General features: G+C 67.6%; 89 protein-coding genes and 3 pseudogenes (1 of these 92 only partly in view). 41 read left to right on the top strand and 51 right to left on the bottom strand.

Annotation, left to right across the window (positions count from 1 at the left end; translation table 11 throughout):
• Positions 1 to 724 carry the 5' portion of an aromatic ring-hydroxylating dioxygenase subunit alpha gene (locus WJ12_RS32240; RefSeq protein WP_059557487.1) on the bottom strand. The gene continues 356 nt to the left of window position 1, outside the view, so 724 of the gene's 1080 nt are visible here — the first part of the coding sequence; its start codon is at positions 722 to 724; its stop codon lies beyond the left edge, outside the window.
• 199 nt (positions 725 to 923) lie between these two features.
• Here WJ12_RS32240 and WJ12_RS32235 point away from each other — a divergent pair, with 199 nt between their 5' ends.
• Positions 924 to 1412 (top strand): MarR family winged helix-turn-helix transcriptional regulator, encoded by a 489-nt coding sequence (locus tag WJ12_RS32235; protein WP_034190580.1) that lies wholly within the window; start codon positions 924 to 926, stop codon positions 1410 to 1412.
• A gap of 62 nt (positions 1413 to 1474) precedes the next feature.
• Here the strand turns inward: WJ12_RS32235 and WJ12_RS32230 are convergent, their stop codons facing one another.
• Positions 1475 to 2221: a TetR/AcrR family transcriptional regulator gene (locus WJ12_RS32230; RefSeq protein WP_059557464.1), complete on the bottom strand. Its 747-nt coding sequence runs from the start codon at positions 2219 to 2221 to the stop codon at positions 1475 to 1477.
• 170 nt (positions 2222 to 2391) lie between these two features.
• Between WJ12_RS32230 and WJ12_RS32225 the strand changes: the two genes are divergently transcribed.
• The 6 genes from WJ12_RS32225 to WJ12_RS32200 all read left to right on the top strand — a co-directional run bounded on the left by WJ12_RS32225 (position 2392) and on the right by WJ12_RS32200 (position 10739).
• The gene (locus tag WJ12_RS32225) at positions 2392 to 3573 is read left to right on the top strand and encodes an isovaleryl-CoA dehydrogenase (protein WP_034190578.1); all 1182 of its coding nucleotides are present in this window, start codon (positions 2392 to 2394) and stop codon (positions 3571 to 3573) included.
• Positions 3574 to 3604: 31 nt separating this feature from the next.
• Positions 3605 to 5212 carry a carboxyl transferase domain-containing protein gene (locus WJ12_RS32220; RefSeq protein WP_059557466.1) on the top strand — a complete coding sequence of 536 codons (1608 nt, stop codon included), beginning with the start codon at positions 3605 to 3607 and terminating at the stop codon, positions 5210 to 5212.
• Between the two features lie 19 nt (positions 5213 to 5231).
• Positions 5232 to 6017, top strand: coding sequence for an enoyl-CoA hydratase/isomerase family protein (locus tag WJ12_RS32215; RefSeq protein ID WP_034190576.1), 786 nt, complete (start codon positions 5232 to 5234; stop codon positions 6015 to 6017).
• A gap of 36 nt (positions 6018 to 6053) precedes the next feature.
• Positions 6054 to 8051: an acetyl/propionyl/methylcrotonyl-CoA carboxylase subunit alpha gene (locus WJ12_RS32210; RefSeq protein WP_059557468.1), complete on the top strand. Its 1998-nt coding sequence runs from the start codon at positions 6054 to 6056 to the stop codon at positions 8049 to 8051.
• Positions 8052 to 8378: 327 nt separating this feature from the next.
• Entirely contained in the window at positions 8379 to 8582 is a 204-nt protein-coding gene (locus tag WJ12_RS32205) for a hypothetical protein (protein ID WP_034190574.1), read from the top strand.
• Between the two features lie 42 nt (positions 8583 to 8624).
• Positions 8625 to 10739, top strand: a complete 2115-nt coding sequence (locus WJ12_RS32200; RefSeq protein ID WP_059557471.1) for a phosphocholine-specific phospholipase C — start codon at positions 8625 to 8627, stop codon at positions 10737 to 10739.
• A gap of 82 nt (positions 10740 to 10821) precedes the next feature.
• Here the strand turns inward: WJ12_RS32200 and WJ12_RS32195 are convergent, their stop codons facing one another.
• Both WJ12_RS32195 and WJ12_RS32190 read right to left on the bottom strand, forming a co-directional pair.
• On the bottom strand, positions 10822 to 12141 hold the full coding sequence (locus WJ12_RS32195) for a glycosyltransferase family protein (RefSeq protein WP_059557473.1): 1320 nt from the start codon (positions 12139 to 12141) through the stop codon (positions 10822 to 10824).
• Positions 12138 to 12833 (bottom strand): class I SAM-dependent methyltransferase, encoded by a 696-nt coding sequence (locus WJ12_RS32190; protein ID WP_059557475.1) that lies wholly within the window; start codon positions 12831 to 12833, stop codon positions 12138 to 12140. Before WJ12_RS32190 ends, WJ12_RS32195 begins: the two co-directional genes overlap by 4 nt.
• Before the next feature lie 279 nt (positions 12834 to 13112).
• Here WJ12_RS32190 and WJ12_RS32185 point away from each other — a divergent pair, with 279 nt between their 5' ends.
• The 3 genes from WJ12_RS32185 (at position 13113) to WJ12_RS32175 (ending at position 16340) form a co-directional block, all read left to right on the top strand.
• The gene (locus WJ12_RS32185) at positions 13113 to 14255 is read left to right on the top strand and encodes a DUF2827 domain-containing protein (RefSeq protein ID WP_034190571.1); all 1143 of its coding nucleotides are present in this window, start codon (positions 13113 to 13115) and stop codon (positions 14253 to 14255) included.
• A gap of 785 nt (positions 14256 to 15040) precedes the next feature.
• Positions 15041 to 15844: an EAL domain-containing protein gene (locus WJ12_RS32180; RefSeq protein WP_034190570.1), complete on the top strand. Its 804-nt coding sequence runs from the start codon at positions 15041 to 15043 to the stop codon at positions 15842 to 15844.
• Positions 15845 to 15923: 79 nt separating this feature from the next.
• Positions 15924 to 16340 (top strand): hypothetical protein, encoded by a 417-nt coding sequence (locus WJ12_RS32175; RefSeq protein ID WP_034190569.1) that lies wholly within the window; start codon positions 15924 to 15926, stop codon positions 16338 to 16340.
• Positions 16341 to 16405: 65 nt separating this feature from the next.
• Here the strand turns inward: WJ12_RS32175 and WJ12_RS32170 are convergent, their stop codons facing one another.
• From WJ12_RS32170 to WJ12_RS32095, 12 genes are all read right to left on the bottom strand, one after another.
• Positions 16406 to 18385 (bottom strand): FkbM family methyltransferase, encoded by a 1980-nt coding sequence (locus tag WJ12_RS32170; RefSeq protein ID WP_059557477.1) that lies wholly within the window; start codon positions 18383 to 18385, stop codon positions 16406 to 16408.
• Positions 18386 to 18409: 24 nt separating this feature from the next.
• Entirely contained in the window at positions 18410 to 19546 is a 1137-nt protein-coding gene (locus tag WJ12_RS32165) for a DUF2827 family protein (protein WP_059557479.1), read from the bottom strand.
• A 26-nt stretch (positions 19547 to 19572) separates the two neighbouring features.
• Positions 19573 to 20040, bottom strand: a complete 468-nt coding sequence (locus WJ12_RS32160) for a DUF4019 domain-containing protein (protein WP_059557481.1) — start codon at positions 20038 to 20040, stop codon at positions 19573 to 19575.
• Positions 20041 to 20065: 25 nt separating this feature from the next.
• A complete protein-coding gene (locus tag WJ12_RS32155) occupies positions 20066 to 21220 on the bottom strand; it encodes a DUF2827 domain-containing protein (RefSeq protein ID WP_034190565.1) in 1155 nt (384 codons plus the stop codon).
• A 14-nt stretch (positions 21221 to 21234) separates the two neighbouring features.
• Positions 21235 to 22380 carry a DUF2827 domain-containing protein gene (locus tag WJ12_RS32150; RefSeq protein ID WP_034190564.1) on the bottom strand — a complete coding sequence of 382 codons (1146 nt, stop codon included), beginning with the start codon at positions 22378 to 22380 and terminating at the stop codon, positions 21235 to 21237.
• Positions 22381 to 22763: 383 nt separating this feature from the next.
• Positions 22764 to 23429 (bottom strand): OmpA family protein, encoded by a 666-nt coding sequence (locus tag WJ12_RS32145; protein WP_034190563.1) that lies wholly within the window; start codon positions 23427 to 23429, stop codon positions 22764 to 22766.
• 124 nt (positions 23430 to 23553) lie between these two features.
• Positions 23554 to 31791, bottom strand: coding sequence for a YadA-like family protein (locus WJ12_RS36210; protein ID WP_156810515.1), 8238 nt, complete (start codon positions 31789 to 31791; stop codon positions 23554 to 23556).
• A gap of 1016 nt (positions 31792 to 32807) precedes the next feature.
• The gene (locus tag WJ12_RS32115; protein WP_034185996.1) at positions 32808 to 33146 is read right to left on the bottom strand and encodes a hypothetical protein; all 339 of its coding nucleotides are present in this window, start codon (positions 33144 to 33146) and stop codon (positions 32808 to 32810) included.
• Between the two features lie 318 nt (positions 33147 to 33464).
• A complete protein-coding gene (locus WJ12_RS32110) occupies positions 33465 to 34367 on the bottom strand; it encodes a hypothetical protein (protein ID WP_034185997.1) in 903 nt (300 codons plus the stop codon).
• Positions 34368 to 34462: 95 nt separating this feature from the next.
• Entirely contained in the window at positions 34463 to 34681 is a 219-nt protein-coding gene (locus WJ12_RS32105; RefSeq protein WP_006480563.1) for a hypothetical protein, read from the bottom strand.
• A 238-nt stretch (positions 34682 to 34919) separates the two neighbouring features.
• Entirely contained in the window at positions 34920 to 35570 is a 651-nt protein-coding gene (locus WJ12_RS32100; RefSeq protein ID WP_034185998.1) for an NADPH-dependent FMN reductase, read from the bottom strand.
• A gap of 318 nt (positions 35571 to 35888) precedes the next feature.
• The gene (locus WJ12_RS32095) at positions 35889 to 36194 is read right to left on the bottom strand and encodes an NIPSNAP family protein (protein ID WP_049028850.1); all 306 of its coding nucleotides are present in this window, start codon (positions 36192 to 36194) and stop codon (positions 35889 to 35891) included.
• A 281-nt stretch (positions 36195 to 36475) separates the two neighbouring features.
• Between WJ12_RS32095 and WJ12_RS32090 the strand changes: the two genes are divergently transcribed.
• The gene (locus WJ12_RS32090) at positions 36476 to 37264 is read left to right on the top strand and encodes a GNAT family N-acetyltransferase (protein WP_059556978.1); all 789 of its coding nucleotides are present in this window, start codon (positions 36476 to 36478) and stop codon (positions 37262 to 37264) included.
• A gap of 486 nt (positions 37265 to 37750) precedes the next feature.
• Here WJ12_RS32090 and WJ12_RS32085 read toward each other — a convergent pair whose 3' ends face one another.
• The 3 genes from WJ12_RS32085 to WJ12_RS32075 form a co-directional block, all read right to left on the bottom strand.
• Positions 37751 to 38404: a lytic transglycosylase domain-containing protein gene (locus tag WJ12_RS32085; RefSeq protein ID WP_082744652.1), complete on the bottom strand. Its 654-nt coding sequence runs from the start codon at positions 38402 to 38404 to the stop codon at positions 37751 to 37753.
• A 104-nt stretch (positions 38405 to 38508) separates the two neighbouring features.
• Positions 38509 to 39864, bottom strand: coding sequence for a DUF3999 domain-containing protein (locus tag WJ12_RS32080; protein ID WP_059556945.1), 1356 nt, complete (start codon positions 39862 to 39864; stop codon positions 38509 to 38511).
• Positions 39861 to 43241, bottom strand: coding sequence for a DUF2339 domain-containing protein (locus WJ12_RS32075; RefSeq protein ID WP_059556944.1), 3381 nt, complete (start codon positions 43239 to 43241; stop codon positions 39861 to 39863). The genes WJ12_RS32080 and WJ12_RS32075 overlap by 4 nt, the downstream gene beginning before the upstream one ends.
• 495 nt (positions 43242 to 43736) lie before the next feature.
• On the opposite strand from WJ12_RS32075, the pseudogene WJ12_RS32070 reads away from it, so the two are divergent.
• The 13 genes and pseudogenes from WJ12_RS32070 to WJ12_RS32025 all read left to right on the top strand — a co-directional run.
• Positions 43737 to 45028 (top strand): annotated as a pseudogene (locus tag WJ12_RS32070) (quaternary amine ABC transporter ATP-binding protein); the annotation flags it as partial.
• Entirely contained in the window at positions 45021 to 45917 is an 897-nt protein-coding gene (gene choW / locus WJ12_RS32065; RefSeq protein ID WP_034186004.1) for a choline ABC transporter permease subunit, read from the top strand. The pseudogene WJ12_RS32070 and the gene choW, both read left to right, overlap by 8 nt.
• Positions 45918 to 46025: 108 nt before the next feature.
• Positions 46026 to 47024 (top strand): GlxA family transcriptional regulator, encoded by a 999-nt coding sequence (locus tag WJ12_RS32060; RefSeq protein WP_059556943.1) that lies wholly within the window; start codon positions 46026 to 46028, stop codon positions 47022 to 47024.
• Positions 47025 to 47134: 110 nt separating this feature from the next.
• Positions 47135 to 48082 carry a choline ABC transporter substrate-binding protein gene (locus WJ12_RS32055; protein WP_034186006.1) on the top strand — a complete coding sequence of 316 codons (948 nt, stop codon included), beginning with the start codon at positions 47135 to 47137 and terminating at the stop codon, positions 48080 to 48082.
• A 586-nt stretch (positions 48083 to 48668) separates the two neighbouring features.
• Positions 48669 to 49706 carry a fimbrial protein gene (locus WJ12_RS32050; protein ID WP_167361906.1) on the top strand — a complete coding sequence of 346 codons (1038 nt, stop codon included), beginning with the start codon at positions 48669 to 48671 and terminating at the stop codon, positions 49704 to 49706.
• Positions 49707 to 49770: 64 nt separating this feature from the next.
• Complete coding sequence (locus WJ12_RS35590; RefSeq protein ID WP_049035325.1) at positions 49771 to 49953, top strand: hypothetical protein; 183 nt, start codon at positions 49771 to 49773, stop codon at positions 49951 to 49953.
• A gap of 207 nt (positions 49954 to 50160) precedes the next feature.
• Positions 50161 to 51363, top strand: coding sequence for an HlyD family secretion protein (locus tag WJ12_RS36205; protein ID WP_226103929.1), 1203 nt, complete (start codon positions 50161 to 50163; stop codon positions 51361 to 51363).
• A 9-nt stretch (positions 51364 to 51372) separates the two neighbouring features.
• Entirely contained in the window at positions 51373 to 53229 is a 1857-nt protein-coding gene (locus tag WJ12_RS32040) for a peptidase domain-containing ABC transporter (protein WP_404824211.1), read from the top strand.
• A 42-nt stretch (positions 53230 to 53271) separates the two neighbouring features.
• Positions 53272 to 53466: a P-loop NTPase family protein gene (locus WJ12_RS37220; RefSeq protein WP_404824212.1), complete on the top strand. Its 195-nt coding sequence runs from the start codon at positions 53272 to 53274 to the stop codon at positions 53464 to 53466.
• Positions 53463 to 54770 carry a TolC family outer membrane protein gene (locus WJ12_RS32035; RefSeq protein ID WP_059556942.1) on the top strand — a complete coding sequence of 436 codons (1308 nt, stop codon included), beginning with the start codon at positions 53463 to 53465 and terminating at the stop codon, positions 54768 to 54770. Before WJ12_RS37220 ends, WJ12_RS32035 begins: the two co-directional genes overlap by 4 nt.
• The gene (locus WJ12_RS32030) at positions 54760 to 55674 is read left to right on the top strand and encodes a hypothetical protein (RefSeq protein ID WP_226103930.1); all 915 of its coding nucleotides are present in this window, start codon (positions 54760 to 54762) and stop codon (positions 55672 to 55674) included. Before WJ12_RS32035 ends, WJ12_RS32030 begins: the two co-directional genes overlap by 11 nt.
• Positions 55675 to 55695: 21 nt before the next feature.
• Positions 55696 to 55794: pseudogene (locus WJ12_RS36200) on the top strand (glycine/betaine ABC transporter substrate-binding protein); the annotation flags it as partial.
• Between the two features lie 248 nt (positions 55795 to 56042).
• Complete coding sequence (locus WJ12_RS32025; protein WP_059556941.1) at positions 56043 to 56669, top strand: trimeric intracellular cation channel family protein; 627 nt, start codon at positions 56043 to 56045, stop codon at positions 56667 to 56669.
• 9 nt (positions 56670 to 56678) lie between these two features.
• Here WJ12_RS32025 and WJ12_RS32020 read toward each other — a convergent pair whose 3' ends face one another.
• The gene (locus tag WJ12_RS32020; RefSeq protein WP_049035329.1) at positions 56679 to 57104 is read right to left on the bottom strand and encodes a PACE efflux transporter; all 426 of its coding nucleotides are present in this window, start codon (positions 57102 to 57104) and stop codon (positions 56679 to 56681) included.
• Between the two features lie 147 nt (positions 57105 to 57251).
• Between WJ12_RS32020 and WJ12_RS32015 the strand changes: the two genes are divergently transcribed.
• Positions 57252 to 58196: a LysR substrate-binding domain-containing protein gene (locus WJ12_RS32015; protein ID WP_059556940.1), complete on the top strand. Its 945-nt coding sequence runs from the start codon at positions 57252 to 57254 to the stop codon at positions 58194 to 58196.
• On the opposite strand, the gene WJ12_RS32010 is transcribed toward WJ12_RS32015, so the two are convergent.
• From WJ12_RS32010 to WJ12_RS32000, 3 genes are all read right to left on the bottom strand, one after another.
• Positions 58183 to 59313: a WD40/YVTN/BNR-like repeat-containing protein gene (locus WJ12_RS32010; protein ID WP_059556939.1), complete on the bottom strand. Its 1131-nt coding sequence runs from the start codon at positions 59311 to 59313 to the stop codon at positions 58183 to 58185. The two genes, WJ12_RS32015 and WJ12_RS32010, sit on opposite strands and share 14 nt — an antisense overlap.
• A gap of 67 nt (positions 59314 to 59380) precedes the next feature.
• Positions 59381 to 59650 (bottom strand): MoaD/ThiS family protein, encoded by a 270-nt coding sequence (locus WJ12_RS32005; protein ID WP_034186013.1) that lies wholly within the window; start codon positions 59648 to 59650, stop codon positions 59381 to 59383.
• Between the two features lie 120 nt (positions 59651 to 59770).
• Positions 59771 to 60460, bottom strand: a complete 690-nt coding sequence (locus tag WJ12_RS32000; RefSeq protein ID WP_034186014.1) for an aspartyl/asparaginyl beta-hydroxylase domain-containing protein — start codon at positions 60458 to 60460, stop codon at positions 59771 to 59773.
• Positions 60461 to 60668: 208 nt separating this feature from the next.
• Between WJ12_RS32000 and WJ12_RS31995 the strand changes: the two genes are divergently transcribed.
• Together WJ12_RS31995 and WJ12_RS31990 are read left to right on the top strand one after the other, a co-directional pair.
• Entirely contained in the window at positions 60669 to 61013 is a 345-nt protein-coding gene (locus WJ12_RS31995) for a DUF4148 domain-containing protein (RefSeq protein WP_049035333.1), read from the top strand.
• 71 nt (positions 61014 to 61084) lie between these two features.
• Entirely contained in the window at positions 61085 to 61360 is a 276-nt protein-coding gene (locus WJ12_RS31990) for a DUF4148 domain-containing protein (RefSeq protein ID WP_059556975.1), read from the top strand.
• Positions 61361 to 61540: 180 nt separating this feature from the next.
• On the opposite strand, the gene WJ12_RS31985 is transcribed toward WJ12_RS31990, so the two are convergent.
• The 3 genes from WJ12_RS31985 to WJ12_RS31975 all read right to left on the bottom strand — a co-directional run bounded on the left by WJ12_RS31985 (position 61541) and on the right by WJ12_RS31975 (position 64209).
• Complete coding sequence (locus tag WJ12_RS31985; RefSeq protein ID WP_034186016.1) at positions 61541 to 62068, bottom strand: cytochrome b; 528 nt, start codon at positions 62066 to 62068, stop codon at positions 61541 to 61543.
• 69 nt (positions 62069 to 62137) lie between these two features.
• Entirely contained in the window at positions 62138 to 63553 is a 1416-nt protein-coding gene (locus WJ12_RS31980; protein WP_059556938.1) for an ATP-binding protein, read from the bottom strand.
• Complete coding sequence (locus tag WJ12_RS31975; protein WP_034186018.1) at positions 63550 to 64209, bottom strand: response regulator; 660 nt, start codon at positions 64207 to 64209, stop codon at positions 63550 to 63552. Before WJ12_RS31975 ends, WJ12_RS31980 begins: the two co-directional genes overlap by 4 nt.
• Positions 64210 to 64503: 294 nt before the next feature.
• Here WJ12_RS31975 and WJ12_RS31970 point away from each other — a divergent pair, with 294 nt between their 5' ends.
• From WJ12_RS31970 to WJ12_RS31960, 3 genes are all read left to right on the top strand, one after another.
• Complete coding sequence (locus tag WJ12_RS31970) at positions 64504 to 64854, top strand: hypothetical protein (RefSeq protein WP_049029880.1); 351 nt, start codon at positions 64504 to 64506, stop codon at positions 64852 to 64854.
• Positions 64855 to 64916: 62 nt separating this feature from the next.
• On the top strand, positions 64917 to 66086 hold the full coding sequence (hpnI, locus tag WJ12_RS31965; RefSeq protein WP_082744650.1) for a bacteriohopanetetrol glucosamine biosynthesis glycosyltransferase HpnI: 1170 nt from the start codon (positions 64917 to 64919) through the stop codon (positions 66084 to 66086).
• The gene (locus WJ12_RS31960; RefSeq protein WP_059556937.1) at positions 66083 to 67171 is read left to right on the top strand and encodes a lysylphosphatidylglycerol synthase domain-containing protein; all 1089 of its coding nucleotides are present in this window, start codon (positions 66083 to 66085) and stop codon (positions 67169 to 67171) included. Before hpnI ends, WJ12_RS31960 begins: the two co-directional genes overlap by 4 nt.
• A 28-nt stretch (positions 67172 to 67199) precedes the next feature.
• On the opposite strand, the gene denD is transcribed toward WJ12_RS31960, so the two are convergent.
• From denD to WJ12_RS31920, 8 genes are all read right to left on the bottom strand, one after another.
• Positions 67200 to 68171 (bottom strand): D-erythronate dehydrogenase, encoded by a 972-nt coding sequence (denD, locus tag WJ12_RS31955; RefSeq protein WP_059556936.1) that lies wholly within the window; start codon positions 68169 to 68171, stop codon positions 67200 to 67202.
• A gap of 28 nt (positions 68172 to 68199) precedes the next feature.
• On the bottom strand, positions 68200 to 68976 hold the full coding sequence (gene otnI, locus WJ12_RS31950) for a 2-oxo-tetronate isomerase (RefSeq protein WP_049029884.1): 777 nt from the start codon (positions 68974 to 68976) through the stop codon (positions 68200 to 68202).
• Between the two features lie 67 nt (positions 68977 to 69043).
• Positions 69044 to 70369, bottom strand: coding sequence for an MFS transporter (locus tag WJ12_RS31945; RefSeq protein ID WP_059556935.1), 1326 nt, complete (start codon positions 70367 to 70369; stop codon positions 69044 to 69046).
• 126 nt (positions 70370 to 70495) lie between these two features.
• Positions 70496 to 71134 carry a 3-oxo-tetronate 4-phosphate decarboxylase gene (gene otnC, locus WJ12_RS31940; RefSeq protein WP_034186024.1) on the bottom strand — a complete coding sequence of 213 codons (639 nt, stop codon included), beginning with the start codon at positions 71132 to 71134 and terminating at the stop codon, positions 70496 to 70498.
• A complete protein-coding gene (gene otnK, locus WJ12_RS31935; RefSeq protein ID WP_059556934.1) occupies positions 71131 to 72420 on the bottom strand; it encodes a 3-oxo-tetronate kinase in 1290 nt (429 codons plus the stop codon). Before otnK ends, otnC begins: the two co-directional genes overlap by 4 nt.
• Before the next feature lie 19 nt (positions 72421 to 72439).
• Complete coding sequence (gene ltnD / locus WJ12_RS31930; RefSeq protein WP_049029526.1) at positions 72440 to 73330, bottom strand: L-threonate dehydrogenase; 891 nt, start codon at positions 73328 to 73330, stop codon at positions 72440 to 72442.
• A 70-nt stretch (positions 73331 to 73400) separates the two neighbouring features.
• Complete coding sequence (locus tag WJ12_RS31925) at positions 73401 to 74105, bottom strand: FadR/GntR family transcriptional regulator (protein ID WP_034186027.1); 705 nt, start codon at positions 74103 to 74105, stop codon at positions 73401 to 73403.
• Between the two features lie 190 nt (positions 74106 to 74295).
• On the bottom strand, positions 74296 to 75363 hold the full coding sequence (locus tag WJ12_RS31920; protein WP_059556973.1) for a GlxA family transcriptional regulator: 1068 nt from the start codon (positions 75361 to 75363) through the stop codon (positions 74296 to 74298).
• Between the two features lie 287 nt (positions 75364 to 75650).
• Here WJ12_RS31920 and WJ12_RS31915 point away from each other — a divergent pair, with 287 nt between their 5' ends.
• Genes WJ12_RS31915 through WJ12_RS31890 form a run of 6 tightly spaced genes read left to right on the top strand, consistent with a single transcriptional unit; the run spans position 75651 to position 82692 of the window.
• The gene (locus WJ12_RS31915; protein ID WP_034186028.1) at positions 75651 to 77036 is read left to right on the top strand and encodes an L-serine ammonia-lyase; all 1386 of its coding nucleotides are present in this window, start codon (positions 75651 to 75653) and stop codon (positions 77034 to 77036) included.
• Positions 77037 to 77050: 14 nt separating this feature from the next.
• Positions 77051 to 78295 (top strand): sarcosine oxidase subunit beta family protein, encoded by a 1245-nt coding sequence (locus WJ12_RS31910; RefSeq protein ID WP_006480591.1) that lies wholly within the window; start codon positions 77051 to 77053, stop codon positions 78293 to 78295.
• Positions 78296 to 78310: 15 nt separating this feature from the next.
• On the top strand, positions 78311 to 78625 hold the full coding sequence (locus tag WJ12_RS31905; RefSeq protein ID WP_034186029.1) for a sarcosine oxidase subunit delta: 315 nt from the start codon (positions 78311 to 78313) through the stop codon (positions 78623 to 78625).
• Complete coding sequence (locus tag WJ12_RS31900) at positions 78622 to 81633, top strand: sarcosine oxidase subunit alpha family protein (RefSeq protein ID WP_059556933.1); 3012 nt, start codon at positions 78622 to 78624, stop codon at positions 81631 to 81633. Before WJ12_RS31905 ends, WJ12_RS31900 begins: the two co-directional genes overlap by 4 nt.
• A complete protein-coding gene (locus WJ12_RS31895) occupies positions 81623 to 82255 on the top strand; it encodes a sarcosine oxidase subunit gamma (RefSeq protein WP_049036441.1) in 633 nt (210 codons plus the stop codon). Before WJ12_RS31900 ends, WJ12_RS31895 begins: the two co-directional genes overlap by 11 nt.
• Positions 82252 to 82692: a dihydroneopterin aldolase gene (locus tag WJ12_RS31890; protein WP_034186032.1), complete on the top strand. Its 441-nt coding sequence runs from the start codon at positions 82252 to 82254 to the stop codon at positions 82690 to 82692. The genes WJ12_RS31895 and WJ12_RS31890 overlap by 4 nt, the downstream gene beginning before the upstream one ends.
• A gap of 223 nt (positions 82693 to 82915) precedes the next feature.
• Here WJ12_RS31890 and WJ12_RS31885 read toward each other — a convergent pair whose 3' ends face one another.
• The 6 genes from WJ12_RS31885 to osmF form a co-directional block, all read right to left on the bottom strand.
• Complete coding sequence (locus WJ12_RS31885) at positions 82916 to 83602, bottom strand: lytic transglycosylase domain-containing protein (RefSeq protein ID WP_034186033.1); 687 nt, start codon at positions 83600 to 83602, stop codon at positions 82916 to 82918.
• Positions 83603 to 83759: 157 nt separating this feature from the next.
• Positions 83760 to 84155 carry an NAD(+)--rifampin ADP-ribosyltransferase gene (gene arr, locus WJ12_RS31880; RefSeq protein ID WP_034186034.1) on the bottom strand — a complete coding sequence of 132 codons (396 nt, stop codon included), beginning with the start codon at positions 84153 to 84155 and terminating at the stop codon, positions 83760 to 83762.
• A gap of 32 nt (positions 84156 to 84187) precedes the next feature.
• Positions 84188 to 84955 (bottom strand): ABC transporter permease, encoded by a 768-nt coding sequence (locus tag WJ12_RS31875; RefSeq protein WP_034186035.1) that lies wholly within the window; start codon positions 84953 to 84955, stop codon positions 84188 to 84190.
• Complete coding sequence (locus WJ12_RS31870; protein ID WP_059556932.1) at positions 84952 to 85890, bottom strand: ABC transporter ATP-binding protein; 939 nt, start codon at positions 85888 to 85890, stop codon at positions 84952 to 84954. The genes WJ12_RS31875 and WJ12_RS31870 overlap by 4 nt, the downstream gene beginning before the upstream one ends.
• Positions 85887 to 87065 (bottom strand): ABC transporter permease, encoded by a 1179-nt coding sequence (locus tag WJ12_RS31865; protein WP_059556931.1) that lies wholly within the window; start codon positions 87063 to 87065, stop codon positions 85887 to 85889. Before WJ12_RS31865 ends, WJ12_RS31870 begins: the two co-directional genes overlap by 4 nt.
• Positions 87062 to 87985 (bottom strand): glycine betaine ABC transporter substrate-binding protein OsmF, encoded by a 924-nt coding sequence (gene osmF, locus WJ12_RS31860; protein WP_049036449.1) that lies wholly within the window; start codon positions 87983 to 87985, stop codon positions 87062 to 87064. Before osmF ends, WJ12_RS31865 begins: the two co-directional genes overlap by 4 nt.
• A gap of 166 nt (positions 87986 to 88151) precedes the next feature.
• On the opposite strand from osmF, the gene WJ12_RS31855 reads away from it, so the two are divergent.
• Positions 88152 to 89081 (top strand): 2-hydroxyacid dehydrogenase, encoded by a 930-nt coding sequence (locus WJ12_RS31855; protein ID WP_034186039.1) that lies wholly within the window; start codon positions 88152 to 88154, stop codon positions 89079 to 89081.
• A gap of 21 nt (positions 89082 to 89102) precedes the next feature.
• Here the strand turns inward: WJ12_RS31855 and WJ12_RS31850 are convergent, their stop codons facing one another.
• Both WJ12_RS31850 and WJ12_RS31845 read right to left on the bottom strand, forming a co-directional pair.
• The gene (locus WJ12_RS31850) at positions 89103 to 89471 is read right to left on the bottom strand and encodes an NUDIX domain-containing protein (protein ID WP_069246011.1); all 369 of its coding nucleotides are present in this window, start codon (positions 89469 to 89471) and stop codon (positions 89103 to 89105) included.
• A gap of 131 nt (positions 89472 to 89602) precedes the next feature.
• Entirely contained in the window at positions 89603 to 91567 is a 1965-nt protein-coding gene (locus WJ12_RS31845) for a Xaa-Pro dipeptidyl-peptidase (RefSeq protein WP_069246010.1), read from the bottom strand.
• 503 nt (positions 91568 to 92070) lie between these two features.
• Between WJ12_RS31845 and WJ12_RS31840 the strand changes: the two genes are divergently transcribed.
• On the top strand, positions 92071 to 92880 hold the full coding sequence (locus tag WJ12_RS31840) for a hypothetical protein (protein ID WP_069246009.1): 810 nt from the start codon (positions 92071 to 92073) through the stop codon (positions 92878 to 92880).
• A gap of 8 nt (positions 92881 to 92888) precedes the next feature.
• Here the strand turns inward: WJ12_RS31840 and WJ12_RS31835 are convergent, their stop codons facing one another.
• Positions 92889 to 94157 carry a lipoprotein-releasing ABC transporter permease subunit gene (locus WJ12_RS31835; protein ID WP_083262761.1) on the bottom strand — a complete coding sequence of 423 codons (1269 nt, stop codon included), beginning with the start codon at positions 94155 to 94157 and terminating at the stop codon, positions 92889 to 92891.
• A gap of 291 nt (positions 94158 to 94448) precedes the next feature.
• On the opposite strand from WJ12_RS31835, the gene WJ12_RS31830 reads away from it, so the two are divergent.
• Together WJ12_RS31830 and pbpC are read left to right on the top strand one after the other, a co-directional pair.
• Entirely contained in the window at positions 94449 to 100451 is a 6003-nt protein-coding gene (locus WJ12_RS31830) for an alpha-2-macroglobulin (RefSeq protein ID WP_069246008.1), read from the top strand.
• Between the two features lie 54 nt (positions 100452 to 100505).
• Positions 100506 to 102917, top strand: coding sequence for a penicillin-binding protein 1C (pbpC, locus tag WJ12_RS31825; protein ID WP_083262760.1), 2412 nt, complete (start codon positions 100506 to 100508; stop codon positions 102915 to 102917).
• A gap of 21 nt (positions 102918 to 102938) precedes the next feature.
• Here pbpC and WJ12_RS31820 read toward each other — a convergent pair whose 3' ends face one another.
• The 7 genes and pseudogenes from WJ12_RS31820 to WJ12_RS31795 form a co-directional block, all read right to left on the bottom strand.
• A complete protein-coding gene (locus WJ12_RS31820; protein WP_069246007.1) occupies positions 102939 to 104345 on the bottom strand; it encodes a methyl-accepting chemotaxis protein in 1407 nt (468 codons plus the stop codon).
• 248 nt (positions 104346 to 104593) lie between these two features.
• Entirely contained in the window at positions 104594 to 105664 is a 1071-nt protein-coding gene (locus WJ12_RS31815) for a porin (RefSeq protein ID WP_069246006.1), read from the bottom strand.
• Positions 105665 to 106024: 360 nt separating this feature from the next.
• Positions 106025 to 107653, bottom strand: coding sequence for a sigma-70 family RNA polymerase sigma factor (locus WJ12_RS31810; protein ID WP_226103931.1), 1629 nt, complete (start codon positions 107651 to 107653; stop codon positions 106025 to 106027).
• Positions 107654 to 107721: 68 nt separating this feature from the next.
• Positions 107722 to 107904, bottom strand: a pseudogene (locus tag WJ12_RS36990) (hypothetical protein); the annotation flags it as partial.
• Positions 107888 to 108202, bottom strand: a complete 315-nt coding sequence (locus tag WJ12_RS31805) for a high-potential iron-sulfur protein (protein WP_034186207.1) — start codon at positions 108200 to 108202, stop codon at positions 107888 to 107890. The gene WJ12_RS31805 and the pseudogene WJ12_RS36990, both read right to left, overlap by 17 nt.
• 98 nt (positions 108203 to 108300) lie before the next feature.
• Positions 108301 to 109506: a c-type cytochrome gene (locus tag WJ12_RS31800; RefSeq protein ID WP_034186046.1), complete on the bottom strand. Its 1206-nt coding sequence runs from the start codon at positions 109504 to 109506 to the stop codon at positions 108301 to 108303.
• 80 nt (positions 109507 to 109586) lie between these two features.
• Entirely contained in the window at positions 109587 to 111308 is a 1722-nt protein-coding gene (locus WJ12_RS31795; RefSeq protein ID WP_034186047.1) for a methanol/ethanol family PQQ-dependent dehydrogenase, read from the bottom strand.
• A gap of 432 nt (positions 111309 to 111740) precedes the next feature.
• On the opposite strand from WJ12_RS31795, the gene WJ12_RS31790 reads away from it, so the two are divergent.
• Positions 111741 to 114071, top strand: a complete 2331-nt coding sequence (locus WJ12_RS31790) for a TonB-dependent receptor (protein ID WP_069246005.1) — start codon at positions 111741 to 111743, stop codon at positions 114069 to 114071.
• Between the two features lie 59 nt (positions 114072 to 114130).
• On the opposite strand, the gene WJ12_RS31785 is transcribed toward WJ12_RS31790, so the two are convergent.
• Entirely contained in the window at positions 114131 to 115120 is a 990-nt protein-coding gene (locus tag WJ12_RS31785; RefSeq protein ID WP_069246004.1) for an alpha/beta fold hydrolase, read from the bottom strand.
• Between the last annotated feature and the right edge of the window lie 223 nt (positions 115121 to 115343).

Raw genomic sequence — 115343 nt, 5'->3', positions numbered from 1 at the left:
AGCCGCCGTGGCCCGCATGCGCGACGCCGACTTCGATCATCACGTGGCTCGGCGGCGAGAAGCGGCAGATCTGCCAGCGGTCGACCGGCACGTCGTCGGCCAACCCGTTGCCGCGCAATGCCATCCGCCAGAACGGCGGCGGCATCACGTTCTCCATGAAGCGGCTCGTGACGACTTCGTCGCCGTGGCTGGTCGTCTTCGGCGGCGCTTCGTCGATTTCCTTCTGGCCGATGCTCGTCGCATGCACGTAGGTTTCGTGCGTGAGGTCCATCAGGTTGTCGATCATCAGCCGGTAGTCGCAACGGATGTGATACAGGCCGCCGCCGTGGGCCCAGGCCGGATCCTCGGCCCACGCCAGCGCGGGCAGCTTGGCCCGATCGGCCGCCGCCGCATCGCCCGGCCAGACCCAGATGAAGCCGTACCGCTCGACCGCCGGAAAGCTGCGAATCGGCGGGAAGCCGCCGACGCGCTGGCCCGGCATGCCGGCCGCCTTGCCGTTACAGCCCATTTCCAGCCCGTGATAGCCGCACACGAGCACCCCGTCGCGCACGAAACCCAGCGACAACGGCGCGCCGCGGTGCGGGCAGAAATCCTCGAGCGCGGCGACCTGGCCGTCCGCCGCGCGGTAAAACACCATCGACTCGTTGCAGATCGTGCGGCCCAGCGGCTTGCCGTCGATTTCATCGGGCGTGCACGCCACGTACCAAGCATTCTTGAGAAACACGTTCGTCGTCTCCTTCAGGTCGATGCCGCCGGTACGCGGCATCTCTTCATTCCGTGTACTGAATGAGATTCAGTGTACTCATCGAGCTTGGCTGGAGCAAGGCGGGCGGTATACTGGTTTTCCCGGGAAATGGCGCGAGGCAGCGCCATGCCGTCGGCGCGCGCAACCGGCGCGCGTCGCCTATGTCATCGACTCATTCATGGAAAAAACGAATCCCGCCGTCGCGCCGGCTTTCCCGCTCGATCTGTACGACGAACCCGGGCACCTGATCCGGCGCGCACACCAGATCGCGGTTGCGATGTTCTACGAGAAGCTGGGCCGGGACGTGACGCCGGTGCAGTACGCGGTGCTGCGGATGCTCTACGAGAGCCCGGGGCTCGATCAGGTGACGCTCGCGCAGCGGGTGGCGCTCGATACGTCGACGACCGCGGATCTCGCGGTCCGGCTCGAAGCGAAAGGATTGATCGTGCGCGAAGTGCTGCCGCGACGTCAGCGCCGCCTGTTGCTGACGCCGGCGGGCGTCGAACTGCTCACGCACCTGATTCCGTCGGTGAAGGAGCTGCGGGCCGGCCTGTTCGACGGAATGGGAGAGGACGATTCGCAGGAACTGATGCGCTTGTTGCGCAAATTCGTCCATTTGAACAACGAGCAAAGCCGCGCGCCGCTGCGCGTCGGCGAGGAGTCGTAGCGGCGCCGAGCTCGCCCGGCAGCGCGCGGCACCGGGGTGGCGGGCGCGCCGCCCGCCGCGCGTCACGCGCGCGCGTTTTCGTCTTCCAGCCGCCGCACGGCTTCCACGACTTCATTCCTGAAACGCACGAGCGCCGCCTGTTCCGGCGCCGGCGGCTGCATGGCGGCCCACAGCATGTCGATCAGCTGCGCGGCCGTCGTTTCCGTATCGAGCTTGCGGTGCCCGAGGATCGCATCCCACAGCACGTGCTCCATCGGCCCGAACACCATCGAACGCAACAGGCTCAGCGGCAGGTCCGCACGCACCTGCCCGGCCGCCTGGCCGCGCGCGAGCACGTCCATCAGCGGCGCCGTGTAGCGGCGCTGCAGTGCGGTCAGCTCGTCGCTCAGCGCATGCTGCTTCGCGCGGCCTTCCGACAGCACCAGCGCGCACAGCCCCGTGCCGTTCACCAGCATCAGCCGCAGGTGGGTGCGCACGATGAACGCGAACTGCTGCTGCACCGATGCATCCCGCGGCATGCCGTGCTCGAACGCCGCGATGATTTCGTCGTACCAGTCCGCGATCACGCGCGCGCACAGCTCGCGCTTGCCGCGGAAGTAGCTGAACACCGTCGCCTCCGACACGCCGACGCGCTGCGCGATCTCGGCGGCCGTCGCATGCTCGTAACCTTTTTCGGCAAACACTTCACGGCCGGCGCGCAGAATGTCCTGCACGCGCTGCTGGGATTTGCGCCCGGCGGGCGCGCGCGGCGCGTCGGCGCGATCGGCTTTGGCGGTGTCGGTCATGGTGTCGGCGGGAGCGGCTGTCATGGCCGCATGATATCTGAGTATCACTCAAAAAACTATTGACGCCGAACCCGGCGAGGCGCGAAACTGTGCAAAATTTCCGCGTTATTGGTTAATTAATTGGTGCATTCATTCGATTTGAGCGAAACTCAGAAATAGATGAGTGCGACACACTTTCTGGAGACGGAGGAGACATGATCAACCTGCCCGGCGTGCAATTCATGCTCGGTGAAGACATCGAGATGCTGCGCGACGCCGTCGCGACGTTTGCGGCGAAGGAAATCACGCCGCGCGCGGCGGAGGTCGACCGCACCGACCAGTTTCCGATGGATCTGTGGAAGAAGTTCGGCGATCTCGGCGTGCTCGGCATGACGGTCGCCGAGGAATACGGCGGCGCGAACATGGGCTACACCGCGCACATGGTCGCGATGGAGGAGATCTCGCGCGCCTCGGCGTCGATCGGCCTGTCGTACGGCGCGCACTCGAACCTGTGCGTGAACCAGATCCACCGCAACGGCACCGAAGCGCAGAAGCGGAAATACCTGCCGAAGCTCGTGTCGGGCGAACACATCGGCGCGCTCGCGATGAGCGAGCCGAACGCCGGTTCCGACGTCGTCAGCATGAAGCTGCGTGCCGACAAGCGCGGCGATCGTTACGTGCTGAACGGCACGAAGATGTGGATCACCAACGGCCCGGATTGCGATACGCTCGTCGTCTACGCGAAGACGGACGTCGAAGCCCACTCGCGCGGCATCACCGCGTTCATCGTCGAGAAGGGGATGAAGGGCTTCTCGGTCGCGCAGAAGCTCGACAAGCTCGGCATGCGCGGCTCGCACACGGGCGAGCTGGTGTTCCAGGACGTCGAGGTGCCGGAAGAGAACATCCTCGGCCAGTTGAACGGCGGCGTGAAGGTGCTGATGAGCGGCCTCGACTACGAGCGCGCGGTGCTGTCGGGCGGCCCCACGGGCATCATGGCCGCGTGCCTCGACGCCGTGGTGCCGTATATCCACGACCGCAAGCAGTTCGGCCAGTCGATCGGCGAATTCCAGCTGATCCAGGGCAAGGTCGCCGACATGTACACCACCTTCCAGGCGTGCCGCGCGTACCTGTACGCGGTCGGCCGCCATCTCGACTCGGCGGGCAGCGACCATATCCGCCAGGTGCGCAAGGATTGCGCGGGCGTGATCCTCTACACGGCCGAGAAGGCGACGTGGATGGCCGGCGAGGCGATCCAGATCCTCGGCGGCAACGGCTACATCAACGAATATCCGGTCGGCCGCCTGTGGCGCGATGCGAAGCTGTACGAGATCGGCGCCGGCACGAGCGAGATCCGCCGGATGCTGATCGGCCGCGAGCTGTTCGCGGAAACGATGTAACGCCCCACGTCACGCGAACGGAGCCTCGTCGATGCCGATCATCGAATCGAAACTGAACCCGCGTTCGGAAGACTTCCGCGCGAATGCCGCCGCGCTCGAGGCGGTCGTCGCCGCCCTGCGCGCGAAGATCGAACAGCTCGCGCAGGGCGGCGGCCAGGCCGCACGCGACAAGCACCTGTCGCGCGGCAAGCTGCTGCCGCGCGATCGCATCGCGCAACTGCTCGATCCGGGCGCGCCGTTCCTCGAGCTGTCGCAGCTCGCGGCGAACGGCATGTACAACGACGACGCGCCGGGCGCGGGCGTCGTCACCGGGATCGGCCGCATCGCCGGCCGCGAATGCGTGATCGTGTGCAACGACGCGACGGTCAAGGGCGGCACCTACTACCCGATCACCGTGAAGAAGCACGTGCGCGCGCAGGAAATCGCCGCGGAAAACCGGCTGCCGTGCGTCTACCTCGTCGATTCGGGCGGCGCGAACCTGCCGAACCAGGACGACGTGTTTCCCGATCGCGACCACTTCGGCCGCATCTTCTTCAACCAGGCGACGATGTCGGCGGCGGGGATCGCGCAGATCGCCGTCGTGATGGGCTCGTGCACGGCCGGCGGCGCCTACGTGCCGGCGATGAGCGACGAGTCGATCATCGTGAAGGACCAGGGCACGATTTTCCTCGGCGGCCCGCCGCTGGTGAAGGCCGCGACGGGCGAGGAAGTGAGCGCCGAGGATCTCGGCGGCGGCGACGTGCACACGCGCCTGTCGGGCGTGGCCGACCATCTCGCGCAGAACGACGCGCATGCGCTGTCGATCGCGCGCAACATCGTCGATCATCTCGCGCCGAAGATCGCGTCGCCGGTGGCGCTGCGCGAGCCGAAGCCGCCGCGCTACGATGCGAAGAGCCTGTACGGCGTGATCCCCGTCGATACGCGCAAGCCGTTCGACGTGCGCGAGGTGATCGCGCGCATCGTCGACGATTCGGAATTCGACGAATTCAAGGCGCGCTACGGCACGACGCTCGTCACGGGCTTCGCGCACATCTGGGGCCATCCGGTCGGGATCGTCGCGAACAACGGCATCCTGTTCTCCGAATCGGCCGTGAAGGGCGCGCATTTCATCGAGCTGTGCTGCCAGCGCAAGATCCCGCTCGTGTTCCTGCAGAACATCACGGGCTTCATGGTCGGGCGCAAGTACGAGAACGAAGGCATCGCGCGGCATGGCGCGAAGATGGTGACGGCCGTGTCGAACGCGAAGGTGCCGAAGTTCACGGTGATCATCGGCGGCTCGTTCGGCGCCGGCAACTACGGGATGTGCGGTCGCGCATTCGGCCCGCGGTTCCTGTGGATGTGGCCGAATGCGCGCATCTCGGTGATGGGCGGCGAGCAGGCCGCGTCGGTGCTCGCGACGGTGCGTCGCGACGGCATCGAGGCGAAGGGCGGGTCGTGGTCGAGCGACGAAGAGGAAGCGTTCAAGCAGCCGATCCGCGACCAGTACGAGCGCCAGGGCCATCCGTATTACGCGAGCGCGCGGCTGTGGGACGACGGCGTGATCGACCCAGCGCAGACGCGCGACGTGCTCGGCCTCGGCCTGGCCGCATCGATGAACGCGCCGATCGAAGACACGCGCTTCGGCGTGTTCCGCATGTAACGCCCGGGAGGACCGACCGATGCGATACGAAACGATCAAGGTAAGCGAAGCCGGCCGCGTGGCGACCGTCACGCTCGCACGCCCCGACGTGCGCAACGCGTTCAACGAGACGACGATCGCCGAGCTGACCACCGCGTTCGAATGGCTCGATGCGCACGAAGGCGTGCGCGCGATCGTGCTCGCGGCGGAAGGCGCCGCGTTCTGCGCGGGCGCGGACCTGAACTGGATGAAGAAGATGGCCGGTTACTCGGACGACGAGAACCGTGCCGATGCGCGCAAGCTCGCGCGGATGCTCGAGGCGATCCATCGCTGCGGCAAGCCGGTGATCGCGCGCGTGCACGGCGACGCCTATGCGGGCGGCGTGGGCCTCGTCGCGGCGGCCGACATCGCGATCGCCGCCGACGGCGTGAAGTTCTGCCTGTCGGAAGCGCGGCTCGGGCTGATCCCCGCGACGATCGCGCCGTACGTCGTGCGGGCGATGGGCGAGCGCGCGGCGCGCCGTTATTTCACGACGGCCGAGGTGTTCGACAGCGCGCGGGCCGCGTCGCTCGGCTTCATTCACGACGCGGTACCGGCCGATGCGCTCGACGAAACGGTCGCGAAGCTGGCCGCGACGCTCGTCGCGAACGGTCCCGACGCGGTGAAGGCGTGCAAGCGGCTCGTCGCCGACGTGGCCGGCCGCCCGCTCGATGCGACGCTGATCGAGCAGACCGCCGACTGGATCGCGCGGACCCGTGCCGGCGCGGAAGCGCGCGAAGGGATCGCGTCCTTCCTCGAAAAGCGCACGCCGTCGTGGCGTGAATGATCGCGTGACCCCCACTCTCCGGACGACATCGAAGCCATGTTCGACAAGATTCTGATCGCCAACCGCGGCGAAATCGCGTGCCGCGTCGCCGCGACGTGCAAACGTCTCGGGATCGCGAGCGTCGCCGTCTATTCCGACGCGGACGCGAACGCGAAACACGTGGCCGCGTGCGACGAAGCCGTGCACATCGGCGGATCGGCAGCGGCAGACAGCTACCTGCGCATCGAGCGCATCATCGAAGCCGCGCGCGCGACCGGCGCGCAGGCGATCCATCCCGGCTACGGTTTTCTGTCGGAGAACGAAGATTTCGCGCACGCGTGCGAAGCGGCCGGCATCGTGTTCATCGGGCCGCCGGTCGACGCGATCGCGGCGATGGGGTCGAAGGCCGCCGCGAAGGCGCTGATGCATGCGGCTGCCGTGCCGCTCGTGCCCGGCTATCACGGCGACGACCAGGATGCCGGCAACCTGCATCGCGAAGCCGACGAAATCGGCTATCCGGTGCTGCTGAAGGCGAGCGCGGGCGGCGGCGGCAAGGGGATGCGCGTGGTCGAGCGCTCCGACGATTTCCCGGCGGCGCTCGCGTCGTGCCAGCGCGAGGCCGCGAGCAGCTTCGGCAACGACCGCGTGTTGATCGAGAAATACCTGACGCGCCCGCGTCACGTCGAAGTGCAGGTGTTCGGCGACACGCTGGGCAATACCGTGTACCTGTTCGACCGCGACTGCTCGGTGCAGCGCCGTCACCAGAAGGTGCTCGAGGAAGCGCCGGCGCCGGGCCTGCCCGACGACGTGCGCCGCGCGATGGGCGAAGCGGCCGTCGCGGCGGCGCGCGCGGTCGGCTATGTCGGCGCGGGCACCGTCGAATTCATCATGACGGGCGACGCGTTCTACTTCATGGAAATGAACACGCGCCTGCAGGTCGAGCATCCGGTCACCGAAATGGTCACGGGGCTCGATCTCGTCGAATGGCAATTGCGCGTCGCGTCCGGCGAGCCGCTGCCGCTGCAGCAGGACGATCTGCGCGTGCGGGGCCATGCGCTCGAGGCGCGTCTTTATGCGGAGAATCCGGCGCGCGGGTTCCTGCCGTCGACGGGCACGCTCAAGCACCTGCGGCTGCCGGCCGGCGTCGAGTTCGACATCGGCGCGGCGGTGCGCGTCGACAGCGGCGTGCGCGAAGGCGATGCGATCACGCCGTTCTACGATCCGATGATCGCGAAGCTGATCGTTCACGGCGCGGACCGTGCGGAAGCGCTGGGCCTGATGCTGCGTGCACTGCGTGCGTGCGAGGTGGTCGGCCTGCATACGAACGCCGCGTTCCTGCAGCGGATCGTCGCGTGCGAACCGTTCGCGACGGCCGATCTCGACACGGGGCTGATCGAGCGCAACCACGATGCGCTGTTCGCGCCGCAACAGCCGCCGCGCGCGGCGCTTGCACTTGCGTGCGCGGCATTGCTCGCGCGCGAACGCGGCGCGGCCGCGCAAGGTGCATCGCCGTGGGGCGCCTTGCCGGACTGGCGGTTGAACGGCGGCTATCGCCGCACGCTCGAATGGCATGCGGCCGATCGCGAAGCGGACGTGACGGTCACCTACGAGGACGACGGCGCCGGCGCGCGACTCGCGACCGGCGATGACGCCGCGCAACCGTTCGCATGGACGCGCGGCGCCACGCCGCTCGATTTCGACGTGATACTCGGTGGCGTGCGCGGCAGCGGCCGCGTGTATGCGGACGGCGACACGTTCCATGTGTTCACGCAGGGCACCTCGGAGACGTTCGAATGGCGCAACCTGCTCGCGCATGCGGGCGATGCGGAGCCGGGCGGCGGACGTTTGACCGCGCCGATGCCGGGCAAGGTGATCGCGGTGCTGGTCGAACCGGGCCAGAAGGTCGAAGCCGGTACGCCGCTGATCGTGATGGAGGCGATGAAGATGGAACACACGATCGGCGCGCCGAGCGCGGGCGTCGTCGCGGAAGTGCTGTACGGCGTCGGCGACCAGGTCGCGGATGGCGCGCAGTTGCTGATGATGGCGGAGGGCTGACGCCAGTCTGCACGCCGTGTGCAAGCCGGCTGCGCTGCGGCCGGCCCGCACAAGAATGCTTCTCGAATCACGGTGCGCGCGCCGTTTAGGCCGCGCCGCCCCGATGTCGTCGGCCCGAGAAGCCGTACGTTCAGGCAACATCAATCTTTCGAACGACTTACGAATCGCGTCGTTCCGGCCAGGCCACCACGTGCCGCGCTCCGCGTGCGCGTCGATCTCCCTTTACTCGACACCGTCGTGTAACAAGTCGAACATAGCATCTCGGCGTCGATATGACCGGCGCGGGTTCGCGTCCGTGTCACGTCATCACCCCCACGGAGAACCGTTATGCGAAAGTCGGCCCTGCGGCCTTTCGCGGTCGTTGGCCTGATCGCGCTGACAGCCCTCCTCGGCGCCTGCAACGACGACCTGACCGCACCCGCCGCGCCCGTCGCGCAGCAGAAGGCCGCGTGCGGCGGCGCCGTCGTCGCCACCGCGCAGATGCATTGCCCGCCGGGTTTCACCGCACCGGCATCGTCGCCCGCTTCCTGATACCGGCTGTTTTCACCAGAAATCCAATCACGAGCAACCAGCATGGCCAACCATTCGCGACGCGATTTTCTGAAGTTCTCCGCCGGTCTCGCCGGCGCGACCGCCGCCACCGCACTGCTTCCCGAGTCGATCCGCAAGGCGCTGGCGATCGAGCCGAATTCCGTGACGGGCACGATCCAGGATGTGCAGCACATCGTCGTGTTCATGCAGGAGAACCGCTCGTTCGATCACTACCTCGGCCACCTGAGCGGCGTGCGCGGCTACAACGATCGCTTCCCCGTCACGCTGCCGAACGGCAAGCCGGTGTGGTTCCAGCCGCGGCAGGAGGACAAGACGAGCGTGATCGCGCCGTTCCGCTACGACACGACCAACCCGGGCGTCAACGCGCAATGTATCGGCGGCCTGCCGCATACGTGGGCGACGACGCACGGCGCGATCGACAACGGCCGCGCGGATCAGTGGGCCGTACAGAAGTCGAACATGACGATGGGCTATCACGTTCGCGACGACATCCCGTTCCATTACGCGCTCGCGGATGCGTTCACGGTGTGCGACCACTACTTCTGCTCGATTCCGGGCAACACGCACCCGAACCGCATGTACCTGATGACGGGCATGGTCGATCCGCTCGGCACGGGCGGCGGCCCGCTGCTCGACAATACCGACTACATCGACAACCCGTTCGACAAGGTCCAGTTGCCGCCCTTCAGCTGGACGACCTACCCGGAGCGGCTCGAGAAGGCCGGCATCTCGTGGCAGATCTACCAGCAGGGCACCGGGTTCGACAACTTCACCGGCAACTACGGCACGAACATGCTCGCGTGCTTCAACAACTTCGTGAATGCGCCGGCCGGTTCGTCGCTGCAGACGCGCGGGATGAGCACGCGCCCGATCACGCAGCTGAAGGCCGACGTGCAGGCCAACGCGCTGCCGCAGGTGTCGTGGCTGCTGCCGCCCGCCGCGTATTCGGAGCATCCGAAGTTCACGCCGCTGTACGGCGCGTACTACCTGTCGACGATCCTCGATGCGCTGACGTCGAACCCGGACGTATGGAGCAAGACCGTCCTGCTGATCATGTACGACGAGAACGACGGCTTCTTCGACCACGTCGTGCCGCCGTCGGCGCCGACGCTGCCGGGCTCGGGCATGAGCACGGTGGACGTGTCGCTCGAGCGGCACAATGTCGTGACGTCGACGCAGGCCGGCACGTATACGGCCGACAACCTGCCGTACGGCCTCGGCCCGCGCGTGCCGATGTTCGTCGTGTCGCCGTGGTCGAAGGGCGGCTTCGTGTGCTCGCAGGTCTTCGATCACACGTCGGTGCTGCAATTCATCGAGAAGCGCTTCGGCGTGATCGAAACCAACATCTCGCCGTGGCGCCGCGCGATCTGCGGCGACCTGACGTCGGCGCTCGATTTCTCCAGATCGGATGCCACGCTGCCGACGTTGCCGAGTACGCAGGCATATGTCGCGCAGGCGGACCTGCAATGCTCGCGCGCGTCGTCGCAGACGGCGCCGGCCAGCACCGCGCAGCAGGTCGTGACGGCGCAGGAACCCGGCACGCGGCCGGCTCGCGCGCTGCCGTACGAGCTGCACGTGACGGGCCGGCTCCAGGCGCAAGGTTATGCGGTGACGTTCGCCAATTCGGGCACGCAGGGCGCGCACTTCTGGGTCTATACGGGCGATCCGACCGCGATGCCGCGCCGTTATACGGTCGAGGCCGGCAAGCAGTTGACCGACACGTGGGCGCTCGACGCGAACGGCAACTACCTGGTGAGCGTGTGGGGGCCGAACGGCTATTTCCGGCGCTTTGCGGGTTCGGCCGCCGCGGATGCCGCCGCGAAGCCTGAAATCACGCCGTGCTACGACGTGGCGAACGGCGACGTCTATGTCACGATCGCCAATGCGGGCACCGGCACGCTCACGGTCACGGCGACCGATGTCGCGTACGGCGGCGCGGCGCGCACGTTGACGATTCCCGCCGGGCAGCGCATCGAAGCGCGCTGGGACCTGTCGTGCAGCAGCCAGTGGTACGACCTGCAGTTCGCGGTGGCCGGCAACGCGGGCTGGACGCGCCGCATCGCGGGGCACGTCGAAACCGGCAGGGCCAGCGTCACCGATCCGGCGGCCGTCGCGCCGACGATCACGCCGATCTGACGGTATCCGGTGCGACGACGCACCGGCCGGCAGGAGCCGGCCGGCGCGTCGTCCTTGCGGGTTCGATGCCGAAGCGGCGGTGTCAGCCCGGCAGCCCGTCGTCATGCGCCATCATCAGCGCGCGCATCGCCGACCACATGCCGTAGTAGTGCACGATGTAGCTGTCCGCGCGGCGGAACAGCCAGGGCGTGTTGAGGCTGACGAGATCGGCCACGCCTTCGCCGTGCAGCTGCCCGTCGCGCTCCATCGCGCGAATGAAATGCAGCTGGTCGCCGTCGCTCGCGTAGACGCTCGACCGGTCGTGCAGCGCGGCGATCGTCGTCATCAGGTCGCGCAGCATCGCGTCGTTGCGTTCGGTGCGGCGGAACGCCATCACGCCCGAGTTGAACGCCCACTGGCCGATATCCTGCGCAAGCAGCCAGTCGCGCCCGTCGAGCAACGGTTCCAGCGGCTGCTGCTGATTCGCGATCAGTACGTCGGCATCGAGCCACACGACCCATTCATGATGCTGCAGGTACGCGTGCAGCAGCCACGGCTTGAACCAGTTGCCCGTTGCGTTCAGCCCGATCTCCGCGGGGATGTCGCGATGCACGTGGAGCGTGTAGCCGTGCGTGTCGCAGTAGCGCCGGAAATTGCGTTCGGCGACGCGGGCGTAGCTGCCGATGTTCGGCGTGTACAGCATCATCAGCGCGATCGGCCGGCCGGGATTGTACGTGCAGCGCTCGGCGGCTTCGTCCGGTGCGGCCGCGGCATGATCGAACGAGAACATCGGCCGGCCGGCGGCGCGGCAGCGATTGACGTACGCGACGAGCGTGTCGCGAAAACGCGGCGTCGCGCCCTTGCGCGCGGGATCGTGCGGCGTGTCGTCGATGCTGATCGCGAAGGTGGGCTCGCGGCTCCACATCGGATCGAGATGGGGGCCGCACGGCATGACGGCGTACAACCCGTCGATCAATTCCAGGTAGCGATGCGTGTCGAGCCCGTCGAACAGCGCGGCCTCCGACGTCAGCCTCGGCTCGCTGCCGAGCTTGCAGCGCTGCACGAGCTGCATCACGATCGCGCGCACGTCCGCCGTGTTGCGCCAGATCTGCACGTCGACCTGCGGCAGCGGCGGCGCGAACGCGTCGACCAGCAGCATGTCGCGCCCGGCCATCAGGCGTTCGAGCGCGACGGGCTCGATGATCGCCGCGTCTTCGCCGAGCAGCAGCACGAGTGCGTCGGGCTGCGCGCCGCGCAGTACGTGGAGCAGCGATTCGTAGCGATACAGCGGCCGCAACGGCAGCGCCTGCGGCATCGCGGACGCATCGACGATCTCGTGACGATAGCCGTGCGCCTGCGCGTACCAGCGGTGATTCTCGAGACTGGCGGGCGCGGGTTGGCTGAAATGGCTGAGGACGATCATCGCGCGCTCCGCAGGCCGGGAAGCGGCCTGCGCCGCAAGCGTTCGCGAACGCTCTCCATGTTCCAGAGCCCGAGGCAGCGATCGGACATCGGCACGGTGCCGATGTCGCCCCCGTAGATGATGCATTCGTTGCTGCCTTCGACGAGCAGCGTCAGCGGCGGGGCGAGGTCGAACGGCGGCATCTCGAGGTTGATGGGCGTCCACTGGCCGGTCGCGATTGCCGCGTTGCGCGGATAGCTGCGATAGATGAAGGTCGTGGTCAGCAGGTAGCGCGCGCGGGTCGCGGCGAAACGCTCGAACGCACGGAACACGTCGGCGTGCGAAAAGTGGAACAGGCAGTCGCGGCAGAGGATCAGGTCGGCATCCGGCAACGGATCCCGCAACAGGTCGAGATGCACGAACCGGCGGTTCGGCGCCGCCCACGTTGCCTGGTTGGCCGCCACGAGGTTTTGCACGATGTCGGCGCCGATGTAGTCGATGCCGTCGAGGTCGACATGGCGCATCCAGTTGAAATCGCCGCACGGCGCATCGAGCATCGAACGCACGCCGAAGCGGCGCAGCAATTCCGGCAGCTCGCGAATGACCTGCACGGTGTTTTTCAGCTCCGAACCCCACCCGGACACGCTTTCCTGCGAGTGCCACCCCTGTTCGTCGTGGATCTTCTGGAAGACTTGCGCGGCATCGTGGTCCATTCTGTCAGCCTTTCTTGTCATCGAGGTGCGGCGTGGTCGTGTGCGTGCCCGCTCGAATACCCCGGAAAAGCCTGCCGGCCGGTGGCGCAGCGGGTGGCATGAGTATCGCATAACGATCCGGCGGATTTGCACGGCCGCGGCGGGCGCTGACCATGTCTGACAGTGTGCGGACGGCGCTCCGCTAGAATGCCGGGTTGGCCGCCGCCGCTTGACGCGGGCGGCGCTCCGCGCGCTACACTGCGCCATGCCGCTCCCATTCAACCTTCCATCCTGCCGACGATGACGTCTCCTGTCCTGAACGGCCTGCGCATCGGTATCACGATCGGACTGCGTGCCCCTGACGAAAGCCTGTGGATCAACGGCATCAAGCAGAACGCGCTGTTTCTCGCGAAGCTGCTGATGGCGTCGCCGCACGGCTACCGCGTGACGCTGGTCAACACCACCGACGTGCCGCTCACCGACGCGCTGCCGTGGGACCGCAACGTGTACGACACGCGCGCGTTCGCCGACATGAAGGATGCGCTCGACGTGGTGATCGAGCTCGGCGGCCAGATCGACGGCGAGCAGACGGCCTACCTGAAAGCACGCGGCGCGAAGCTCGTCAGCTATTGCTGCGGCGTCGAGTACATCAACGCGATGGAGTCGATGCTGTTCGGCCGCCGGCTGTGGGATTCGCTGTTCATCAACCGCGGCTACGACGAGGTATGGGCGATTCCGCAGATCGCGCCTTCGTCGCTGCCGTTCCTGCAGTCGCTGCGCCGCTGCCCGGGGCGCGTCGTGCCGTTCGTGTGGGATCCGATGTTCCTCACCGCACGCGCGCAGACGTTGCCCGAGCACGGCGAATACCGGCCACGCAGCGAGCCCGGCAAGCGGCTGACGGTGATGGAGCCGAACCACAACGTCGTGAAGTTCTGCGTGTATCCGATGCTGATCATCGACGAAGCGTATCGGCGCGACCCCGACGCGATCTGCTTCACGCACGTGACGAACGCCGATCGCCTCGCGCACGACAGCCCCGAGTTCGTGATGCTGATGAATTACCTGGACATCGTGCGCGCGGGCAAGGCGAGCTTCGTCGGTCGCTTCGACACGCCGGTGTTCCTGGCCGACCTGACCGACATCGTCGTGTCGCACCAATGGTCGAACCCGCTGAACTACTTCTATTTCGACGTGTGCTGGCAGGGTTATCCGCTCGTGCACAACGCGAGCCTCGCGCCCGACCTCGGCTACTACTATCCGGACAACGACGTGCAGCAGGGCGCCGACGCGCTGCTGCGTGCGCTGCATACGCACGACGACGACTGGGAAGCATACACGCGGCGCCAGCGGGAGATCCTCGGCCGCTATACGTCGGCGAATCCGGCGCTCGTCGCCGAGTACGACGCGCTGCTCGCGAACCTGATCGGCACGCCGGCCGCATAAGGCCCGATTTTCCACGGCGTACTTTCATGGCGCCGTCGGCCGCCATCGGGGTTGTCCCGCCCTAATGTCTGACGAAATGGTGCCGTTAAAAAAGAAACCGCCGAACCCGATCGGTTCGACGGTTTTGAAGGCACGAAATTGACGGCTCCGAGGGAAGTCCGTCGGAAACAATTTTATAGGTTAACAAGTCTTTAAGATTGTTAAATATGGTTCAATTCATAATCATCATATAAATAAAACTTGATATTATTGATTTGACGCGGTGAATTCTGTTTCGAGATTAAATAATGTCGTTTGCAGCGAGAAAATTGAATGCTGCGGTGATCGAATGATGCACGGCGGCCGGTTTCCGGCGGATGGCGGGCCGGGTCGAGGGCTTGCGTCGCGGGCCCGTGCATCAATGGAAAACGGTGATTCGTGCATTTGCTTTAGTCTGATCAATTAACGATTTTTCGATTTGCAGTCCCGTAATGTCGTGAAAGAAATCGATTCGGATAAAACTGTCCGGGCGATGAAGGTAAGCGAGCTGGATTCGAGGTTCCGTATTTTGTGTTGTGTAACCTGTCGCACTGTCGGCATGATGCGTGCATGGTGTATTGGCAGTAGTTGAATATCACTGAAAATATCGAATTTGACGGCGCGCCGAAGCGAAAAGTACGCTCCCGGAAAAAATCGTCATAACAGGATGGGCCGGGTAGGCGGCGGAGCGCGTCAGGGTAGGTTTGCTCCGCGTGTTTGTTGAGGTCGAGCCGCGATCGGCGGCTCGCCATTTGCCGGAGCGCCGGATGAATGCGGTCGAAGCTCGCCTGGAGGCGAATCGGGAAGCGAATCGTGACGAAATCGATCTCGTGTTCGGCGCCCCCGACGATCATGCCGACCTCGCGTCGGTACGCAGTTTCGTGGAAAGCCGGCTCGGGTTCGCGCACGAACCGGTGTGCCGGGCCGACCTGTCGGGCGGTGTGCTGTATCAGGAGCGTCTGGCGCGGTTGCGCTGGGGCGAGCGCGATGCGCTGCCGCCGCTCGCATTCCTGCCGCGCCTCGAGGCGCTCGGGCTGATGCGCTGGTTCGACCGGCTGGTGGTCGGCCGGACGATCGACGCGCTGCGCGCCGATCCGGCCGCGGTGCTCGGTTGCAACGTCGCGGCGGCGAGCGCGGTCGTCGACGACGCGTGGCTGGCGATTTTCAGGCGGCTCGAGCGCGAGCCGTCGGTGGCGGCGCGGCTGGTGGTCGAGATCACGGAGACGGGGCCGCTGAACCCCGTCGCGGGCCGGTCGTTCGTGAACCGCTTCCGGCAGGCCGGTTGCCGGATCGCGATCGACGATTTCGGCGTCGGTTTCAGCGCATTGAACAATCTGGTGGTCGGCAATCCCGACATCGTGAAGCTCGACCGGTCGGTCTTGTCGATGATCAAGCGCAACGCGATCGGGCGTTACCAGTTCCGCAGGCTGATCGCGTTCGCGCACGAAGGCGCGCGGCACGTCGTCGTCGAAGGCGTGGAGAGCGAGATCGACCGGCAGATCATCGTGGATGCCGGTGTCGCCTGGGCGCAGGGCATCCGCTTTTCATGGCGGTCGCCGGCCGCCGTGTGACGGCGCGGGAACGGGCGGGGCGGCGCGCACGACGCGCCGGTGCCGGGCGAGGGTGAGACGAATCGCAAAGGGGTGTGGCATGGCGGGGACGAAGGCCGGAGCCGGAACGGGCACGCAGGCAACCGATGCGCGCGACCTGGTCGCGATCGCCGAACTGGCGGACATGCTGTGGCAACTCGGCGCCGAGTCGACCGATGTGCCGATCGATGTCGCGCCGTACCTCGACGGCCTGAAGGCCGTCGCGCGTCGCATTCAGCGGATGAAACCGATCGATGCCAACGGCCGCGAGCTGGCGGCGCGGCACTATTACGCGGGCGTCATCGCCGGCGCGTGCGGCGACGATTCGGCGATCGCGCGCGGCGTGTCCGACAGCCTCGCCAGGCAATCCGGCAGTGCAAGCGGGCAGGCGGTCCGTTGTTTTGCCGTGCTCGCCCGCATGGGGCGGCGGCATGGCCGCGTGTTCGCCGCGCAAAGCGGCGATCGCGTGCCGGTGTAGGGCAACCGCCGCGCGTGCGGGCCCGCTGCGCCGCGGCGGCTCGGTCGCGCGGCCAGTCAAGCCGGTCAATCCTTTCCGAAACCGCCCAGCACCAGCGCCATCGCGCGGTCGACTGCATCGTCCCATCGGCCGACGTGCGCGGCGCGCACGATCCGGATGCCCGGATAGAGCGCGCTGCGCGAACCGGTTTCCCAGCGGGCGTCGGCTTTCGGGCTGAGCAGCAGCACGGCCGGTACGCCGAGCGCGCCGGCGAGATGGATGTGCGCGGTGCAGGTGGTCACCACGGCGTCCATCGCGAGCATCAGCGCGGCCAGATCGCTGAAATCGCCGATCGCCTGATGCGGGAAGGTGACCGGCAGGTCCGACTGTTCGGATTGTGCGGACAGGTCGCGGTTGATGCAGTACGCGGCGTAGCCGTGCATCCCGGCAAGCGGGGCGAAGTCGCGCAGGCTGGCCGCGCGATGGAAGCGTGCGTCGCTTTCGTCGCGTCCGCGCCAGTTGAGCCCGATGCGGCGCGTACCGGCTGCGTGGCCGTCGCGCGCCACGCGCTCGCGCCATGCGTCGGCATGCGCGGGCGGACACGCCAGGTAAGCGGGTGGCGCACCTTCCGGCGCCGGCGCGTAGCCGAACTGCGCGGCGAGCATCAGGAACGAACACCAGTAGTCGTGTGCGATCTGCGATGTGTCGACCCACGCGCCGTGCGCGCCGACGAATTCGATACGCGGGAACGTATGGCGCAGCAGGCCGGCCAGCGCGTCGGGCACGACCACGGTCACGCCGGCGCAGCCGAGCGCGTCGAGCGCATGCAGGTAGCGGGCGTACTGAAGCTGGTCGCCGATGCCGCCGTAGCTGAGCACGAGCAGCCGCTTGCCGTGCAGCGGCTGGCCCTGGTAGAGCCGCTCCGTCGGCAGCCCGAACTGTGCGGACGTCAGCACGTTTTCGCTGTCGATGGTGGCGCGCGCGGCCTCGTCGCGCCGGCCGGCGCGCAGCAGCAGTGCCGAGCGCGCCAGTTCGATGCGCCCGCGCGCCGCGTCGGGCAGTGCGGCCGGGTCCCCGAAATGGTCGAGTGCCGCAAGCCCGGCCTCGGGTGCGCCGGCGAAGCCGTAGCACGACGCAAGCTGCAACGCGATCGCATCGTCGTCGAGCCCGCGGCCGCGGGCGCGTTGCCAGCGATCGATCGCATGCCCCCACTCGCCGCACGACTCGTGGTCGAGTGCGCGGTTCCAGTTCGTTTCGGGCGCGTCGGCGTCGGCATTGGCGGGTGCGGCCGCCGCCTGATCCGCGCCGTTTCCGGTCGCCGATCCGACGGCGAGCGGGTCGCCCGAGATCAGCAGGCGCTGCCGGTCCCAGCGCGCGTTCGGCACGCACAGCATGTTCAGTCCGTCGATCCGGTAGAACGTATAGTCGAGACCGGCGAACGTATCGATGATCGGCGCCTCGCCGACTTTCCAGTATTCGATCCAGCACCACGGCAGATGTGTCTCGATCAGCCGCCGCGCGCCGCGCAGCGCGTCGATCTCCATCCCTTCGATGTCGAGCTTCAGGAAATCCAGGCGCGGCAGGCCGAGCGAATCGAGCCGGACGACCGGCGTCGGCGTGCCGCCCGATGATTGCCCGTCGACGAGCGACACCGAACCGAAATCGGCATCCTGCCCGTAGTCGACATCGGGCACCTTCATCGTGCCGTTGGCGGCGGCCAGCCCCATGTTCAGCAGGTGGAGGTTGTCGAGCTCGTTGAGCGCGATGGTGCCGCCGAGCGCATGGAACAGCGTGCGCTGCGGCTCGAATGCGTACACGCGGCCGCCGCGCGCGCGCAGCCGGTGCGCGACCGGCACGCACACGAGCCCCGCGTTCGCACCGCCGTCCACCGCGATCGCGCCGTCGGGCAGTTGCTCGATCACGTGCAGGATCGTGTCGAGTTCGCCCTGGATATGTGGCCGGCCGGTCTTGATCAGCGCCTCGGCCTGCAGCGCGCAGTGCCGGTTGATCACGAACGGGCCGTGGATCGAATCGATCACGACGAAGTTGCGGATGGTCTGGTTCATGGACGTGAACGCGAGCGAAGGCGGTCAGCCGAGTGCGCGGTCGGCGAACAGTTTCCGGATCTGCTCCGAGTACGCGCGGACGTTGTGCTCGGCGAGCGCGTCGACGTGGTGCAGGCAGCGGCGAGCCGCTGCCGCGTAGTCGTCGAGATGCGCGTCGTGCGTCTGTGCGGCGGTCACGATCGCACGCGCCGCATCGAAGATCTCGAAGTCCGGATAGTAATAGCCGACGTCGCGCAGGAACGGCGAGTTGTGCACGAGCGGGTAGTTGCCGTACAGCGCGTCGTACAGCAGGTAGTTGAGGCCGTTTTCCCAGTGGTGCGACACGACGATGTCGGTGTGATGCGCGGCCCATGCGACGAACGGCGCGCGCACGTCGGCGGTCGCCTTGCCGTCGCGCACCATCTCGAGTCCGAGCGCGAGATGCTTGAAGGCGACGTTTTCCTTCTTGTCGAACGTGTTGGTCATGTACACGTGCTCGACGAGCTCCGGATGCGCGACGTAGCACGCGTTCGCGGCGAGCATCGGCACGATCGCGCTCTTCACGACGTTCAGGTTCGGCTCGAAGAACGCGATGCGCTTGGCCGTGCCGTGATTGCGGTAGCCGAAGCGCGCCTTCAGTTCGGGATCGGCGTCGAGGCTGCGCTCGATGAAATACGGCGACCAGATGTGCGGCAGCTCGATCACCGGCGCGCGGTACACGGCCTGGAAATAGGCCGCGCACGTGTGCATGTGCTGCGGGTTGGTCCAGATCTCGTCGAACTGCACGCGGTGCGGGTTCGGCTTCCAGTCGTTCTTCTCGAAGTTGATCGTCTCGACCGCGATCACGTAGTCGTTGCCGAAGCGGTACGACACGCACTTGCCGCCGCGCCGGCGCACGGCGTCCGTGTGCGACGGATCGACGAACGCATTCATCTCGATCAGCAGGTCGGTCTGGTGGACGACGGCCGACAGCGGCCGCAGCGCGTCGCCGAACGCGTCCATCATCAACGCCTGCGGATACTCGGTGATGCCGTTGTCGTGCGCGAGCCAGACTTCGCCGATCAGCGGCGACTGTTTCAGCAGCATGTACAGGTACACGCAGTGCTGGTTGGCGCCGTTGTACCAGATCGACTGCGTCGCGTCGCGCTGCACGTTCATCGTAATCGCGACATTGAGTTTCATCGGGGCGGCTCCGTGGGGCGGGCGGCTTATTGCGCGAAGTTCTGCGACTGGCGCGGCACGTAGCCCGTCAGGTGCCAGCGGCCGTCGTCTTCGAGGCGGAAGCTCAGCTTCTCGTAGACCGTTGCGCCGCTCGTCAGCGTGGTGGTGTAGTCGACGTTCGCGTAGAGGCCATCAGGCGTCGTCGACGCATTCGTGTAGCGGATCCGCGTGACCTGCGCCCAGCCGCGACGGCTGACCGCGCCGACCGACTGGCGCGCATGCTGCATGTCGGCCGCGAACTGGTCCTGCTTGATGCGTGCCTTCACGAACGCGGCGGCGTCGGTCCACACCGCGCCGTACTGGCCGGCGTCGAGCTGCTTGAACACCGCATCCGAGTCGCGGAGCAGTGCGTCGGCGGATTCGCCGGCCGATTGCGCGTGCGCGCCGATCGCGATCGAAGCGGCGGCGCAGCCGATCAGCCATCTGGCGCGGGTAAGAGGCAGGCGTGCGTTCATGTCGGAGTCCGGAAAGGGCGGCGTGTCACGCGTCGCGGTAGAGGGTGGCGATCGCGTCCGTATAGGCCGCGACGTTCTCGGGGTTGTAGATGCTGACCGAGTCGAGCACGTGCTTCGACTGCTCGCGGTACGCGTCGAGATTCGCGTCGTGCTCGGCGAACGCCTGCAGCAGCGCGCGGCCGCCGGCCTGGCAGTCGAAGTCCGGATAGAAATACCCGGCCTTGCCGAGAAACGGCGAGTTGTGGATCAGCGGATAGTCGCCGTACAGCAGCTCGTAGTACAGGTAGTTCTGCGCGTTTTCCCACGTGTGCGACACCACGGCATCGCCGTACGCGGCCATGAACTCATACACTGCGTAACGACTTTCGAACGTCGTGATGCCGTGGTTCACGATGTCGAGGCTCTTCGCGAAGTGGACGAACGTCGTATGTTCCTTCAGGTGGATCGTGTTGCACACGCGCACGAACTCGAGGAAATCGGGCTTCGCGCGATATGCCTCCTCGGTCACCAGCATCGGGATGACGCTCGTCTTCACCATGCAGATGTTCGGCTCGAACATCGTCACGCGCCAGCGCGGCTTGCCGGGCTGATAGCCGAACGACAAACCGGCGCCGAGCGTCGCCCGCGCCTTGTCGAACAGCATCGGATGCCAGATGTGCGGGACGATCGTGACGGGCGCGCGCAGGCCGGTCTGGTAATAATGCAGGCACGAGCGCTCGAACTCGGGAATCGTCCAGACCGCGTCGTACGGCGCGCCCGAGAACAGGAAGCCCGACGGCTTGTTGAACATCGCACGTTCGATGTCGATCACGTAGTCGTTGCCGACCCGCATCGTGACGACCTTGCCGCCGCGGTCGCGGAACGCGCGCAGGTAGTCGGCACCGAACTGCGCGCTCATTTCGATCAGCACGTCGCAGCGTTCCAGCGCTTCGTCCATCGACAGTAGCGGCACGTCCCACTCGCCGAGCATCATTTGCGGATCGGCGACCTGTTCGCCGCCGTTCACCATCACGGCTTGCGCGACGAGCGGCGACTGGCGCAGCAGCAGGATCAGCAGCAGGCAGTTCTGGAAGATGCCGTTTTCCCATAGCGACTGGCCGGCGCCGCGCACGAACAGCGACACGCCGACGACGAGACGCTTGCCCTCGCCGGGCGCTTGACGGGCATTGGAGTCCGACATGCGTATGCTCCGGTTCAGGCGACCAGACGCGAGACGAACGCGTCGAGGTTCGCGGGGTTGTCGATCGAGACCGACTGCAGCAGCCGGCCGGCTTTCGCGCGGTAATCGTCGAGGCGTTCGTCGTGATGCAGCCACGCCTCGAGCAATGCGCGGCCGCCCGCGGCGGCGTCGAAGTCCGGATAGTAATAGCCGGCGTCGCCGATCAGCGTCGAGTTGTGGATCAGCGGATAGCCGCCGTACAGCACGTCGTAATACAGATAGTTCTGTCCGTTTTCCCAGTGGTGCGACACGACCGCATCCGCGTGGCGTGCCATGAAGCCCGGCAGATCGAGTCGCGGTTCGAACGTCGCCTTGTGCTGGCGGACGAGGTCGAGGCTGTTCGCGAAGTGCACGAAGGTCGGATGTTCCTTCATGTGCATCGAGTTGACGACGAACATGTGTTGCACCGCGTCCGGCCGTGCGCGGTAGAACGCGTCGCACGCCAGCATCGGGTAGTGGCAGGACTTGGCGACCGAGATGTTCGGCTCGAGCATCGCGAGGCGCCACGGGCGCTGGCCCGGCCGATAGCCGAACGATGCGCCTTCGCCGGCGAGCACGGCGGCGCGGCGCTCCAGGAAGTATGGGGACCAGATGTGCGGCATCAGGTGGACGGGCGCGCGCAGGATCGTCTGCAGCATTGGCGCCGCGGTCTTGTCGTATTGCGGCAGCAGCCACACTTCGTCGAACGGCGCGCCGTTGAACACGTGTCCCGACGGTTTTCCGAAGATCGGCGTTTCGCACAGGCCCGCATAGACGTGCCCGCAGAAGAACGCGGCGATCTTCTTGCCGAGCGCCTTCATGTGCCTGAGCCATTCGACCGGCAGCTGCGCGCCCATTTCGATCACGACGTCGAGTTCGTGCGTGACGTCGGAGGGCTTCACGAGCGGGATGTCGAGGCCGTCGAGTTCGAGGCCGGCCGGCAGCGCGTTCGCGTCGCCGCCGTTCAGGAAATAGACGGGACCGACGCGATCCGAGCGCTTGAGCATCATCGCGAGGAACGCGATGTTCTGGTGAATGCCGTTTTCCCAGATCGCCTGGCCGTCGCGCGCAAACAGCGAGATGCCGACCGCCGGCCGTTGCTTGCGGGTGCCGCGCGCGGCGGCTTCATTGATGTCCGTCACCGGTTGGTTTCCTCTGCGGCGTCGTGCGTCCGGGCATCGCGTCGAGCGTCTGGCCTGGAAGCGGCGCGCCGTGGGTTGTCATGGTTGGATTCGCGCCGGTGCGCCGCGGCACGCGAATCGGGCGACGTGGTTCGCGAGGGCGGCAGCCGGATTCCGGCGTGTCGTCGGGCACGCCTGGCACGGCGCGCGATTCGGGCAGGCTGCCCCGGCGACTGTCTGCGGCGATTGTGGCATGGAAATCGCCGTTTTTGGCAGGCCGTGACGAACTTTGACATACCCGCCGGCCCACGGGGGCGGGGCGCCGGCGAAGCGGCGCCCGCGTTGCCCGGCGCGGCGCTGGCGGCCTGCCGGACCGGGCCGCCGCACGTGCGGCGGCCGGCTGGTCAGTGCTGCAGCCGGATTTCGACGCGGCGGTTGCTCGCGCGGCCTTCGGGCGTCGCGTTCGACGCGACCGGATCGGCCTTGCCGCGGCCCGACACCGTCATCGAGTCGGCCTTCAGGCCGTGTGCCTTCAGATAGGCGGCGACCGATTCGGCGCGGCGCTTCGACAGCGCGAGGTTGTAGTCGTCGCTGCCCACCGAATCGGTAAAGCCGGTGACCGTCACCTGCGAGTACGTGTGGTCCTTGCGCTCGTTCAGCAGGCGGTCGAGCGATTCGCGCGCCGTCGGTGCGAGCGTTGCGTGGTCGGTGGCGAACAGCGCGTCGCCTGACAGGTTCACCTGTTCGACAACGGCGGCGGTGGCCGGCGTGGCGGCCGAGGCCGCTTCGGCCGGTGCGGCGCCGCACTGGAACACGAGCGTCGCGGGATCGGACTTGTCGCGCAGCGCGCGGGCCGAGTCGACGGCGCGTACCGGCTCTTCGCCGCAGATCTTGCGGGCGGCCTTCATGCAGGTCTGCGGGCCCGACAGCAGGCCGTGGCAGTCCACCTGGAAGGTACGCACGCCGTCGCGCGGCTGCAGTTCGGAGGCGCTGAAGGTCGGGCCGGATGCGGTCGAGCATGCGGCCAGGGCCGTTGCGGAGAGCGCGAGCGCAAGAGCGAGTTTGTTCACGGTTACATCCTCAATGCTTGGGTTGACTGAAGCCCGCCACGGGTTGCGCGGCGGGCTCGTCTGGCCGTCGGGGCCGCCACGGGCCGTCCGGCTGGCGAGCCGGACGGCCGCGTGGCGCGACGCGTTACTTCCACTGATAGAGCATGCCGGCGCCGATCACCTTCTGACCGCCGCTGAAGCCGCCGTTGATCGACGCCTTCAGGTTCTCCGTGATGCGCGCCTGCATGTTGACCGCCATCGCCTTCTGGCCGAGGAAGGTCGACGTGCCCACGCCCATCCCGAAGTTGGCGTCGCGATCGAGCTGCGGGATCGATGCCATCGCGCCGACGGCCGCGATACCCTGCTTCGCCATCTGGTCGGTCTGCTGCAGTTGCGAACCCAGCGAGTTGATCTGCGCCTGCTGGCCCGACAGTGCCGTCGACAGCGTCGTCTGCACCTGCGTCAACTGGTTCACGTTCACCGCGTCGGTGCCTTGCGTACCCGGCGCGACGTTCGTGATCTGGCGCTGCTGCTGGTCGTTGCCGACCGACACCACGTTCGAGCGACCGCCGTCGTTCGAATTCGCGCCGATCGCCACCGAGTTCGAGCCGGCGGTGACGGTCGGGACGTCGGTGCCCTTGCCGTTCATGTCGGCCGCGACGCCGTTGTTGTTGTTGGCGCGGGTCGTGTTGTTGTTGATCGACGTCGACAGCGAGTTCAGCGTGTTGTTGATGTTCGTCACGCCGGTCGACAGCGAGGCCACGTTGCTGTTCGTCGTGCTCAGGCCGGTGGACAGCGAACCGATGCCCGTCGAGGTCGACGTCGACAGCGAGTTGACGTTGCTGTTCGTCGTGCTGAGGCCCGTCGACAGCGAGTTGATCGCGGTCGAGGTCGACGTGGACAGCGATGCCACGTTGCTGTTCGTCGTGCTCAGGCCGGTCGACAGCGAGTTGATGCCGGTCGACAGCGACGCGACGTTCGACGCGGTGGACGTCGACAGCGTGTTGATCGCGTTGTTCGTCGCGTTCAGCTGGCTGCCGTTGATCGCGTCCGTGCTCGTGGCCGAGATCCGGCCGGCGGCGACGTTCGTGATCTGGCGTTCCGCGCCCGGTGCACCGACGCTGACCACGCCGACCGGCGAGCTGCCCGCGAAGAAGTACTGGACGCCGCCGATCGTGGCGCTCGACGTGCCGACGGCCGCGGCCGTGACCGAGTTGGCGCCGAGTGCGATCGAGTTCGCGACGTTCGCCTGGGCGTTCGTGCCGAAGGCGAGCGCATCGGCGGCCGTGGCCTTGGCGGCCGAGCCGTAGGCCTGGGCGCCGGTGGCGCTGGCCGTGGCCTGGTTGCCCAGCGCGATCGTGTTGTCCGCGGTGGCCTGGTTCGAGCTGCCGAGGGCGAGCGCGCTGGCGCCGGTTGCGGTGTTCTGGTTGCCGAGGGACACCGCGCCGTCGCCGGTCGCCGTGTTGTTCGCACCCATCGCCACCGCGCCGGTACCCGTCGCCACGTTCGGATCGCCGATCGCGACCGCGCCGTCGCCGGACGCGGTGTTGCCGGAGCCGATCGACACGGCCTTGCCGCCCGTTGCCGATGCGTTTTGGCCGATCGCGACCGAGCCTGCGGTCTGCGCGTTCGAGCCGTCGCCGACGGCCACGCTGCTGGCGCCCGCCGCGCTGGCGTTCACGCCGGCGGCGAGGGCGTTGGTGCCGGTTGCGCCCGTGTTGTCGTAGTTGGCTTGCTGCGTGCCGTTGTCGTTGACGCTGTAGTAGTGCGTCTTCGCTGCGTTGATCGCGGTCGACGTCGAGGTCGACAGCGACGACACCGAGCTGTTCGTGCTGCTCAGGCCGGTGGACAGCGAGCCGATGCCGGTCGATGTCGACGTGGACAGCGACAGGATCGTGCTGTTCGTGCTGCTCAGGCCAGTGGACAGCGAGTTGAGGCCGGTCGAGGTCGAGGTCGACAGGGACGTGATCGAGCTGTTTGCCGACGAAAGGCCGGTCGAGGTCGAGGTCGACAGCGAGGTGATCGAGCTGTTCGCCGAGGACAGGCCCGTCGACGTGGAAGTCGACAGCGACGACACCGAGCTGTTCGTGCTGCTCAGGCCGGTGGACAGCGAGTTGATGCCGGTCGAGGTCGAGGTCGACAGCGAGGTGATCGAGCTGTTTGCCGAGGACAGGCCCGTCGACGTGGAAGTCGACAGCGACGACACCGAGCTGTTCGTGCTGCTCAGGCCGGTGGACAGCGAACTGATACCGGTCGAGGTCGAGGTCGACAACGACGTGATCGAGCTGTTTGCCGACGAGAGGCCAGTCGAGGTCGAGGTCGACAGCGAATCGATCGAGCTATTTGCCGAGGACAGGCCGGTCGAGGTCGAGGTCGACAGGGACGTGATCGAGCTGTTCGCCGACGAGAGGCCGGTCGAGGTCGAGGTCGACAGCGAATCGATCGAGCTATTTGCCGAGGACAGGCCGGTCGAGGTCGAGGTGGACAGCGACGTGATCGAGCTGTTCGCCGACGACAAGCCGGTCGAAGTCGAGGTCGACAGCGAATCGATCGAGCTGTTGGCCGACGACAAGCCGGTCGAGGTCGACGTGGACAGCGAGGTGATCGAGCTGTTCGCCGACGAGAGGCCCGTCGAGGTCGATGTGGACAGCGACGTGATCGAGCTGTTCGCCGACGAGAGGCCGGTCGAGGTCGATGTGGACAGCGACGTGATCGAGCTGTTCGCCGACGAGAGGCCCGTCGAGGTCGAGGTCGACAGGGACGTGATCGAGCTGTTTGCCGACGAGAGGCCGGTCGAGGTCGAGGTCGACAGCGAATCGATCGAGCTATTTGCCGAGGACAGGCCGGTCGAGGTCGAGGTGGACAGCGACGTGATCGAGCTGTTCGCGGACGACAGGCCGGTCGAAGTCGAGGTGGACAACGACGTGATCGAGCTGTTCGCGGACGACAGGCCGGTCGAAGTCGAGGTGGACAACGACGTGATCGAGCTGTTCGCCGACGACAAGCCGGTCGAAGTCGAGGTGGACAACGACGTGATCGAGCTATTCGCCGAGGACAGGCCGGTCGAGGTCGACGTGGACAGCGACGTGATGGAGCTGTTCGCGGACGAGAGGCCCGTCGACGTCGAGGTCGACAACGAATCGATCGAGCTGTTGGCCGACGACAGACCCGTCGAGGTCGACGTGGACAGCGAAGTGATCGAGCTGTTAGCCGACGAGAGGCCAGTCGAGGTCGAGGTCGACAGCGAAGTGATCGAGCTATTCGTCGACGACAGACCCGTCGAGGTCGAAGTCGACAGCGAATCGATCGAGCTATTTGCCGACGACAGGCCCGTCGAGGTTGAGGTCGACAGCGAAGTGATCGAGCTATTCGTCGACGACAGACCCGTCGAGGTCGAAGTCGACAGCGAATCGATCGAGCTATTTGCCGACGACAGGCCCGTCGAGGTTGAGGTCGACAGCGAAGTGATCGAGCTGTTCGCCGAGGACAGGCCGGTCGAGGTCGACGTGGACAGCGACGTGATGGAGCTGTTCGCGGACGAGAGGCCCGTCGAGGTCGACGTGGACAGCGAGGTGATCGAGCTGTTCGCCGACGAGAGGCCCGTCGAGGTCGACGTGGACAGCGAGGTGATCGAGCTGTTCGCGGACGACAGACCCGTCGAGGTCGACGTGGACAGCGACGTGATGGAGCTGTTCGCCGACGAGAGGCCCGTTGAGGTCGAAGTCGACAGCGAATCGATCGAGCTGTTGGCCGACGACAGACCCGTCGAGGTCGACGTGGACAGCGAAGTGATCGAGCTGTTGGCCGAGGACAGGCCCGTCGACGTCGAGGTCGACAGCGAAGTGATCGAGCTATTCGTCGACGACAGGCCCGTCGAGGTCGAGGTCGACAGCGAAGTGATCGAGCTGTTCGCTGACGACAGACCCGTCGAGGTCGACGTGGACAGCGAAGTGATGGAGCTGTTCGCGGACGAGAGGCCCGTCGAGGTCGAGGTCGACAATGAATCGATCGAGCTGTTGGCCGACGACAAGCCGGTCGAGGTCGACGTGGACAGCGACGTGATGGAGCTGTTCGCGGACGAGAGGCCCGTCGAGGTCGATGTGGACAGCGACGTGATCGAGCTGTTCGCGGACGACAGACCCGTCGAGGTCGACGTGGACAGCGACGTGATCGAGCTGTTCGCGGACGACAGACCCGTCGAGGTCGACGTGGACAGCGACGTGATCGAGCTGTTGGCCGACGAGAGGCCCGTCGACGTCGAGGTCGACAGCGAGGTGATCGAGCTGTTGGCCGACGAGAGGCCCGTCGACGTCGAGGTCGACAGCGAGGTGATCGAGCTGTTGGCCGACGAGAGGCCCGTCGAGGTCGACGTGGACAGCGAAGTGATCGAGCTATTGGCCGACGACAGGCCGGTCGAGGTCGACGTGGACAGCGAAGTGATGGAGCTGTTCGCGGACGAGAGGCCTGTTGAGGTCGAAGTCGACAGCGAATCGATCGAGCTGTTGGCCGACGACAGACCCGTCGAGGTCGACGTGGACAGCGAAGTGATCGAGCTATTCGCGGACGACAGGCCCGTCGACGTTGACGTGGACAGGGACGTGATCGAGCTATTTGCCGACGAAAGTCCGGTCGAGGTTGAGGTGGACAGTGACGTGATCGAGCTGTTCGCCGACGACAGGCCGGTCGAGGTCGACGTGGACAGCGAGGTGATCGAGCTGTTCGCCGACGACAGGCCGGTCGAGGTCGAAGTCGACAGCGAGGTGATCGAGCTGTTCGCCGACGACAGACCCGTCGAGGTCGACGTGGACAGCGAAGTGATCGAGCTGTTTGCCGACGACAAGCCGGTCGAAGTCGAGGTGGACAGCGACGTGATCGAGCTATTCGCGGACGACAGGCCCGTCGACGTTGACGTGGACAGGGACGTGATCGAGCTGTTCGCCGACGAGAGGCCAGTCGAGGTCGAAGTCGACAGCGAGGTGATCGAGCTATTGGCCGACGAGAGACCCGTCGACGTCGAGGTCGACAGCGACGTGATCGAGCTGTTCGCCGAGGACAGACCCGTCGACGTCGAAGTCGACAGCGACGTGATCGAGCTGTTCGCCGAGGACAGACCCGTCGACGTCGAGGTCGACAGCGACGTGATCGAGCTATTGGCCGACGACAGGCCGGTCGACGTCGAGGTCGACAGCGAGGTGATCGAGCTATTGGCCGACGAGAGGCCCGTCGACGTCGAGGTGGACAGCGAGGTGATCGAGCTATTGGCCGACGACAAGCCGGTCGAGGTCGAGGTGGACAGCGACGTGATCGAGCTGTTGGCCGACGAGAGGCCCGTCGACGTCGAGGTCGACAGCGAGGTAACCGAGCTGTTGGTCGAGCTGAGGCCCGTCGACAGCGACGTGATACCGGTCGACAGCGACGCGATGGCGCTGCCCGACGTCGACACCGTCGTCGACAGCGAGTCCACGACCGAATTGGTAGCGTAGAGTTGCGAGCCGTTGATCGCATCGGTGCTGTTCGCGGCGATCCGACCGGCCGCGACATTGGTCACCTGACGCTCGGCGCCAGGCGCACCCACGCTGACCACGCTGGTCGGATTGCCGCCTTGGAACGTCGCCGTCACGCCACCGACAGTGCCGGTCGGCGTCGGGTTCGGCGCCGCCGTCGTGGAGCCGCTGCCGAGTGCAACGTCGCCGGCGTTGTTGGCCGTCGCGTTCTGGCCGATTGCGACTGCACCGTTTGCCTTCGCGTTCGCGGTGTCGCCGACTGCGACGCTGCTCGTACCCGCGGCGCTGGCGGCCACGCCGGCGGCGAGCGAATTGACGCCGGTCGCGCCGTTGTTGTTGTAGTTGGCCTGTTGCGTACCACCGTCGTTGACGCTGTAGTAATGCGTCTTGGCGGCTTCGATCGCGGTCGAGGTCGACGTGGACAGCGAGGTGATCGAGCTGGTGGAGGAGCTGAGACCGGTGGACAGCGACGAGATACCGGTCGAGGTCGACGTGGACAGAGACAGGATCGAGCTGTTGGCCGATGACAGACCCGTCGACGTGGAGGTCGAAAGCGACGTGATCGAGCTGTTGGCCGACGAGAGGCCCGTCGACGTGGACGACGACAGCGACGTAACCGAGCTGTTAGCCGAGCTGATGCCCGTGGACAGCGAGTTGATGCCGGTCGAGGTTGAGGTCGACAGCGAGGTGATCGAGCTGTTGGCCGACGACAGACCCGTCGACGTGGACGACGACAGAGACGTGACCGAGCTGTTTGCCGAGCTGATGCCCGTGGACAGCGAGTTGATGCCGGTCGAAGTCGAGGTCGACAGCGAAGTGATCGAGCTGTTGGCCGACGAGAGGCCGGTCGACGTGGACGACGACAGAGACGTGACCGAGCTGTTTGCCGAGCTGATGCCCGTGGACAACGAGTTGATGCCAGTCGAAGTCGAGGTCGACAGCGAAGTGATCGAGCTGTTGGCCGACGAGAGGCCGGTCGACGTGGACGACGACAGAGACGTGACCGAGCTATTGGCCGAGCTGATGCCCGTGGACAACGAGTTGATGCCGGTCGAAGTCGAGGTCGACAGCGAAGTGATCGAGCTGTTGGCCGACGAGAGGCCCGTCGACGTGGACGACGACAGAGACGTGACCGAGCTGTTTGCCGAGCTGATGCCCGTGGACAACGAGTTAATGCCGGTCGAGGTCGAGGTCGACAGCGAGGTGATCGAGCTGTTGGCCGACGACAGGCCCGTCGAGGTGGACGACGAAAGCGACGTGACCGAGCTGTTAGCCGAGCTGATGCCCGTGGACAACGAGTTAATGCCGGTCGAAGTCGAGGTCGACAGCGAGGTGATCGAGCTGTTGGCCGACGACAGACCCGTCGACGTGGACGACGACAGCGACGTAACCGAGCTGTTAGCCGAGCTGATGCCCGTGGACAACGAGTTGATGCCGGTCGAGGTCGAGGTGGACAGCGACGTGATCGAACTGTTAGCTGACGACAGACCCGTCGACGTGGACGACGAAAGCGACGTAACCGAGCTGTTTGCCGAGCTGATGCCCGTGGACAACGAGTTGATGCCGGTCGAGGTCGAGGTGGACAGCGACGTGATCGAACTGTTAGCTGACGACAGACCCGTCGACGTGGACGACGAAAGCGACGTAACCGAGCTGTTTGCCGAGCTGATGCCCGTGGACAACGAGTTGATGCCGGTCGAGGTCGACGTCGACAGCGAAGTGATCGAGCTGTTGGCCGACGAGAGGCCGGTTGACGTGGAAGTCGACAGCGAACGGATCGAGCTATTCGCCGACGAAAGGCCGGTCGACGTGGAGGACGAAAGCGACGTAACCGAGCTATTGGCCGAGCTGATGCCCGTGGACAGCGAGTTGATGCCAGTCGAGGTCGAGGTCGAGAGCGACGAAATCGAGCTGTTTGCCGACGACAGGCCGGTCGACGTCGAAGTCGACAGGCTGCCGATCGCGCTCGTGGTCGTGCTCATGCCGGTGCTGAGCTGGGCGACGGTGACCGCGTCCTGCGGTGCCGAGCCGTCGGCGACGTTGGTGATGCGGCGCAGTGCCGTGGAGCTGCCGACGGACACTTCCGACAGCGGTGCGGTGCTGCCGGTCAGGTAGCCCGTCCCGCTCGGTGCCGCAGCGCCGGTCACGCTGCCTGCACCGATCGCGACGCTGGACGCGTAGTTGGCCGTGCCGCCGAGTGCCAGGGCGTTGGTGCCGGTTGCCGTCGCGGCATTGCCGATGGCGGACGCGCCGGAGCCGGCCGCGGTGGCCGCCGAACCAAGTGCCGTGCCGTTGGTGCCTGCCGACGTGACGACCGCGTTCGAGCCGATCGCGATACCCGACGTCGTTGCCGAGTTGACGTTGGAGAAGCGGCCCAAAGCAATGGCGTTGGTGCCGGCTGCAACGGCACCGCCCGAGCCCGAACTGTTGCCGCCGCCGATTGCGATCGAACTGCTGCCCGACGCCGTGGAGTCGTTGCCGACCGCCGTCGCCCCGGTGTTCAGTGCCTTTGCGCCCGAGCCGATACCGATCGCGCTTGCGCCGGTCGCCGTCGTGGCCTGACCGAAAGCCTGCGAATAGTTGCCCGACGCCGTTGCGTTCGCGCCGATTGCAATCGACGTCGAACCACTGGCCGTCGTGGTGCTCCCGTTGTTACCGCCAATTGCGATCGCCTGTGCGCCCGTTGCGGAGACGCCGCCCCCGCCGTTGCCTGCTACATACTGCGCATGCGCGACGCCCGCCCCCGCGACGAGAACGGCGGCTGCAACGGCCTTCACGACGGCCGACTTGTTCGGCTTGCCCCGGGCCGAATCGTGTTCCGATGCCGCGACCCAGGCGCCAAGAGCTTCGTTCCAGATCGAGCGGTATGTGCGGTTCATGTCCTGCTACCTCCAAATGTGCACGCCACACACCGGTCTCTTTTGTTAGAGGAATGCTCCGTGCGCTCGCGCGAATCTCAAAATTGATGGGCGGAGTTTATTGGAGGTGGTTTTTATAGATTGATAAAAAGTGATAAATAGACGGTTTTGAAAGTTAAAAGATGGTTAATGAACCGCGTTTCCGTGTGTCAATGAAGAATGATTTTGAAAGATACAAGAATGTGTCTCGTTGGGTTCTGGCTTGCTTGGGGTTATCATTATTTTTGTATGAAAATCATGTACTTACACTTGTTGTGTGGGCTGGGTTACACAAGCGAACGCCTCAAAAGTAAGACAAATGAAATAGCAAACGTTTGCGCATCGGCAAATTCTGTCAGAAATGTAAGGTTGATTTGCCGGCCGATGGATAATGTCTTTGAAATCTTGTTAACCTGTTAATTTGAGATTTATCTCAAATTTATTTTTATTTTAATTGATTTAGTGAAAATAGATTTAATTGAAAATATTGAATATCCGACTGTGCTGAATTGCGCATCCTGGCCGACGCCGGTGCCCGTCTGACGGGCGTTCCGGGCCGGCAGGTTCGCCAAAGTTGTAAAAAAGTGCTACGGAGCAATTGATCAGCGCCCAAGCATTCTTTTTCGGATTTGTCCTATTGACGATATCGGCGTGTAAGTGGAGCGGGATGGGCGGGACAATCGGCGGGAGGCCGCCCTGTGGCGGTCTCCTGTCGGGTAACGACAGATTGTTGAACGCGCCGGCAGGGCATGTCGGCAGGGCCCCCAAATTGTCAGATCAGGGGTGACAATTGGCCCGTGTGCCGCATAAAAAAGGGCGGGTACACCTGTGTCGGGGACGCGACATATGGCGGCTACGCGCGCTCGACGCGTCGAAGCTTCAAACCGACAACTGCTGGCCAAGGCGGAACAACGCGGGTTCGATGCCGTGCCCCGTCCCGGAAGCACGGGCGATCCTTTGTGTCTACATGCCGACTTGCCGGACGAGCGCGGCCGCCGTCACGGTCTCACTGCGGGCGTACAGTCGATGGCCACGGTGGCGGACGGCCCCTGCGTCGCACTCGATCCGGCCAGCGCGGTCAGCAACCCGGCCTGATTGGTCAGGCACTGAACGTTGACCGTATGCGCGTCGATTGGAGTCATCGTGATATTGCGGCCTTGCCACATGAAGACAAGGTTCGTCGACGGGATGTTCAAAGGCGTTGTCGTGCCGGTGGCGGTGCATTGGCCACCGGAGGGCGAACTGCATTGCAACGAGATGGAGGAGCCGGCGGCGAATGTGGTGCCGGCGGCGCCGGCAAGGACGATCCCGGCCACGGCATGGGAAATCGATTTCATTTGGAATCCTGAGTAGTATAGGGGAGGCTTGACGATCCGGCCGCGCCATGGCCTGACTCACGAACCGTCAGCCCTGTCGCGACGCGTGCGGCGACATCCCCGGTACGGCCAGCGCCGGCCTGTCATCGCGCAACATAACGTACGTTGGCGTGACGACGCATGTCAAGAAAATGCAGGGCCTGAAAGCGATTCGGTCGTAGCGGTAGCGAGTGCCGGCCGAGGGGCGGCATTTGCGAACCTCGAGCGTGCCTGTGACGGTGTTCCGCAGACGCGGCGATCGCCGGTTGCCGGACCCGGCAACCGGGCAATCCTCCGGTCTTACTTCTTCAGAAACCGCAGCGCGAACCGCGCCATGCGCGGCACGAACATCGGGCGCAGCAGGCGCTCGTCGTACCCGGCCATCCGCCGGTCGTTCTCGGCCAGACACAGCTCGATCAGCTCGCGCGGGTTCAGCGCGTCGCCGATATCCGCGGTGCCGGTCGCCGGGAAGTTCGCGTCGCGCGCGGCGCCATTCGCATCGATGCCGCGCGCGATGTTCATGCGGTCGCGAATCAATTGCACCCACACCGCCGCGACACGCGCGAAGAACCACGGCCGGCGCCACCACGGCATCGTGCGCCAGTACCACGCATACCAGTTCACGAAGAACAGGATATGGCGGCCTTCTTCCTGGATCACGGGCTCGAAGGTGTCGACGAGCTCGGGCGGGAAATAACCGGAGCGCTGCGCGGAGCGGAACAGGCCGAATGCGAAGAAGCTGTCGATGCATTCGCTGAAGCCCGTCATCATCCACGACCATTCGGGATCGGTCGGCGCCGGGTAGGGCGGCTCCGGCGCGAGCCGGATGCCGTAAGCCTCGACGAGCTTCGACAGCACGACCTTGTGGCGGGCTTCCTCGTTGCCGTCCATCTCGAGCGCGCGGCGCAGCAGCGGATCGCCGACCGTCGCCGCGTAGGTCGCGACGCGGATCGACGCACGGCCTTCGGTTTGCACCGCGATGTCCCAGATCGGCAGCGACGTGAGCCGCCGAAGTTCGTCGGGCTTGAGCGGCGGCCAGTCGATCACGGCCGGCTTGTACGGATTGTGTGTGTCGAGCAGCATGCGGCAGAACATCTGCATGTGCGCATCGGAACCGATCCGGACCGGACCTTGCCTCTCGAAGGTCCAGTTGCGCATTGCGTGATCTGCGGCTGCGTGCTCTTCCTGCAGCGTGTCACTCATGGCTATTGTTATGCGATTGCGGATCGAAAGATTCTTGCACAGCTTCCGTAATCGCGTATTTTCGAGTGGCCATGTGCACGCCGGCCCGGCGGACGTCACGCGTTGGTGTCGACCCAGAGGCGGCCCCAGCGCGACGCATAGGCGAGCGCGTGCTCCTCCTCGAAGAAGAAATCGATTGCATCGAACGACACGGAGCGCGGCGACGGCCCGCCGCTCGCCCGCTCGATCGTCAGGTTGGCGGCGAACAGCCCGTTCGGCAACCGGGCAGCGGCGGGAGCGACTTCATAGCCCTTGTAGCGGATCGTACGGTTCATGGCATGCGCGGAGAAAGTTCGGACTTTCAGCGTACGAAAACCTGCCGGCGCCGTGAACCAATCTTTCGGCCAATGCTAATCACGCGGCAGGCCGAATCGTTATCGAGGGGGGACGCGGGGGAAGGGCGACGCAGGGGAGACGACGGCGTGCGCGGCCGGCGGTCGCGCATCGGAAAACGCGCCGCGCGCGCCCGTCGAACCTTGTCGGCCGGGCGCGCGCGATGTAATGCGGCGGAGATTACTGGTTGGCGATCTTCAGCACGGGGGCGAGCGCATCGACCGATGCCGCGTGCGACGCTGCCCGATGCGATGCGAAGGCGAGCGCAAACTCGGCCGCTTGCGCGCCGACCGTCTCGAGCTGCGCGGCGACTTTCGGATCCGAGCAGTCGTCGGCGCTTTCGAAGCGTGTTTCGAGCGTGTTCACGGTCGCGCCGAACGGCGTCGGCCAGCCGCGCAGCGCATGGACGATCGACCGCACCGACGTGAGCACGGTGCCGGCCGCCTGCCAGCCGTAAGCGGTGACGATCAGGCCGACCGCGCGGCCGTCGAGATAGGGGCGTTCGTCGGCGCGCAGTTCCTCGAGCGTATCGAGCGCGTTCTTCACGAGACCGGAGACGCCGCCGTGATAGCCGGGCGTCGCGATGATGATCGCGTCGGCCTGGCGCACGGCGTCGATCAGTTCGCGCTGCGCGTCGGTCAGCGTTTTGTGTTCGGGGGCGTAGTGCGGCAGCGTATGCAGGAACGGGCCGTCGAACAGGCGCGTTCGTGCGCCGGCAGCCTGTGCACCGCGCAGCGCGAACGTCAGCGCGCGTTCGGTGGACGACGCGGCTCGGGTGGTGCCGCCGATACCGACGACGAACGGGCGGCGGTGTTGATCGAATGCAGTCAAGGGGCGCTCCTGGGGGATGGCTTGCCCGGCTAAGCACAGGCTTAAAACCAGATGGTAACGACCCCGCCGCCACTCTGAAAACGACTTTTCGTTCTATCGATATGCCGCGCGACGGGGCAAACGTGTGCGAGGCCGCGCAAATCGATAGCAGAAATGCTTGGTTGGGACGGTGCGCCAAGGTCGATAAGATGAATCCGTCTCCTCCATGATGTCTCTACTGACATGGGTTGGCCCCGCCGCGCGGATGCAGGCGGGGCTTTTTTTTGGTTCATCGAGGATGGCCGGAAAACGGGGCGCGATGCTTTCGGTCGTGACGCGTTATTCGAATACCGGCCGGAAGAAGCTGCGCTCATAGCGGACGATGCAGCGCGTTTCCTCCGCGTAGCGGAACGCGGCCTGGCAGGCCGGATCCTCCATCGAGCGTTCACGGTAGCGCTCGTATTCGGCGAGACTCGGGAACGAGAACATCGCGAGCGCGATGTCGTTCGCGCCTTCGGACGGCAGGAAGTAGCCGTGATGCGTGCCGCCGAACTTTTCGACGAGCGGAATCCACATCTTGCCGTAGGTTTCGAACTCGGCGAGCTTGTACGGATCGATGACGTAGCGAAGGAAGCAGGTGACCATGAACACTCGCATTGCGGTATGGGAGCAGCGAGTCTGGAGCGCGTCGCCGCACGTGTCAACGGCATGCGTGCCCGGCAGCGATATCGCCGCGTGACGGGGTGCTTGCGCGAACAACGATCGGTGTGATTTCAGGGGTTTGCAACGACACGTGCGGTGTTGCGGGACGTACCGTTTTCATCGCGTCCACCACGCCCGCTTCCCCAAACTTTTACGACATTTTTTCTTGCGACAGCGGCTGGCGCGCTCATAGACTTCGGGCATCCCCATCACGGAGCATGGCCATGTCGATACCCTGGAATGCGATCGCCGAACGTCCTTCCGTCGCGCCGCCTTTCGTGAGCGCCGACCGGGTGGTCGTACGGCGTTTCGATCCGGCATTCGACAGCTATGCGCAACTCACGCCGATGCTGCATCGGGCCTTCGCGCGGCTCGGCGCGATGGGGCTGAACTGCACGTGCGTCGAGCAGGACGAGGACGTCACGCGCCGCCGCGCGGAAGCCGGCGAGTGCTACGTCGCCGTCCGTGGCGGGCGCGTCGTCGGCACCGCGACGCTGTATGCGACCGATCCGTCCTCGGCATGCTCGCTATACCGGCGCGAAGGCGTCGCGAGCGTGCGCCAGGTGGCGGTGGACCCCGATTGTCAAAGCCGCGGGATCGGCGCGTTGCTGCTGTCGTTCGCGGAGCAGTGGGCCGCGTTGCGCGGCTACACGCTGCTCGCACTGGATACGCCGCATCCCGCCGCGCACTTGCTGGCGTTCTACGGCGCGCAGGGCTTCGAGGTCGTCGACGTGATGCGTTTTGCCGGCAAGCGCTACGACAGCGCGATTCTCTGCAAGCGGCCCGTCGCGCACGTTGCGCGGCGTGTGTCGCCGGTGTCGCGGCTGGCCGCACGGGTCGCGGCCGTGCGGCGTCTTGCGTATGGGTTGCCGTCGCGCGTGGCCGCGGTGGCCCGGCGCGATCTGCACGTGCGCCGCGGCGCGGGCTGGGCCGCGCGTCGTGCGGCCGGTGTCGCAAGCTGCCGCTCGTCGCCGTGGCGGCCGCGCCAGCACGGGCGCTACACGTTCGGCTGAGCGCCGCGCCCCGGCTCCCTTTCCGGTTTTTGCCGCGTAGGCGTCACGTGAGCGGAGTGTGGCGCTCCCGCTCGTGTACGGCCCTCGATACACCCCCGCCGCGTCGCGGCGAACGGACGTTTACGCGCTTTTTATGCGCTGGCGTGATCGTTTGCCGCGGTCTTCAAGCGAACCTTCATAAGATGGTCGTATGGAACCCGGACGCAGCTCGTGCGGTTGCACGCAGGCAGCCGTCGCGCGACGCACCGGCAAGAGGACGCCCACCATGCCTCTCGCTCATGTGGCTCATGTGACATGACTCGCGCCGCGTGCGCTGTTCCGCCATCCGGTGATGTTTTGCACGTACGTCGGCAGCATCCCGCCGACGCTTGCTCGAAGCGCCGCGCTGTTCATCCAGGTCGAAGCGCCGGCTGCATTACCGCACAGCGCGAAACACGGCGGGGCCGCGAAGACGCTTTCGGCGCCCCCTGGTGTCGCGCGTCGCGCTCAGGGATTCGCGGCCGTCCGCAGTGCATCGGCCGGGGTGCCGTTCGACCGGCGCAATTGCGCATCGAATTGCTGCACGCGCAGCGCGACGCGCTGCGCATAGCGTTTCGTGCCGCCGTTGTAGCGCACGAGCGCGGTTTCGACGTCGCCGTCCGCATCGTCGAGATAGCCGCGGAAGATCGCCGCACCGATCCGCACGTTGGTTGCCGGATCGGACAGGTCTTTCACATGCGCGACGAGGTCGCGGTGCGCGGCGGGCAGCACCTGCATCAGCCCGCGCGCACCCGCGACGCTGGTCGCGTGGCGATCGAAGCCCGATTCGACCGCGATGATCGCGAGCAGCAGCGCCGGTGCGAGCCCGTAGCGGTCCGATTCGGTCTGCACCGCGCGCGCGATCGTGCAGGCTTCGGCATACGCGACGTGAAAGCGGTTGCGCAGCGCGTTGACGATCGTGTCGAGGGTGGGCGACGCTGACGCGGCGGGCGTGCTGGCGGCGGTCACGGGCACGGCCGGCGCGTCGTCGGCGTGCGCGGGCAGCGCGACCGACAGCGACAGCGCGAACGGGAAAAGCAGCGCAAGCCGTTTCAACGGCAGCGTCGAGCACGGACGCGTGCGCAGTGCCGGCCGGTCGTGCAATGGATAGGTTTCCTGCATGTCGTCGCGTCATGGTTCCGATGCGACGACTGTACGCAGTTACGCGTTGCGACCGTCGAAAGAAACGGGCGTGCCTAATAAACGCTGCATAAAGACGCGCGGCGTCACGCGTCGCGGCCGCGCGAGTCGCCGCCGCCTTTCGCGAGTCGCCACGCGATCGTGCCGAGCACGCCGACCGCGACGACCAGCGCGCCCCACAGCACGAAGCGGCGAGTCGCGTCGGTATCGGCGGGCGCCGGCGCGACCGCCGATACCGGCAGTGCCGCGCCGACCCGTGCGGGCCGCACTTCGGGCGCCATGCCGACCAGCAGCGCCTCGCGGCTCACCGCCGACGACACGAGCGACGCGTCGCCGACACCGAGCGTAAACGGCGGTGTGCCGCGCGCGACGAAGGTCAGCGCGGCCGGATGCCAGCCGATCGCGACGGCCGGCTGCCCGCCGCCGAACCCGCCGTTACGCATGTCGACGACGATCCGCCATGCACGATCCGTATTCGCCGCGAACTCGAGCGGCGGATTGCGCTGCTCGCCGGCCTTGCCCTGCAGCCGGAACAGCACGGCGCCCGCGACGTCGCGCCACGGCACCTGCGCGTCGGAGCGGCTCTGCAACGTCGCGCGCGCAACCGTATTCGGTTGCGGCAGGTCGATGCGCACGCGATCGACCGGATAGGCGCCATCGGTGTCGAACAGATACTCGCCGGCCGTACCGCCGGCACGCACGCGCACGGCGTTGCGCCATTGGCGCGGCACGGACGCGGTATCGGTTCCGCGAGCGTCACGCGGATGCGTCTCGACGTCGATCGACGCGATCGCGGGTGCGTCGTCGAGCCAGTCCAGCCGCAGGTAGCGGGGCGCCGCGCCTTCGAGTGCGATACGCTCCTGCACCAGCATGTCGTCGCCGTGGCCGACTTTCAGCAGTTGCGTGCTGCCGAGCGACCGCCAGCTGCGCAGGTCGTCGCTCGCTTCGATCGCGACACGTCCCTGGTAGCGGTCGTCGCCCACATGCACGAGCAGCGCGTCGATGGTGCCGTCCGTATGCGACAGGTCGACGAGATCGGCGCCATGTTTCGTGCGCGCCGGCGCGGTGCTTGCCGCGCGCAGCGCGCCGTCCGGGCCGACCGTCACGCCGAGCGGCGCGCCGCCGTTGTCGGTGCGGGCCGGCGGCAGCGGAAACCAGTGCACCGGCGTGCGCGTCGGTGGTACCGCGAGCGCGGCCGCGATGGGGGCGTCGAGCGAATACGGCACCGGTTCGCCCGCGCCGTTGAAGATGCGCACGTCGCCGAGATCGTCGCGCCGGCTCGCCGCATACACGAGCTGCGGCACGGTGAGCTGGTAATACGCGGCGCTGCCGTCGAGGTCGAGCGCGAAGCGTTGTGTCACGCGTGCGACGTCCGGCATGCCGTCGGCCGCCGCGAACGACGCGAGCAGGCTCAGTCCGAGCAGGGCGGCGAGTCGCTTCATGGCTGCTCGTCCTGTTGTGTGGCGGCTTTCGGCGGCAGCGGCGAGAAATAGCCGATCAACAGCAGCAGCACGCCGATGCCGATGAACGACACGATGCGCTCGATGCCGGTCACGTGCGACAGGTCGAACAGGAACAGCTTGATGACCGTGAGCGCGAGCAGCGCGGCGCCGACGAACCACAGCGGACGCAGCCCGCGGCGCGTGGCCCAGATCGCGATCGCGAGCGCGCAGAGCGTCCAGTACACGGATACCGAGGCCTGCACGAGCGTCGATTCCGCCATCGCGCCGAATTCGTACGGCACGCCTGCCCAGTGATGCAGCGTGCGCAGCAGGATCGCGTTCAGCCACAGGAACGCGGTGGCGCCGGCCGCGCTCAGCAGCGCGACGCGATACTTGCCGAACGACCCGCCGAGCTTGCGCGCGCGGATGAACCACGACGCGGCGAGCGCATAGACGACTGCTAGCACGAGATCGAGCGGGTTGAAGAGCGGCACGCGCGCCCAGCTTCCGCCGTCCTGCGTGAAGTTCGCATAGAAGGTCCACATCCACATCACGACGATCAGCGGCAGCGACGCGAATGCGCAGATACGGGCGATGCCGTCGCGGCGCGTCAGCCACATCCCGGCGAACGCAAACAGGCTCCAGCCGACCATGAACACCTGCTGGATGCCGAACGACGACAGCACGGTGTCGAGGTCGTAACCGGTGTGGAAGCGGTGATGCAGCGTGCGCAGCATCAGCGCGTTGAACCACAGGAACACGGTCGCGATCGCCGCATAGTCGACCACGCGCGGATGCCACGCGATGCCGAGCGCTTTCAGGCGGCGCAGCCACGCGGCGAACGCGACGAAGACGAGACACTGCGCGATGTCGAGCGGATTGAGCAGCGGCAGCCAGAAGAGGGGGGCCGCGCTGCCGTCGCTGACCGTGCTCGCGATGCTCCATAACCACAGCAGCGCGGCGAGCGGCGCGGCGCCCCACACCTGGTACGCGCGCGGGAACGCCGCGACCGGCCAGCGCAGCCGCGCGCCGGGGCCCGACACGAGCAGGAGCAGCGCGCCGAAGCCGTATGCCCATGCGCTCCAGCTCCATGCGCCTTCGGGGACGAACGCGCGCAGGCGCCAGAAGCCTTCGAGCGACAGCAGCCCGCACAGGGTCCAGAACATCAGCGTATGCAGCGGCGCGACGATGCCGGCGGCAATCGATGGCACCGTGCCGCTCCCGGCATCGGCGCGAGCCGGGCCGCGCGCCTGCCGCCACAGCAATGCAAGCCCCGCGCCGACGGCAACGGGCCACGCGAATGCGCCGATACCCGACAGCGGGGCTTCATGCGCATCGAACGCGCGCAGCGCGAGCAGCGCCAGCACCGGCGTGAGCGCGAGCGCGGGCCATTCGGCGAGCGGCCACGCGAGCTTGCGGCGCGCGACGTGCGCGAGCCACGCGGTGCCGGCCGCGAACAGCGCGGTCGTGTCGACGACGAAGCGGTCGGCATGCAGATCGACGTGGCGGCTTGCATGGACGAGGATCTCGTGCAGCCCGCCGCTGACCCACCACAGCAGCCCCCATGCAGCGGCCGCGACGCCGATTTCCGGCATCCACGCGTGCCACGCGCGCGCTTCGTCGCGCCCGTGCAGCCACCAGCCGGTGAACAGCCCGGCGAGCGCGATCAGCAGCATCGCGATGTACGGGCTGTTGAGCACCGGCAGCGCGGTGGCGTCGGCCGGCCCGAGCAGGCTCGTGAAGAACGCGCCGGCCGCGGCGATCTGCATCAACAACCCGAAGCCGAACGGCAGCAGACGCTTCTGGCGCACGCCGAGCCACACGATGGCCGCGCCTTCGATCGCCCACGCGGCGCTCGTTGTCGGCCCCGAAAACGCGAGCGGCACGGCCAGCGTCGCGAAGATCACCGCGAGCGCGAGCATCGATTCGAACAGCAGCCCGAGGCGGTCGCGGCGCCGCGCGAGCCAGGCCGCGACCGCAACGTAGAACGCCGACAGCGCGACCGCGCTCCATGCGAGCCCGAACGGCATGCCTTTCACGAGCGACGCCTGCAGCGCGGTCGCGACGATCGGCGTGCCGAACACGAGCGTGCCGTCCACGTAGTGCCGCAACGCGATTTCGCGTTTCAGCGCATACAGCAGCGCGATGCCGACATACATCAGGAAGAACAGGATCAGGAACGGTTCGGTGCTCGCGAACAGCGCGGGACGGTAGGCCGTCACGCCCCAGGCCGAGCCGATCGTGAACGTGAAGACGAAGCCGAGCAGGTTCAGCGGACGCCATGCCTTGAACCACGCGATCGCGAAGATGCCCGCGTTCAGCAGCGCGTAGTAGCTGAACAGCGCGACGTGGTTGCCCTGGCCCGTCGACAGCAGCACCGGTGCGAGGAAGCCGCCCGCGCTGCCCATGAACGCGAGCGGCAGCGCGTTCTGCCGCACCGCGAGGAACGCGCTCAGCGCGCAGACCGCGACCATCAGCGGAAACGCGGCGCCGACCGGAAGCAGCGCGTAAAGCTTGGTCGCGGCGAAGATCGTCAGGTACAGGATGCCGATGCCGCCGCCTTGCAGCACGAGGCCGTACGCGGCGCGGCGTGCGCGCACGCGCCAGCCGATCGCGAGCAACGCGGCCGCGGCGAGCGCGGTGCCCGCGAGGCGGAATTCGATCGGCAGCATGTTGTTGTCGGCCGCGTACTTGAGCAGGAACGCGACGCCGAAGAACAGCACGATGATGCCGACGCGCACGACCGTGTTGCCGCCGAGCAGCCAGTCGCGCGCGGCGCCGAATGCGCGGTCGACGAGGCCGGGTTCGCGCGGCGCGGGCGGGGCAGGGCGGGCGGGTGCGGCGGCGGGACTTGCCGTCGGGCCGACGGGAGCCGACGCGGGTACGGCCGGACGCGCCGCGGTGGCCGGCGCGGGCGTCGCGGCAGGCGCCGGGATCGAGGCGGCGGCCGATGTGTCTGCTCGTGCGGCGGCAGGTTGTGCGGACTGTACCGGCGGTGGCGGGACGGGCGTCGACGGCGGCGCGGTTGCCGCACCGGCCGGCACCGTTTGCGCGACGTTTCCGGCGGTCGCCGCACCAGCCTTCGCGCCGGCCAGTTGGGCGCGCAGCGAGTCGAGTTCGCGCGTGAGCGTGTCGACGGTCGCCTCGAGGCGCGCGACGCGATCGGCGAGCGGCAAGGGCGCGGAGGGCGATGTCGCGGACAGCGCGAACGCATCCCGAGCGGCGGGCGTGTTCCTGGGATGGCGTTGCTGAAGTGCGCGACCGATGGCGAACCCGGCGGCGGCTCCGAGCAGCGCACCGCTCGCGGCCGAGAAATCCCCGATCAAGGCGGCGATGCCGCCCACGACGAAACCGATTACGGCGAATGCCCAGTTCAACGCCTTGCTCCCTCTCGCTATCGTTATCGTCCTTCGATCGCGGATCGCACCGGATCGAGGCGGTTTCAGCACGGCCGGCAGGCGAACCGGCAGGCGCGTGCCGCGTGGGTGGCCTCTCGTGCGAAAGGCCCGCGGCGACGTCGCGCTCAACGTGCTTGCGGGGAATGTAACACAGCGGACCGTCGCGGATTTCCGGGGTGGGCGCGGTATCGCGGCGTGCGCCGTCCGGTGTCGTCGCGCGGCTTTTTGCACGGTCATGCTTTTTACCGGTGAATGCGATGGGTGTTTTCGTCTGAACAGAGCGCCGCCGGATCGGACGCGGATTTGTCGCAAAGCGACGCGCGGCCGAGGCGCGTTGGCGCAAAAACTCATGCGATGCGTGCCGCGCTGCTGCGCACAAGTCCGGCGGGGGATGCCCGTCGTTGCTGGGTGTGCGCGTATTGCACCGCCGCAATCGGGTGCCGCCGCGCGGCGCGGCCCGCCAGGCGGGGCTGGAGGGTGTGTCGTATTTGCGCAAGCGTTTGTCGTAATTCGTCGGCAGGTCGGGGTTTTTTCTGGCAACTATGTAGGCACGCTATGACAAGCGCGAGTCCCCGCTACACGAGGAGAAGGTTTCGATGGATGCCCCCAAGGTCGTGGTCGAAGGTCTGTGCAAGGTGTTTGGAAGCAACCCGCAGCAGGCGCTCGACATGCTCGCCGCCGGCGCGACGAAAGACGATGTGCTCAAGCGCACCGGTCAGGTCGTCGGCGTGCACAACGTCTCCTTCGATGTGCAGGAAGGCGAAATTTTTGTGCTGATGGGCCTGTCCGGCTCCGGCAAGTCCACGTTGATTCGCCTCGTGAACCGGCTGGTCGATCCAAGCGCCGGCAAGGTGATGATCGACGGGCTCGACGTCGCATCGGCGCGCCGCTCGGCGCTGACCGCGCTGCGCCGCAAGGACATGAGCATGGTGTTCCAGTCGTTCGCGCTGATGCCGCATCGCACCGTGGTGTCGAATGCCGCATTCGGCCTGGAGGTCGCCGGCGTCGGCAAGAAGGAGCGTGAGCGCCGGGCGATGGAAGTGCTCGAGCAGGTCGGCCTCGCGCCGTTCTCGCACAAGCTGCCGTCCGAGCTGTCGGGCGGGATGCAGCAGCGCGTCGGCCTGGCCCGCGCGCTGGCCGTGAACCCGTCGCTGATGATCATGGACGAGGCGTTCTCCGCGCTCGATCCGCTCAAGCGCCGCGAAATGCAGGACGTGTTGCTGCAACTGCAGAAGGAACAGCGCCGCACGATCATGTTCGTGTCGCACGATCTGGAGGAAGCGCTGCGCATCGGCAACCGCATCGCGATCATGGAAGGCGGCCGGCTCGTGCAGGTCGGCACGCCGCAGGACATCATCGCGAACCCGGCCGACGATTACGTCCGCGCGTTCTTCGACGGCATCGACACGAGCCGCTACCTGACGGCCGGCGACCTGATGCAGACGGGCGCCGTGCCGATCGTGTCGAAGTGCGATGCCGCGAACGTCGCGGCGACGCTGAACGGCAGTGCCGACTATGCGTTCGTGCTCGACGCCCAGCGCAAGATCCGCGGCTTCGTCACGCGCGAAGCGATCGGCCAGGACACGCCGTCGGTGCGGCCGATCGAAAGCATCCGGCACGACGCGTCGCTCGAACATGTCGTCGCACGTGTGGTCGCGAGCCCGAATGCGCTGCCCGTCGTGGACGACGACGGCTGCTACTGCGGCTCGGTCGATCGTGCGCTCATCCTGAAAGCCATCACGCGTTCGCGAGGTTCCCATGTCTGAAATGATTCCGCTCGGTACCTGGGTCGACCAGTCCGTTCACTACCTGCTCGACCACGACGCGAAGACGTTCGACGCGATCGGTCAAGCGATCGAGGGGCTCGCCGCATTCGTCGAGCATGGCCTGCAGGCGATCCCGATGTGGCTGATGATGGCGATCTTCATCGGCGTCGGACTGTGGCGGGTGGGCTGGCGCTTCGCGCTGTTCACCACCGCGTCGCTGCTGCTGATCTTTGCCACCGGCTTCTGGGATCAGACCATCATCACGCTCGGCCTCACGCTGTCGTCGACGATCATCAGCCTCGTGCTCGGCATCCCGCTCGGCATCTGGGCCGCGAAGAGCAAGTGGGTCGCCGCGATCGTGCGCCCGATCCTCGACCTGATGCAGACGATGCCGGCCTTCGTCTACCTGATTCCGGCCGCGATGCTGTTCGGTCTCGGCCGCGTGCCGGGGATCCTGTCGACGGTGATCTTCGCGATGCCGCCGGCGGTGCGCCTGACGAGCCTTGGTATCCGCCACGTGAACCGCGAGATCGTCGAAGCCGGCCAGGCCTTCGGTTGCACGCCCTGGCAGCTGCTGTACAAGGTGCAGTTCCCGAACGCGCTGCCGTCGATCATGCAGGGCGTGAACCAGACGATCATGATGGCGCTGTCGATGGTGATCATTGCGTCGATGGTCGGCGCGGGCGGTCTCGGCAACGACGTGCTCGCGAGTATCCAGCGCCTCGACATCGGCCTCGGTTTCGAAAGCGGTCTGTCGGTCGTGCTGCTCGCGATCATTCTCGACCGCATCACCGAAAGCTTCGGCCGTGCGCCGGGCACGGTGAAGGCGCCGCTGTTCGCCGGTCTCAAGCAGCTCTTTCGCGTGAAGACCGCGCCCGCACAGGCCTGATCTCCGGCGGCCGGTACACCCGCCGGCCGCTCACCCTGAACAGATAACGGCTTCCGCGGCCCGAGCCGCGGGGCTGGCCCCCTGCAACCTCCTCGCCAGGAGACCGATGTGACGTCTGCCGTCGCTGTGGCGCCCGCCGCCTGCGTTTCACCGGTTTCGTCCCTCGCCCATTTCGGCTTCCTGACGCTGCCGAACTTCTCGATGATCGCGTTCTCGAGCGCGGTCGAGGTGCTTCGGATGGCGAACTACGTCGGGCGTGCCGACCATTACCAGTGGTCGATCTACTCGCTCGACGGCGCGCCCGCGCATGCCAGCAACGGCATCGCGGTGCGGCCCACGCAGGCGCTCGACTACGAGAACCTGCCCGACGTGATGATCGTGTGCGGCGGCATCCGCATCCGCGACGTGGTCGACGAGGGCGCGCGCGATACGCTCGCGGCGCTTGCCGAGCGCGGGCTGCCGCTCGGCGGCATCTGCACGGGCGCGTACGCGCTGATGTCGAGCGGGCTGCTCGACGGCTATCGCTGCACCGTGCACTGGGAGAACCTGTCCGCGCTGCATTCGGAGTTTCCGCAGGTCGGTTTCGCCGACGAGCTGTTCGTCGTCGACCGCGACCGGCTGACCTGCACGGGCGGCACCGCGCCGCTCGACCTGATGCTGAACCTCGTCGGCATGCGCTTCGGCCAGCAGTTGGCCGCGCAGGTGTCCGAGCAGTTCATCCTGGAGCGCATCCGCAGTTCGACCGACACGCAGCCGATTCCGGTCGATGCGCGCGTCGGCTTCTCGCGCGCGGAGCTGATCGAGGTCGTGCGGCTGATGGAGGCGAACATCGAGGAGCCGCTGTCGCTCGAGGAACTCGCGCGGCTCGTGCGGCTGTCGCAGCGGCACCTGCAGCGGATGTTCAAGGTGTACCTGAACGTGTCGCCGACCCACTATTACCTGACGCTGCGCCTGAAGCGCGCGCGTGACCTGTTGCGCACGACCGACGCGTCGATCGCGCGCGTGACGATGGTCTGCGGCTTTCATTCGCCGTGTCATTTCAGCAAGGCCTACCGTGCGCAGTTCGGCCATGCGCCGAGCTACGAGAGACGGTTGCCGGGGCGCTGAACGGCGCCGCCACGCAACATTCGGTCCGCGACGTCGCCGGGATCGCGGCGCGCGGCTTCAATAAACGATCCCGCATTCAAGCAAACGACATCACTTTGAGGAGAAGCAAGATGAAGCGCCTATTGATCGCAGCGGTGTGCGGAATCGGGGTAACCGCGCCGATGTCGGCCGTTTATGCGGCCGATCCGCCCGTATGCAAGAACGTGCGCTTCGCGGATGTCGGCTGGTCCGACATCGCGGCGACCACGGGCCTCGCGTCGACGATGCTGCAGGGCCTCGGCTACAACCCGACGAAGACGATCGCCTCGGTGCCGATCACGTTCGCCGGGATCAAGAGCAAGCAGATCGACGTGTTCCTCGGCTACTGGTCGCCGACGATGGACCCGATCATCCAGCCGTTCACGAAGGCCGGCACGATCAAGGTGCTGTCGACGCCGAACCTGACCGGCGCGAAATACACGCTCGCGGTGCCCGACTACGTGTACCAGGGCGGCCTGAAGTCGTTCGCGGACATCCAGAAGTACGCGGACAAGCTCAACGGCAAGATCTACGGGATCGAGCCGGGCAACGACGGCAACCTGCTGATCAAGAAGATGATCGACGGCAACAAGTTCGGCCTCGGCAAGTTCAAGATGGTCGAGTCGAGCGAGGCCGGGATGCTGGTCGAGGTGAATCGTGCGATCCGCGACAAGCAGTGGATCGTGTTCCTCGGCTGGGAACCGCATCCGATGAACGTGCAGATGAAGATCGACTACCTGAGCGGCGGAGACGACGTGTTCGGCCCGAACTACGGCGAAGCGAAGGTGCTGACGGCCACGCCGCCCGACTATGCGCAGCGCTGCCCGAACGTCGCGAAGTTCGTGTCGAACCTCCAGTTCACGACGACGATCGAGAACCACGTGATGTTGCCGATCATGAACAAGGAAGACCCGAACAAGGCGGCCGCCGAGTACCTGAAGGCGAACCCGCAGGCGCTCGACAAGTGGCTCGCCGGCGTGACGACGCTCGACGGCAAGCCGGGTCTGCCGGCGGTGAAGGCGTATCTCGGCGTGCATTGAAGGTGGTTTGCAGGTTCGGGCTGCAAGCGCCCGCCTCCGGGAAACCGGGGCGGGCGTTTTTTCGCATGCGCGGCATCGTGACGATCCGGTCCCGCGGCGCCGCTTCCCGCGTCCAGTGACGTTTTGCGAAGCGTCCGGTTGACCGTTACCCGCGTCAAAAAATAAAACACGGCAATCCGCCGATCGACGCGTGTTCCGCCCGCGCACTTTGTCGCGATATTTCTGACTTGTCCGATTGGCTTCGACGTGGCCGGGCACGAGAATAACGCCTAGTTCACAAGGCGGACGGCAACATGACTCGGTCGATGCTTGCGGGCGCCTTGTGCAACCGGCCATGTTCCTGTCGAGGATCGGGTAGCGATTTCGTTTGCAGTCGACCGACGAAGATCGGACGGGCCGCATCTTGTCGTGCGTCGGAAAAGACGCGAAACGACATCTCACGCTGGGCTGCGGCGAACGACATACATGGTCCCTGAATATCTTGGCGAGGCTGACGTGGCAGTGGCGTCGGCGGCTCGCGGAGTCGATCATGCATCGAAGGGGAATTGCAGTGAACGACGAAAGTCGTGGCAACACGCTGAAGCGTATGTCATTTGTCCCGGCGGCGTGCCGCTGCCTGCCCGGCTTCTGCGCCGGCGTGGCGCTGCTGGTGTTTGCATGCCTGCCGTCGCGAGCGATGGCCGCCTGCGAGCTCGGCACGGGCGGCGTCTATCGCGTATCGCTGTCGCTGCCGGCGAGCGTCACGGTGCCGCGCGATGCGCCAGCGGGTACCGTCATCACGAGCGCGCGATACACCTATTCGTTCAATCAGTCGAAGCCGGTCGGCGTCTACTGTACGACGGGGACAACCGTCGAAAACCAGAGCGGATCGGGGGTGCAATCGTCCAACGGCATCATTCCGACAGGTACCCGGGGCATCGGCTACCGGTTGCGCCTCGAAGCGGACGGCTATGCGCCGGACACCGGTTCTTACACCATACCGGTGTCGGTCTTCAATACCGCGTCGCGGTGCGGCTATCCGGCGAGCGGCAAGTGCTACGTCTATCTGGGCACGCCGGTCGTGCTGGAACTCGTCAAGACGGGCGACGTGCCGCCCAACGCGGTGATTGCCGGCGGGCTGCTCTTCACGCAGCGCATCGGCGGTCTGGCCGCGTCGACGGTCACGCTGTCGACGCCGCAGGTGAGCGTCGCATCTCAGAGCTGCACCGTGACGTCGAGCAAAGTGAACGTACGCTTCGGCCGGATCGGCGCGCACATGTTCGGCGGGGTCGGCAGTGCGGCGTCCGCGGTTCCGCTCGGTATCTCGATCGATTGCCGGGGCGTGTCGTCGAGGATTGCGGTGACCTTCACCGACGTCTCGTCGCCGAACAACCGTTCGAATGTGTTGTCGCTGACGAGCGATTCGACCGCGCGCGGCTTCGGCATCCAGATATTGTCCGACGCACGGCCGATCTCGTTCGGCCCCGATTCGTCCGTCGCCGGCAATCCGAACCAGGTCGTGATCGGCACGGTCAGCAACACGATTTACGAAGTGCCGTTCTCGGCGCGCTACATCCGCACGGCGTCGGACATCAAGGCCGGCACGGCCAACGGTCTCGCGACGTTCACGATGTCGTACCAGTGATGTGCAGCGCCCCGTGGCCGCGGCATGGTTGGCCAAATCGTTTTCAACCCAAGGAGCAGGGAAGATGAAAAAAATCGATCGCACGACGCTCGCGCAATCGCAACTGGCGGGAGGTTGCTGCAAGCGGCGGAGCACGCCGACAAAGAACACACGCTCGGCGCCGCAGCCTACCGCCACGCCGCCCACCACGACGCCGCCGACCACGACGCCGCCCACCGGCGGTGGCGGCGTGACGATTCGGCCGTAGCGCTGATTCCCGGCTGTCGCGAACCGGTCGACGGTTCGCGCAGTTCCGCTGCCACTCCGTCGCCGGCATCACGCCGGCGCGTTCATGCACGGCACGTATGCCGCGTGATGCGTCGCACCGGGTTCCGCCCTGCATGCGGCCTGTCGCCGCGAGTCGGTCGGCAGGCTGCCGGGCCGCGCGGGCGGCCCGACATCCGGAACATCGAAATTGGATTGGGAAGCTGGAAAACTGCCGCGCTTCGCGGATGTGTCGTGGCGCTGGATCGCATACTGCGCGTCGGCCATCGTCGGCGCGGGCATTGTCTTTGCATGTGTCCAGGAAATCGAACTCAAGCGGGACGTGCCGTGCGAAATCGTGTCGCCGTTCGATGTCAGGATTACAGGTCATGAGGGGCTCGTGACGGCTGTGTACGTGGCGTCGGCCACCCCGGTGCGAAAAGGGCAGCCGCTGTTCCGGCTGGTACGCGACCTGACGTTGTCCGCCGACGGCCGCCCAAGGCCGGTCTTCGACGAAGCGTCGCGCGACAGGCAGACGGCCGCGACGAACGCGCAATTCGACGATCGCATCGCCGCGCTGCAGGCTCGCATGCAGGCGGCCGGACGCACGGAGGCGGCGCGCATGCGCGAACTCGACGCACTCGGCGATCGGCAGCACCGCTTGCGGCAGATGGCCGACGACGCGCGACGCAGGCTTGCCCGTGTCGAAGGCGCCGCCGACTACGTCATTGCCGATCGCATCGAGCAGGCACGCATCGAGGTCCGTCAGAACGAAGCGGAGATTGCCCAGGGAGATGCCCGGCATCAGGCGCTGCTTGCCGATCTCGAAACCTTGCGCGGTAGCCGCCGCGAACTCGACGCGCAGGTCCGGGAACTGCATGCGCAGCGCGATCGTGAAGTGCAGGACATTCTGGTGCGTTACGAGGCGGCGCGGCGGGACATCACCGTATCGGCGCCGAACGACGGCATCGTGACGTTTTCGGGCCTTGTGCCGGGGAATGCGCTCGCGTCCGACGACGTCGCGCTCGTGATCTCGACCAGCCCGAAACCGTCGCTGTCCGCCGCACTGCGCATTCCGTCGCGGCAACGCGGGTTTGTGCGGGAAGGGCAGACGGTCCGCATCAAGCTCGACGCGTTCCCCTATGCCCGCTTCGGCAGTGTCGCCGCGCGCATCGACTCGATTTCCGGCACGACGATGACCGCGGTCACGGCTTCGTCGCCGTCGTCGGCGCCCACCGGTGCGCGACCGACCGATTACATGGCGTGGGCGACGGTGCGCAGCGCGACGTTCGGCTCGCCCCGCGAGCCGCTGCGGATCCTTCCGGGCATGCATGGCACCGCGAGCGTCGTCGTCGAGCGCCGTTCGATCGCCGAGTGGGTATTCGAACCGCTGTTCCAGATGATCCGGAGTTGACGCGTGCGCGTGATTTACCAGAATGAAGTCGCGGACTGCGGATATGCGTGCCTGGCGATGGTGCTGAGCCATCTCGGGCGCGCGACCGAAGTACGCGAGATTGCCGCGCATCGTCCGGTGTCGTCGCACGGGCTGACGCTGATGGACCTTTACGACGTCGCGAACGATTTCGGGCTGGCGGTGCAGGCGTATCGGTTCGACGCCGGCGATCTGGCCGACATCCGGCCCGGCTCGATCATCCATTTCGGCGGCGCGCATTTCGTCGTATTCGAGCGCGTTCGCCGCGGCCATGTGCAGGTGATCGATCCGGCAGTCGGGCGACGCCGCGTCGCGCTCGACATGTTCCTGTCGAGCGTGTCCGGCTACTTGCTCGAATGTGCGCCGACGCCGGGCTTGCCGCGCATTCGCGCACGTTCGCGCGTGCCGGCCGCGCTCGAGCGCGTGAGGGTGCTGAACCCGCAGTTGCGCGGGCAAATCGGCAAACTGCTGTTCGTTGCGCTTGGAAGCCAGTGCGCGATCCTGGCCATGCCGTATTTCGGCAACCTGGTGCTCGACCAGATCGTGACCAGCGACAACCGGAATCTGCTGCGGATTCTCACGCTGACATTCGCGAGCATTTTCGCGATCGGGACGTTCAGCCGCTTCGTGGAGTCGTATCTGACCGCGCTGGTTCATACGCTCGTCAACGTGAACATGACCGAAGGGCTGATCGGGCAATTGCTGCGCCACCCGATTCCGTATTTCGAGAAGCGCAACGTCGGCGACCTGTTCGCGCGTGTCAAGTCACAGGATGAAATCAACGAATTCGCAGTGCGCACCGCGATCTCGCTGCGGATCGATCTCGCGGTCGGCGGCATCGCGGTGCTGCTGATGCTCGCGCAGAGCCCGCTGCTGGCCGGCGTCGCGCTTGGCATATTCGCAACGTATGTCGGCGCCGCATTCGCGCTGTATCGGCCGATGCGTGATGCGCACATGCTGGTGCTCGAACGGACGGCCGAATGCGAGGACTTGCTGTTCGAGACGATCCGGGGGGCTCCGGTGATCAAGCTCGCGTCGGGCGAAGTGCGGCGCACGGCGATTTACATGGCGAAATTCAAGGCGTGCGCGGCGACGATGCTGCAGAGCGCGAAGCTCACGGCCTGGCGCGACGCAGTGTTGAAATTCGTCGACTATGCGGACGTCGTCGCGATTACCTGGCTGTCGGCCGGACTGATGCTCGACGGCAAGATTTCGGTCGGCGTGTTCTATTCGTTCATGATCTACAAGTCGCTCGCGTCGGAGCGGCTCGCGCAGGCGATCAACGCGCTGTTCGCGCGCCTGATGCTGACGGTGCCGGTCGCCCGGGTCGCCGATATCGTCGACGGCGAGCCGGAGCGCTATACGCCGCTGGAGCAGATCGGCCGCGCGGCCGAGACGCGGTGCTTCGAATCGATCGAGATGAGGGATGTGTCGTTTGCGTATGGGGCGTCGGACCGTCGCGTGTTGACTGGCGTGAGTCTCGATATCCGGCGCGGCGACCGCATCGCGATCGTGGGGCCGTCCGGATGCGGGAAGTCGACGGTCTTCAAGCTGCTGTGCGCGGCCGAACACGCGCAGCATGGGGACGTACGGCTGAACGGCGTGCGCTATGCGAATCTCGAGGTCGACGAAATCCGCCGGCACATGACGCAGATGCGGCAGGGCGACTTGATCCTGCGCGGATCGATCGCCGACAACGTGTCGCTGTTCAGCGCAAATGCCGACCCTGCGTGCATCAACCGTCTGCTCGACGAGGTCGGCCTGCTGGACGACGTGATGCGCTTGCCGATGCGCACGCGCACGATCATCAGCGATTCGATCGCGAACATCTCGGCGGGGCAGCGGTAGCGCCTGCTGCTCGCGCGCGCACTGTATCAGCCGGCCGAGCTGATGCTGCTCGACGAGCCGACGTCGAACCTCGACGCCGCGTCTGTTCAGCGTATCGCGGCGTTGTTGCAGCGTATCGATCGAACGGTCGTCGTGATCACTCACGATCGCTCGCTCGCCGCCACGTTCGAGCGCTGTTACGAACTCGTGGATGGCGTGCTCGTGCCGGGCATTGCCAATGGCGAGCGGGCGGCATGACGATCGGACGGATCCTCGTCGCGGCGGTGCTCGCATGCGTGTCGCCGCACGCGCTTGCGGACGACCTGATGTCGGTCGTGACCAGCGCGCTCGATTACGACGCGGAACTCGCCGGCGTGCGCTCGGATGTCGAAATCGGCCGTCTCGGTGTGCCGCGCGCGCGCGCCGCGCTGTTGCCGCGGATCGATGCGGGCTGGGGACGCACGTACAACCGGATCGCGACGCGGAACGTTCCGTCGATGCATTACTGGCAGAACGGCTGGACGGTATCGTTGACGCAGCCGCTGTTCGACTGGGAACGCTGGATCGCCTATCGGCAGGCGGGAACGGCGGCCGCCAAGGCGGAACTGACCTATGCGCGTGCGCAGCAGGCGCTGATGCTGCGCGCCGGGCGTGCGTATTTCGACGTTCTGGCGGCGACCGACGAATTGATGCGCGCGACGGAGTATGTGGCGGCGGTTGCCGAACAGCACGAGATCACCGTGCACCGACGGGCGGCCGGAGAGGCGACGCTGATCGACGTACGCGAGGCGCAAGCGCAGCTCGATGCGGCGCGGCTGCAGCAGATCGACGCGCGGCAGGCCGTCGATTCGCGCCGCCGGATTGTCGAAACGCTGATCGGCCGGCCACTCGGCCCGTTCGCGCGCGTGCCGGACGAAACGCCCGCGTTGCTGCTCGATCCGGACGACGCCGGGTATTGGGTTGCCCAAGCGGAGCAGAAGGGCTATCCGGTCCAGATCGGCGAACTCGCCGTGCGCGACGCGCGGGATGAGGCTCGCCGAGTACGCGCGCAACGGTATCCCGTCGTGAATCTGACGGGCAGCCACACGCCGGCGGGTGCGGCATCGGGTTTCGCGCAGCCGACGACCACGACGACCGCGATGGTGACGATATCGATCCCGCTGCTGACGGGCGGTGACATCCAGGCGCGCCTCGGGCAAGCGCTGGCGGGTGAGGACAAGGCGCGCAGCGCGCTGCAGGCAGCCACCCGGCAGGCGGGGGCCGACACGCTCGACGCCTTCCAGCGGCTGCACTGGGCACGCGAGCGCGGCGAACTCCTTGGCCGCCTCGTGCGGGCCAACGAGCGAACGCTCGACGCGACGCGGATCGGCTACCGTGTCGGCAGTCGTTCCAACCTCGATGTGCTGCGCGCGAGCGAGGCACTTTTTGCGAGCCGCAAGGCGCGGCTGGGTGCGCACTACGACATGCTTGCCGCGTACCTCGCGTTGAAATCCGGTGTCGCGTCGCTGGATTTCGACGACGTCGCGCGGATCAACGGATGGTTGACCGGCGATGGCCGATAAGCGGCAGCGACGCCTCGGCTGGCGCGATCGATGGCTGCTGCGCCTGTCGGGCCGCGGGCTCGAGCGGTTGGCGCTGGCTGTGTGGGTCTTGCGGAGTCTCGGCAGCCCACGCACCCGCTGGGCGGGCCGGTTGCGCTACGAGTGGGGGCGCGACCACGTCGCGCTCACCCGTGCGCACATCTGGCGGACGATGGCGGCAGGCGAATTCGAGCGCCTGATGGATCGGCGCCTGCATGCCGAACGCGCTGCCGGCCGCGATGTCGAATGGCCGGGCCTCGAAGCGGCCACGCAAGCGCTGGCTCGAGCGATCGCCCGGATTCGCGACGAATCGGGCGGCCGTCCCGTGATCGTGTCGCCGTTTCATTACGTGTCGCAGTTTGCGAACGTGATCGTGATCGATGCGTTGCGCGACGCGCTGCAATTGTCCGAGATCGCAGTCGTATCGGGCATCGCGCGGGAAACGTATGGCGGTTTCGAGTCGACGCTGATGCCGAACGTGCGCGTGTTGCACACCTACGACGAAGTCAATCGCAATGCGCTCGGGCTGCGCGTCTTGCACGCGCTGCGACGAAACGGCGTTGCCGTGGTGTTTGCCGATGCGCCGCCGTACCTGATGCAGCGCTTTCCGATGGAGACGATCGAGGTCGCGATGTTTGGGCGGCCGGCGCGGATTCACCGTGGCGTGTTCAGGATCGGCGCGCGCGCCGGTGCGGTGCTGGTGCCGTTCCATCTCGAATTTGCGGCTGGCCGGTTCGACCATCGGATCTTCCCCCCGATTGATCTCGTGCAGGCCGACGCGCCGCAACGCGTGTCGGATTGCATCGAGCGCGCGTGTATCGATGCGTATCCGGACTGGATTCTGGCCGGGCATCCGTCGCAATACGGGTTCGCGCCGCTCAGGTAGGGCGTCGTCGCCGTCTACTCGAGCAAGGCCGCCGCCGCATGGCTGAAGGCGAACCCGCAAGCGCTCGGCAAGTGGCTCGCGGGCGTGACGGCGCTCGACGGCAAGCCGGGTCTGCCTGCCGAAGGCGTAGCTCGGCGTGCCTTGAGCATGACGCGTCGGGCTTTTTGCTGCCCGCGCCGCGAGCCGCCAGACGGTTGCCCGACGATGCGCTAGACTGCTCGATCCCCGATCGAGGAGACGGCAATGATCCGTACTGCGCCTGATGCATCCGGATGGCAATACGCGGCCGGCACGCGGCCGAACGGCGCGGCCGCTTCGGGCGACACACGCTGCAACCGGACGATGCAGCGCTTCGGCCATTCATTCGCATGAAGCGCATCGAGCACATCGTGCTCGCCGCCGACCTCGCGGGCACGGCGGTGTTTGCGATCGAGGGCGCCAATGCGGCGATCGGCGCGGGACTCGACCTGTTCGGCGTGATGGTGCTGTCGCTCGTCGTCGCGCTCGGCGGCGGCGTGATCCGCGACCTGCTGATCGGCGCACGGCCGCCCAGCGCGGTCAGCGACTGGCGTTATCCGGCCCTCGCGTTCGCGTCAGGCCTGTTCGCGTTCGTCTTTCATGCGCGGGTCGCCGCGTTCTCGCCGTCGCTGCTCACGACGCTCGATGCGGCCGGCCTGGCGTTGTTCGCGGTCGCGGGGGCGGTGAAGGCGCTCGAATTCCGCGTCCATCCGTTCATCGCGACGCTGATGGGCGCCGTGACCGGATGCGGGGGCGGTGTCGTACGCGATGTGCTGCTCGCGCGGATACCGGTCGTACTGGTTACGGATATCTATGCGAGCGCGGCACTGCTCGGCGCGGTCGTCGTCGTGTCGTGCAGGCGACTCGGGTGTCCGCCCGTCGTGGCGGCCGTGCTCGGCGGCCTTGGCTGTTTCGCGCTGCGGATGGCGGCGGTGCGCTTCGGCTGGCAACTGCCGAAAATCGCGGCCGGTGCGTAAGCGTCCGGCTCACGACGCCTTCGTCGCCGCCGGCACGTCGAACACGCGATCGAACGCCCACTGGAACACGAACGCGTAGCAGAAGAAGAACGCGAACAACCCGATATCGACGACGAACGCGTCGAACCACGAGATGTCGAGCCACCACGACACGACCGGCACGAGCATGAAGATGAGCCCGCCTTCGAATCCGGTCGCATGTAGGAGCCGCCGCCCGAGCGTACGCGACGGCTGTCGGCGCGACGCTTCCCAGCGCTCGAACAGCGCATTGAAGATCATGTTCCACAGCAGCGCGATCGCCGACATCGTCGCCGACAGCGCGCCCGAATAGACGAGGTCCTGCCTGAAGATCGCGGCGATCGCGGGCGAGATGCAGGAGATGGCGATCGCTTCGTAGAGCACCGCCTGCGTGATTCTGCGCGGTAGGCCTTGCACGGTGTTTCTCCGGTTGGACGGTAATCGTCGGGGCGGTGTGCCGCGACGTCCCGCAAGGCTAGCCGCGTTGCACACCCGCTTCAATTCACCTAATCTCACCCGGATTGAATCGAATTCAACCCGGCCGTATCCGGCCCGCGAGGCCCCGTGTTCTCGAGAATCCCCCTGACCGCATTGCGTGTATTCGAGTCGTCGGCGCGGCTCGGCACGTTCAAGGCCGCCGCGGACGAACTGGCCGTGACGCCGGCTGCCGTGTCGCATCAGATCAAGTCGCTCGAAAGCCGGCTCGGCGTGCTGCTGTTCGAGCGCGGCGCGAGCGGCGTACGGCTGACGGAGGAAGGCGCGCAACTGTTTCGCGCGAGCCACGATGCGTTGCTCGCGCTCAGCCGCGGGCTGGATGCGTTGCGGCCCGATACCGCCGGCGAGCGCCCGCTCGTGCTGACCACCACGCCCGCCTTCGCGGCGATGTGGCTGATCCCGCGTCTCGGCGCGTTTCGCCGCATCGATCCGCACCTGCACATCAAGGTTGAGACCGGCAACACGCTCGTCGATCTCGAACGCGAGGCGCGGATCGATCTGGCGATTCGCGCGACGTCGCGCACGTTTCCCGCGCTGCACGAGATCGCGTTGATCGACGAGTATTTCGGCGCGTTTGCGGCCACCGGCTTCGATGCGCATCGCACCGACGAGCCGCTCGACTTGATCGAGACCGTGTGGGATACCCCGCTGCCCGTGTCGGTCGACTGGGCGTCGTGGTGTCGCGCGGCCGGCCGCGAAACGTGGCTCGAACGCGCGGTGTTTCGCCATTACGACGACGAGCATTACGCGTTGCAGGCTGTGCTGCACGGGCAGGGTGTCGCGTTGTTGAGTTCGGTGCTGGCCGCCGAGCACGTCGAGCGCGGTGCGCTGATGCCGATCGAGCCTTCGGTGCGGCTCGACGGCGCGCGTTTCGTCGCACTGTGCCGCCCCGGGCGCGAGCGCGAGCCGCAGATCGCGCGGTTTCTCGACTGGCTCGACGCGGAAATCGCGCAGACGCGCGCGGCGGTCGCGCGGATGGCGCCCGGCGACCGTCGCGTCGTTACCCGAAGCTGACGCAATAGACCGGCGGCAAATGCGCGGATACCTGGCGCCAGTGGTCGCCGCCGTCGGCGGAGGTCCATAACCCGCCGGTCGTCGACGCCATCGCGAGGCGCATGCCGGCATCGTCCACCGCGAGCCCGTGCCGGTACACGAGGTCGTAGGCCGGCGCGGCCGGCAATCCGTTCGACAGGCTTTCGAAACTTTGCCCGCCGTCGCGCGTGCGCGTGACGACGAGCCGGCCGTTCACCGGAATGCGGCAGGCATCCTTCACGGCCGGCACGAACCAGGCGGTGTCCGGTTCGCGCGGATGCACGGCCACCGCGAAGCCGAAGCTCGACGGTTGCGCGTCGATTCGCCGCCAGTGCTCGGCGCCGTCGGTCGAGCGGAAGATCGCGCAGTGGTGCTGTGTCCACAGCACGTCCGGATCGGCCGCGCATTGCACGACGCGGTGCGGATCCTGCGCGTTCGGCTCGCCGCGCCGCTCGGGCGGCATGTAGTCGGCTTCCATGCCTTGCGCGGTCACGCGCCACGTCGCGCCGCCGTCCGCGGTCTGCCAGACGCCGCCGCACGAGATGCCGACCGTCACGTGCCGGCTGTCGCGCGGATCGACCATCACCGAGTGGATGCCCGGCGCATCGTACCCGCCGCCGCCCCATTCGGCGCGCTCGGGGCGATCCCACAGCGCGCGGTTGAGTACCCACGAATCGCCGTGGTCGTCGGAGCGGAACAGCCCGCCGGGAATCGTGCCGGCCCACAGCACGCCCGGCTCGTCCGCGCCGCCGGCTTCGAGCGACCAGATCTGCTGAAGCGTCCACGGCGGCTGCGGCGTGCCGGACGGCTCGTCGTCCGCGTCGCCGGTGCCGGTGAGCACGGCGTCGGCCGGTCGCGGCGGGTAGACGGGGACCGCGCATTCTTCCCAGTCGGCGGCGCCGGCGCGCAGCCGATGCAGCTTCACGCCGAAGTGGCCGAGATTGAGCGCCGCATACAGCGTGCCGTCGCGCGGGTCGGCGAGCACCATGCTGACGGGTTCGCCGATGAAATGCGGTTCGCCGGGCGTCCAGCCGCCGCCCCCGTCGGGATGCAGGATGAACAGGCCCTTGCGGGTGGCGACGAGCAGTCGATCGTTCATGTGCGATGTCTCCTGAGCGGGCGGCCCGGCGTTCGGGCGCCGGGTCCGGTTCGATGCATCCGTCCCTTTATCCGCCCGTCAGCGCCTGGACGACATACACGCGGCTGGCGTCGTCGAGCGCATCGGACAGGCGCTGCCGGTCGCGTATCGGCTGGCCGTCGATGAACACCGACAGATGCTTTCGCAGCGCGCCCTGGTCGTCGAGGATGTAGCCGCGCAGCCGCGGCTGCTCGCTGAAAACGGTGTCGAACGCTTCGCCGACCGTGCGCGCGTCGAGGTCGCGTTCGGGCGTTTCGATATGCCGCTGGATCGACGCGGCGAAGAAGAGGTGCGCCATGGCGGTGGCTGTCAGGAGCCGTGCGGAAGGGACGGTCTGTAGTGTAGGCGATCCGCAGGAAGCCGAAAGTCGGGGGAGGGGGCGCTGCGCCGGCATGCGCGCGCCGCTTGCGCGCTGGAACTAGACCGGAATCGACCGCCCGCGGATCCGGATCCCGAGCCGCACGACGCCGATCACCGCATTCGACAGCCACGTGAGCAGGCGCGGCATGCCGCGCCGGCGGATGTCGAGCAGCAGCACGATGCGCACTGCCTCGCTGTCGTTCCACACCTCGTGCGTGAACGTGTCGTCCCACAGCAGGAAGCGGCCTTCGTCGAGCCGGTATTCGCGACCGTCGACCTTCAGCACCGCGGCCGGCGAGCCGTCCGCGCGCTTCGGCATCGACAGCACGAGATAGCCGCGCAGGATGCCGCGAAACGGCCCGCGATGCGGCGGGATGTGCTTGCCGGGCGCGAGGAACGACAGTGACGCCGACAGCACGTCCGGCGAGGCCGCGACGATCGATGCGATGGTCGGGCAGCGCGCCAGGTTGCGCGGGAATCGCTGGCCGTACGCCTGCATGATGAACATCCGCCAGTCGCGTGCATCGTTGGCCGAGATGTCGTACTGCTCGCGCATGATTTCGTGAAAGCGCGGGATGCGCGGCATGTCGCGCGCGACGGCGAGCGCTTCGGCCCGGATCGCGGGCCATGCGCGCACGAAACGTTCGGCGTCCGGGAACGTGGCCGTGTCGAGCACTGCGCCGCCATCGAGATGGCGGTCGTACAGGGTGCGCAGCAGGCCGGCTGCATAGTCGTAAGCGACGGACATGGTCGATCGGGGTGCGATCCGCAGAAGGTGACGTCAGTCTGCCCGATCCGCAACGGGCGCTGCGTTACGTCAGGTTACGCCGGCTGACGAATGAATGACAGTTTGACGGACGCCCGTCGCGCGGATCGACCGGCAGGGAATAAACGCAGCCCGGCCGTCGTCATACGGGTGTAGCACGTCGTCTCGTTGACTTCTGAAGGAGTGAAACATGAATACGCATTGGCTGGTGGCCGCCACGGTGGTGGCGATGTCCGTCGCGGGTGTCGCGACGCAAGCGTCGGCACAGGCGCTGACGCGCGCGCAGGTCACGCAACAACTGATCGACGCGGAACACAACGGGTTGCGCTTCGTGACCGATACGTCGTATCCGGACGTGAGCCCGCTGTTCCGGCAACAGGCCGAACGGATGCCGCAGCGCCAGGCGAGCACCGCGATCGGCGGCGATCCGGCCGTGTCGTCCGAAGCCGGCAGGCCGGCGACGATGCCGTCGCATCCGCGCGCGGCCGCATGCGTCGGCCCCGCGAGCTTCTGCACGATCTATTTCGGCAGCTGACTGACCGGCCTGCCTCCGCAGGTCACGCATTCCCCGCGGTTGATCGATACGCAACATCGAAGGAGTTCATGATGAGAACATATATCGCACTACTGACAATAATCGGCTCGATCGTCGGTCAGTCGGCATTCGCGCAAGCGGCCGCGCCGCTGACGCGCGCGCAGGTTCGCGACGAACTGATGCGTCTGGAAGCGGCCGGGTACGACCCGGCGAAGGGCGACGACGGCGAGTATCCGGCGGACATCCAGGCCGCGGAGGCGAAGCTCGCCGAGCAGGATCGCGCGCGAATGGCGGCGTCCGCCGCGCATGCGCCGGCTGCCGGCATGCCGGTGCAAACCAGCAATTAGGTGCCGACGTGATCGTGTGTGAGGTCCGGCCGTCGTGTTCACGGGGCGGCAAGCCGCATGCCCTTCTGCGCGCCACGCGACGTGGCCGAAGGGCGCCGGTTGTCGTGCCGCCGATTGCACGCCGCTTCGCGCGGCGTCGCGATCAGCGGGTCGACCGGCTCCGATGAGCCGGCAGGTCGATCACCACGGCATCATGCGCTGCACGACCTGGTCGCGCAGCACGAAGCGGTGCAACAGCGCGGCCGCCACGTGCAGGCAGATGCCGGCGAACAATACCCACGCGAGGACGCCGTGCACGTCGCCCATCGCGTGCCCGAATCCGGAGCCGGCCGCCGACAGCGCCGGCAACGGAATGACGCCGACCAGCGTCACGGCCCACGCGCGCGACGACGCGTTGATCCAGCCGAGCAGCGGCACCGCGATCAGCAGCGCGTAGAGCGCGCCATGCGTGGCGCCGGACAGCACGCGCATCGCGGGCGACAGGTCGCTGGCAGGCGGTCGATGCGTCGCGCGCCACAGCACGCGGCATGCCATCGCCGCGAGCAGTGCCGTGCCGACGATCAGGTGCGCGGCGATCAGGCCGACCGGTTGCGTGTCGCGATGCACGTCGGGCATCGTCCAGCCGATCGCGTATTGCGCGACGATCAGCGCCACGATCAGCCAGTGAAGAAAACGGGCGACGGCGTCATAACGGGCGGGTGCGGACATGGAGACTCCGGACGGATGAAAGGGGACACGGTTTTGGGGGGATTCTACGGTCGAATCCTTAACGAAACGTTAAGCACGCGGCGTCGATCCGTCCGCATCCGCCGACGGCAGCGCGATCGCCACGCCGAGGCCCTGCCCGCCGATGCCGGACTCGAACTGCACGGTGCCGCCGAAATACTGCGCGATGCGGGTGACGATCGACAGCCCGAGCCCGCTGCCGGGCGACTGCGCACCGCTGCCGCGATAGAAACGGTCGCCAAGCCGTTCGTGCTCGCCGGGCGCGACACCGGGCCCGTCGTCGCGCACGACGATGCGTTGCCATGCGCCGTCGTCGTACACGCCGATGTCGATGCGCCCGCCACGGCGGCCGTACTTGACGGCGTTGTCGACGAGATTGTCGAGCAGGATGCCGATCAGGATCGGATCGGCACCGATTGCGCGCGTGGAGAGGCCGCCGGCCGCGATGGCGATGTCCTTGTCGGCGGCCTTCGCCAGATGGCGGTCGATGGCGGCGTCGACGAGTTCGCGCACGACGACCGCGCGCGTCGGAATGCGTTCGTACTCGTCGAGCCGGGCGAGCAGCAGCAACTGCTCGGCGAGCCGCGCGCTGCGGTCGACGCCTTGCACGACGCGCTGCATCGCCAGCTGCTTGTGCGCCGGATCGTCGGTCGCGATCGCCACCTGCGCCTGCACCTTGATCGCGGCGAGCGGCGTCTTCAGTTCGTGCGCGGCGTCGGACGTGAACGCACGCTCGCGCACGATCGATTGTCGCAGCCTCGCCATCAGGCGGTCGATCGCGTCGACCAGCGTGCGCACTTCGTCCGGCACGGTCGCGATGCCGAGCGGTTCGAGCGAGCGCGCATCGCGCGCGCCGATCAGCGCGGACAGGGTCTTCAACGGCGCGAGGCTGCGGGCGATCGTGACCCAGAGCAGCAGCGCGAGCACCGGCAACGCGACGATCAACGGCAGGACGATGCCGCGCGCGATGCCGGTCGCCAGGTCGCTGCGCGTATTGACGGTCTCCATCACGCGCACGCGGCGCCCCGACGTGCTGTCGCGCAGTGCGTACGTGCGCCACGGCGTATCGCCGATGACGATCGTCCGCGGCGCACCGAGCGGGTCGCGCGCATCGGGCAACGCTGCCGCGGTCGCGGGCAGGCTCGACGCAACGACGTTGCCTTGCGCGTCGCGCACGTCGAACAGCACGTCGCGCGGCAAGCGATCGCCGTCGTTGGCGGCGCCGTGCGCCGACGCGCCGAACGCGAGTTCGACCCGTGCGTCGGGCGGCACGCGGGCGAGGCGGTCGAGGTCGGCCGGCGCGAGATTGACCAGCAGCGACGCGTATTCGGCGAGACGGGCGTCTTCCCATTCGCCGATCTCGCGCGTCGCGTAGTGGATGCTGCCGAACACGGCGACGAGCCAGACGACGGTCACGCAGCCGATCGCCATCAGCGACACGCGGCGTCGTATCGAGCGCGCGATCATCGGAGGTCGACGACGTAGCCGATGCCGCGGACGGTGCGGATCAGTTCCGCGCCGAGCTTCTTGCGCAGGTTCGAAACATGAACCTCGATCGCATTGCTTTCGATGCCTTCCTGCCAGCCGTACAGGCTGTCCTCGAGGTGCGCGCGCGACTGCGGAACGCCCGGGTGACTGACGAGCTGAACGAGGATCGCCCACTCGCGCGACGTGAGCGCGATGCGCGCCGCATCGCGCGTCACCGTATGCGCGGTCAGGTCGATCGTGATGTCGCGCCACACGATTTCATCGCCGGCCCGGCCCTGCGAGCGCCGCACGAGCGCGCGGCAGCGGGCGAGCACTTCGGACAGCTCGAACGGCTTCGCGAGATAGTCGTCCGCGCCGTCGTCGAGGCCGCGCACGCGGTCGGCCACGGTGCCGCGCGCGGTCAGCACCAGCACGGGGACCGTCTCGCCCGCCTCGCGCAGCGCGCGCAGCAGTTCCGTTCCCGATTTGCCGGGCAGGCCGAGATCGAGCACGACGAGCGCGAAGCGCGTCGTCGCGAGTGCGGTGGCGGCGGCATGACCGTCGCGCAACCAGTCGACGTGATAGCCGGCCTGGCTGAGGCTGATCTCGAGGCCGCTGCCGATCAGGTCGTCGTCTTCAACAAGGAGGAGTCGCATGGTCGATTCGTGTACGGACATGCGCGATTGTACGAGCCTGACCACGCGCGCCGTGCAACGGAATGTAATCGGCCCCCGTGCGAATGTCGCGCGATTCTGAAGAACGCTTAAGGTTTGGCGCCGTTAATCCCGCTACCATCGGCCACGACATTTCTCGGGCGGTTCTCCGTTTCCCCAGATCCCGAACCGGGCGGGTGCGTGCGGCGCGAGCCGGACGCACCCGCCCGTCAATCCGCGATCCTTTCGATCGACCTACGGTCGATGCGTGTCGCCCGTACGGGAGGTTCAATCCTGATGGCATCCTCGACGATCGAGCGATGGCGTGCCTACCTGCTGATCGCCGCACTGGCCGGCATGTTCATCCAGTGTTTCGTGCTGGTCTCGTTGCTTGCATGGCGCGTACCGGAAGCGTTTTTTACCACGATGACGTTTCGCCTCTCGATCGTCGTGGCGCTCGCCGCCGCCATTCTTTCGGTTCGCAAGCTTGCCGGCGCGGCGTTCAGGTCCGCGCTGGCATGTGGCGATGTGCGCATGACCGGTATCGATCGCCGCACGGTAGTTGTGTCATCTGATTGCGCGTACCGTCGCTGGGTCGTCCTTCATATCCGGCTCAACGGGAACCGATACGGCGGCGTGCACGGGTGAGCCCGCGTGCGCGCCGCCGTTCCCGGGCGTCGCGGTCGTACGGGTCACCACTGGGGAGAAGCATGATTCTGCTGCATGTGCTGCACGCGCTGGCCGGGGCAATGTCGATCGTCTGCGGGCTGGGCGTGGTGCTGGGCATTGCGTATACGATCACGGCCAGCGTGCTGGTCGGCCGGTTCTTTTCCCGGGCGGCGGCGGAGCCGCGCGCGTATCCGGGCGTCACCGTCGCGAAGCCGCTGCACGGCGACGAATGGAATCTCGTCCAGCATCTCGAAAGCGGCTTCGTGCAGAATTATCCGGGGCCCATCCAGCACCTGTTCGGCGTGCACGATGCCGGCGACGCGGCACTCGCGGCCGTCGAGACGCTGCGCGCACGCTACCCGGACGCGAACATCAAGGTCGTCGCCGATGCGCGGCTGTACGGGCCGAACCGCAAGATCGCCAATCTCGTGAACATGCTCGAACATGCGGAGCATGCGGTGCTCTGTCTCGCCGATAGCGACGTGGTGGTCGAGCGCGATTATCTGCGCGCCGTCGTCGGCGCGCTACAGCAGCCGGATGTCGGCATCGTGACGAGCGTGTATCGCGGCGTCGCGTCGCCAGGCTTCTGGCCCGGCGTCGCCGTCGCGATGACGAACTACCATTTCCTGCCGGGCGTGATCACCGGGCTCGTCATCGGGCGCGCGCGGCCGTGCTTCGGGCAGACGATTGCGATCACGCGCGAGACGCTCGAACGCATCGGCGGGCTGGCGCGTTTCGCGCATCACCTGGCGGAAGATCACGCACTCGGCGAGGCGGTGCGGCAGGCGGGCGCGCAGGTCGTCATTCCGCCGTTCGTCGTCGGGCACGCGTGTGTCGAGGAGACGTTCGCGCGGTTGTACGCACACGAGTTGCGCTGGAGCTGCACGATTCGCGCGGCCGACCGGCCCGGTCATGCAGGGTCGGTGCTGATGCACCCGCTGCCGCTCGCGCTGCTGGCGCTGCTGTTCTCGGGCGGCGCGGCCGCCGCATGCGCGCTGACGATCGCGGCACTCGCCGCGCGGGTGCTGCTGATGGTGAAGACGAGCCGCGCGACCGGCGCGGGCCTGCGCGGCGCGTTCCAGCTGCCGTTCGTCGATCTGCTCCAGTTCGTCGTGTTCGTATCGAGCTTCTTTTCGTCGCATGTCGTGTGGCGTGGCACGCGCTTTCGCGTCGACCGGGAAGGCCTGCTGTCGCCGGCCGCTGAATCGTGACCACCGGCACCAACACCGACGCCGCCCGTGCGGAACCGGGCGCCGCGCGCGGCGACGCCCGGCTGCGGCAGGCGGGGCGCGCGGCCGCGCTCGGCGGGCTGGCGCTCGCGGTGTGGCTGATCTGGCGCGAACATCCGCTCGATATCCTGCATCGCCTGCGGATCGCCGGCGCGGGGCTGCTGGTCGCCGCGCTCGCGCACATCCTGCCGATGCTCGCGAATGCGTGGGACTGGCGGATGCTGATCCGCGGCCCACGTCGGCCGTCGTTCATGACGATGCTGAAGCTCGTGTGGATCCGCGAATCGGTCAACGGGTTGCTGCCGGTCGCGCGCATCGGCGGCGAGATCGTGTCGTTCGGCCTGCTGCGGCAGGCGGGCGTGCGTCCGGCGACCGTCGTGGCGAGCCTCGTCGCCGACATGCAGCTGACGCTGATCAGTCAACTGGTCTTCGCGCTGATCGCGATCGGCTACGTGCTCGAACGCGTGTCGTCCGATGCCGCGCGGGTGGCCGCGCACCTTGCGATCGGGATGGCCGCGCTGGTGCCGGTGCTGCTGCTGTTCGCGCTGGTGCAGCATGCGCGGCCGTTCGAGCGCGCGATGCGCGTGCTCAACCGTGTCACGAGCGGCAAGGTGGTGGCGCTGGTCGGCGAATCGGCGCGGACCGATCAGTCGATCCGGTTGATCTGGAGAAAGACGGGCGTCGTCGTGCGCTACCTGGCGATCTGGCAGACGCTGCAGTTCGCGGGTTACGCGCTGGAAATCTGGCTGGCGCTGTATTTCCTCGGCGCCGATCCGACGTTTGCGCAGGCGCTCGCGATCGAGGCGCTGATCCAGCTGGTGAGCAGCATCGCGTTCCTGATGCCGGGCGGCCTGGGGGTGCAGGAGGGCGGGTTCGTGCTGATCGGCGGGCTGCTCGGGTTCGACCCGCCGACCTGCCTGGCGCTGGCCGGCGCCCGCCGCGTGCGCGACTTGCTGTTCTATCTGCCGGGCCTGCTGGCGTGGCAATGGGCGGCCGGTTCGTCGAACCGGCCGGGCGGCACGACACCCGCGTCGTTGCCCGCCGGAGAATCCGCCCGGCCGCGCTGACCCGGCCGCATGAGGCGCGACGCGCGAGTCAGCGCTGCGCGTCGGCGATATGACCGCGGATCACGTCGGCGAACGACGTATCGCCCTTCAACCCGAGCGCTTCCGCGCGCGACGTGTCCCAGCGGCCCGGCCAACTGCCGACGATCTTCTCGATGCGTTCGTCGGGCGCATGACGGATCAGTTTCACGACCTCGTTGCCCGCGACCTCGCGCAGCGCTTCGATCATTTCGTCGACCGAGACCGACAGGCCCGGCAGGTTGATCACGCGCTTGTTGCCGAGCGTCGCGCCGTCGAGCTCGCAACCGGCGACGAGCGCGTCGATCGCGCCGCGCGGCGACAGCAGCCACAGCCGCGTCGAGCCGGGCACCGGGCAGACGCTTTCCTCGCCGTTCAGCGGTTCGCGGATGATGCCGCTCGCGAACGACGACGCGGCGGCGTTCGGCCGGCCCGGCCGCACGCTGATGGTCGGCAGCCGCAGCACGCGGCCGTCGACGAAGCCGCGCCGCGCGTAGTCGCACAGCAGCAGCTCGGCGATCGCCTTCTCGGCGCCGTACGACGATTGCGGGTTCAGCGCGGTATCGTCCTGCACGACGTCGGGCAGCGTGCCGCCATACACCGCGACGGAGCTCGTGAACACGACGCGCGGCCGGTGGCCGCGTGCGCGGCACACTTCGAGCAGCGCGCGCGACGCGTCGAGGTTGATCCGCATGCCGAGATCGAAATCGGCTTCGGCCTGCCCGCTGACGATCGCCGCGAGGTGGAAGATCGCGCCCGTCCGCGTGTCGATCGCGCTTTCGAGCACGGCGCGATCCGCGATGTCGCCGACGATCGACGTCACGCGCGCGTCGCCGAAATCGCTGCCCTTGACGACGTCGAGCAGCACCAGCTCGTCGATCTTGCCGGTCCGGCCGTCCGGGCCGGTCAGCTCGCCGCGCTCGAGCAGCTTGCGCGCGAGACGCTGGCCGAGAAAGCCGGCACCGCCGGTGATCAGTACTTTCATGTTCGTTGCCCTCTGAGGAATGCGTGAATTACAGGTACGGCCTGAGCCAGCCGAGGCCTTCCGACGTGCCGGCCTTCGGGCGGTATTCGCAGCCGATCCAGCCGTCGTAGCCGAGCGCGTCGATCAGCGCGAACAGGTACGGGTAGTTGAGTTCGCCGACATCCGGCTCGTGGCGCTCGGGCACGCCGGCGATCTGGATGTGACCGATGCCCGCGAAATCGCGCTTGAGCTTCATCGCGAGATCGCCTTCGACGATCTGGCAGTGGTAGCAGTCGAACTGCACCTTCAGGTTCGGCGCGCCGATTTCCGCGCGGATCGCCTGCGCGTCGTCCTGGCGGCTCAGGAAATAGCCGGGCATGTCGCGCGGGTTGATCGGCTCGATCAGGACCGTGATGCCGTGCGCGGCGGCGGCTTGCGCCGCATGGCGCAGGTTCGCGAGGTAGGTGTCGCGATGGCGCGCGCGGTCGGCGCCCGGCGCGACCATGCCGGCCATCACGTGCAGCTTCTTGTTGCCGAGCACGCGCGCATAGTCGAGCGCCTGGTCGATGCCGCGCCGGAACTCGTCCTCGCGGCCCGGCAGCGACGCGATGCCGCGTTCGCCCGCGGCCCAGTCGCCCGGCGGCGCGTTGAACAGCGCCTGTTCGAGATGGTGCGCGTCGAGACGCGCGCGGATGTCCTCGGCCGCGAAGTCGTACGGGAACAGGTACTCGACGGCTTTGAAGCCGTCGTACGCGGCAGCGGCGAAGCGTTCGAGGAACGCATGCTCGGTGTACATCATCGAGAGGTTGGCGGCGAAGCGTGGCATGGCAGCGGGTCCTGTGAATGATTGGGGCGGGGCGCCATGCGCCCCGCGTCGAATGAAGGCAGCCGGATCAGCGGTTCACGAGTTTCGCGGGCGTGAGCCACACGGCGAGCGCGCCGATCACGAGCATCGCGGCCAGCACGTACATGCCGGACGACGTGCTGTGCGTGACGTCCTTCAGGTAGCCGATCACGTACGGGCTCGCGAACCCGGCGAGGTTGCCGACCGAGTTGATGATCGCGATCCCGGCCGCGGCCGCGGAGCCCGCGAGGAACGCGGTCGGCAGCGACCAGAACAGCGGCGCGCAGGTCAGCACGCCGCCTGCCGCGAGCGACAGGAACACGATCGACACCGCCGTATTGTGCGAGTACGACGCGGCGACCGCAAACCCGACCGCGCCCATCAGCGCCGGCACGATCAGGTGCCAGCGGCGTTCGCGGCGCTTGTCCGCGCTGTGGCCGAACAGGTTCATCACGACGATCGCGACGACGAACGGAATCGCGGACAGCAGGCCGATCTGCAGCGTGTCGGTGATGCCGGTCGATTTCACGAGCGTCGGCATCCAGAACGTGAGGCCGTACTGGCCCGTGACGAACGCGAAATAGATCAGCGACATCCACCACATGCGCGGGTCCGAGAACACGGCCTTCAGCGAATGGCCGTGCTGCTGCCGTTCCTGCGGCTGCGCGGCGATTTCGTCCTCGAGGAGCTGCTTCTCGCGCTCGTCGAGCCACTTCGCGCCGCGGATGCTGTTGTCGAGATACAGGATCGTCGCGATGCCGACGAGCACGGCCGGCACGGCTTCGATCATGAACATCCATTGCCAGCCGTGGAAGCCCGAGCCGCCGTGGAAGCGCTCCATGATCCAGCCCGACAGCGGGTTGCCGAAGATGCCCGACACGGGAATCGCGGACATGAACACCGCGATGATCTTCGCGCGCCGGTGCGACGGGAACCAGTACGTGAGGTACAGGATCACGCCCGGATAGAAGCCGGCTTCCGCGAGGCCGAGCAGGAAGCGCAGCACGTAGAACTGCGTCGGCGTCTTCACGAACGCGAACAGCGCGGACAGCAGGCCCCACGTGATCATGATCCGCGCGATCCAGATGCGCGCGCCGATGCGGTGCATCAGCAGGTTGCTCGGCAGCTCGAACAGGAAGTAGCCGAGGAAGAAGATGCCCGCGCCGAGCCCGAACACGGTTTCGCTGAACGCGAGATCCTGCGACATCTGCAGCTTGGCGAAGCCGACGTTCACGCGGTCGAGATACGCGACCACGTAGCAGAGCATCAGGAACGGCACGATGCGCCAGAACACTTTCTTGTAGGTGCGGTCGAGTTCGGCCGCCTGGGCGGGCGCGGCGGGCGAGCGGCTTGCGGCCGCGTCGAGAGCAGTCATCGTCGTCTCCTTGAATATCGTGTGCCGGCGGCGCGTACGCCGCCGGATCGTGTGTGTGTGCTGACGGAAAGGCCCGCGCACACGGCGGGCATGGGAATCGGTGCGTGACGCGCGCGGTGCGCGGCGTTACCAGCGTGCGCCGAAGCGCTGGCGCAACGCGTCGAGCGCCGCGTCGGACAGCGGCTCGGGCTTCGGGTTCGTCATCAGCCACAGCCGCGCCGTTTCCTCGAGCTCCTCGAGCGCGTACGACGCTTGCGATACCGACGGCCCCCACATCACGGGGCCGAGGCGGTCGAGCAGCACGCCGCGCACTTGGTCGGCCAGCGCCGCGACCTCGGCCGCGACGGCCGGGTCGCCGGGGCGGCGGTAGCGGATCAGCGGAACGTGGCCGACCTTCATCACGTAGTACGGCGTGATCGGCGGCAGCACGTCGGTGTCGCGCCACACGCCCGCGAGCGTCAGGGCGACGAGGTGCGTCGAATGCGTGTGGACGACGCCGTTCGCTGCCGCGTTGCGCGCGTAGATGCCGCGATGCAGCGCGAGCGTCTTCGACGGCGTGCCGCCCGAGACGGGCTGGCCGTCCGGGCCGACCTTCGCGATGTCGTTCGGGTCGAGCCGGCCGAGGCAGGCGTCGGTCGGCGTGATCAGCCAGCCGTCGGGCAGGCGCGCGCTGATGTTGCCGGCGCTGCCGACCGCATGGCCGCGCGCATACAGGCTCGCACCGACCACGCAGATCTCTTCGCGCAGTTTCGCTTCGTCGCTCATCGTGCGGCTCCATCCAGCGCGCGCAGCGCCTTGTCGAAAAAGTCCGTCGTGCCGAAGTTGCCGGATTTCAGCGCGAGGCCGAGCGGCTCGGCGTCGATGGTGGCGGTGGCCGGCACGCCCGGATCGATCTGCGCGCCGATCTGCAGCGATTTCACGTCGAGCGCCTGCACGACCGCGCCGGACGTTTCGCCGCCGGCGACGACGAACTTGCGCACGCCGAGCGCGCGCAGGCCGCGTGCGATCGCCGCGAGCGTGCTTTCGACGAGATGGCCGGCGGCCTCGACGCCGAGTGCCTGCTGCACGGCCTTCACTTCGTCGGGCGTCGCCGTTGCATAGATCAGCACGGGTTGCGGCAGGTGCGAGCGTGCAAACGCGAGCGCCTGGTCGACGACGGGCTCGCCGCTCGCCGCCGCGAGCGGATCGATGCGGAAGCTCGGCCGCGTCGCGCGCCACGCGGCGACCTGCGCGTGGGTGGCTTTCGACGCGCTGCCGGCGAGCACGGCCGACAGCCCGTCGAGACGCGGCAGCGACGCCGCGTTGTCGCGCTCGGGCAATTGCTCCGCGCGGCGGAAATTCGCCGGCAGGCCGAGCGCGATGCCCGAGCCGCCGGTAACGAGCGGCAGGCCCGCGCACGCTTCGCCGAGCACGTAGAGGTCGCGGTCCGACAGCGCGTCGGCGATCGCGAAGCGCGCGCCTTCCGCGCGCAATTGCTCGATCCGCGTGCGCACGGCGGCCGCGCCGAGCGCGATCGTGTCGTAGCGGATCAGGCCGACCGCCGACTTCGTCTGCCGCTGCAGCACGCGCACGAGGTTCGCGTCCTTCATCGGCGTGAGCGGGTGGTTCTCCATCCCCGATTCGTTCAGCAGCACGTCGCCGACGAACAGGTGACCGCGGTAGATCGTGCGGCCGTTCTCCGGGAACGCCGGGCACGCGATCGTGAAGCCGCCGCCGGCCGCGTCGAGCAGCGCGTCGGCCACCGGCCCGATGTTGCCCGTGTCGGTCGAGTCGAACGTCGAGCAGTACTTGAAGAAAAACTGGCGGCAGCCCTGCGCGCGCAGCCACGCGTACGCGTCGAGCGATTGCGCGACGGCGTCGGCCGCGGGGATCGTGCGCGACTTCAGCGCGACGACGATCGCGTCGGCGTCGAGCGTGGCACCGCCGGCGGGCACGCCGATCGTCTGCACGGTGCGCATGCCGCTCTTGACGAGCATGTTCGCGAGATCGGTCGCGCCGGTGAAATCGTCGGCGATGCAGCCGAGCAGGGGACGGGAAGCGGAAGCGGTCATGGCAGGAACGTCGTTCGAATCAGCGGGCGGGCGGCAGCGTGATGCCGGGGAAGGTCTTGATCACGGCGGAATCGTCCTCGCCGCCGTGGCCGGCGCTCGACGCGCTCATGAACATCTGGTGCGCGGTGGCCGACAGCGGCAGCGGGAACTTGCTGCGGCGCGCCGTATCGAGCACGAGGCCGAGATCCTTCACGAAGATGTCGACGGCCGACAGCGGCGTGTAGTCGCCGTTCAGGATGTGCGGCACGCGGTTCTCGAACATCCATGAATTGCCGGCGCTGTGCGTGATCACGTCGTACAGCGCGTCGGCGTCCACGCCTTCGCGCAGGCCGAGCGCCATCGCCTCGGCCGCCGCCGCGATGTGCACGCCGGCCAGCAGCTGGTTGATGATCTTCACTTTCGAGCCGATGCCGTGCGCGTCGCCGAGGCGGTAGACCTTGCCGGCGATCGCGGCCAGCACGTCTTCGCAGGCCGCGTACGCGGCGGCCGGGCCCGACGTCATCATCGTCATTTCGCCGGAGGCCGCGCGTGCGGCGCCGCCCGACACGGGCGCGTCGAGCATCTGCAGGCCGGCGGCCTCGATGCGTGCGCCGAGCGCGACGGCGAACTCGGGCGCGACGGTCGCGCTCGCGATCACGACGCCGCCCGGCTTCATCGCCGCGACCGCGCCGTGTTCGCCGAACAGCACCGTTTCCGTTTGCGCGGCATTGACGACGAGCGTGACGACGACGTCGCACTGCGCGCCGAGTTCGGCCGGCGTCGCGCAGGCCACGCCGCCTTCGGCGGCGAACGCCTGCAGCACGGTGTCGCGCACGTCGCATGCGTGCACGCGCAGGCCGGCGCGCAGCAGCGAGCGTGCGACGCCGAGGCCCATCGCGCCGAGGCCGATGACTCCAACATTTCGTGACATGGTCAACCTTGATCGATTCGGGAGAGGTTCGTGACGGCGGCGGCGCCCGTGCGGGCAGCGGCCGCCGGCTTCAGCAGATGCCGGCTTCCGCGAGACGGCGGGCGGCGTTGTACATGTGCGTGCGCGCCGCGTTGCGCGCGGCCATCGGGTCGCGTGCGCGGATCGCGTCGGCAATCGCCGCATGCTCGTCGCGCACCTGGCGCGAGAAGTCCTCGCGCGTCGCTTCGTTGCGCCGCGTGACCTTCACGCCGGCTTCGAGGTACTGGTTCAGGAACTGCAGCGTCTTCAGGAAATACGGGTTGCCGGTGACGGCCGCGATCGTGCGGTGGAACGCGACGTCTTCCGCGACGCCGTCGCGACCAACGGCTACCGCATCGTCGATCTTGCGCAGCGCGTCGTCGATGTCGGCCATGTCTTCATCGCTGTGACGCAGCGCCGCTTCGGCCGCGACTTCGGCCTCGATCGCGCGGCGCACCGCGAGCAGGTGCGGCAGCGACGTGGCTTCGACCGCTTCCGCGTAGTCGATCCGCAGCGGCCGGATCGCGCCGTGCTGGTTCACGAACACGCCGCTGCCCTGGCGCGGCTCGACCACGCCTTCGTTCTTCAGCCGCGAAATCGCCTCGCGGATCACCGTGCGGCTCACGCCGAACTCCTGCGCGAGCACGGCTTCCGTCGGCAGCTTGCCGGTGGCCGAGAAACTGCCGACTTCGATCTGCTTGAGCAGTTGCTGCGCGACGTGGTCGCTCATCGCACGGGCGGGAATTTTCTCGAACATGACGCTCTGGTTTGTAAGGTGATGTGGTCATCATACAAATTTGAGTGAGCATCAGCATCCGGGATAACCCTCGATTTTGGACGAGCAACTTCGGCTAAGTTGACTGAAACCGGTTCCAACGCCGTCTAAACCGACCCGAACGCGTGGGGTTGCGTGGTCGATTGGAAAGAGGGGGCGGTGTGCGTCGCCGTCAGTCGGCGACGTCTTCGACCGGATCGGCCGCGGCCAGCTCGCCGGCTTCGACCCCTTCGCCGCCGCGCTCGCGATAGGCTGCCGGCGGCACGCCGAACTGCTTGCGGAATTCGCGCCCGAGGTGCGATGCGTCGGCGAATCCGCAGCTCGACGCGATATCGGCGACCGTGCGGTCCGAACTCGTCAGCAGCCACGCGGCGGTGCGCAGCCGCACCTGCTTCGCGAACGCCTGCGGGCTTTTGCCGGTCTCGGCCTTGAACAGCCGCTCGAGCTGCCGTGTCGACAGGTCGAGCTTGCACGCGAGTTCCTCGAGCGGCAGTGCGCGTCCCACGTGTTGTTCCATCAGGAGAATCGCGCGCTTGACCTTCGGGTGCGTCGCCGGTTCGAGGCCCGGCGGGTGCGGCTGCGGCGCGTTGCCTTTTTGCATCTCGCCGACGAGCAGGATGCGCAGCGCCTTCTGCACGGTGGCGTGATCGAAATGGCGCAGCAGGATCGCCGCCGCGACATCGATCGACGCGCGGCCGCCCGAACAGGTGATCCGGCGCCGGTCGATCACGAACAGGCGGTCCGCGATCAGCAGGTCGGGATCGGCCGCGGGGAACCGCTCGATGAAATCCCAGTAATGGAACCAGCTCACGCAGGTCCGGTAGCCGTCGAGCACGCCGGCGCGCATCAGCGTGAACACACCGGTGCAGATGCCGACGACCGTCGCGCCGACGGCCGCCGCGCGGCGGATGAAGTCGAGCGTTTCAGGGCCGGCCTGCGGCCCCGAATGCAGCAGCCCGCCGACCACCACCACGTAATCGAACGGCTCGGCCGCGTCGAACGTCTCCCACGGCGTGATCTGGATCCCGCAGCTCGCGCGCACCGGCGCGAGCGTCTCGCCGATCACGCTCCACGCGCAGCGCACGGGCTTGCTGTAGTCGCCGTCGTCGGCCGACAGACGCAGCATGTCGACGAAGCCCGAGAAGGCCGTCAGCGTGAAGTTCGGCAGCAGCACGATGCCGAAGCGGATGCGCCGCGGCGCGGGTTCTGCGAGGGGGGAAGCGGGTACGTCGGGGGTCATCGCGGCCAATCTCGTCACGCCGGGCGGGCGGTCTCACTCGTTTCACACTGTTTGCGGGTTGCGGCTGCCGGAGGCGACGCGGATGCAGCCAGCGTCGCCGATCGGCCGCGGCCGGACTTGTGGTTTTTCGTCGCCAACCATCGCCAAAACGCACTTTCGGGGTAGCCGGCGCGGCGCTTGGCGGCGGTATCCCACGCCGATGCCGTTTTTGTTCTATCGGCCGATTTTACGCTTTGATGTACTGAGGCCCAACGACATTTCACGACCGCCCATCCAGAGGAAGCCAGATGAACGTCAGCGCGTTCGACCTGTTCAAGATCGGCATCGGCCCGTCCAGTTCGCATACGGTCGGCCCGATGATCGCCGCGTGCCGCTTCGCGTCGCACGTCGAGGACGCGAACCTGCTCGGCTTCGTGCGCCGCGTGCGGGTCGAGCTGTACGGCTCGCTCGGCGCGACCGGCAAGGGCCACGGCACCGACAAGGCCGTGCTGCTCGGCCTCGAGGGCCACCTGCCCGACACGATCGATCCCGACCTGATCGAGCCGCGCCTCGCCGTGATCCGCGCGGAGAAGACGCTGTCGCTGCTCGGCAGGCAGACGGTGCGCTTCGACGAAAAGGAGCACATCGGCTTCTATCGCAAGCTGATGAGCGGCACGAGCATCGTGCACCCGAACGGGATGCGCTTCCAGGCGTTCGACGAGCACGGCCAGCTGCTCGTCGAGAAAGAGTATTACTCGGTCGGCGGCGGCTTCGTCGTGAACCGCGACGGCGATCGCGTGAACGGCGTGCGCGCGGCGGTCGAGGTGCCGTACCCGTTCCGCACCGGCGACGACCTGATGCGCCAGTGCCGCGAGCACGGCCTGTCGATCGCCGAGCTGATGATGCGCAACGAATGCGCGCTGCGCCCCGCCGACGAAGTGCGCGCGGGGCTGCTCGCGATCTGGCGCACGATGGCCGCCTGCGTCGAGCGCGGCTGCAAGGTCGAGGGCGACCTGCCGGGCCCGATGCGCGTGAAGCGCCGCGCGGCCGAGCTGAACGGCCGCCTGCGGGCGCGTTCGGAAGAGTCGCTGCGCGACCCGCTGTCGATGCTCGACTGGGTCAACCTGTATGCGATGGCCGTGAACGAAGAGAACGCGGCCGGCGGCCGCGTGGTCACCGCGCCGACCAACGGCGCGGCCGGCGTGATCCCCGCGGTACTGCACTACTACGTGAAATTCGTGCCGGGCTCGAACGAAGCCGGCATCGTCGAATTCCTGCTGACGGCCGCGGCGATCGGGATCATCTACAAGGAAACCGCGTCGATCTCCGGCGCGGAAGTCGGGTGCCAGGGCGAAGTGGGCGTCGCCTGCTCGATGGCGGCCGCCGCGCTCGCCGCCGTGATGGGCGGTACGCCCGACCAGGTCGAGAACGCGGCCGAGATCGGCATGGAGCACAACCTCGGCATGACCTGCGATCCGGTGGGCGGGCTCGTGCAGATCCCGTGCATCGAGCGCAACGCGATGGGCGCGATCAAGGCGCTGAACGCATCGCGCATGGCGCTCAAGGGCAACGGCCAGCACTACGTGTCGCTCGACTCCGTGATCAAGACGATGCGCGAGACCGGCGCCGACATGAAGACGAAATACAAGGAAACGTCGCGCGGCGGTCTCGCCGTGAACGTCATCGAATGCTAACGAAGGACCACAACATGAGCCGCTACTCGATATTCAGCCTGTTCCGCAACGGTCTCTCGTATCACGAGAACTGGGAAAAGCAATGGAAGAGCCCGGAACCGAAGAAGGAATACGACGTCGTGATCGTCGGCGGCGGCGGCCACGGCCTCGCGACCGCGTACTACCTCGCGAAGGAACACGGCATCACGAACGTCGCGATCCTCGAGAAGGGCTGGATCGGCGGCGGCAACACCGCGCGCAACACGACGATCGTGCGTTCGAACTATCTGTGGGACGAGTCGGCCGCGCTGTACGAGAAGGCGATGAAGCTGTGGGAAGGGCTGTCGCAGGACCTGAACTACAACGTGATGTTCAGCCAGCGCGGCGTGATGAACCTGGCCCACACGCTGCAGGACGTGCGCGACACCGAGCGCCGCGTGAATGCGAACCGGCTGAACGGCGTCGACGCCGAATTCCTGACGCCCGCGCAGATCAAGGAAATCGAGCCGACGATCAACCTGAACAGCCGCTACCCGGTGCTCGGCGCATCGATCCAGCGCCGTGCGGGCGTCGCGCGCCACGATGCGGTGGCGTGGGGCTTCGCACGCGGCGCCGACCGCGCCGGCGTCGACATCATCCAGAACTGCCAGGTGACGGGCATTCGCCGCGAGGGCGGCGCGGTGGTCGGCGTCGATACGGTGAAGGGCTTCATCAAGGCGAAGAAGGTCGCGGTGGTCGCGGCCGGCAACACGACGACGCTCGCCGACATGGCCGGCGTGCGCTTGCCGATCGAAAGCCACCCGCTGCAGGCGCTGGTGTCCGAGCCGATCAAGCCGGTCGTCAACTCGGTGATCATGTCGAACGCGGTGCACGCGTACATCAGCCAGTCCGACAAGGGCGACCTCGTGATCGGCGCGGGTATCGACCAGTACACGGGCTTCGGCCAGCGCGGCAGCTTCCACATCATCGAAAGCACGCTGCAGGCGATCGTCGAGATGTTCCCGGTGTTCTCGCGCGTGCGGATGAACCGCCAGTGGGGCGGCATCGTCGACGTGTCGCCGGACGCGTGTCCGATCATCACCAAGACCGACGTGAAGGGCCTCTATTTCAACTGCGGCTGGGGCACCGGCGGCTTCAAGGCGACGCCCGGCTCGGGCTGGGTGTTCGCGCACACGATCGCGCGCGACGAACCGCATCCGCTGAACGCGCCGTTCGCGCTCGACCGCTTCTACACGGGCCACCTGATCGACGAGCACGGCGCTGCCGCCGTCGCGCACTGAACGAGGAGAAACAACATGTTGCTGATCGAATGTCCGTGGTGCGGGCCGCGCGCCGAATCCGAATTCTCGTGCGGCGGTGAAGCCGACATCGTGCGCCCCGTCAACAACGAGAACATGACCGACCGCGAATGGGGCGAGTACGTGTTCATGCGCGAGAACAAGCGCGGGCTGCACAAGGAGCAATGGCTGCACACGCAGGGTTGCCGCCGCTGGTTCAAGGTCACGCGCGACACGGTGACCTACGATATCAAGGGCTACGAAAAATTCGGTGGGGCTGCCATCAGCGGCGCCGCTGCCGGCAACGCACACGAAGAGGGCACGAGCAAATGAGCCAGAAAGACCGCCTCGGCACCGGTGGCCGCATCAATCGCGCGATTCCGTTGACGTTCACGTTCAACGGCCGCACGTACCAGGGCTTCCAGGGCGACACGCTCGCGTCCGCGCTGCTCGCGAACGGCGTGCACTTCGTCGCGCGCAGTTTCAAGTACCACCGTCCGCGCGGCATCGTAACGGCGGACGTGGCCGAACCGAACGCCGTCGTGCAACTGGAGTCCGGCCCGTATACCGTGCCGAACGCGCGCGCGACCGAGATCGAGCTGTATCAGGGCCTCGTCGCGACGAGCGTGAACGCCGAGCCGACGCTCGAGAACGACAAGTATGCGATCAACCAGAAGTTCTCGCGCTTCATGCCGGCCGGCTTCTACTACAAGACGTTCATGTGGCCGCGCAACATGTGGCCGAAATACGAAGAGAAGATCCGTGAAGCGGCCGGCCTCGGCAAGGCGCCCGACGTGCTCGACGCCGATCGCTACGACAAGTGCTACGCGCACTGCGACGTGCTCGTGGTCGGCGGTGGCCCGTCGGGCCTCGCCGCCGCGCATGCGGCCGCGACGGCCGGCGCGCGCGTGATTCTCGTCGACGACCAGCGCGAATTGGGCGGCAGCCTGCTGTCGTGCCGCGCGGAGATCGACGCGAAGCCCGCGCTGCAGTGGGTCGAGAAGATCGAGGCCGAGCTGCGCAAGCTGCCCGACGTGACGATCCTGTCGCGCAGCACCGCGTTCGGCTACCAGGACCACAACCTCGTGACGGTCACGCAGCGCCTGACCGATCACCTGCCGGTGTCGATGCGCAAGGGCACGCGCGAGCTGCTGTGGAAGGTCCGCGCGAAGCGCGTGATCCTCGCGACCGGCGCGCACGAGCGTCCGATCGTGTTCGGCAACAACGACCTGCCGGGCGTGATGCTGGCGGGCGCGGTGTCCGCCTACGTGCATCGTTTCGGCGTGCTGCCGGGCCGCAACGCGATCGTGTTCACGAACAACGACCGCGCATACCAGACCGCGCTCGACCTGAAGGCGTGCGGCGCGAAGGTGACGGTCGTCGATTCGCGCGCGTCGTCGAACGGCGCGCTGCCGGCCGCCGCGAAGCGGCAGGGCGTGACGGTGATGAGCGGGGCGGTCGTCACGGCCGCGTCGGGCAAGTGGCGCGTATCGTCGGTCGACGTCGCGTCCCTCACGAACGGCCAGGTGGGCGGCAAGCTGCAGACGATCCCGTGCGACCTCGTCGCGATGTCGGGCGGCTTCAGCCCGGTGCTGCACCTGTTCGCGCAGTCGGGCGGCAAGGCTTGCTGGAACGACGAGAAGGCCTGCTTCCTGCCGGGCAAGCCCGTGCAGGCGGAAGCGAGCGTCGGCGCGGCGGCCGGCGAATTCGGGCTGGCGCGCGCATTGCGGCTCGCGGTCGATGCGGGCGTGGAAGCGGCGAAGGCCGCGGGCTTCACGGCCGCGCAGCGCCCGGTCGCGCCGCAGGTCGCGGAAACCGTCGAAGGCGCACTGCAGCCGCTGTGGCTCGTCGGCAGCCGCGAGGCAGCCGCACGCGGGCCGAAGCAGTTCGTCGACTTCCAGAACGACGTGGCGGCCGCCGACATCCTGCTCGCCGCGCGCGAAGGCTTCGAGTCGGTCGAGCACGTGAAGCGCTATACGGCGATGGGCTTCGGCACCGACCAGGGCAAGCTCGGCAACATCAACGGGATGGCGATCCTCGCGGGCGCGCTCGGCAAGACGATTCCCGAAACGGGCACGACGACGTTCCGCCCGAACTACACGCCCGTGTCGTTCGGCACGTTCGCGGGGCGCGAAACGGGCGATTTCCTCGACCCGATCCGCAAGACCTGCGTGCACGAATGGCACGTCGAGCACGGCGCGCTGTTCGAGGACGTCGGCAACTGGAAGCGGCCGTGGTATTTCCCGAAGAACGGCGAGGACCTGCATGCGGCCGTGAAGCGCGAATGCCTCGCGGTGCGCAACAGCGTCGGCATCCTCGACGCATCGACGCTCGGCAAGATCGACATCCAGGGCCCCGACGCGGTGAAGCTGCTGAACTGGATGTACACGAACCCGTGGAACAAGCTCGAAGTGGGCAAGTGCCGCTACGGGCTGATGCTCGACGAAAACGGGATGGTGTTCGACGACGGCGTGACCGTGCGCCTCGCCGACCAGCATTTCATGATGACCACCACCACCGGCGGCGCGGCGCGCGTGCTCACGTGGCTCGAGCGCTGGCTGCAGACCGAATGGCCCGACATGAAGGTGCGGCTCGCGTCCGTCACCGACCACTGGGCGACGTTCGCGGTGGTCGGCCCGAAGAGCCGCAAGGTCGTGCAGAAGGTGTGCCAGGACATCGACTTCGGCAACGAGGCATTCCCGTTCATGAGCTACCGGAACGGTACCGTCGCGGGCGCGAAGGCGCGCGTGATGCGGATCAGCTTCTCGGGCGAGCTGGCCTATGAAGTGAACGTGCCGGCGAACGCGGGCCGCGCGGTGTGGGAAGCGCTGATGGCGGCCGGTGCCGAGTTCGACATCACGCCGTACGGCACCGAGACGATGCACGTGCTGCGCGCGGAGAAGGGCTACATCATCGTCGGCCAGGACACCGACGGGTCGATCACGCCGTACGACCTCGGGATGGGCGGGGTCGTCGCGAAGTCGAAGGACTTCCTCGGCAAGCGCTCGCTCGCGCGGTCGGACACCGCGAAGGAAGGCCGCAAGCAGTTCGTGGGCCTGCTGACCGAAGACGAACAGTTCGTGCTGCCGGAAGGCGCGCAGATCATCGCGAAGGACACGCAGGTGTCGGCGGTCGATCCGACGCCGATGATCGGTCACGTGACGTCGAGCTACTACAGCCCGATCCTGAAGCGCTCGATCGCGCTCGCGGTGGTGAAGGGCGGCCTGAACAAGATGGGCGAGAGCGTCGTGATTCCGCTGGCCAACGGCAAGCGCATCACCGCGACGATCTCGAGCCCGGTTTTCTACGATACCGAAGGGGTGCGCCAGCATGTGGAATGAAACGAGAAACCAGACGCAGGTGGCGGGCGCGGGCGGCGTGACGCTTGAATCGCCGTTCGTCGGCGCGGCCGATGTGCTGAAGCCGCATCAGGCGCGCGCATCGAAGAAGTTCACGCTGCGCGAGCGGCCCTTCCTCGACCTCGTCAACGTGCGCGGCGAGTTGAGCGATCCGGCGTTCGTCGCCGCGTTCGAGCGCGTGGTCGGCTGCCGGCCGCCCGCGGAACCGAACACGGTTGCGCGTGGCGCCGAGTACGACGTGCTGTGGCTCGGCCCCGACGAGTGGCTCGTGCGCTCGAACGGGCCCGTGCCGGCCGGCGTGCTCGAGGCGAAGCTCGCGGAAGCCGTGCAGGGTTCGTATGCGGCGGCCGTCGATGTCGGCAGCGGTTATACGGTCGTCGAGATCAGCGGCGAGCGCGTGCGCGACGTGATCGCGCGCGGCTGCCCGCTCGATCTGCATCCGCGCGTGTTCAAGCCGGGCCAGTGCGCGCAGTCGCACTACTTCAAGTCGCCGATCACGCTGATCCCGACCGGCGACGACACGTTCGAGATCGTCCTGCGTCGCAGCTTCGCGGACTATTTCGTGCGCATCATGCTCGACGCCGCGGCGCCGCTCGTGTCATGAAGCCGTTCGACGAACCGTTCGTGGCGATCGACGCGCCGCGCCTGCGCGGGCGCGGCTGGAGCGTGTTCGTCGACGAACTGAAGGTGCCCGCGCGGATCGGCATTCATGCGCACGAGCATGAAGCGCCGCAGCCGATCGTGATCGACGCGCGGCTCGGGTATCGCTGCGAGCCGAGCGAGCAGGGTGAGTGGATCGATTACGACGGTTATTGCGCGCGTGTCGCGTCGTTCCTGTCGCACAAGCCGCATACGCGGCTGCTGGAGACGCTCGTCGCCGATATCGCGGTGCTGTCGTTCCGCGAGTGGCCGGCGCTGGAGTCGCTCACGCTGTCGGTGTACAAGCCGAAGATCCGGCCGGGGACGAAACGCGTCGGCGTGTCGCTCGACTGGACGCGGGGGGATTACTTGCGGTGGACCGGGGCGGCCGGGCAGCTTTGATCAAATGGGGCTGGATCAAGGCACGAGGGAGGTGATCCGGTGACTCCACGGGGCGGCGGCGCGAATGCGCCGCCGCACGCGTTTATCGTTCCTGAAATATGCGAAGAATGTGACGTTGCCGCCCATTGGCGCTTGTGTTCCTGAAATACCGGAACAATCGATGGTTCGGCCTGTGAATCGCAATATGTCGGATCGTCGACGCGCGAACGCGGGTGCGCATTGCTTACTTCGCGTTGCGGTTCGCGGCGGGCGCAGGGCCGGACGGATCGCTGACCGGCACCATCTGCGCCTTCCCGTCGTTCGCGGTATTCGCGGCTTTCGCATCGTCATCGGGTTCGAGCACGAACCGGAACGAATCGACCCGTTGCATGACCTTCGCCGCATACGCGCTGGATCCGCCGCTGTAGCTCTTCAGCCCGGCCTGGACGTTGCCGCCGGCCGCTTTCACGTAGCCGGAGAGAATCCGGGAGCCGGCCTCGACGTTCGCATTCGGTTCGGTCAGGTCCTTCACGTTGCGCAGCATGCCGCGGTGCGCGGACGGCACGACCTGCATCAGCCCGGTCGCGCCGTGCTGGCCGCGCGCCTTTTCCTGGAAGCGCGATTCGATCGAGATGATGGCGTAAACGAGGGCGGGGGGCAGCGAATATTTCGTCGCGGTGACGCTCACGATATCGGCGAGCTTCGCGGCCTTTTCTCTTGCGACGCCGAATTTCTTCGTCAGGTAGGACGTGATGCGGCGGTTTGCTTCGTTCGGCTGATCGTTGGCGTTCGCGAGCGGCGCGGAGGCGACAGCCGGCGCCGATGCCAGCACGTCGGGCGCAGAGGCGGGCATAGCGGGCGTTTGCTCGGCCGATACCTGTTGCGCAATGCCGAGCGAGAGCACGATCAGCCAGAAAAACCGTCGTCGCATGGTCGAGTGCGGGGAAATGGGAGGCGCACAGTATATCGGCCAATCGCGCCAGACGGTCGAGCGCCGGCTCGAATGAAAGCGATGTGTAGGCTTGTGACGTTCGCAACGATCGACGCGGCGATCGTTGCGCGGACACGCATCGGAGTCCGGATGACCGCTAGTTGATGATCTCGCCGATGCCGGCTTCGATGCGGATTCTCAGCTGCTGAATGAACGCCGGATCGTACGGTTCCCAGTGATCGAGTTCGCCAACGATCTTCAAAGGCGATGTGCTTCGATACGAGCGCGTCGGATTGCCCGGGAATTTCTTGTCCGTGACGTTCGGGTCGTTTTCGAATGCCCCGGTGGGCTCGACGATATAGACCCGCGGCTTGCCGTCGCCTTTGGCCATTTCCGCGGCCAGGCCGGCGCCCTTGGGCAGGGCCGTGAAATAAACGTGATTCATCACGACGTCATCCCGATAATTCGATCTGAAGCCTGCCGTCAGCAAGTCGCCGATCCGCAAATCCGCTTTCGTGCCATGAAAAAACGGGCCGGTGTCCAGGACGCCCATGGCTTCTCCTTCGAAAAATGTTGCAGCGCCTTCTAGGCGCGCCGCGCGCTCGCCACTCGCGCAATCGACCCGATCGCATCGCTGACGAGCACCGCGAGCAGCCCGACGATCACGCCACCTTGCAGCACGAACGCGGTGTTCGACGTCTGCAGGCCCGCGATGATCACGTCGCCGAGCCCGCGCGCGGCGACCGTCGAGCCGATCGTCGCGGTGCCGAGATTGATCACGACCGCGAGCCGGATCCCGTTGACGATCACCGGAAACGCGAGTGGCAGTTCGACCGACACGAGTTGCTGCCAGCCGCTCATCCCCATCCCGCGCGCCGCGTCGACGACGTCGCGCGGCACGTCCTCGAGCCCTGCGATCGTGCTTTCGAAAATCGGCAGGAGCCCGTACAGCACGAGCGCGATCAGTACGGGCTTCAGGCCGAAGCCGACGGCCGGCACGGCCAGCGCGAGCACCGCGACCGGCGGGAAGGTCTGGCCGATATCGACGACGCTGCGCGCGACCGGCAGGAAATCCGCGCCGGCCGGCCGCGTGACCGCGATGCCGGCCGCGACCGCGACGATCGTGCCGATCAGGCTCGACAGCGCGACCGTGCCGAGATGCGCGAGCGTGAGATCGAGCAGGCTCGCACGATCGTAGATGACCGGCGCGCCGTTGTCCGCGAACGGCGCGAATACCCCCTGCAGCCACGCGGGGCGCAACAGCAGCACGAGCAGCAGCGCGAGCGCGGCCGCGCGGGCGACGTACGCGGGAAGCGCCGAACGCGTCGGCCGCACGCTGCCATGCGCCGTCATGCGGGCTTCCTCGCATGCGCGCGGATCGCATCGAGCGTGATGCGGCGCGCATTGCGCTCGCCGCCGTCGTCGACAGGCAGCGCGTCGACGCCGCGCCACAGCAGCTCGGACACCGCATCGCGCAGCGTGCGCGTCGCGGCGATCGGCTCGCCGTCGGCATGGCCGGGTTCGGCCACCGTATCGATCGGCGTCAGCGCGAGCAGGCGCAGCGGCCGGTCGACCCCCGCGACGAGCTGCTCGACGACACCGGCCGCCGGCTTGCCGAGAATCTCGGCCGGCGGCGCGACCTGCAGCAGCCTGCCGCCGTCCATCACCGCGATCGTATCGCCGAGCTTCAGCGCTTCCTCGATGTCGTGCGTGACGATCACGACCGTGATGCCGAGGCGGCGCTGCAGCGCGAACAGGTCGTCCTGCGCCTTGCCGCGAATGATCGGGTCGAGCGCGCCGAACGGTTCGTCCATCAGCAGCATCGCGGGCTCGGCCGCGAGCGCGCGCGCGACGCCGACGCGCTGTTGCTGGCCGCCCGACAGTTCGTGCGGCAGCTTGCCGGCGAATTCGGCCGGCGCGAGATGGAACAGGTCGAGCAGTTCGTTCACGCGCGCGTCGATGCGCCCGGGCGGCCAGCCGAGCAGGCGCGGCACGGTCGCGATGTTGCGCGCGACGCTCCAGTGCGGAAACAGCCCATGCCCCTGGATCGCGTAGCCGATGCCGCGCCGCAGTTGCTCGGGCGCGACGGTCGCCGTGTCGACGCCGTCGATGCGGATCGTGCCGGTGGTCGGCGCGATCAGCCGGTTGATCATGCGCAGGAGCGTCGACTTGCCGCTGCCCGACGCACCGACGAGCGCGGTGATCGTGCCGCGCTGCATCGTCAGCGACACGTCGTCGACGGCGATCACGTCGCCGAAGCGTTTGCCGACCCGTTCGATCTCGATCATCCTGCACGCCCCTTCGCGAGCGATGTCGCGGCTTCGAACACGACGGCGGCCGCCAGTGCGAGCGCGATCGTCGGGATCGCGCCGAGCAGCACGAGATCGGCGGCCGATTGCCCGATCCCCTGGAAGATGAAGGTGCCGAATCCGCCGCCGCCGATCAGCGCGGCCACCGCGGTCAGGCCGATGTTCTGCACGAGCACGATGCGCACGCCGCTCAGGATCACCGGCAGCGCGAGCACGAGATCGACGCGCAGCAGCCGCTGCGCGCGCGTCATGCCCATCGCGCGTGCCGCTTCGGTCACGTGCGGCGGCACCTGCCCGAGCCCGACCACGACGCTCGAGGCGATCGGCAGCAGCGAATAGAGGAACAGCGCGAGCACGGCCGGCGCGACGCCGATCCCGCGGATGCCGAGCGCGGCCGCGAGCGGCACGTGCGCGGCGAGCAGGCCGAGCGGCGCCATCATCAGCCCGTACATCGCGATGCTGGGGATCGTCTGCACGACGTTGAGCACGGGCATGGCGAGGGTCCGCACGGACGCGACGCGCGCGCATGCGATGCCCAGCGGCAGGCCCGCGACGAGCGCGGCGGCCACCGAGCCGCCCGCGAGCGATACGTGACGGATCGCCTCGCGCCAGAAATCGTCGCTGCGCACCGCGTATTCGCGCATCACCGAGAGGCCGTCCCACCAGCCGCAGGCGAGCGGCACCGAAATCGCCGCTATCGCGACGACGAGCGCGACGAGGCGCCGCCACGGGCCGAACGCGAGTCGTGCGAGCGCGTCGGCGACGAGCACGGCCCACGCGAACAGCAGCAGCCAGACGCCCGCGTCGGGCGACACGCGGGCCAGCATGTCGTCGGGCGCGACGACATGCCGCGCGGCCGCGCCGACCGCATACGCCAGCGTCGCGAGCCCCGCGCAGCCGGCCGCGAGCCGCCAGGCGGGGCGGCTCGCCGTCATCGCCCACAACGCGCCGGCGGTCCACAGCGCGGCGAGCGCGGCGCCCTGCATCGCGGGCAGCGCGGCGAACACCGACAGCCCGGTGCCGGCCGCGATCCGGTTCGGCCGCAGCACCGCGAACGACAGGCCGAACACGGCGACGATCGTCAGTACCCCGATCAGGATGCCGACCTTGTCGAGTGTCACGCGCCGCGCGGATGCGGCCGCGCGATCCGTCATTTAACGAAGCCCTTCGCTTTCAGGTAGCTTTTCGCGACGCCGGCGGCCGGCTCTCCGTTGATCTGGATGCGGGCATTCAGCGATTGCAGCGTCTTCAGGTCGAGGCTCGCGAACACGGGCTTCAGGTAGTCGGCGATCTGCGGATGCGCTTTCAGCACGGCTTCGCGGATCACGGGCGCCGGGGCGTAGACGGGCTGCACGTGCTTGTCGTCGTCGAGCACCGCGAGGCCGCTCGACGCGATGCCGCCGTCGGTGCCGTAGACCATCGCGGCATTCACGCCGTCGGTCTGGTTCGCGGCGGCCTTGATCGTCGCGGCCGTGTCGCCGCCGGACAGCACGACGAGCTGTTCGGGCTTCATCTTGAAGCCGTACGCCTTCTCGAACGACGGCAGCGCGGACGCGCTGTTCACGAATTCGGCCGATGCCGCGAGCTTCACCTTGCCGCCGCCGGCCACCCACTTGCCGAAATCGGAGAGGGTCTTCAGGTGCTGCGACTGCGCGACGGGGGCGAGCAGCGCGACGCCCCACGTGTTGTTCGCCGGCGCCGGCTCGAGCCACACGAGGTGGTTCGCCGCATAGTCGAGCTTCTTCGCGGTGTCGTAGCCTTGTGCGGCGTTCTTCCACACGGGGTCGTCGGCCTTGTTGAAGAAGAACGCGGCGTTGCCGGTGTATTCCGGGTAGATGTCGATCTCGCCGCTCGTGAGCGCCTTGCGCACGATCGGCGTCGTGCCGAGCGCGATCTTTTCGGTGACCGGAATGCCGTGGGCCTTCAGCACCTGCGCGACGAGATTGCCGAGCAGGTTGCCTTCGGTGTCGATCTTCGACGACACCACGACGGGCGTGTCGGCGTGCGCGCCGGGCGCGACGACGGCGGCGGCGAACACGAGGCCCAGGATCCGGGCGGGCAGGGCGAGCTTCATTGGGCCGATCTCCAGGACGGGGGCGTACGCCGAAAGTTACTTGACTGAGCCGGCTTTGGCAAACCGCGTGCGGCGGTGTGTCCACAGCCCGTGTGGGGATAACCCGCATCCGTCGCGTGCGCTTGTTACACTGAAATTCGTTCCCTGCCTGCGGACACTTGCCGACATGAAGCCCGAGTTGCTGGTCCTCATCGCATTGCGCGGCGACGCGCAGCGCAAGATCGCCGCGTCGTTCGACGTGCGCCATGCTCCGACGCCCGACGAACGCGCACGCGCGATCGCCGAACACGGCGGCACGATTCGCGCGGTGCTGACCAACGGCAGCACGGGGCTCACCGCCGCCGAGATCGACGGGCTGCCGCAACTGACGTTCGTCAGCGCGCTCGGCGCGGGCTACGAGCACATCGACGTCGCGCATGCGAAGGCGCGCGGCGTCACGGTCGTCACGGGCGCGGGCACCAACGACGATTGCGTCGCCGATCACGCGTTCGCGCTGCTGCTCGCGGCGGTGCGCAACGTCGTGCAGCTCGATGCGAAAACCCGCGCGGGCGTGTGGCGCGAGGGGTTGCCGATGCCGCCGAACGTGTCGGGCAGGAAGCTCGGCATCGTCGGGCTCGGCAAGATCGGCGAGAAGTGCGCGCGCCGTGCGGCCGGCTTCGACATCGAGATCGGTTATCACAACCGGTCCGAGAAGCCCGTTCCCTACCGCTATTTCGACCGGGTCGACGCGCTGGCGCAGTGGGCCGATTTCGTGATCGTCGCGACGCCCGGCGGCGCGGGCACGCGGCACCTGATCGACCGCACCGTGCTCGATGCGCTCGGGCCCGGCGGTTTTCTCGTCAACGTGTCGCGCGGCAGTGTTGTCGATACCGCTGCTTTGGCGGATGCGCTGCGCGAACGGCGCATCGCCGGCGCGGGGCTCGACGTGTACGAAGGCGAACCGGAGCCGCCGCGCGCGCTGACGGATCTCGACAACGTCGTGCTGACGCCGCACATGGGCGGCTGGTCGCCCGAGGCGCTCGATCGGTCGGTGCAGCAGTTTCTCGACAACGCGGCGCGGCATTTCGCGGGGCAGCCGGTGTTGACGCCGGTGTGAGTGCCGAAGGGCGGGCGCGAATCAGCCCGCCTGCCTGCGGAATGCCCAATAGAAATCCGGCAGGTTCGCCGGTTTGTCGGCATCGAGGTCGATCCAGCCGAACGGGTTGTGCTCGTCGCTCAGGACGATTTCATGACGATCGACCCGGCACTCGAAGCACACGATGAGCACGCGCTTGCCCGGCACGACCTCGCACGAGCGGCTCGCCACGTAGCGGATCGCCGAGGCGACGATCCCGCATTCCTCCCGCACTTCGCGCGTGACGGTTTCCTCGAGCGATTCGCCGGCTTCGGGCCAGCCGCCCGGCAACGCCCATTCGTCGCGTGGATTACGCAGGAGCAGGACCGAGCGGCCGTCACGGACGATCGCTTTCGCGCTGAGGGGGATCATGGGAGGGCACCGTTGGCGTTCGATTTTCGCAGCCTGGCGCAGGCGTGCCATTCCTGCAGCGAACCCCCGCCCGCGCCGACGGGCGCGCAGGCGGGGGCGGCCGTGCCGTCATGCCGGCAGCCGGCGTGCGACTACACGCCCGCCGACGTCGAAGCCAGCGGCACCGTCACCGACGTGCCGGCCGGATCGAGCGTCAGGCCCGTGCCGGGCGTCGGCCGCAGCGTCGCCTCGTAGTCGCTGGAGAGGACGACGAGCCCGAGCCGGTGGCCGGCTTCCAGCTTGTAGTCGCGCGGCATGAACGTCAGTTTCAGGTCGTACGGCAGGCCGGGCAGCACGGGTTCCGTCAGCCACTCGGACAGCCGGTTGCGCGGGTCGGTCCAGGCGCGCGTGACGATCGTGGCCGTGCCGTCCGGCGCGCGATCGACCAGCAGCGCCGTCACGTTGGCGACGCCGGTGAAGGTCAGCCTGACGCGTGCGGTCGCGGTGCCGGACAGGCGCGCCGCGGCCGTCAGCGGCGCGGTTTCGAAGCGGCTGCGGTTTTCGCCCGTCGGCGTGTTCGCCAGCGTGAGCGCCGGAATGCGCGCATCGTCGGTGAAGCGCGCGAGCGGGCCGCCGCTCGGCAGCCGCAGCAGCGTGCCGGTGCTTGCGCCGTCGCCGCCCGCGAAGTAAGTGACCGGCGTCGCACGGCGCGCGGCCCAGTCGGCTTCCTTCAGCAGCGTGCCGTCGGCCTGCTCGATCACCGCGCGCGGATCGCGCTCGACGCCGTTGCTGTAGCCGATCAGGTAGCGCGTGAACCACCGGTTCACCTCCGCGGTCCACGCTTCGCCCATCGCCGGCACGCGCGTCGGGTCGGTGTGCTTCAGGCGGTGCAGCCACAGCTGCGTCGGCACGCCCTGGCGCCGCATCGCGAGATACCACGACGTCGACTGGTCGACGCGCACGTTGTCGTCGGTGAGCCCCTGCGCGACGAGTGCCGGCGCGACCGCGAACCCCGTCGGGATGTCGCGCGCGGCCCAGAACGGCGAATAGTCGCCGGTCTTGCGGTCTTCCTGCTGCAACGCTTCGTCGATCAGGTGTGTGCAGCGTTCCGGATGCGCGTTCGTCAGCAGCGCCTTGATGTACACGTCGACGTCCTCGCCCTGATAGCCTTCCGGCGCGCGCACGAGCCCGCCCGAGCGGTAGTAGCCGTACATGTTCGTCAGCCCGGCGATCGGCACGATCGCGTCGAGCCCGCGTGTGCGCAGGCTCGCGACCATCTTCGGCAGCGTGCCGTCGTACGACACGCCGTACATGCCGACGTGGCCCGTCGACCAGTTCGCGACGACCGTCTTGCCGTTCGCGTCCTTCGCGGTCGCGTCGCGGCCGAGCCAGCGGATCACCGACGCCATCGCGACCGATTCGTCGCGCGTCAGGATCGTCGGGCAGCCGTCAGAGCCGGCGGTGCCGAGCGAATCCGCGTAGACGATCGTGAAGCCGCGCGGCACGAAGTAGCTCTCGATCCACGAGCGGCCGGCGGCGGCCGCTTCGACCTGCTGCAGCATCCGCGACTGCGGCGCGGCGGCCAGGATGCGCGTGGATGCCGATGCCGGTGCGCCGGCGTTCGCGGCCGGATGCGGCGTGCCGTCGAGTTCGACGTCGACGTCGTGGTCGGGGCTGTCGGCGAGCCCCGCGTAGTACGGGCTCGCGAGCACGATGACGGGCGTGCGTGCGCCGTTCGCGGTTTCGGACGGCCGCACGATGCGCACGTGGATGCGGTCGCGCGTGCCGTCGCCGTCGGAATCGACCGGCGTGTCGACCCACGCGTTTTCCTCGATCGTGCCGCCCGACAGCGACGGCTGCACCTGGCCGTTGCTGATCACCGGCTTGTAGCGTCCGTTGCTGGCCGGATTCGCGTACGGGACACCGGACGGCGACACGTGCGACGCCAGCGACTGCGCATCGGCCGCCGCTGCGGCGGCCCCCTCCTGTTGGCCTTGCGCGAGTGCGGATACCCCCGCCGCGCTGCCGCCGTCGTCGCCGCCGCACGCGGCGAGCGTCGCGGCTGCCACGAGCGCGGGTAGCCACGCGCGCCGGCATCCGGTTCGATGAATGTTCATTGGATCGACCTCGTCTCTTGTGATTGTCTGGAACCGACGCGGCTCGCGATACGCCCCCTGCGGCCTGGCCGGGTACTGCATCGGATGAAGCGGAACTGCACCATCAAAAGCGGCGGGCGACGCGCACCGGCGTCTCGCCCCGAACGGAGCGCGAATGGCGCGTCAGCGCGGCGGCGGCACGGAATGAATGCAGGAGTGCGAATCAAACGCAGGCATGACCGGGCTTCCTTCAGGTTTCGGATGAAACGGAACGGCGCGATGCGGTGACGCGGGAATGTTGCGAACGGCGGTGCGGCAATGGCAGGAAAGCGCGAAACGAGCCGGCACGGCGGGCCGGATTGCTTTCCGGAAGCTTGCGCAAAAGTTATCTCAGTGAAATGTCCGTGTCAAACTTTTTTAGCTTGAGTCAAACAAAGTTTGCATGTGTCGACGCGATACCGTCTCAACTTTCGTGGAATCCGTCCGTAAACCGTGAAAAACAGTCTGAAAGGAGAGAGAGGGCAATGACGATTTCGGTTACGGCTGCGGGCGGCCTGTCGCTCGCGCAGATGGCACAGGCGGCGCTCGACGGGCGCCAGGGCACGGATACGGCGGATTCCGGGAACCCGCCCGGCCAGCCGCTCACGGTCAGGGCGCTGGATCCTGAAGCGATGCAGGCGGCGCTGACCAAACAGTTGTCGATGGTCGGCGACCTGACGATGAAGCTGCGCGGCGTGACCGACCCGCTCGCGGCGAGCATGCAGGAGATCGTCGCGAAGCGGCCGGATCTGGCCGACGCATCGTTCGACTTCACGACCGACAACGGGCAGATCAAGGTCGACTCGACGAGCCTGCCGGAGAGCGACCGCGCGTGGATCGAGTCGACGCTGAACGCGAATGCCGGCCTCGTGGCCGCGGTGAACGCGTTTCACGACCAGGCGGTCGACCTCGCCGCGCAGGGCGCGGCCGTGCGCGGCGACACGTTCACCGACAGCGACCGCGCGGCGGCCGGCCGGAACGCCGATGCGCGTTTTCATTTCATGAGCCTGCTCAACGCGTCCGTCGCGCGCAACCAGCCGCTGACGTCCGGCCAGCGCCTCGTCGCGGAAGATGGCACGCCGCTGACGGTCGGGCAGTCGGCCGGCACCGCGCGCGGCACGCTCGCGTTGCTGAATACCGTGCGCCAGTTGTCGTCGGGCACCGCGATCCTGGTCGACCCGTCAGGCCACAAGACGGCCGGCATGCGCGCGGAACTCGTCGACGTCGGCCTCGACGTGCTCGCCGCCTACACGCCGGACGGCAGCCACAGCGTCGGCTTCCACGAGACCGCGTAACGCGCGGCCTATTCGTCGCGCAACGCCTCGGCCGGCCGTACCCGGGCGGCGCGCCAGCTCGGGTACAGCGTCGCGGCGCACGACATCAGGAAAGCGGCCGCGGCGACCTCGATCACGTCGATCGCCGACAGCTTCGACGGCAGCGAGCTGAGGAAGTACACGGACGGGGTGAGGAAGCGGATGCCGAGCACCTGCTCGATCGCCGGCAGCACCCACGGGATGCTCACCGCGATCGCGCAGCCGGACGCGACGCCCGCGAGCGTGCCGGCGAGGCCGATCGTCGTCCCCTGGATCGCGAAGATCTTCATGATCGAGCGCGGCGGCGCGCCGAGCGTGCGCAGGATCGCGATGTCGCCCTGTTTCTGCGTGACGGTCATCACGAGCGACGACACGAGATTGAACGCGGCGACCGCGACGATCAGCATCAGGATCAGCGACAGCATCCGTTTCTGCAGCCGTTCGGCTTCGAACCACGTGCGGTTCTGCCGCGTCCAGTCGCGGATGTACAGGTCGCCCGACAGCGTGCGCGACAGCGCGAGCGCGATCTCCGGCGCGCGCTGCAGGTCGTCGACGCGCAGCCGGACGCCGGTCGGCGCGGGCACGTTGAACAGCTTCCGCGCGTCGTGGATGTGGATGTACGCGAGCGCGCTGTCGTACTGGTAATGGCCGGACTCGAACGTGCCGACCACGTTGAACTGGCGGAACCGCGGCAGCGCCTCGCCGATGCGCGCGCCGTGGCCGGGCGCGAAGAACGTGATGCGGTCGCCGATCTTCACGTGCAGCGCATCGGCGAGCGCCGCGCCGAGCACGATGCCCATCTCGCCCGGCACGAGCGCGTCGAGGCGGCCGGTCTTCAGCTTGCGCGCGATTTCGGACACGCGCGGTTCGAGCACGGGGTCGATGCCGCGCAGCGCGACGCCCGTCACGCTGCCCGCGTTCGTCAGCAGCGCCTGCGCGTCGACATAGGGCGCGACCGCGCGCACGGCCGGGTTCCGCAGCGATTCGTGCGCGGTCAGCCGCCAGTCCGGCATCGAACCGGTCGGCGAGAAGATTTCCACGTGCGCGAGCACCGACAGCATCCGGTCGCGCACCTCGGTGCGAAAACCGTTCATCACCGACAGCACGACGATCAGCGCGGCGACGCCGAGCGCGATGCCGGCCATCGCGGCGCCGGCGATGAACGACACGAAGCCGTCGCCGGCCGAGCGCCGGCCGCCGCGCGCGTAGCGCAGCCCGATCTGCCATTCGAACGGGAGTTTCAAGCGGTTTCCTTTCATTTCGATTCGATCCTGCCGAGCCGCGCATTCTAGCGAACGCGGCGCGGCCGTGTGCCGAGGTCGGGGCGGAGAGCCGAAACCTGCCCGTCCGGCCGGTCGTCGGGCGGCGTTGCGCGCCGGCACACCGATATTTCCATCCTTTCGGGTCTGATCGATAATGGCGGCCAGCATCCGGTCGAACACAACATTCCAAGCATTACGGCGCAACCAGGGCCGCGCCGTCACAGACCGATAAATCTCGGGGAACGCCGCCGAAGCCGGCCGCACGTCCTTGAACAAGGAAATAACAACATGGATTTGCTGCGCTTCCTGCTGCTCCTGCCGATTCGCGTGGCGGGCTTCGTCTGGTGGCTGCTCGGCTGCGCGCTGCGGCCGCTGGTCGGCGACGTGTCGTGGACGGCGCCCGCGTGGATGGGCATCACCGCGGCGGCCGTGCGCCGCCGTCCGTGGCATGCCGGCGGCCTGGTGCTGCTCGCGGCCGCGCTCGGCTACGGCGGCTACTGGTTCAAGCATCGTCCGAAGCCGCCCGAGCCCGAAACCGTCGGCTTCACCGTGAAGGCGCCGGCGATCACGACCTACGAGGTCGACGACACCGACAAGCCGAAGATCACCGTGCATCCGCTCGAAGTGGCGTTCGCGCAGTCGGCCGCGCCGATCGAGCGGGTCGGCAAGCCGGCCGGCGACGGCATCGAGATGACGCCCGCGCTGAAGGGCGCGTGGGAGTGGGTCGACGACAAGACGCTGCGCTTCACGCCGGCGGCCGACTGGCCGGTCGGCGCGCACGTCGAGGTGCGTTTCGCGGTGCACCGCGTGTTCGCGCCGCAGGTGATCATGCGCGACGATCGTTTCGCGTTCGACCTGCCGGCGTTCGCCGCTACCTTCGGCAACAACGAGTTCTACCAGAACCCCGACAACCCGGCGGAGAAGCAGGCCCTGCTGCAGTTGCGCTTCAACTACCCGGTCGATCCGGCCGAGTTCGAGAAGCGCATCGGCCTCGTGCTGGTCGGCCGCGACGGCAAGAGCGCGTCGCCGCTGCGCTATACGGTCAACTACGACAAGATGAAGACGAGCGCGTGGGTCTACTCGCAGCCGCTCGAGATCCCGCGCGATCCGCTGTCGGTGCGGCTGGACGTCGACAAGGGCGTGAAGAGCGCGCGCGGCGGCAACGGCACGCCGGACGTGCTGCATGCGTCGGTCGGCGTGCCGGGGCTGTACAGCCTGTCGATCGGCAACGTCGCGCCGACCCTCGTCGACAACGAGCGCTACGAGCCCGAGCAGGTGCTCGTCGCCGAAACGTCCGACGGTGTGCGCAGCGCCGATCTCGCCGCGCGCGCGAAGGCGTGGGTGCTGCCGAAGCGCAAGCCGGGCGTCGAGCAGTCGGACGACGATCCGCCGTACGAATGGAACGTGGCCGACATCAGCGACGCGGTGCTGAAGCAGTCGAAGCCGCTGCCGCTCGAAGCGGTGCCGACCGAGAACGATTTCGCGACGCTGCAGAGCTTCAAGTACCACGCGACGCCGGGCGAGCGCGTCGTCGTGCGGGTCGAGGGCGACCTGAAGTCGGCCGGCGGCTACCTGCTCGGCAAGCCCGTGACGAGCGCGTTCACGGTGCCCGACTATCCGAAGCTGCTGCGTTTCATGGCGGACGGCTCGCTGCTGTCGATGAGCGGCAGCAAGCGGCTGTCGGTCGTGTCGCGCAACCTGCCGGGGATGAAGGTCGAGATCGGCCGCGTGCTGCCCGACCAGATCCAGCATCTCGTGAGCTTCAACAACGGCACGTACGCGCGGCCCGAGCTGTCCTATTCGTTCAGCGAGGATCACATCGTCGAGCGCTTCGTGCAGACGCGTGCGTTCCCGGCCGGCGAGCCCGGCAAGGCCCATTACGAAGGCATCGATCTCGGCCAGTACCTGAAGGGCGGCAAGCGCGGCGTGTTCCTGCTGCACCTGTCGAAGTTCGATCCGGCGGCCGCGAAGAAGCAGACCGACGACGCGAAGGATGACGATGCATCGTCCGCCGACGGCAGCCAGGATCAGTCCGACAACGCCGATGCGGGCGACAGCAGCGGCAACGGCAATGGCGACGATGGCGACAACGCACTCGGCGACACGCGCCTGATCGTCGTGACCGATCTCGGGATGCTGGTCAAGAAGGCGCTGGATGGCAGCCAGGACGTGTTCATCCAGTCGATCCGCACCGGCAAGCCGGTTGCGGGCGCAACCGTGTCGGTGCTCGCGGTCAACGGCCAGGCACTGTTCACGCAGACGACCAGCGCCGACGGCATCGTGCATTTTCCCGCGTTCAAGGGGCTCGACCGCGAGAAGCGTCCGCAGCTGTATGTCGTGAAGAAGGACACCGACCTGTCGTTCCTGCCGGTGGCCGGGCGCGACCGTCAGCTCGACTTCTCGCGCTTCGACGTCGACGGCGAGCGCAACGCGACGGGCCAGGGGCAGCTGTCGGCGTACCTGTTCTCGGATCGCGGCCTGTACCGGCCCGGCGATTCGTTCCACATCGGCCTGATCGTGCGCGCGGCCAGCTGGGCGCGCAGCCCGGCCGGCGTGCCGTTGCAGGCGGAAATCGTCGACCCGCGCGGGATCACCGTCGAGCGCAAGCCGGTGACCGTCGATGCGACGGGCTTCACCGAACTCGGCTACACGACCGCCGAAACGGCGCCGACCGGCACGTGGACGGTCAACCTGTATATCGTGAAGGACGGCCAGCCGGGTGCCGAGCCGATCGGCAGCACGACCGTCCAGGTGAAGGAGTTCCTGCCCGACCGGATGAAGGTCGACGCGAAGCTGTCGCGGCAGGTCGTCGAAGGGTGGGTGAAGCCGAAGGGGCTGAAGGGCATCGTCGATGCGCAGAACCTGTTCGGCACGCCGGCCGAGAAGCGCCGCGTCGCGGCGACGCTGACGCTGCGCCCCGTATGGCCGTCGTTCCGCAGCTGGCAGGGCTATCACTTCTTCGATGCGCGGCGCGCGAAGGAGGGCTACACGACGACGCTGCAGGACGGCACGACCGACGACAAGGGCCATGCCGAGTTCGACCTCGATCTCGACAAGTACGCGGACGCGACCTACCAGCTGTACTTCCAGGCGAAGGCATACGAAGCGGAGGGCGGGCGCAACGTCGCGGCGAACGCGCAGACGCTCGTGTCGAACAACGACTGGCTCGTCGGCTACAAGTCGGTCGACGATCTCGGCTACGTGAAGCGCGGCAGCCCGCGCTCGGTGCGGCTCGTCGCGATCGATCCGGGCGCGAAGGCGATCGACGTGAAGGACCTGCGTGCGCAGCTCGTCGAGGAGCGCTACGTGTCGGTGCTGACCAAGCAGGATTCCGGCGCATACAAATACGATTCGCGGCTGAAGGAAGTACCGGTGGACGAGAAGCCGCTGTCGATTCCGGCCGCGGGGCTCGACGTCGCGCTGCGTACCGACAAGCCGGGCAGCTACGCGCTCGTGATCCGCCGCGCGGACGGCACCGCGGTGAACCGGATCGAGTATTCGGTCACGGGCGCCGCGAACGTCACGCGCTCGCTCGACCGCAACGCCGAGCTGCAGGTGAGCCTCGCGAAGCACGACTTCAGGCCGGGCGAGCAGGTCGAGATCGCGATCCGCGCGCCTTATGCGGGCAGCGGGCTGATCACGATCGAGCGCGACAAGGTGTACGCGCATGCATGGTTCCATGCGGACACGACGAGCTCGATCCAGCACATCACGGTGCCGGCCGGTTTCGAAGGCAACGGCTACATCAACGTGCAGTACATCCGCGATCCGTCGTCGGACGAGATCTTCATGAGCCCGCTGAGCTACGGCGTCGTGCCGTTCTCGGTGAATCTCGACGCGCGCCGCAACGCGGTGAGCGTCGAGGCGCCGGCGCTGGTGAAGCCGGGCGATACCGTCAACTTCACCGTGCATTCGGCGAAGCCGGCAAAGGTCGTCGTGTTCGCGGTCGACGAAGGCATCCTGCAGGTCGCGCGCTACAAGCTCGGCGATCCGCTGAAGTTCTTCTTCCGCAAGCGGATGCTCGAAGTCGGCACGTCGCAGATCCTCGACCTGATCCTGCCGGACTTCGAGAAGCTGATGGCGATGGCCGCGCCCGGCGGCGACGCCGACGACGCGATCGGCCGGCAGCTGAACCCGTTCAAGCGCAAGCGCGACAAGCCGGTCGTCTACTGGTCGGGGATCGTCGACGTGAACGGCGACACGCGCCTGAGCTACACGGTGCCCGACTACTTCAACGGCAAGCTGCGCGTGATGGCCGTGTCGGTGTCGCCGGACTTGGTCGGCACGTTCGAAGGCGCGACGACGGTGCGCGGCGATTTCGTGCTGTCGCCGAACGTGCCGACGACGCTCGCGCCGGGCGACGAGGCCGATGTCAGCGTCGGCGTCGCGAACAACCTGACGGGCGTGGGCAACCAGCCGGTGCCGGTGGTGGTCACGCTGAAGACGGGCCCGCAGTTGCAGGTGATCGGTCCGGCGACGCAGAATGTCGCGCTCGCGCCGCAGCACGAAGGCGTCGCGATGTTCCGTGTGAAGGCGACCGATACGCTCGGTTCGGGCGCGCTGTCGTTCGGCGCGCGCTACGGCGCGAAGGGCGCGCAGCAGCGCGTCGACGTGTCGGTGCGGCCGGCCGCCGCGTTCCGCACGCAGCTCGACATCGCGCGCGTCGATCCGGGCAAGAAGGCGAGCGTGCCGAACCTGCGGTCGATGTACGACGCGTACGCGTCGCGCGACGCGAGCATCTCGACGGCGCCGCTCGTGCTGTCCGAGGGGCTGTCGTCGTATCTCGTGAACTTCGACCACGCCTGCAGCGAGCAGATGGTCAGCGCGGTCGTGCCGCGCGTGTTCGCGGCGAAGTGGCTGTCGGTGCGCGCGCTGACGAGCGCGATGCATGCGCCCGAAGCCGGTGCCGACGCGGCGAATGCGAGCGCGATCGCGCAGTTCCTCGGCGTGCTGCGCGGCCGGCAGAACGCGCAGGGCGGCTTCGGGCTGTGGAGCGCGACGCCCGACGCCGATCCGTTCGTGTCCGCGTATGCGATGCACGTGCTGCTCGATGCGCGCGATCGCGGCATCGCGGTGCCGAAGGACATGCTCGATGCCGGCAACGCCTATCTGCAGAAGCTCGCCGCGAACGACGCGCTCGGCTCGCTCGACCTGCTGCGGCAGCGCGCGTACGCGGTGTACCTGCTGACGCGCCAGGGCAACGTGACGACCAACAGCCTCGCGGCCGTGCAGAAACGGTTGCAGGAGGCGTACCCGAAGGACTGGAACAACGATCTCGCGGCCGCATGGCTCGCCGCGTCGTATCAGCTGCTGAAGCAGGACAAGGAAGCCGCCGCGCTGATCGCGGGCCCGCAGGCGTTGCTCGAACGCAAGCGCGCGTCGGACGGCGATTACGTGACGGGCTACTACATCGACCCGCTGACGCGCGACGCGAGCGTGCTGTACCTGCTCGCGAAGCACTTCCCCGAACGCGTGAGCAAGCTGTCGCCGCGCGCGATGGACAACCTCGCCGCGCCGCTCGTCGACAACCGCTACAACACGCTGTCGTCGGCGATGACGATTCTCGCGCTCGACGCATACGCGGCGTCGAACGCGGGCCAGCTCGACCGGCTCGCGATCGACGAGGTGCGCGCGGGTGCCGGCGCGAAGGACGTGTCGTCGATCCAGGCGGGCCTCGTGCGCTCGGGCACGTGGGCGGCCGGCGCGTCGCGCGTCGACTTCGTGAACGGCAGCACGCTGCCGGCGTGGTGGGTCGCGAGCCAGTCCGGCTACGACCGCGGCACGTCGACGAAGGCGATCAGGAACGGGCTGGAGATCGTGCGCGACTACACCGACACGAACGGCAAGCCGCTCGACAGGATCACGCTCGGCCAGGAGATCGACGTGCACCTGAAGATCCGCGCGACGGGTTCGGCGAACGTCGGCAACATCGCGATCGTCGACCTGCTGCCGGGCGGCTTCGATCCGGTGATCGCGCCGCCACCCGCGACGGACACGCAGGATGGCGACGGCAACGGCGGCGCGTCGGCGCCGGTGGCCGATGCGCCGTGGCGGTCGCCGATCGGCGTGACGGGGTCGACGTGGCAGCCGCAGTTCGCGGATGTGCGCGAGGATCGCGTGGTGATCTACGGCACCGCGACGACCGACGTGCGCGAATTCGTCTACCGCATCAAGGCGAGCAACGCGGGCCGCTTCGTCGCGCCGCCCGCGTACGGCGAGTCGATGTACGACCGCCGGGTGCAGGCGCAGGCGCCGGGCGGCACGGCGCTGACGGTGGAGCGCGCGCGATGACGAGGCGGATGCCGCGGCGTTGCGCGCCACGTCGAAAGCGGGGAGTGCTCGCGCGTGGCTGAAGCATCCGTGCGTCGGCGCGCGCTGCACGGCGCCGGCCGCTGGCTGCACCGCTGGCAGAACTGGCTCGTGGGCGTGCTGCTCGTGGTCGGCGCGCTGGTTGCGTGCCGGCTGTGGCCGCATCCGCCGCTGCGCGACTGGAAGCCGTCGTCGGTCGCGGTGACGGACGCGCAGGGCCGGTTGCTGCGCCTGACGCTCGCGAAGGACGAGCGCTACCGGCTATGGGTGCCGCTCGACCGGATGTCGCCGCAGCTCGTCGAAGCCGTGATGCTGCACGAGGACCGCTGGTTCTGGTGGCATCCGGGTTTCAACCCGTACGGGCTCGCGCGCGGCGCGTGGATCACGTACGTGCGCGGCGGCAATCCGCAGGGCGGGTCGACGCTGACGATGCAGCTCGCACGCTCGCTGTGGAAGCTGAACACGCGCACGCCGGCCGGCAAGCTCGCGCAGGTCGCGCGTGCGCTGCAGCTCGAGCTGTTCTATTCGAAGCGGCAGATCCTCGAAGCCTATCTGAACGACGCGCCGTACGGGCGCAACGTCGAAGGCGCGGGTACCGCGAGCGTCGTCTATTTCGACCGGATGCCTGATGCGCTGACGTTGCCCGAAGCGCTCGCGCTCGCGGTGATTCCGCAGGACCCGGCGCGGCGCGTGCGCGGCGGGCAGGACGAGATCAACCGCGCGCTGGCCGCGTCGCGCAACCGGCTGTTTGCGCGCTGGCTGACGACGCATCCCGGCGATGCAGCGCTGAAGCCGCTGTTCGCGTTGCCGCTCGCGATGCGGCCGCTGTCCGCGCTGCCGTTCGACGCGCCGCATGCGGTCGACCAGGCGCTCGCCGCGCGCGGCGCGTGGCGCACGACGTCGGGCGGTGCGGCGGACGACAGCGAGGCCGGCGCGCGGCTCGTGACGACGCTCGATCTCGACCTGCAGCGCACGCTCGAACGACAGGTTGCACGCTATGTCGCGCGCAACGACACGCGCGGCGTGCGCAACGCGGCGGCGATCCTCGTCGATACGCGCGACATGGGCGTGAAGGCGCTGGTCGGCTCCGCGAACTTCTTCGATCGCACGATCGACGGGCAGGTGAACGGCACGCTCGCGCGGCGCTCGCCGGGCTCGACGCTCAAGCCGTTCATCTATGCGCTCGGCTTCGACCAGGGCGTGCTGCATCCGCAGACGGTGCTGCGCGACGTGCCGACGTCGTTCGGCCCGTACGCGCCGGAGAATTTCGACGGCCATTTCCTCGGGCCGATCACCGCGACCGACGCACTGAACCGCAGCCGCAACGTGCCGGCCGTATGGGTCGCGTCGCAGCTCAAGTCGCCGGATCTGTACCGGTTCCTGCAGGAAGCCGGCGTGCGCCGCCTCGCGAGCGCGCAGCACTACGGGCTCGCGCTCGTGCTCGGCGGCGGCGAAGTGACGATGCAGGATCTCGCGGCGCTGTACGCGATGCTCGCGAATCGCGGCGAGTTCCGGCCGCTGCGATTGCGCGCGGACGAGCCGGCGCGGCCCGCCCGGCGCCTGCTGAGCGCCGACGCGAGCTACATGACGATGGACATGCTGCGCCAGCACCTGCGCCCCGACGAGACGAGCGGCGCGCAGCCGTCGAGCGTGCCCGTGTACTGGAAGACCGGCACGTCATGGTCGTTCCGCGATGCGTGGACGGCCGGCGTGTTCGGCCCGTACGTGCTGGTCGTGTGGGTCGGCAATTTCGACAATTCGGCCAATACGGCCTTCGTCGGTGTCGATGCGGCCGCGCCGCTGTTCTTCCAGGTCGTCGATGCGATGAACGCCGAGCGCCCGCTCGCCGAGCCGCCGCGCGCGATGCCGCCGCGGCTGAAGCGCGTGCGGATCTGTCTCGCGAGCGGCGATCTGCCGAACGAATGGTGTCCGCAACAGGGCTGGACGTGGTTCATTCCGGGCACGTCGCCGATTCGCGTGAGCAACGTGCACCGGCCCGTCGTGATCGACGATGCGACGGGGAAGGCCGCGTGTCCGCCGTACGACGGCAAGCGCACGCATACGGAGATCTTCGAGTTCTGGCCGTCGGACCTGCAGCAGGTGTTCGCGCAGGCGGGTATTCCACGCAGGCGGCCGCCGCAGAATGCGGACTGCCGCGATGCGGGGCAGGTGGAGGGCGACCCGCCGCGGATCACGTCGCCGCTGCGCGGCAGTACGTATGCGATGCGGGTGACGCGCACCGGGGAGACGCGCATCGCGTTCAACGCGACGGCCGATGCGAGCGCGCATGCGTTGTACTGGTTCGTCAACGATGCGTATGTCGGCCGCAGTACGCCGGGCGACGCGCTGTTCTGGCAGCCGGGGACGGCCGGCAGCTATACGGTGCGGGTGGTCGACGATCACGGGCGCAGCGATCAGCGGCCGCTGGGAGTAGGGCTGGAGCAATAGGCGCGGCCCGCACGCCCCGGTTCAGACGCTGTAGCCGATTCGCAGGACGCCCCACGGCCGTGCGCCGACGACGATCGGCGCGGAGACGTCCTTCATCAGCGCGAACTGGCCGTTGCCCATGTCGCGGCGATAGGTCTGCAGCAGGAAAGGCTTGTCATGCGACACCGACATGCGCGCCGTCCGGTCCGTGTAGATCCGGCGGTTCCGGCAATTCGCGGCGTTCCAGGCGGCGTCCGCGCGCTGCGGCAGCGAGAACTTCCGGTTGTGGGTCGGCAGGTAGCACTGCCGGTCGAAGCTCGCGCAGTAGACGATGCGTTCGTCGAGGGCGAGGACCGGCTCCTGGACGGCCGGCAGCACGCGATCCGTGAATGCCGTGAAGCGCGTCATGAACTGTTGCGGGTCGGTGCCCGGAATCGGTTCGTAGTGCGTGTCGAACAGCGCGTCGAGTGCGATATCGCCGCGGCTTACCGCTTCCTCGAAGAGTTTGCCGATCGCGGCGGCCGTGCTCCGCGCGGTGTCGATCAGGCGCGTGTCGGGCGATTCGATGCCGGTCGCGGCGGTGAGCTCGATGAGCGTCTCGGAAACGGAGAGCAGATTGCCGAGCCGGTCCTTGGCCTGCGAGAAATTGTCGGCCGAGTTCTCGACGCCGGACGCCATCTCGCCTACCTGCTCGTCGAGTCGGTGGCACTGCGCCTCGATCTCGTCCGTCAGCGACGCGATCTGTTCGGCCCCGCCGGCAAGCTCGGTGATCGCGTGCCCGGTCGCGTGCACGACCTCGCCGATCGTGCGCGTGCCCTCGCGCACGCGATGCGCGCGCGCGGCGTTGTCGGTGCCTTCCGCGAGCAGGCGCTCGGTCTGCTCGGCGAGCCGCGCGAGGGTCGTCTCGATCTGAGCCGTCGCCTGCCCGGTTTTCGCGGACAGGTTCTTGACCTCGGCCGCGACGACCGCGAAGCTGCGGCCCGACTCGCCGGCCCGCGCGGCCTCGATCGCGGCGTTCAGCGCGAGCAGGTGGGTCTGGCGCGCGATGACGGAGATTTCCTCGGACACGGCCCGCACGTGATCGAGCGCGTCACGCAGCGCGCCCATCTGGTCGCCGATCGTGGTGACGCCCTCGACGAGGCCGTGAATGTCCGCGAGCGATGCCTCGATCGTCTGCTGCGACTGCCGGACCGCATTCGACGCATTGGCGCTGACGTCGCGCACCTGCTGCGCGGCCTCGGCGATCCGGTGGTTGCCGCGCAGCGTGAGGGCGGCCGATTCGCGCAGCGTATGGCATACCTCGGCCTGCCGGGCGACGCGGGCCGCGACTTCCTCGACGTGGCCCGATACGTCGCAGATCTCGATGCCGAGCCTGCCGGCCTGTTCGGCGATGTCGCCGACGAGCGCGCTCGTCGAACGGCGGCCGCGGCCGATTCCGAAGAAGTTCACGTGGGTGGGTCTCCTTGAAAGACGCGCGCCGGGTTCCCGGCGGAGGTTGGGCGTGCGTTCCTGACTTGACGGCCGCCCGGCCGCGGACTTGAGGTCGGGTAAACATCGAGATCGGCGTGCCGGACGACCGGACCGGCGCCGGGCGGGGCGCGTTTGCGTCGGGTTTGCGCCGCGTTGCCGTGCCGGCCTTGCCGACTTGCGCAGCCGAACGGGCGGCGCGTGCCGGCCGCCCGTTCGCGAGCGCTGCGTCAGAACACGTGGCGGATGCCGGCGTTGACGCCGACCGTCGTGCCCGGCAACCCGTACAACGCGCCGCCCGTGATGCCGAGGCCGGTATTCATCGCGCCGTGGTTGTTGACGACGCCGACCTGCGCATACAGGCCCGTTCGTTTCGACAGGCTGTAGTCGGCGCCGACCGCGGCAAGCAGCGAGTGATTGTGCGAATCGTTGCGGTCGGTCGTGTACCACGCGCCGGTATTCAGGTCGAGGGCCGGCGTGACGCGATAGTCGAGGCCGGCGCTATACACGTTGTTGCTGAACGAGCCGGCGACCTTGTAGCTCGTGAACGACGCCTTGCCGGTCACGGGGCCGAACGTATAGGCGGCACCGATCGTGCGGCCGACGAACGCGACCGTGCTCGCAACCGGCGTCGGGGACGTGCCGCCGTTGCCGTCGTAGAGCGCCGCGTTGAGCATGAAGCCGCCGTTCGTATAGGTGACGCTTCCGGAATACTGGCGTCCTGCCTGGAAGTCGCCGGCCTTTCCGCCGAAGCCGAACATCGCGCTGGCCGTCAGCCCGGCGATCGTCGGGCTCGTATACGAAATCGCGTTCGGGTTGAAGAGGCCCGTGACGAGCACGTTGTCGACGTACGGCACCAGTGCGGCGCCGAAGTGGGAGACGTTGCGCGGGTCCGATCCGAGTATCGCGAGCACGAACGGCGAGAACTGCAGGCCGACCTTCGTTTCGCCGAATCCGCCGTCGATCCCGACCCACGCCTGGCGGCCGAAGAAGTTGCCGTTCGAATGGCCGAACGCGCCATCCGTGACGTTGAAGCCGCTCTCCAGCTTGAACTTCGCGTGCAGCCCGCCGCCGAGATCCTCGCTTCCGGTGATGCCGAAGTTGGTCGGCGTCATGCCCGTGTCGGTCAGCGCGAACTGGCGTCCGGCGTTGCCGCCGGTTGCCGAATCGAGCGATCGGCTCGTATAGAGCAAGGCGGCGTCGAGGTCGCCGTACAGCGTGACACTGCTCTGCGCGAAACCGCTCGTGCTTGCCGCCGCGCCGAGCAGCGCCGCGCAAATCGTCCATGTCCTGCTCTTCATCGTCTGTCTCCGATTTTTTGAGTGTTGTAATACGTATTACTAATTAAAAAAACCGTAACGGAATCGATGTGAGCCGCCTGCATGCCGTGCCGTCGGGGAACGCACGGCGATGCTTGTTGCCGGCGCGAATGTGATTCCTGACGGCGCTCGGGAAAATGCAACATGCATGCCAGGTGCGCGACCGGTGCGTGCAGGCGGGGAAAGCCGCGACAGCCGGGCGCGTGGCGAACCACCTGGTCGACCCAGCGACATCGCGGACGGTAGCGCGATACGAGGAAGCGTTCAGAAATGCAGCAGGTCGTGTTGCAGTCCTGATCAGTTTTCGTGCGAGCGGAATGATGGTCGCCCGGCGCGGCCGCGTCAGGCGATCAGCGAGCGCAGCGCCGGTGCGTGCCGGAATTGCCGGATGCGTTCGAGCGCGGATACCTCGAGCTGACGAACGCGTTCGGCCGACAGGTTCAGTTGCCGGCCGATCTCGCGCAGCGAATACTCGCTTTCGACATCGATGCCGTACCTCAGGCGAAGAATCCACGCTTCGCGTACCGGGAGGCAGTCGATCAGCGCGGCAACCGCGGTGCGCAACTGGCCGGCGCTCGCCGCTTCTTCCGGCGTCGGCGCATCCGCGTCGATCGTGACGTCGCCCAGCGTGAGGTCGTGATCGGGCGAAACCGGCAGGTCGGCGGAGATCGGTTCCCGCACGATGCTCATCAGTTCGCGCACCTTGTCGACGGGCAGCCGCATCTGCGTGGCGAGCGACCGTGCGTCCGCGACGTCGCCGGTCCGCTGCCGGTGCAGTCGTGCGAGCCGCGACAGCTTGTTGAGCGAATCGACCGTATGCGCGGGCACGCGTATCGTGCGTCCAAGCTCGGCGAGCGCGTGCGTGATCGCCTGGCGGATCCACCACGTCGCATACGTCGAGAATTTGAAGCCGCGCCGGTGATCGTAGCGATCGACTGCCTTCATCAGGCCGATATTGCCTTCCTGGATCAGATCGGAGAAGGGCAGGCCGCGATCGGCATAGCGTTTGGCGACCGAGACGACGAGCCGCAGATTGCTCTGGAACAGCTTCGTTCTCGCGGGTTGCATCGCACGCTCGATACGCGAAAGCCTCCCATCGAGCGCGATCGCGATGTCGAGCGGTAGCGGCGACTGGGCAGCCAGGCGAGCGAGCGCGCTGCGCGCTTCGAGCAGCGCCGGCGCATGACGGGCGAGGGCGGCCGCGCAGCCGGGATGCGCGGTGCTGCATGCGTGTAGCCATGCGCGTACATCGTCGCATCGCGTGAACAAATCGTGGCGCGCGGATTCGATTCGTATGCCCGAGGCGGTCAGCGTATCGGCGAGCCGTTTTTCGACCGTGCGCGCCTGAGTCGCGCGCGCGCCGTTCGCTTGCGCGATACGTTCGATCGCGCGCGAGGTGAAGCGAATTCTGCCGGTCGATGCGGCTGCGTCGCGCAGCAGTGCCCGGTAAGCGGCCGACGCGAAACCGTTCGCATGCAACGCGTGCTGCATCGCCGATGCCGGCGCAGCGGCGCGCTCGAGCGCGTCGACGATCGTATCGCGCCACGCCGGGCTGTCGAGGGCAAGACCGGCGCCGTCGTCGGAAACCGGCGATGCCACGGTCGGATCGCCCGGCAACATCGTCGGCGCACGCGCTGACGGCTCGGCATCGCCGACGAACCCCGTCACGTAAACCGACGCCGCCACCTTGCCGGCGCGGATGTCGTCCGCGATCGCCGCGATGACGGCGAGCGCCGCCGGATCGCGGCTCAAGGCGCCGATGCATGCCGCGCGGCCGTTTTCCAGGCGAAGCGCGAGCGCGATTTCTTCGTCGCGTTCGAGCAGCGGCGTCGCGCTCAATTCCCGCAGATAGAGCCGGATCGGGTCGTTGGTCCGGCCCGCGGGCAGGTCGTCGGCCGCGAGCGGCGTCGATGCGTCGGCGAGCGGCGCGCGACTTCCGACACTTGCGCGAAATGGCGGTCGAGCGTCCATGCGGTACGCGCGTCCGCATGCTCGCGCACGTCGATGCCGAGCTCGCGCAGAATCGACGCGGCTGCATCGAAATCCGGACCGTCGGCCGCGTCGCCGGGCGACGCATCGGCGATTTCGCCGCGTGTCACGTATCCGCGGTCGATGCCCAGCGCGATCAGCGCATGCAGACGGACCGCGTATTCGGCGTCCGTGCCGCGACGCGGCGCGCCGTCGCGCCCGGGCCCGGGCCCGGCGTCACGCGAGCTTTGCATAGACGTTGCACCAGCCTTCGGCGGCAACCGCCTTGCCCGCGAACATCGGGCACGTACCGAAGGATTCGCCCGCGGCAGCCTTGTAGAAGCGGCAGTTCGAACACGTCTGGCCGGCCTGGTACTTCGGGAACTTGCCTGCGTCGACGGTCGTCGCCTTTGCGCGGTAGCCGAGCGTCTTCGCTGTCGCGTCGTTTTCGTCGACGGGCGGTGCGGCGGCGAATGCGCGCGTGCCGGCCGCGAGCGCGGCGCACAGGCCGGCAGCCTGAACGAAGAAGGTCCGGCGATGGCGGGAGATCATGATGTCATCCTGAATGAAATGAAGGAAAAAAGTCCGGCCCGCGCGCCGGGCGTGCATCCCGGCGCGACGGTCGATCGAAGCGAAGGTGGGCGGGGAGCTTACTTGCGCGGCCCGGCGATGAGCGGCGCCTTCGAGGCGTTGGCGATATCGGCGGTCAGCTTGCTCTTCGACGTGTCGTAGCCGTTCGAGTAAAGCAGGAACGCCATCAGGTCCTCGTATTCCTCCGCGGTCAGCTTGCCGGGGCGATCGGCCGGCATGTTGCTCGACATGTACAGGAAGATGCCGCCGACGGTGATGTGCGACTTGCCCTCGGGAGCGAACGCCTCCCCGCTCAGCGCGGGCGCGGTATTGCCCTCGAGCTGGTCGCCGTGGCATTTCGCGCACGCATCGGCGTACAGCTTCTTGCCGTGCTGCACCTGCGTCTGGTCGAACGACGGGACGCCGCTGCCTTCGCCCGTCGACACCTTGATGAAACCGCTTCTTGCCGGCCGCTGCGCGGACGCGAGCGCGCCGTCGAGAAACCGGCCGGGCGCGGTCGTGGCAGCGGCTTGCGCGATGTCGTCGGGAAGCGTCCAGCCGCGCGTGAGCGATGCGAGACGACCGTTACCGCTCATCTGCGACAGCGCGGCGTCGATGCGCTTCTGCAGCGCGTCCTTGCCCGGCCCGAAGGCGAACGACAGTTGCCAGTCGGAGTATGGCGACGACGTCGCCGCAACCTGGAACCGTTGTTTCGGATGCGCGCGCGCATAGGCGACGACGCTCGGATACCAGACGATCGCGCGCTGCGCGCGGCCGGCGGCGAGCGCGCCGATCGTTTGCTCGCTCGTGTTCTCGAGGTCGAAGCGGGCGTTCGCCTGCTGCGCGGCGATCAGCTGCGACGGGCTGCCGTACGTGGCCGCGATCGTTTCCTTCGTGCCGGCCGGTGCGTGCGCATCGCGCAGCGACACGCTGACGTAGCCGGAGCGCAGATAGCCCTGCGAGAACGTCATTTTCGATCCCGACGCATCGGCGATCGCCGAACGCGGGAAGCCGGCGATCACGTCGCAGTCGCGTTCGAGCGACTTCGTCAGCTCGCTGGCGGAGATGCCGTCGTCGTCGCCATTGTCGTCGACACCGCGTTTGTTGAAGGTCGCGGCGATGCCCGCGGTGCGGAACACTTCGCGCGCAACGGCGCGGTCGAGCGCCGTGGTCGGACTGCCGGGCAGCGTGCAGACGCGCACGCCGGCCGACGCGGCTGCCGGTGTCAGCGCCACGCCCACGGCGAGCAGACTGGCGACGGTAACGGAGGTGAGACGAGTATTCATGGTCGTGTGTCCGGTTGAAGCGGGTGGGGCGTCGCGCCCGCATCGGGCGCATGCGGGCGCGACTCGGGGCTGGCGCGCGTTCAGTCGAGCGCGAACACGTAGAGCGTGCCGCCGCGCGGAACGTCCTTCGCGATGTCGGCCATCGGGCCGCCCCAGATCGGGTTCGCGCCGCCGTAGCCGGCGAGCACGGCGACATACTCCTTGCCGTCGACCTCGTACACCGACGGTTGCGAAATGATGCCGCTCGCCAGTTGCGGGCTTTCCCACAGCACCTTGCCGGTCGCCGTGTCGAACGCGTACAGGTGGCCGTCGAGCGAGCCGCTGAACGCGAGGCCGCTCGCCGTGGTCGCGACGCCGCCGTTCCACGGCTTCTTCGACCAGTGGCTCCACAGCTTCTTGCCGGTGTTCACATCGATGGCCGTCAGTTCGCCGTAGCCTTCGCTGCCCGGTTCGGGCTTGATCTCGAAGCCTTCGCCGAGATACGGCAGGCCTTCCATGTAGCTGACCGACTTGCCGGTCAGGCTCATGCACGCGTGCAGTGCCGGCACGACCGCGATGTTGCGTTCCTGGTCGTACGAGATCGACCACCAGTTCTTGCCGCCGAGGAAGCTCGGGCACGTTTCGATCGTCGTGCCGGCCTTCGGGAACTTCGATGCGTCCTGGATCGGTTTGCCGTCGGCCGTGTAGCCGGTGACCGACAACGCCTTCACGAACGGCGTCGCGTAGATCAGCTTGCCGGTCGTGCGGTCGATCGCGTGGAAGAAGCCGTTGCGGTCCGCGTGGATGATCGCGTCGTAGTCCTTGCCCTTGTACTTGATGTCCGCGAGGACGGCCGCATTCACGCCGTCGTAGTCCCACGTGTCGTTGTTCGTGTACTGGTAGTGCCACTTCAGGTTGCCGTTCTTCGCGTCGAGCGCGAGCAGCGAGTCGGAATACAGGTTGTCGCCGGGGCGCAGCGCGGCGAGCCACGGGCCGGGGTTGCCGACCCCCCAGTACAGCGTGCGGGACGCGGCGTCGTACGTGCCGGTGAGCCACGCGGCGCCGCCGCCGTGGCTTTGCATGCCGTCGGGCCAGGTTTCCGCGCCCTTTTCGCCGGCGGCGGGAATCGTGTAGCGCTTCCAGACCTGCGAGCCGTCCTCCGGGTTCAGCGCGGCGATGTAGCCGCGAATGCCGTATTCGCCGCCGGACGTGCCGACGACGATCGCGCCGTCGATCGCGAGCGGCGCGAGCGAGAACGCGTAGCCGAGGCCCGGTTCGAACATCTGCTTCTTCCACACGAGGTTGCCGGTCTGCGCGTCGAGCGCCGCGATTTCACCGCTCAGCATCGCGATGTAGACGTTCTTGCCGTACAGCGCGACGCCGCGGTTGACGACGTCGCAGCACGCGGTCTTGAACGAGGCCGCGCCGAGCTTCGGCTCGTATTTCCACAGCTGGCGGCCCGTCTTCGCGTCGAACGCGTAGACGTTGTCCTTCGGCGTCGTCACGAACAGATAGTTGCCGTTGACAATCGGCGTGGCTTCGAAACCCTGCTTCAGGTCGGCGGGGAACTTGTACGCCCAGACCTGCTTGAGATCCTTCGCGTTCGACGTGTCGATCTGCTTGAGCGGCGAATGCGAGCGGCCGTCGTAGGTGCGGTAGTAGGTCAGCCAGCCGGGGTCGCCGTGTGCATCGGTCAGGCGCTGGTAGGTCACGGCCGGGTAGTCCGCGGCCGCTTCGACGAGGCCGGGGTTCAGTGCGATGGCGGCGGCCACCGCGACTACGGTCGTCGCCAGCCGGCTCGCTGAAGCCGAGAGTTTCTTCATGGTTGTCTCCTGAGTCATTGTGGTCGCACCGCCGCGAACGATTCGTCGCGCCGGCACGGTTGGGGTGTCCGGGCCGAGTGCACTGCCCTTTACGCAAGTCGCATGCCACCGCGGCGGGATGCCGGTGCGGCGCGGTACACCGGCGGATCGCGGGTGATGTGCCGATCGGCGAGACGCGCCATGACGTCGACGCAGGTGTTGCATTCAGGTACACCGTCGCGCGCGAAGTGTTGCCAAACATGACAGGTGGCGCAGTCCGCGGTGCAGCGGGCCGCCGGTTGCACGCATGCCGTTCCGCAGCGATGCGCGGCGCGGCACGCTGCGCTCGTCCGCGCTGCGCTGGCACGGTTCTCGCACGCCCGCTTCGCGACAACTCGTCGCCGCACGGTGCATCGCCCGCGCCGGCGGAATAGGAATGCGGAGACAACGTAAATGATCAGGAGACCAAAGGCCGCCGGGTGTGACGGCGCGACACGACGTGGCCGGCGTGCGCGATGCGTCGGCTCGACCCTCGGCGCGCTCGCGCTGTTCGGCTTGCCGCCCGGCGGCGTGCGCGCGCAGCAGCAGCCGGACGCCGCCGCGATCGTGCCGCCCGCGCCGGCCGTCATGCTGCCTGCGGTGGTGGTGGTCGGCACCACGCCGCTGCTCGGGATCGGCACGCCGCTGTCGAAGGTGCCGGCGAACGTGCAGACGGTGCGCGCGGCGGAACTCGAGATCCAGCACCGCGCGACGCTCGCCGATTTCTTCGCCGCGAACCTGCAGAGCGTGACGATCTCGGATGCGCAGGGCAATCCGTATCAGACGGACGTCAACTATCGCGGCTTCACCGCGTCGCCGCTCCTCGGCACGCCGCAGGGATTGTCGGTGTTCGTCGACGGCGTGCGCGTGAACGAGCCGTTCGGCGACGTCGTGAACTGGGACATCCTGCCGGTGCAGGCGATCGACCGCGTGCAGCTGATTCCGGGCTCCAACCCGGTGTACGGGCTCAACACGCTCGGCGGCGCGCTCGCGATCACGACGAAGAACGGCAAATCGAGCCCGGGAGGCGAGGCGGAGGTGTCGGGCGGTGCGTGGGGCCGCAAGACCGCGAGCATCGAGCAGGGCGGCACGATCGGCCCGAACCTCGACTACTATGCGACCGCGAACCTCGCGAACGACGGCGGCTGGGCGGACCATAACGCGAGCCGCGTGCGGCAGGCGTTCGGCAAGCTGCGCTACACCGATGCGGACACGACGCTGTCGATCGCCGCAGGCGGCGCGGACAACACGCTGTCCGGCACCCAGACGATCCCGCGCTCGTTCGTCGACAACCCGAAGCAGGCGTATACGTATCCGGACCGGAACCACAACAGCGCCGGCTACCTGACGCTGTCGGGCGATCGCTTTTTCGGCGAGAACGTCGAGCTGAGCGGCAACGCATACTACCGGCACCTGCGCAACGCGAACACGAGCAGCAACAACAATACGGATTACGGTTCGGTGAACGACGACGGCACGGTCGACACGGTGCAGGGCAGCAACGCGCAATCGACGATCGTCACCGACAGCTACGGCGGCAGCGTGCAGCTCACGCTGCTCGGCAAGCTCGGCGGAATGGCGAACCGGCTGGTCGCGGGCGTCTCGGCCGATGTCGCGAACTCGAGCTACGTCGCGTCGTCGCAGGACGCATCGTTCACCGATGCACGCGAGGCGATCGGTATCGGCGATTTCGTCCGGCAGACCAGCGCGAAGACGCGCAACGCGAGCGTCGGTGCATACCTGAGCGATGCGCTGTCGCTGACGCCGCACTGGACGCTCACGCTGTCGGGCCGCTACGACTGGTCGAAAGCGCGAATCGGCGACGAGAGCGGCGTGCAGCCGCTGCTCGACGGCAACCATGTGTTCTCGCGCTTCAACCCGGCGGTCGGGCTCAACTGGAATCCGGTCGCGGGATTCACCGCGTATGCAACCTACAACGAGGGCATGCGTTCGCCGACCGCGATCGAGCTCGCGTGCGCGGACCCGTCCGCGCCGTGTTCGCTGCCGAACGACTTCATCGCCGACCCGGCGCTCAAGCCCGTGATTTCGAAGACGTTCGAAGCCGGCGTGCGCGGCCGCGTCGGCGCGGCGACGACCTGGAGCGCCGCGGCCTATCGCACGACACTGAGCGACGACATTCAGTTCATCAGCAGCCCGGCCAGCGCGCAGGGCTATTTCCGCAACGTCGGCGATACGCGGCGACAGGGGATCGAGCTCGCCGGCCGCACGCGGTTCGGCCCGCTCGGTGTCGGGCTGTCGTACAGCCATGTCGAGGCGACCTACCGGTCTTCGTGGACCGAACACAGCCCGGCGAATTCGGCGGCCGACGCGAACGGCAACGTGACGGTCAAGCCGCGCGACCGCATCCCCGGCATTCCCGCGCATACGGTGAAGCTGCGGCTCGACTACGCGGCGACGTCCGCGTGGGACATCGGTACGAACGTAACGTGGCGCAGCGGCGTGTATGCGCGCGGCGACGAGAACAACGAGGACGTCAACGGCCGGATCGCAGGTTACGCGCTGGTCGATCTCGACATGCGTTACCGGATCACGAAGCGGTTCGAGGTGTTCGCGAGCGTGACGAACCTGTTCGACAGGCGCTACGCGAGCTTCGGCGCACTGGGCCAGAATTTCTTCAACGGGCCGAACCACACCTTCGACGGCGCGAATCCGGTGAACGAGCAGTTCGTCGGGCCCGGCGCACCGCGCGGCGCATGGGTCGGCGTGCGCTACGCGTGGGATTGAGCGCGGCGCGTTCGCTCGTGTCGTCGCGCGGCGTCATGCCGCGAGCGGGCGCGGGGCCGTCAGGTCAACGGCACCGTCGCGAACATCGCATGCGCGGCGCGTGCGACGCTGCGCGCCAGCGCCGGGTCGCTGGCCAGATGCCCGGCCCGCACGCGTTCGATTTTCGCCTCGGGTACGGCCCGCGCGAGGCGCTCGACGTTGCGGACCGGGCAAACGGGATCGTGTATCCCGTGCGCGGCGAACAGCGGCACCTGGGCCTGGGCGGCGCGTCGCGCGAGCGCGAGCACGCGGCGCTCGCCGAGCCAGCAATCGCGTTGCAGGTAGTGCGCCTGGATCCGGTATTTGTCGATCAGCCGCCCGACGGTCTCGTTCGACCGGATCGTGCGGACGGGCGAGCGGCGCGTGCGCGCCGATGTGAGGAGGGCGTTTTCATAGGCGTGCCACGCGAGCGCCACCGCGCGCTGTCGGGCTGCGCTTGCGCCGCGGCGCAGCCGCTGCGCGCAGCGCGCCAGCAGGCGTTCCGGCTGGCCGCCGCCGGCTGCCGCATGCAGGCGGCGCCATTCGCGCGGGGCACGTGTGCGGGACGTCACGAAGAGGCCGCGGACTTCGCGTCGCGACGTCAGGAACAGGCCGCGCAGCACGACCCCGGTCACCCGCTCCGGATGCGTGCCCGCATACGCGAGCGCGAGCGCGGCGCCCCACGATCCGCCGACGACGCCCCAGCGTGCAATGCCGAGCTGCGCGCGTACCGCCTCGAGATCCGCGATCAGCCGCGCGGTGTGGTTGTGACGCGTGCCGCCGCGCGGCCCCGACGCGCCCGCGCCGCGCTGGTCGACGAGCACCACGCGCATGCGCGCGAGGTCGAACAGCCGCAGGATGCCGGCCTGGCTGCCGCTGCCGGGCCCGCCGTGCAGCACGACGACCGGGTGGCCCTGCGGGGCGCCGGCCACGGCGAACGCGATCGATTGCGCGTCGCGATGCAGGCGCCGGCGAACGGGCATGGCCGGCGAGGCGGGCGATGGCGTGGAGCGAAGCGGGCGGTGTGTCATGTCGATGGGGTTCGCGCGGAATAGGAACGGTAACCGTCGGCGGCCGGGCAGTCGCCGGGCCTGCCCTGCGACCAAGCGAGAAGCGAGCCAGCGGCGCGCCGGCCGCGAAGATCCGGATTCGCACGGGTAGTCACGCGGCGGGAAATCACGGTATCACGCAGGCAGGCCGTCGCGCGACGCGACACGCCCGGCCGTGCCCGGACGACTGATTACATTGTCCTTT

Source organism: Burkholderia seminalis (assembly GCF_001718535.1).
GTDB lineage: Bacteria > Pseudomonadota > Gammaproteobacteria > Burkholderiales > Burkholderiaceae > Burkholderia > Burkholderia seminalis.
This window is presented reverse-complemented; position numbering and strand designations above follow the sequence as displayed.

What these genes read in the sequence shown, in the direction of transcription:
- WJ12_RS32235 (WP_034190580.1), top strand. Translation starts at nt 924, where the DNA reads ATGGAAAAAACGAATCCCGCCGTCGCGCCGGCTTTCCCGCTCGATCTG.
- WJ12_RS32230 (WP_059557464.1), bottom strand. Translation starts at nt 2,221, where the DNA reads ATGACAGCCGCTCCCGCCGACACCATGACCGACACCGCCAAAGCCGAT.
- WJ12_RS32225 (WP_034190578.1), top strand. Translation starts at nt 2,392, where the DNA reads ATGATCAACCTGCCCGGCGTGCAATTCATGCTCGGTGAAGACATCGAG.
- WJ12_RS32220 (WP_059557466.1), top strand. Translation starts at nt 3,605, where the DNA reads ATGCCGATCATCGAATCGAAACTGAACCCGCGTTCGGAAGACTTCCGC.
- WJ12_RS32215 (WP_034190576.1), top strand. Translation starts at nt 5,232, where the DNA reads ATGCGATACGAAACGATCAAGGTAAGCGAAGCCGGCCGCGTGGCGACC.
- WJ12_RS32210 (WP_059557468.1), top strand. Translation starts at nt 6,054, where the DNA reads ATGTTCGACAAGATTCTGATCGCCAACCGCGGCGAAATCGCGTGCCGC.
- WJ12_RS32205 (WP_034190574.1), top strand. Translation starts at nt 8,379, where the DNA reads ATGCGAAAGTCGGCCCTGCGGCCTTTCGCGGTCGTTGGCCTGATCGCG.
- WJ12_RS32200 (WP_059557471.1), top strand. Translation starts at nt 8,625, where the DNA reads ATGGCCAACCATTCGCGACGCGATTTTCTGAAGTTCTCCGCCGGTCTC.
- WJ12_RS32195 (WP_059557473.1), bottom strand. Translation starts at nt 12,141, where the DNA reads ATGATCGTCCTCAGCCATTTCAGCCAACCCGCGCCCGCCAGTCTCGAG.
- WJ12_RS32190 (WP_059557475.1), bottom strand. Translation starts at nt 12,833, where the DNA reads ATGGACCACGATGCCGCGCAAGTCTTCCAGAAGATCCACGACGAACAG.
- WJ12_RS32185 (WP_034190571.1), top strand. Translation starts at nt 13,113, where the DNA reads ATGACGTCTCCTGTCCTGAACGGCCTGCGCATCGGTATCACGATCGGA.
- WJ12_RS32180 (WP_034190570.1), top strand. Translation starts at nt 15,041, where the DNA reads ATGAATGCGGTCGAAGCTCGCCTGGAGGCGAATCGGGAAGCGAATCGT.
- WJ12_RS32175 (WP_034190569.1), top strand. Translation starts at nt 15,924, where the DNA reads ATGGCGGGGACGAAGGCCGGAGCCGGAACGGGCACGCAGGCAACCGAT.
- WJ12_RS32170 (WP_059557477.1), bottom strand. Translation starts at nt 18,385, where the DNA reads ATGAACCAGACCATCCGCAACTTCGTCGTGATCGATTCGATCCACGGC.
- WJ12_RS32165 (WP_059557479.1), bottom strand. Translation starts at nt 19,546, where the DNA reads ATGAAACTCAATGTCGCGATTACGATGAACGTGCAGCGCGACGCGACG.
- WJ12_RS32160 (WP_059557481.1), bottom strand. Translation starts at nt 20,040, where the DNA reads ATGAACGCACGCCTGCCTCTTACCCGCGCCAGATGGCTGATCGGCTGC.
- WJ12_RS32155 (WP_034190565.1), bottom strand. Translation starts at nt 21,220, where the DNA reads ATGTCGGACTCCAATGCCCGTCAAGCGCCCGGCGAGGGCAAGCGTCTC.
- WJ12_RS36210 (WP_156810515.1), bottom strand. Translation starts at nt 31,791, where the DNA reads ATGAACCGCACATACCGCTCGATCTGGAACGAAGCTCTTGGCGCCTGG.
- WJ12_RS32115 (WP_034185996.1), bottom strand. Translation starts at nt 33,146, where the DNA reads ATGAAATCGATTTCCCATGCCGTGGCCGGGATCGTCCTTGCCGGCGCC.
- WJ12_RS32110 (WP_034185997.1), bottom strand. Translation starts at nt 34,367, where the DNA reads ATGAGTGACACGCTGCAGGAAGAGCACGCAGCCGCAGATCACGCAATG.
- WJ12_RS32105 (WP_006480563.1), bottom strand. Translation starts at nt 34,681, where the DNA reads ATGAACCGTACGATCCGCTACAAGGGCTATGAAGTCGCTCCCGCCGCT.
- WJ12_RS32095 (WP_049028850.1), bottom strand. Translation starts at nt 36,194, where the DNA reads ATGGTCACCTGCTTCCTTCGCTACGTCATCGATCCGTACAAGCTCGCC.
- WJ12_RS32090 (WP_059556978.1), top strand. Translation starts at nt 36,476, where the DNA reads ATGTCGATACCCTGGAATGCGATCGCCGAACGTCCTTCCGTCGCGCCG.
- WJ12_RS32085 (WP_082744652.1), bottom strand. Translation starts at nt 38,404, where the DNA reads ATGCAGGAAACCTATCCATTGCACGACCGGCCGGCACTGCGCACGCGT.
- WJ12_RS32080 (WP_059556945.1), bottom strand. Translation starts at nt 39,864, where the DNA reads ATGAAGCGACTCGCCGCCCTGCTCGGACTGAGCCTGCTCGCGTCGTTC.
- choW (WP_034186004.1), top strand. Translation starts at nt 45,021, where the DNA reads ATGTCTGAAATGATTCCGCTCGGTACCTGGGTCGACCAGTCCGTTCAC.
- WJ12_RS32055 (WP_034186006.1), top strand. Translation starts at nt 47,135, where the DNA reads ATGAAGCGCCTATTGATCGCAGCGGTGTGCGGAATCGGGGTAACCGCG.
- WJ12_RS32050 (WP_167361906.1), top strand. Translation starts at nt 48,669, where the DNA reads ATGTCATTTGTCCCGGCGGCGTGCCGCTGCCTGCCCGGCTTCTGCGCC.
- WJ12_RS35590 (WP_049035325.1), top strand. Translation starts at nt 49,771, where the DNA reads ATGAAAAAAATCGATCGCACGACGCTCGCGCAATCGCAACTGGCGGGA.
- WJ12_RS37220 (WP_404824212.1), top strand. Translation starts at nt 53,272, where the DNA reads ATGCTGCTCGACGAGCCGACGTCGAACCTCGACGCCGCGTCTGTTCAG.
- WJ12_RS32035 (WP_059556942.1), top strand. Translation starts at nt 53,463, where the DNA reads ATGACGATCGGACGGATCCTCGTCGCGGCGGTGCTCGCATGCGTGTCG.
- WJ12_RS32030 (WP_226103930.1), top strand. Translation starts at nt 54,760, where the DNA reads ATGGCCGATAAGCGGCAGCGACGCCTCGGCTGGCGCGATCGATGGCTG.
- WJ12_RS32025 (WP_059556941.1), top strand. Translation starts at nt 56,043, where the DNA reads ATGAAGCGCATCGAGCACATCGTGCTCGCCGCCGACCTCGCGGGCACG.
- WJ12_RS32010 (WP_059556939.1), bottom strand. Translation starts at nt 59,313, where the DNA reads ATGAACGATCGACTGCTCGTCGCCACCCGCAAGGGCCTGTTCATCCTG.
- WJ12_RS32005 (WP_034186013.1), bottom strand. Translation starts at nt 59,650, where the DNA reads ATGGCGCACCTCTTCTTCGCCGCGTCGATCCAGCGGCATATCGAAACG.
- WJ12_RS32000 (WP_034186014.1), bottom strand. Translation starts at nt 60,460, where the DNA reads ATGTCCGTCGCTTACGACTATGCAGCCGGCCTGCTGCGCACCCTGTAC.
- WJ12_RS31995 (WP_049035333.1), top strand. Translation starts at nt 60,669, where the DNA reads ATGAATACGCATTGGCTGGTGGCCGCCACGGTGGTGGCGATGTCCGTC.
- WJ12_RS31990 (WP_059556975.1), top strand. Translation starts at nt 61,085, where the DNA reads ATGAGAACATATATCGCACTACTGACAATAATCGGCTCGATCGTCGGT.
- WJ12_RS31985 (WP_034186016.1), bottom strand. Translation starts at nt 62,068, where the DNA reads ATGTCCGCACCCGCCCGTTATGACGCCGTCGCCCGTTTTCTTCACTGG.
- WJ12_RS31980 (WP_059556938.1), bottom strand. Translation starts at nt 63,553, where the DNA reads ATGATCGCGCGCTCGATACGACGCCGCGTGTCGCTGATGGCGATCGGC.
- WJ12_RS31975 (WP_034186018.1), bottom strand. Translation starts at nt 64,209, where the DNA reads ATGCGACTCCTCCTTGTTGAAGACGACGACCTGATCGGCAGCGGCCTC.
- WJ12_RS31970 (WP_049029880.1), top strand. Translation starts at nt 64,504, where the DNA reads ATGGCATCCTCGACGATCGAGCGATGGCGTGCCTACCTGCTGATCGCC.
- hpnI (WP_082744650.1), top strand. Translation starts at nt 64,917, where the DNA reads ATGATTCTGCTGCATGTGCTGCACGCGCTGGCCGGGGCAATGTCGATC.
- denD (WP_059556936.1), bottom strand. Translation starts at nt 68,171, where the DNA reads ATGAAAGTACTGATCACCGGCGGTGCCGGCTTTCTCGGCCAGCGTCTC.
- otnI (WP_049029884.1), bottom strand. Translation starts at nt 68,976, where the DNA reads ATGCCACGCTTCGCCGCCAACCTCTCGATGATGTACACCGAGCATGCG.
- WJ12_RS31945 (WP_059556935.1), bottom strand. Translation starts at nt 70,369, where the DNA reads ATGACTGCTCTCGACGCGGCCGCAAGCCGCTCGCCCGCCGCGCCCGCC.
- otnC (WP_034186024.1), bottom strand. Translation starts at nt 71,134, where the DNA reads ATGAGCGACGAAGCGAAACTGCGCGAAGAGATCTGCGTGGTCGGTGCG.
- otnK (WP_059556934.1), bottom strand. Translation starts at nt 72,420, where the DNA reads ATGACCGCTTCCGCTTCCCGTCCCCTGCTCGGCTGCATCGCCGACGAT.
- ltnD (WP_049029526.1), bottom strand. Translation starts at nt 73,330, where the DNA reads ATGTCACGAAATGTTGGAGTCATCGGCCTCGGCGCGATGGGCCTCGGC.
- WJ12_RS31925 (WP_034186027.1), bottom strand. Translation starts at nt 74,105, where the DNA reads ATGTTCGAGAAAATTCCCGCCCGTGCGATGAGCGACCACGTCGCGCAG.
- WJ12_RS31920 (WP_059556973.1), bottom strand. Translation starts at nt 75,363, where the DNA reads ATGACCCCCGACGTACCCGCTTCCCCCCTCGCAGAACCCGCGCCGCGG.
- WJ12_RS31915 (WP_034186028.1), top strand. Translation starts at nt 75,651, where the DNA reads ATGAACGTCAGCGCGTTCGACCTGTTCAAGATCGGCATCGGCCCGTCC.
- WJ12_RS31910 (WP_006480591.1), top strand. Translation starts at nt 77,051, where the DNA reads ATGAGCCGCTACTCGATATTCAGCCTGTTCCGCAACGGTCTCTCGTAT.
- WJ12_RS31905 (WP_034186029.1), top strand. Translation starts at nt 78,311, where the DNA reads ATGTTGCTGATCGAATGTCCGTGGTGCGGGCCGCGCGCCGAATCCGAA.
- WJ12_RS31900 (WP_059556933.1), top strand. Translation starts at nt 78,622, where the DNA reads ATGAGCCAGAAAGACCGCCTCGGCACCGGTGGCCGCATCAATCGCGCG.
- WJ12_RS31895 (WP_049036441.1), top strand. Translation starts at nt 81,623, where the DNA reads ATGTGGAATGAAACGAGAAACCAGACGCAGGTGGCGGGCGCGGGCGGC.
- WJ12_RS31890 (WP_034186032.1), top strand. Translation starts at nt 82,252, where the DNA reads ATGAAGCCGTTCGACGAACCGTTCGTGGCGATCGACGCGCCGCGCCTG.
- WJ12_RS31885 (WP_034186033.1), bottom strand. Translation starts at nt 83,602, where the DNA reads ATGCGACGACGGTTTTTCTGGCTGATCGTGCTCTCGCTCGGCATTGCG.
- arr (WP_034186034.1), bottom strand. Translation starts at nt 84,155, where the DNA reads ATGGGCGTCCTGGACACCGGCCCGTTTTTTCATGGCACGAAAGCGGAT.
- WJ12_RS31875 (WP_034186035.1), bottom strand. Translation starts at nt 84,955, where the DNA reads ATGACGGCGCATGGCAGCGTGCGGCCGACGCGTTCGGCGCTTCCCGCG.
- WJ12_RS31870 (WP_059556932.1), bottom strand. Translation starts at nt 85,890, where the DNA reads ATGATCGAGATCGAACGGGTCGGCAAACGCTTCGGCGACGTGATCGCC.
- WJ12_RS31865 (WP_059556931.1), bottom strand. Translation starts at nt 87,065, where the DNA reads ATGACGGATCGCGCGGCCGCATCCGCGCGGCGCGTGACACTCGACAAG.
- osmF (WP_049036449.1), bottom strand. Translation starts at nt 87,985, where the DNA reads ATGAAGCTCGCCCTGCCCGCCCGGATCCTGGGCCTCGTGTTCGCCGCC.
- WJ12_RS31855 (WP_034186039.1), top strand. Translation starts at nt 88,152, where the DNA reads ATGAAGCCCGAGTTGCTGGTCCTCATCGCATTGCGCGGCGACGCGCAG.
- WJ12_RS31850 (WP_069246011.1), bottom strand. Translation starts at nt 89,471, where the DNA reads ATGATCCCCCTCAGCGCGAAAGCGATCGTCCGTGACGGCCGCTCGGTC.
- WJ12_RS31845 (WP_069246010.1), bottom strand. Translation starts at nt 91,567, where the DNA reads ATGAACATTCATCGAACCGGATGCCGGCGCGCGTGGCTACCCGCGCTC.
- WJ12_RS31840 (WP_069246009.1), top strand. Translation starts at nt 92,071, where the DNA reads ATGACGATTTCGGTTACGGCTGCGGGCGGCCTGTCGCTCGCGCAGATG.
- WJ12_RS31835 (WP_083262761.1), bottom strand. Translation starts at nt 94,157, where the DNA reads ATGAAAGGAAACCGCTTGAAACTCCCGTTCGAATGGCAGATCGGGCTG.
- WJ12_RS31830 (WP_069246008.1), top strand. Translation starts at nt 94,449, where the DNA reads ATGGATTTGCTGCGCTTCCTGCTGCTCCTGCCGATTCGCGTGGCGGGC.
- WJ12_RS31815 (WP_069246006.1), bottom strand. Translation starts at nt 105,664, where the DNA reads ATGAAGAGCAGGACATGGACGATTTGCGCGGCGCTGCTCGGCGCGGCG.
- WJ12_RS31810 (WP_226103931.1), bottom strand. Translation starts at nt 107,653, where the DNA reads ATGGACGCTCGACCGCCATTTCGCGCAAGTGTCGGAAGTCGCGCGCCG.
- WJ12_RS31805 (WP_034186207.1), bottom strand. Translation starts at nt 108,202, where the DNA reads ATGATCTCCCGCCATCGCCGGACCTTCTTCGTTCAGGCTGCCGGCCTG.
- WJ12_RS31800 (WP_034186046.1), bottom strand. Translation starts at nt 109,506, where the DNA reads ATGAATACTCGTCTCACCTCCGTTACCGTCGCCAGTCTGCTCGCCGTG.
- WJ12_RS31795 (WP_034186047.1), bottom strand. Translation starts at nt 111,308, where the DNA reads ATGAAGAAACTCTCGGCTTCAGCGAGCCGGCTGGCGACGACCGTAGTC.
- WJ12_RS31790 (WP_069246005.1), top strand. Translation starts at nt 111,741, where the DNA reads ATGATCAGGAGACCAAAGGCCGCCGGGTGTGACGGCGCGACACGACGT.
- WJ12_RS31785 (WP_069246004.1), bottom strand. Translation starts at nt 115,120, where the DNA reads ATGACACACCGCCCGCTTCGCTCCACGCCATCGCCCGCCTCGCCGGCC.